This is a genomic window from Cupriavidus sp. GW821-FHT07C08 (genome assembly GCF_059419025.1).
The window spans coordinates 222,845-337,677 of the sequence record NZ_JBWKQZ010000001.1 but is presented as its reverse complement, the minus strand read 5'-3'; the positions used below and the strand labels follow the sequence as shown (position 1 = coordinate 337,677).

The window sequence follows — 114,833 nt, the reverse complement described above, 5'->3', positions numbered from 1 at the left end:
CCGCTGCTTTCCGCTGGCATGCCAGCGCGCGGGAATGGGCGGAAGTCACGCCTATGCAGGTCAGCGCGCCGGAAACCGTGCCGCTGCCCGCCGGCGAATTCTGGCTGGCCGGCAACGCAGCCACCGTCTTCGGCGAGCGGCTGGCGGGCCTGGCGCGTGCCGCGCGCGTGCTGCCGGAGGCGATGCCCCATGCGCAGCCGATGGTCGCGATTGCGCTGCGCGCACTGGCGCGCGGCGAGGCCATCGACGCTGACCAGGCCATGCCGATCTACCTGCGCGACAAGGTCGCGCAGACCATCGCCGAACGCGAAGCCGCCGCTGCCGCCCGTGCCGCGGCCCAGGCCGGGAGCGCATCGTGAGTGCAGCCTATCCGCTCGATCACCGCAACGAGTGGCCGGCCGTGCCCGCCATGCCGGCGCTGCCGGACGGCTGGGCGCTGGGCCGCATGAGCGCGCTTGACCTGGAGGCCGTGGCGGGCATCGAGGCGCGTGCCTACAGCCATCCGTGGACCCGCGGCAATTTCGAGAACTCGGTCAAGTCCGGGCATCTCGGCCTGACGCTGCGCGACCCGGTGGGCACGCTGGTGGCCTATGCCGTGCTGATGCCGGTGGTCGATGAAATGCACCTGCTCAATATCACCGTCGAGCCGCGGCGCCAGCGCCAGGGGCTGGGGCGGCTGATGCTGGCGGTGGTGCTGGCCACCGCGCACGCGCACCGCATCCATACCATGCTGCTGGAAGTGCGGCCGTCCAATACCGGGGCGATCGCGCTGTACCAGGCGGCGGGATTTGCCGAGATCGGGCGCCGCAAGGGCTATTACCCGGCCCTGGGCAGCAAGCGCGAGGACGCGCTGGTGCTGCGCCGCAGCTGGCCGGCGGCGGCCGCCGCCAATGAAGGCACGGAGGGCAGGGCATGAGCCGCCGCGCACAGTTCCTGGAAGTCCTGGGCATCCCGACCGAATGGGTGCCGCGCGAGCGCGCGGATGCGCAGGCAGACGCCGCGCCGGAGGCGGCCGTGGCGCAGGCAGCGATGCCTGTTGCCGAGGCGCCTGTGGCCGAGTTTGCCGCAGTGGTTGCGGAACCCGCCATGCCGGTGCCGGCGCCGGTGGCGCCGCCTGTCTCCCGGACACCGGTTGCGCCTGCCCTGGTCCCCGCCGGTCCGGAACCCGGCTCGGCGCAAGCGGGGCGCGAAGCTGCCATCGCCAGCATGGAATGGCCGGCGCTGGACGCCGCCGTGGCAAGCTGCACCGCCTGCGGCCTGTGCCAGAACCGCACCAATACCGTGTTCGGCGTGGGCGACCGCCAGGCCGAATGGATGCTGGTGGGCGAAGCCCCCGGCGAGAACGAAGACCTGCAGGGCGAGCCCTTCGTGGGCCAGGCCGGCAAGCTGCTCGACAATATGCTCGGCTCGCTCGGGCTGGCGCGCGGGCGCAATGTGTTTATCGCCAACGTGCTCAAGTGCCGCCCGCCCGGCAACCGCAACCCGGAGCCCGAGGAAGTGGCGCAGTGCGAGCCGTTCCTGCGCCGCCAGATCGCGCTGGTGAAGCCCAGGGTGATCGTGGTGCTGGGCCGCTTTGCGGCGCAGTCGCTGCTGCGCACCACCACGCCCATCGGCAAGCTGCGCGGCACCGTACATAGCTATGAAGGCATCCCCGTGGTGGTGACCTACCATCCGGCTTACCTGCTGCGCACCCTGACCGACAAGGCGCGCGCCTGGGAAGACCTGTGCCTGGCCAGGGAGGTTCATGACCGTGCGGGAGCTGGGGCCTGATCTCTCCCTGACCCGCGGCGGCGACGGCAACAGGCCGTCGGGCCCGCCGCTGTGGCGCCGCGCCGCGTCGGCGCGCACGCGCGACCTGGCCTGGACCACGCTCTCGCCGCCGCTGCTGGCGGCGGTGCCGGGCGCGGCCCCGGCACGCTGGCCCGCCGGCACGCTGGCCGCCTGGCAGCGCTGGCTGGAAGCCGCGGACCCCGCCACGCTGCCCGCCACCATCGACGAACTGGCTGACGGCCACGCCGCCCCCTCCGCCGACGATCCCGACCAGGACCCCGCCAGCCGCAGCCTGCGCCTGGGCCGCCATGCCGAGCGGCTGCTGCATTTCGCGCTGCGCCATATGCAGGGGCTGTCGCTGCTGGCTGCCAACGTGCCGGTGCGGCGCGCAGGGCGGCAGGGTATCCGCACGCTGGGCGAGCTGGACTTTATCTGGCGCGAGCAGGCGTCGGGCGCGGTGGTCCACTGGGAGATGGCGGCCAAGTTCTACCTGATGGCGCCTGGCGTCAGCCAGGTGCCGCGGGCGCAGGATTTCGTCGGCCCGAACCTGGTCGACCGCCTTGGCGACAAGCTGGGCCACATCGTGCACCGCCAGCTCCCACTTGGCTGCACCGCGGAGGCACAGGCCCTGCTGGGACATACGGTGGACCGCAGCGAGGTCTACCTGCTGGGGTGGCTGTTTTATCGCGATGGCCGGATGCCGCCGGGGCTGGATGCGCTGGGCATCGCGCCAGACCATCTGCACGGCTGGTGGTCCACGCTCGACGGCTGGGCCGCCCGCGCAGCCGCGCGGCCCGGCTTGCGCTGGTGCCGCCTGCCGCGTACCGGGTGGTTATCGGGCGCGCTGGTGCCAGAATCCGGCACGGAAGATGTCGGCGCACTGCATGCGATGCTGGCGCAGCGCTTTGCCGACCCGCGCCATGATCACGGCTGGCGGCGCGAATCGCCTGTGATGCTGTGTGAACTGGAGCCGGCCGGGCCAGAGGCGCCGGGCTGGTGGCGCGAATGCTCGCGCGGGTTCGTGGTGCCGCCGGGGTGGGAAGAGCGGGCGCTGGCGCGGGCGGCGGAGCCGTCCAGGCCAGGGCAGCAGGCCGCGCCGGGCGACACGCCCTGAGCCGCCCGCGCCGGGTGCAGGCAGGGCGCGGGACAGACCCTAGTGGTGCTTGTCCTCGCCGATCATCGCCAGTGAGTTGAAGGTGCGCACGTTGTACTTGTGCAGCTTGAGCACCAGCCACATGGTCACGCAGATAAACAGGCCCAGCGCGATGATGACCACGCCAATCGGCACGTTCAGCTTGATCAGCAGCGCGTACAGGCACAGCATCAGCAGCACCGAGACGTTCTCATTGAAGTTCTGCACCGCGATGGAGTGGCCGGCCGACAGCAGCACGTGCCCGCGGTGCTGCAGCAGCGCGTTCATCGGCACCACGAAGTAGCCCGACATGGCGCCCACCACCATCAGGAACACATAGGCGATGGCCATGTACAGCGGCATATGCATGCCCAGCACGTCCAGCGTGACATGGGGCATCGCATCCTTGGTGTAGAACGCCATGATCATCACGGTGGCGCCCATGGCCACGCCAAAGGGCAGCACCGACAGCGACTTGCGCAGCGGGATGCGCGCCGCGGCCAGGATCGCGCCCACGGCCACGCCCACGGCCACCACGGCCTGCAGCAGCGCGCCCTGGGACAGGTTCAGCCCCAGCGACTTCTCGGCCCACTTCAGCACGATGAACTGCAGCGTGGCGCCCACGCCCCAGAACAGCGTGGTCACCGCCAGCGAGATCTGGCCCAGCTTGTCGCGCCACAGCGCCACGAAGCAGTCGCCGAACTCTGCGATCAGCCTGATCGGGTTCTTTTCCTGCGCCGGATAGCGGGCGCCGGTATCGGGGATAAACAGGTTGAAGACTGAGGCGACCACGTAGAACAGCATGATCACCACCATCGCGGCTTCGGCCGGGGTGTCGATGCCGGTGTTGATGAGGGGGACGTCAAAGCGCAGCAGGAGGCTGGAGATATGCACCGAGATCAGCGCGCCACCCACCACGGTGCCCAGGATGATCGAACCCACCGTCAGCCCCTCGATCCAGCCATTGGCCATCACCAGTTTCTCTGGCGGCAGCAGTTCGGTCAGGATGCCGTACTTGGCCGGCGAGTACGCGGCCGCGCCGAATCCCACCACGCCATACGCCAGCAACGGGTGCAGCCCGAACATCATGATGGCGCAGCCGACCACCTTGATGGCGTTGGTGATGAGCATCACCCGCCCCTTGGGCATGGAGTCGGCAAAGGCGCCGACGAAGGCGGCGAGGACGACGTAGGAAAGAACGAAGAACAGCTTGAGCAGCGGGGTCATCCACTGCGGGGAATGCAATTCGGTGAGAAGGGCGATCGCGGCGATCAGTAAGGCGTTGTCGGCCAGCGAAGAAAAAAACTGCGCGGCCATGATGGTGTAAAAACCCTTCTTCATGCTGTCGACTTTTTCTCCATCGCGAACTCCGCTCAGGCTGGGCAGGCTAGCGCCCACCGGGGAGGCCATGGTTTGCAGGGAACCTTGTGCCGCGGCCGTGTCGAATTGTGTCTGAGGTGCTGCGCTGCGGCGTCTTGAGGCTTGCCTGACAGTCATTGACATAATGCTTCGCTTTTAGAACATGGCCGGAGCGTCCGGCTTTATATCACGAAAACATGACATTCCCGAACCCCGGCAAGGGCTCTTTTTGACAGCGGATTGCCGTGCCGATTCCCCAATGACCCCCGGCAACGGCATCCGAATGTGTTCAAATAACGACTGCGATCGCGACCAGCCGACCGGGTCTTCCCTGATCTGGTGCGTGGTCGAACCGATATGGTGACTGGGATACAAGGGCGTGCCAATTCCGCACATTCCCGCATGCCAGTCGCCGCAACATGCTGCTGTACACCGACAGGTGACGTTTGCGCCATCGATACTGAGACAGAGCCGTCCTTCCAGCGCCCGCGCCGGCCGCCCATGCCGCCAGCGCCGCCTGCCTGCTCGTCCGCTTCCTGAGATGTGACTCCCATGCCAAGACCCATCCACGCTGTCATCCATCAACCCGCCCTGGCCAACAATCTCGACATCATCCGCCGCAAGGCGCCGGATTCGCGCATCTGGGCGGTGGTCAAGGCCAATGCCTACGGCCACGGCATCCGCCGCGTCTTTGCTGCGCTGCGGGGTGCCGACGGCTTCGGCCTGCTGGACCTGAACGAGGCCGTGCTGCTGCGTGACCTTGGCTGGCAGGGCCCGATCCTGCTGCTGGAGGGCTTCTTCCAGCCGCAGGATGTTGCCGTCATCGAACAATACCGCCTGACCACCGCGATCCATTGCGACGAGCAGCTGCGCATGCTGGAAAGCGCACGCGCCAAGGGGCCGCTGGCCATCCAGCTCAAGCTCAACACCGGCATGAACCGGCTCGGCTTCCATCCGGCGGATTACCGTACCGCCTGGGAGCGCGCCCGCGCCATGCCCTGTGTGGGCAGTATCGTCCATATGACGCATTTTTCCGATGCGGATAGTGCCCGAGGTGTCGCCCACCAGATCGAGGCGTTCGATGCCGCCACGGCCAACCTGCCGGGCGAGGCCAGCCTGTCGAACTCGGCCGCGGTGCTGTGGCACCCGCAGGCGCACCGCGCCTGGGTGCGCCCCGGCATCATCCTGTACGGCGCCTCGCCGACCGGGAGCGATGCCGATATTGCCGGCACCGGCCTGCAGCCCGCCATGTCGCTGCACAGCGAACTTATCTCGGTGCAGGACCTGCAGCCGGGCGATACCGTCGGCTACGGCTCCTTGTTCACCGCCGAGCGGCCGATGCGCATCGGCGTGGTGGCGTGCGGCTATGCCGACGGCTACCCGCGCCACGCGTCGGGCTGGGGCGAGCAACGTGCGCCGGTGCTGGTCGATGGCGTGCGCACCGAACTGGTCGGGCGCGTGTCGATGGACATGCTGTGCGTGGACCTGACCCCGTGCCCGAAGGCCAAGGTCGGCAGCCCGGTCACGCTGTGGGGCCAGGGCCTGCCGATCGACGAGGTGGCGCAGGCCAGCGGCACGGTGGGCTATGAGCTGATGTGCGCACTGGCGCCGCGCGTGCCGACCTCGGTGGCGACGATCACGGCTTCGGACAGCGCCGCGCCTGCCGTGGCCTGATCCGGGGCGTTGGTGCGGGCGCAGGCCCGCGCACTTACCATCTGCCGGCCGGGCCACTTGTGGGCCCGGCTCGTTTTTTCCTCCAAGGACATCCGTTGGCCAAGACCAAGACTGTCTATACGTGTACCGAATGCGGCGGCACCACGCCGCGCTGGGCCGGCCAGTGCCCGCATTGCCAGCAGTGGAACACGCTGGTTGAGACGGTGGCCGAGTCCGCCGCGAACAAGCGCTTCCAGCCGCTGGCCGCCTCGGCCACGGTGCGCAAGCTGTCGGAGATCGATGCCGCTGACGTGCCGCGCTTCTCCAGCGGCATCGATGAATTCGACCGCGTGCTGGGCGGCGGCCTGGTGTCTGGCGGCGTGGTGCTGATCGGCGGCGATCCCGGCATCGGCAAGTCCACGCTGCTGCTGCAGGCCCTGGCCAACCTTGCGGGCCAGCGCCGCGTGCTCTATGTCAGCGGCGAAGAATCCGGTGCGCAGATCGCGCTGCGCGCGCAGCGGCTGGGCGTGGAAAGCCCGTCGCTGGGGTTGCTTGCCGAAATCCAGCTGGAGAAGATCCAGGCCACGCTGGAAGTGGAAAGGCCCGAAGTCGCGGTGATCGACTCGATCCAGACGCTGTACTCCGAGGCGCTGACCTCCGCGCCGGGCTCGGTCGCTCAGGTGCGCGAATGCGCGGCGCAGCTGACGCGCATTGCCAAGAGCAGCGGCATCACCATCATCCTGGTCGGCCATGTGACCAAGGAAGGCAGCCTGGCGGGTCCGCGCGTGCTGGAGCATATCGTCGATACGGTGCTGTATTTCGAGGGCGATACCCATTCGTCGCACCGGCTGATCCGCGCCTTCAAGAACCGCTTCGGCGCGGTCAATGAGCTGGGCGTGTTTGCCATGACCGAGCGCGGCCTGCGCGGCATCAGCAATCCGTCGGCGCTGTTCCTGTCGCAGCACGAAGAGACCGTGCCGGGCTCGTGCGTGCTGGTGACGCAGGAGGGCACGCGTCCGCTGCTGGTCGAGATCCAGGCGCTGGTCGATACCGCCCATGTACCCAACCCGCGCCGGCTGGCGGTGGGCCTTGAGCAGAACCGGCTGGCGCTGCTGCTGGCGGTGCTGCACCGGCACGCGGGCATTGCCTGCTTTGACCAGGACGTATTCCTGAACGCGGTGGGCGGCGTCAAGATCACCGAGCCCGCCGCCGACCTCGCGGTGCTGCTGTCGATCCATTCATCGATGCGCAACAAGCCGCTGCCGCGCGGCCTGGTGGTGTTCGGCGAAGTCGGCCTGGCCGGCGAGATCCGCCCCAGCCCGCGCGGGCAGGAGCGCCTGAAGGAAGCCGCCAAGCTGGGCTTTACGATCGCCGTGATTCCCAAGGCGAACGCGCCCAAGCAAAAGATCGACGGGCTCGAAGTGATCGCGGTGGAACGCATCGAGCAGGCCATCGACCGCGTGCGCCATCTGGACTGAGCCATGGACGACGGCATCGCCTTCGAGGCCGAACGCCTGCGGCTGCGCCAGTGGCGCGAGGCGGACTATGCTCCGTTTGCCGCGCTGAATGCCGATGCGCAGGTGATGCGCTATTTCCCTGCGCCGCTGACGCGTGTTGAAAGCGATGCGATGGCCGACCACTGCCGCAGCCTGATCGCAGCGAAGGGATGGGGCGTCTGGGTAGCGGAGCGCAAGGCGGACGGCGATTTCCTGGGGTTTGTCGGACTGCACGAGCCCACCGCGGCGCTGCCGTTCGCGCCTTGCGTGGAGATCGCCTGGCGCCTGGCGCGGCACGCCTGGGGCAGCGGCTACGCGACCGAGGCGGCACGCGGCGCGCTTGCCTGGGGCTTTGAGCGGCTGGGGCTGGATGAGATCGTGTCCTTCACGACACTCGCCAATGCCCGCTCGCGGGCGGTCATGGAGAGGCTCGGCATGCGCGAGGATGCCGTGGGCTTCGAGCATCCCGCATTGCCGCCAGGGCATCCGTTGCGGCCCCATTGCCTGTACCGTTTGCCGCGCACGGCGTGGCAGGCAGCCGGCGCGTAGCACCCCTGCGTCAATCCGCCACAGGGCAGGGGGCTTGCGCTGCGTGTGACGCCAACTGCAGGCGCTGCAAAATAGGTAATAATGCGCAGCAATGCCGCGCCATCCACTGACGGCACCGCTTACCGGATTACCTGATCACCCACTATGCAAGCCAACTCACGCGCCTATTTCCTGCTGATCGCCCTCGTTTCCTTCGGCCTGGTCGGCGTTGCGCTCTACCTGCAGTTTGAAAAGGGCTACCAGCCTTGCCCGCTCTGCGTGATGCAGCGCTTCGCCTTTATCGGCATCGGCATCTTCTCGCTGCTGGCCGCGGTGGCGCAGAACACGCGCTCGCTGTGGCAGGGCCTGGGCATGCTGTCCGGCATCGCCGGCATTGCAGTGGCGGTCTACCACGTGTCGCTGCTGCTCAATCCCAAGGCCAGCTGCGGCATCGACCCGCTGGAGAACTGGGTCAACGCGCTGCCGACTGCCAAGGCGCTGCCGCAGGTGTTCTACGCCGATGGCCTGTGCACCGCGCCGCTGCCGCCGGTGCTGGGGCTGTCGGTGCCGGCATGGTCGCTGATCTGGCTGTTTATCCTGACGCTGACGCTGGCGGTGGGGTTGATCCGGCGCGAGAAGAATTTCCGCTGAGTCGAGAGCAAGCCATCGACGTAAGAAACGGCGCCATTGGCGCCGTTTCTTGTTTGCGGTGGTGCGAGGGAGGGGAGTCGAACCAGATTACGCGATCTGCTCGATCTGCTCCTGCAACTCCAGCCACTTCTCCTCAAGCGTCTCCAGCTCGCCATTGACCTCGCCCTGGCGCTTGAGCATCTCCATCAGCTTCGTCTTGTTGGCTTCGGCATAGCTGCTTTCATTGGCCATGAACTGGTCGATCTCCTCCTTGGCGGTCTGCAGCACCGCCATGCGCTTTTCCACCTTTTCCAGTTCCTTGGTCAGCGGCTTGCGCAGTGCCGACAGCCGCTGGCGCTCGTCGGCCTCCGCGCGGCGCTGGTCCTTGCGGTTGACCGCCGCGGCGGCATCGCCGGCGTTCTCTGCCAGGTGCGCGGCGGTGGCGGCATTGCGCTTGGCCGCGGCCTGTTGCAGCAGCCAGTCCCGGTAGTCGTCCAGGTCGCCGTCGAACGGCTTGATGGTGCCGTCGGCCACCAGCATGAACTGGTCGGCGGTGGCGCGCAGCAGGTGGCGGTCGTGCGAGACCAGGATCAGCGTGCCTTCGAACTGCGCCAGCGCCATGGTCAGCGCCTCGCGGGTATCGAGGTCCAGGTGGTTGGTCGGCTCGTCCAGCAGCAGCAGGTTGGGCTTCTGCCAGACGATCAGCGCCAGGGCCAGACGAGCCTTTTCGCCGCCTGAGAAGGGCTCGATCGGCGCGGTGGCGATGTCGCCGCGGAAGTTGAAGCTGCCGAGGAAGTCGCGCAGTTCCTGCTCGCGGGTGTCGGGCGCCAGGCGTGCCAGGTGCTGCAGCGGCGAGTCGTGGTCGCGCAGCGTCTCCAGCTGGTGCTGGGCGAAGTAGCCGATCTGCAGGCCCTTGCCCAGGCGCAGCTTGCCCGTGAGCGGGTCCTGCGTGCCGGCCAGGGTCTTGACCAGCGTGGACTTGCCCTGGCCGTTGGCGCCCAAGAGGCCGATGCGCTGGCCGTTCTGGATCGACAGCGCCAGGTTGTGCAGGATGGTGACGGGCGGCTCGGCCTCGGCATATCCGCAGTCGACGCCGTCGAGCACCATCATCGGGTTGGGCGCGGCGTCGGGTTCGCGGAACTCGAAGGCGAAGCCGGCGGCCACGTGCACCGGCGCCAGCCGCTCCATCTTTTCCAGCGCCTTGACGCGGCTCTGTGCCTGGCGCGCCTTGGTCGCCTTGGCCTTGAAGCGCGTGATGAACGATTCCAGGTGCGCGATTTCCTTCTGCTGGCGCACGTAGGCGGACTGCTGCTGCGCCATCTGCTGCAGGCGCAGGGTCTCGAACAGTGTGTAGTTGCCGCCATAGCGGCGCAGCTGCTGGTTCTCGATATGCACGGTGACGTTGCAGATCGCGTCGAGGAATTCGCGGTCGTGCGAAATCATCACCAGCGTGCCGGGATAGCGCGCCAGCCAGTCTTCCAGCCAGACGATGGCGTCCAGGTCCAGGTGGTTGGTCGGTTCGTCGAGCAGCAGCAGGTCGGAGGGGCACATCAGCGCCTGCGCCAGGTTCAGGCGCATGCGCCAGCCGCCGGAGAACGAGGCCACCGGCTGCGACACCTGCGCCAGCGTGAAGCCCAGGCCCAGCAGCAGGGCCTCGGCGCGCGCCGGGGCGGTGTAGCCGTCGGCGTCGGCAAAGGCGGCGTGGGCTTCGCCCTCGGCGCTGCCGTCGCCGCTGGCCTGTGCGGCGGCGATGGCGGCTTCAATCTCGCGCAGGCGGGTGTCGCCATCGATCACGTAATCCACGGCGGTGCGGCTGACCGCAGGCGTTTCCTGCGCCACGTGCGCGACGCGCCACTGCGCCGGCACGATGACATCGCCCCCGTCCGGATGCAGTTCACCGCGCAGCAGCGCGAACAGCGTCGACTTGCCGCTGCCGTTGGCGCCGACAAGGCCCACGCGCTCGCCCGGGTTGAGCGTCACGCTGGTGTGGTCGAACAGCACCTTGGTGCCGCGCTGGAGGACTAGCTGGTCGATTCGGATCACGAGAGGGGGAAATGCCTGAGTGAAAAACAGAAAAAGCGCGGAGAAAGCGGGCAACCGCCGGGCCTGGTGCGCTGGCCGGCATTGTAGCGTTTCCGGTGCGCCGCACGCCGTGGCGGTGCAAGACAGCCCGGCAACGTGCACCGCCAATGTGCCTTCGTGCCTCGGCGATTAAGGGATTACCCTTGGTCTCGCAAAACTCTATTTTCTTGTTCGTGCGTTGCGTGTAAATTCATTTTCACGAAAACGGCGTGCATCAGACGACGTCCAGACCAACCGCTTCCACCATGCCAAAAGGCCATTCGATCTCAGACCGTATTGCGCGCAGCCTGCCGACGCTGACGCCGGCACACCGCCGCATGGCGGAATACGTGCTGGCCAATCTGTTCCGCGCGGCAACCATGCGCATCGACGAATTTGCCGCGGCGGTGGAGGTGTCGGTGGCCACGGCCAACCGCTTTGCGCGGGCGCTGGGGTTCGACGGCTATCCGCAGTTCCGGGCCGAGCTGGTGCGCGGCTTCGAAGCCACGCTGGCCCCGGTGGAGCGGCTGCGCAGCGAGCTGGAGCGGCCCGCGACCGCGGCCGAAGTCTTCGCCGCCTCGCTGGAAGATGCCGCGGCCAACGCGGAAGCCACGCGCCGCGGCATCGACCCGGAGGCCTGCGAGCGCGCGGTCTCGGCGATCCTGGCGGCGCAGCGTGTCTACGTGGCCGGTTTCGGCGCCAGCGGTTTCCTGGCGGGCCTGCTGCAGCACGGGCTGGAAATGCACTGCCGCATGGTGACCTCGGTGGCGGGCGCCGGCGGCGCCTCGCATGCGGCGCGGCAGCTGTTCAAGCAGCAGCCAAGCGACCTGCTGATCGTGATTGCCTTCCCGCGCTACGTCACGGACACCATCGAACTGGCCGAGCGGGCCAAGTCGCACGGCGGCCAGGTGCTGGCGCTGACCGACGGGCCGACCTCGCCGCTGGCGCCGCTGGCCGATATCGCGCTCTACGCGCAGGCCGGCAACCGGCTCTCGGCCAACTCCGATGCCACCGTGCTGGCGCTGATCGAGGCGCTGTGCGGCGCGGTGGCGCACCGGGCCGAGCGCCCGGTCAAGGCCGCTGCCGAAATGACTGAATTCCTGCTGCCGTGGCTGTACGGCGCGCCGGCCGCGGAGTCCGCCGGCCGTGCCGCGCCCGGCACCCCGCAGCCCACCGAACTCACGGCTGGCGCCAAGCGCGGCCGATCCTCCAACACCCGCAAGTCCTGAGCATCCACATGCAACCAGCAGTCATTGCCATCCACGGCGGCGCCGGCACTATCACCCGCGCGGCGATGGACGCCACCCGCGAACGCGAATACATCGAAGCGCTGCAACACGTGCTGCAAGCCGGCCAGCGCATCCTGGCCGAGGGCGGCAGCGCGCTCGACGCGGTCACCGAGGCCGTGCGCCTGCTGGAAGAGTGCCCGCTGTTCAACGCCGGCAAGGGCGCCGTGCTGACCCATGCCGGCACCTATGAGCTTGATGCCGCGGTGATGGACGGCGCCACGCTGGAAGCCGGCGCCGTGGCCTGCGTCACGCGCCTGCGCAACCCGGTGCTGGCTGCGCGCGCCGTGCTGGACCACAGCGAACACGTGCTCTTTGCCGGCGCCGGCGCCGAGGCGTTTGCCGAAGCGCAGGGCCTGGAACTGGTGGCGCCGGACTACTACTTCACGCAGGCTCGCCACGATCAGTGGCAGCGCGCCCGCGGCACCGCAGGCATGGCGCTGCTAGACCACGACGCCGCCGCGCTGGCCGCGCAGGGCAAGGCCAGCGCGGCCGATCCGATCGATCCCGACAGCAAGTTCGGCACCGTCGGCGCGGTCGCATGCGACAGCTGTGGCAACCTGGCTGCTGCCACCTCCACCGGCGGCGTCACCAACAAGCGCGTGGGCCGCGTTGGCGATACGCCGGTGATCGGCGCGGGCTGCTATGCCGATGACGTCGCGGCCGTGTCGGCGACCGGCACCGGCGAAATGTTCATCCGCACCGTGGCCGCGTACGACGTGTCCGCGCAGATGCGCTACGCCGGCCTCTCGCTCGAGGATTCGGCCCGGCGCGTGGTGATGGAAAAACTGCGCGCCATCAACGGCCGCGGCGGCCTGATCGCGGTGGACCGCGCCGGCAACGTCACGCTGCCGTTCAACACCGAAGGCATGTACCGCGGTTTCGCCCGGGTGGGCGAGGCGGTGAACGTGTCGATCTACGGCTGACCTGCACCGCACCTGCAAGTCCGAGCATCAAGCAGCAATACAAGGAGTTCCAGTGGCCACTACCCCTGCGCAATCGCACGCTTCCGCATCCGGCATCGTCCTGCCGCCCGAGCGCGTCGTCTCGGTGAACGGGCTGACCGTGCGCTTTGCCACGTCCGAGCGCACCGTCGAGGCCGTGCGCAACCTGTCCTTCCATGTCGACCGCGGCGAGACGCTGGCGGTGGTGGGCGAGTCGGGTTCGGGCAAGTCGGTCACTTCGCTGGCGCTGATGCGCCTGGTCGAACATGGCGGCGGCAAGATCGTCTCCGGCAGCATGGCGCTGCGTCGGCGCGGCGGCGAGGTGCTCGACCTGGCGCGCGCGGATAACGCCACGCTGCGCAGCGTACGCGGTGCCGACGTGGCGATGATTTTCCAGGAGCCGATGACCTCGCTCAACCCGGTGTTCCCGGTGGGCGAGCAGATCGCCGAATCGATCCGGCTGCACCAGGGCAAGAGCCGCGCCGCGGCGCGTGCCGAAGCGCTGCGCATGCTGGAGCTGGTGCGCATCCCCGAGGCGCGCCGCGTGCTGGAGCGCTATCCGCACCAGCTCTCCGGCGGCATGCGCCAGCGCGTGATGATCGCGATGGCGCTGTCGTGCAAGCCGGCGCTGCTGATTGCCGACGAGCCCACCACGGCGCTGGACGTGACCATCCAGGCCGAGATCCTGCAGCTGATCCGCGGCCTGCAGGCCGAGATGCACATGGGCGTGGTCTTCATCACCCACGACATGGGCGTGGTGGCCGAGGTCGCCGACCGCGTGCTGGTGATGTACCGCGGCGAGAAGGTCGAAGAGGGCACCTCGGACGATGTGTTCCGTGCCCCCGCCCATCCGTACACGCGCGCGCTGCTGTCGGCGGTGCCGCGCCTTGGCGCCATGAGCGGCACCGACCTGCCGGCCAAGTTCCCGCTGCTGCAGCTGGACAGCGCCAACCCTGAGCCGGTCGCGCCGCAGGACACCGTTACCCCGGGCGTTGCTCCCATCCTGCGCGTGCAGGACCTGGTGACGCGCTTCGACGTGCCCGGCGGCCTGTTCGGCCGCGTCACGCGGCGCGTGCATGCGGTCGAGCAAGTCAGCTTCGACCTCTATCCCGGCGAGACGCTGGCGCTGGTGGGAGAGTCCGGCTGCGGCAAGTCCACCACGGGCCGTTCGCTGCTGCGCCTGGTGGAAAGCCAGAGCGGCACCATCGAGTTTGCCGGGCAGAACATCAGCAAGATGGAAGGGCCGGCGCTGCAGACCCTGCGCCGCAATATCCAGTTCATCTTCCAGGACCCGTTCGCCTCGCTCGATCCGCGCGTGCCGGTGGGTTATTCGATCATGGAGCCGCTGCTGGTGCACAAGGTCGCCAGCGGCAAGGAGGCCGAGCAGCGCGTGGCCTGGCTGCTCGACAAGGTGGGGCTGGACCCGTCGCACGCGGCGCGCTACCCGCACGAGTTCTCCGGCGGCCAGCGCCAGCGCATCTGCATTGCGCGCGCGCTCGCGCTGAACCCCAAGGTGGTGGTGGCCGATGAATCGGTGTCCGCGCTGGACGTGTCGATCCAGGCGCAGATCGTCAACCTGATGCTGGACCTGCAGCGCGAGCTTGGCATCGCCTTCCTGTTCATCTCGCACGACATGGCGGTGGTGGAGCGCGTGAGCCACCGCGTGGCGGTGATGTACCTGGGCCAGATCGTCGAGATCGGCCCGCGCCGCGCGATCTTCGAGAACCCGCAGCACCCGTACACGAAAAAGCTGATGTCGGCGGTGCCGATCGCCGACCCGGCGCGGCGCCACCTGCGGCGCGAGCCGCTCAACGACGAGATCCCCAGCCCGATCCGCGTGGTCGGCGACGAACCGGTGGTGCAGCCGCTGGTCCAGGTCGCCGGAAGCGGGTCGGTCGGCCATTATGTCGCCCGGCATGCCGTCGGCGGCGCTTATTGAAGTCTTCGAAGTCAAGAAGTTACCAAGGAGATTCGACGATGTCTGCACGTATGGTTTCGCCCCGGGTTTCGCCCCGATGGATGGCCGGCGCCTTTGCCGCCGGCGCGCTGGGCATGCTGGCTTCGGCCCCTGTTTTTGCCGCCAAGGATGCCGTGATGGCGGTGAGTTCGACCTTCACCTCGCTGGATCCGTACGATTCGAACGACACGCTGTCGCAAGCGGTCGGGAAGAGCTTCTACCAGGGCCTGTTCGGCCTGGACAAGGACATGAAGCTGGTCAATGTGCTGGCAGACAGCTACGAGGTCAGCAAGGATGGCCTGACCTACACCTTCAAGCTGAAGAAGGGCATCAAGTTCCACGACGGCACCACCTTCGATGCCGCCGCCGTCAAGGCCAACCTGGACCGCGTGACCAACCCGGCCAACAAGCTCAAGCGCTACACGCTGTTCAACCGTGTCGCCAAGACCGACGTGGTCGATGCCAATACCGTCAAGGTCACGCTGAAGGAGCCGTTCTCGCCGTTCATCAACGTGCTGGCGCACCCGTCGGCGGTGATGATCTCGCCGGCCGCGCTGCAGAAGTACGGCAAGGACATTGCCTTCCACCCGGTGGGGACCGGCCCGTTCGAGTTCGTTGAATGGAAGCAGCCCGACCATCTGAAGGGCAAGAAGTTCGCCGGCTTCTGGAAGACCGGCTACCCGAAGATCGACACCATCACCTGGAAGCCGGTGGTGGACAACAACACCCGCGCCGCGATCATGCAGACCGGCGAGGCCGACTTCGCCTTCAGCATCCCGTTCGAGCAGGCCGCGGTGCTGAAGAACAGCCCCAAGGTGGATCTGATCGCATCGCCGTCGATCATCCAGCGCTACCTGTCCATGAACACCATGGTCAAGCCGTTCAACGACCCCAAGGTGCGCCAGGCGATCAACTACGCCATCAACAAGGACGCGCTGGCCAAGGTCGCCTTTGCGGGCTACGCGGTGCCGGCCGAAGGCGTGGTGCCGCCGGGCGTGGACTATGCCGAGAAGCTGGGCCCGTGGCCGTATGACCCGGCCAAGGCGCGCGCGCTGCTGAAGGAAGCCGGCTACCCCAACGGCTTCGAGACCACGCTGTGGTCGGCCTACAACCACACCACCGCGCAGAAGGTGATCCAGTTCGTGCAGCAGCAACTGCAGCAGGTCGGCATCAAGGCCTCGGTGCAGGCGCTCGAGGCCGGCCAGCGCGTGGAGAAGGTCGAGAGCGTGCCGAAGCCGGAAGATGCCGGCGTGCGCATCTACTACATCGGCTGGTCGTCGTCGACCGGTGAATCGGACTGGGCGCTGCGTCCGCTGCTGGCTTCGGAATCGATGCCGCCCAAGCTGCTGAATACCGCGTACTACAAGAACGACCAGGTCGACGCCGATATCGCGGGCGCGCTGCGCACCACCGATCGTGGCGAAAAGGCGCGCCTGTACAAGGACGCCCAGGAACGCATCTGGAAGGATGCGCCGTGGGCCTTCCTGGTGACCGAGAAGGTGCTGTTCGCACGCAGCAAGCGGCTGACCGGTGCCTACGTGATGCCGGACGGCTCGTTCAATTTCGACGAGATTGATATCAAGCAGTAATGGGTAGATGGTCGGGCGCCGGCAGTACCCAGGTGCCCGATCCACGCTGTCCCATCCCAGAGCAGTAAGCAGTAAAGCAGTAAGCCGACAGACGGCCGCCTGCCCGCGACGCGGGGTTCGCAGGCGGGCGGCCCGCGGCCTTTCCTCTTGGTGTGTCATGCTGAATTACTTCCTCAAACGTGTGCTGGGCGTGATCCCCACGCTGCTGATCGTGGCAGTGCTGGTGTTCCTGTTCGTCCACCTGCTGCCGGGTGATCCGGCGCGGCTGGCGGCGGGCCCGGAGGCCGACTCGGCCACGGTCGAACTGGTGCGCAAGGACCTTGGGCTGGACCGGCCCATGCACGAACAGTTCGTCAACTTCTTCTCCAATGCGGTCCGCGGCGAGTTCGGCCATTCGCTGCGAACCAAGCGCCCGGTGAGCGAGGAGATCGGCGACCGCTTCATGCCCACGCTGCTGCTGACGGTGACGTCGATGGCCTGGGCAGTGGTGTTCGGCATGGTGATCGGCATCGGCTCGGCCGTGTGGCGCAACCGCTGGCCGGACCGCTTCGGCATGACGCTGGCGGTGTCGGGGATTTCGTTTCCCGCCTTCGCGCTGGGCATGCTGTTGATGGAGGTGTTCTCGGTGCAACTGGGCTGGCTGCCGTCGATCGGCGCCGACACCTGGAAGCACTATGTGTTGCCGTCGATCACGCTGGGCGCTGCGGTGGCGGCGGTGATGGCGCGCTTCACCCGGGCCTCGTTCGTCGAGGTCTTGCAGGAAGACTTTATCCGCACCGCCCGTGCCAAGGGCGTGCGCGAGACGCTGGTGGTGACCAAGCACGGCCTGCGCAACGCCATGATCCCGGTGGTGACGATGATGGGCCTGCAGTTCGGCTTCCTGCTGGGTGGCTCGATCGTGGTCGAGAAGGTGTTCAACTGGCCGGGCCTGGGGCGCCTGCTGGTCGATGCCGTCGAGATGCGCGACTACCCGGTGATCCAGGCCGAGGTGCTGCTGTTCTCGCTCGAATTCATCCTGATCAACCTGGTGGTGGACATGCTCTACACCGTGATCAACCCAACCATCCGCTACAAGTGAGGCCGGCATGACTGAGCTTTCCACGCCCGCCGCAACTGAAGCGGCACCCGCCACCGCCCCCGTGCCGGAGGCCGTGCGCACGCCCTGGACCGAGTTCTGGCGCAAATTCCGCAAGCAGCACCTGGCGCTGGGCGCCGGTGCCTTCGTGCTGGTGCTGGTGGTGATTGCCATCGTGGCGCCGCACATCGTGCCGTACGACCCGGAGAACTTCTTCGACTACGACGCGCTCAACGCCGGCCCGTCGGCCGCGCACTGGATGGGAGTCGATTCGCTCGGACGCGACATCTTCAGCCGCATCCTGGCCGGCGCGCGCATCTCGCTGGCGGCGGGCTTCCTGTCGGTGATCATCGGCGCGCTGATCGGCACCGTGCTGGGCCTGCTGGCGGGCTACTACGAAGGCTGGTGGGACCGCATCGTGATGCGCATTTCCGACGTGCTCTTCGCCTTCCCGGGCATCCTGCTGGCGATCGGCATCGTCGCGATCCTCGGCAACGGCATGACCAACGTGATCTTCGCCGTGGCCATCTTCAGCATCCCCGCGTTCGCGCGGCTGGTGCGGGGCAATACGCTGATGCTCAAGCGGCTGACCTACATCGAGGCTGCGCGCAGCATCGGCGCGTCGGACTGGACCATCCTGATGCGGCATATCCTGCCGGGCACGGTGTCGTCGATCGTGGTGTATTTCTCGATGCGCATCGGCACCTCGATCATCACCGCGGCCAGCCTGTCGTTCCTGGGGCTGGGCGCGCAGCCGCCTACGCCGGAGTGGGGCGCGATGCTCAACGAAGCCCGCGCCGACATGGTGACCGCGCCGCACGTGGCGATCTTCCCGAGCCTGGCGATCTTCCTGACCGTGCTGGCCTTCAACCTGCTGGGCGACGGCCTGCGCGACGCGCTCGACCCCAAGATCGACCGCCGTTGAACCTGAGCCGCTGAACATGACCGCATCGACAACGGGCGTGCCGCATGTCGGCAGCCTGCCGGCAGGTCCGCTGGACAGCATTGCCGACGTGGCCGGCGTGACCGTCGGCCATTGCACGCTGGCGGACGGCGCCGTGCAGACCGGTGTCACCGTGATCCGTCCGCATGGCGGCGATCCCTACCGCGACAAGGTGCCCGCAGCGGCTACCGTGCTCAACGGCTTTGGCAAGAGCATCGGGCTGGTGCAGGTGGACGAACTGGGCGTGCTGGAAACGCCGCTGGCGCTGACCAATACCTTTTCGGTCGGCGCGGTGGCGCAGGCGCAGATCCGTGCGGCGGTGGCGGCCAACCCGGAGATCGGCCGCGCGCTGCCGACCGTCAATCCGCTGGTGTTCGAGTGCAATGACGGCTACCTGAACGATATCCAGCGCATGGCGGTGGAGGGCAGCCATTATGAGGCGGCCCTGGCCCGTGCCGGTCAGGACGTTGCGCAGGGCGCGGTCGGTGCCGGGCGCGGCATGTCGGCGTTCGGCGTCAAGGGCGGCATCGGCACCGCTTCACGCCTGGCCGGTGGCTATTGCGTGGGCGCGCTGGTGCTGGCCAATTTCGGCACGCCGGAATCGTTGACCGTGGCCGGCCGTCTGGCCGGTCCGGAACTGGTGCAGCGCCTGGCGCAGCCCGACACCGCGGCGCAACCGGAAAAAGGATCGATCATCATGATCCTCGCCACCGACGCCCCGCTGGACGCGCGCCAGTTGCGCCGGCTGTCGCTGCGCGCCGGCGCCGGGCTGGCGCGTACCGGCTCGGTGTTCGGGCATGGCTCGGGCGATATCGCACTCGCGTTCTCGACCGCGTATACCGTGCCGCACGACGCCGCCCGGCCGATGCCGGCCGTCGCCATGCTGCATGAAACCCATCTCGACCCGCTGTTCCGCGCCGCGGCCGACAGCGTCGAGCAAGCCATCCTGCATGCCCTGTGGCATGCCGCACCGGTGCAGGGCCGCGACGGCCACGGCCGGCGCGCACTGCTGGACGTGATGCCCGAACTGGGCCGAACCGCCTGATGAAAATTCTTGTTTCCACTGATATCGAAGGCGTGGCTGGTGTCTTCCACGCTGAGCAGACGCGCCCCGGCAACGGCGAATACGAACGCGCCCGGGCCTGGATGACGGGCGAAGCCAATGCCGCGGTCGAAGGCGCCTTTGCCGGCGGGGCCACCGAGGTGCTGGTCAACGATTCGCACGGCGGCTTCCGCAACCTGCTGCCGGACCAGCTCGATCCGCGCGCGCGGGTGGTGCTGGGCAAGCCGCGCTACCTTGGCATGATGGCCGGCGTCGAGGCCGGTGTCGACGGCGTGCTGATGATCGGCTACCACGGCCGCGCCCAGAGCCGCGGCGTGCTGGCGCACACCATCAACAGCGGCGCCTTTGCGCGGGTCTGGCTCAACGGCAAGGAACTGGGCGAGGCGGGGCTGTACGCCGCGCTGGCCGGAGAGTTCGGCGCGCCGGTGCTGATGGCCAGCGGCGACGATGTCTTCGTGCAGGAAACCCATGCGCTGATGCCGTGGGTGCGCTATGTCGAGACCAAGTCCGCGAGCGGCTTCGGCAGCGGCACCTCGCTGTCGCCGGCGGCGGCGCGCGAGGCCATTGCCGCGGCGGCGGCAAGCGCGGTGCGCGAGCGCGCGCAGGCGCAATGCCTGCGCATCGCCGCACCGGTGACTTGCACCCTGCAGACCCTGACGCCCGCGCATGCAGACCTGTTCTGCCAGTGGCCGACGCTGGAGCGCCGCGACGGGGTGACGCTGTCCTTCCAGACCGATTCGGTCCAGGCGGCGGTGCGCATGCTGAATTGCCTGTCGGCGATGTCGTTCATGCTGAAGTAGGGCAGGGCAGATTCGCCGGGGCGATCGCGCAGATCGGCGACAATGGCGGGTCTAGCAAACCAGGCATGACCCGCATCGCATGACCCAGGCACACGACGGGGGCTGGATCCCCGTACGCAAGGACTTCGTCGACCCCGCCACGCGCTGCCATGCGCGGGGCGCAAGCCGCCGCCACCATGGCTTTCCGGCCGGGCAGGCTTATATCCTGCGCGACGGCGCAGGGCATGAATATCCCTTTGGCGACGACTGCGCGCGTGCCGCGGTGCCGCATCCGGGCCTGCTGCGGCAGGTGCCGGACTACACCGAGCGCGATGTGGTGCCGCGCACGGCCTTGCCCGAGGTGGCGCCCGCGGCCCGCCGGCGTGATCCCGCCCAGGCACAGGCCGCCGAGCGCGCCGCCGCGATCCGCTACCTGGTGCTGCGTATGGAGAAGGTGGCCGCGGTGCCGCGCGTGCAGCCGACAGTGCGCTTCCCGGCGCTCGAGGGCGTCTACGAGCAGTACCAGCGCACCGGCGACATCGGCATGGCGCAGGTGCGCCGCATCCTGGCGATCGAGCGCAGCCCGTCCACGCCGCCGCGGCTGCGCGCCACCAACCTGCTGGACGTCTATACCGCGCATATCAAGCTGGAATGGCTGATCGCGGGGTCCAACAGCGTCGACAACATCCGCTTCCTGCGCAGCCTGCACGACTGGCTGGCCCGTCACCTGGTGCTGACCACCGGCCAGCTGGCCGCGGCCGGGATCGAGATGCATCCGCAGGCGTTCACCGCGCCTGGCATCTGGGGTTCGGGGACGGAGCCCGCGCCGGCATCGCCCGGGTATGCATCCGGATCGCTGTTCTAGCGGCGGGTGGCAAGACCTGCGGATTTGGCGTCTAATGCCTGCATCGCATCCGCCGGTCACGCCATGAGCCATTTTTCTCGCAGCTACGCCGAAGCCCGCCAGAAGTTCCTTGACGCCGCGCGCGCGGCCGGGGCCGCGCTGGCGCAGTTCCCGCATCCGACCAAGCGCGGCAGTGCCGGCGAGGACCTCGCGATCGATGTGGCGCTGGCCGGCCCGGCCGACGCCAGCCGCTGCCTCATGGTGACCTCGGGCACGCACGGCGCCGAAGGCTTTGCCGGCTCCGGTGCGCAGGTGACGATGCTGCACGACGCCGCGCTGCTTGCCGATTGCGCCGCAGCCGACACCAGCCTGCTGCTGGTGCATGCGATCAATCCCTACGGTTTTTCCCACCTGCGCCGGGTCAACGAGGACAACGTCGACCTGAACCGCAATTTCATGGACTTCACGCAGCCGCTGCCGCACAACGAAGCCTACGCCGAGATCGCGCCGCTGCTGGTGCCGGCGCAATGGCCGCCGTCCGACACCGACCAGGCGCAGCTGATGAAGGCCGTGGCCGAGCGCGGCATGCCGTGGTACCAGGCCGCGGTCAGCCGCGGCCAGTACCAGGATCCGGGCGGCATGTTCTACGGCGGCGACAAGGCCACCTGGAGCAACTACACGCTGTGCCGCATCCTGGCGCGCTTCGGCGCCGGGCGCGAGGCACTGCGCTGGATCGACGTCCATACCGGGCTGGGCCCCTGGGGCTATGGCGAGCCCATCCACATGGGCCCGGACACGCCGGAATCGCTCACGCGCACGCGCGCGATCTGGGGCGAGCGGGTGACCTCGATCTACGATGGCTCGTCGACCTCGGCCAACCTCACCGGGCTGGCCTGGCACGCGGTGCTGCAGACCCTGCCCACCACGGACTATGCCGGCATCGCGCTTGAGTTCGGCACGCTGCCGGTGGGCGAGGTGCTGGAGGCGCTGCGCGGCGACCACTGGCTGCACCAGCACCCGGAAGCCGACGAAAACCAGCGCGCGCTGGTCCGCCAGGCGATGTGGCGTGCCTTCTATGGCGATGCCGACGACTGGCGCGAGGGCGTGGTGGCGCAGGTGACCGACGCAGTGCGGGACACCATTGCTTCCGCCTAGCCGGCAACGGCATCTGGCAGCAAGCGCCTTCTGGTAATGTCTCGATGTTGGCGGTAGAGTGCTGAGCTAGGCACTGCCGCCATGCCTTGGCCGGCACGTGCCGCAACCGGGCCGCAGTCAGAAAATAACCAAGAACAAGACGGAAGAGGTCGGGGCGGGCCGGGGCGCATGATCCTGCGCGTCGCCGCGGCCTGGCGCACGGCGTCGCTTCCGGCATCAGCTCGGCAGGGAGGCCGGTGCGATGACCCTCTATGAACTGAAGCCCAGGTTCCAGGCCTGGTTGCGCCCCATGGTGCAAGACCTGGCGCAGCGCGGCGTGACTGCCAACCAGGTAACGCTGGCCGCCGCGGCCGGCTCCCTGGCGGTGGGCGTGCTGGCCACGCTGGGCATGTTGGTGGCCGAGTCCCCGGCGCTGTTCCTGCTGTTCCCCCTTTGGTTGTTCCTGCGCATGGCGCTCAACGCCGTCGACGGCATGCTTGCGCGCGAGCACGGCCAGCAGAGCGTATTGGGTGCCTACCTGAACGAGCTTGGCGACATTGCCTCGGACCTGGCACTGATCCTGCCGCTGGCCGCGCTGCCGGGCTTCAGCCTGGGCCAGGTCGGCACCTTCGCGCTGCTGGCGGTGATCGTCGAGGCCGCCGGGCTGATCGGCCCGCTGGCCGGGGCCAGCCGGCGCTACGACGGCCCGCTGGGCAAGAGCGACCGCGCCGTCGCGGTCGGCGCGATCGCGCTGTGGGCCGGTGTCGGCCTGGGCTTTGGCGCGGCCGCCAGCTGGCTGTGGCTGGTGCTGTCGCTGCTGTCGCTGTTCACGATTGCCAACCGGGTGCGCCGCGGTGTCGCCGAGGCCCAGTCCCGCACTGTGGAGTAGCGCGATGGACCGAGCGTCGACCCGCCAGCCGCAAGAGCGTCAATTCGAGACGCATGACCGCCAGACGCTGTTCTATCGGCACTGGCCGGCCGTGGAGGGCCCGGCGCGCGGCGCCGTGGTGCTGTTCCATCGCGGCCACGAGCATTCCGGCCGGGTCGCCCACCTGGCCGATGAACTGAACCTGCCCGGCTACGAGATCTTTGCCTGGGATGCGCGCGGACACGGCCGTTCGCCCGGCGAGCGCGGCTACAGCCCCAGCCTGGCGGACTCGGTGCGCGATATCCAGACCTTCACCACCCATATCGCCGAGGTCCACGGCATCACGCTGGAACGCACCGCGGTGATCGCGCAGAGCGTGGGCGCCGTGCTGGCCTCCACCTGGGTGCACGACTACGCGCCGCCGATCCGCGCGCTGGTGCTGGCCTCGCCGGCGTTCAGGGTCAAGCTCTACGTGCCCTTTGCGCGGCCGGGACTGAAGCTGATGCAGCGCCTGCGCGGCAAGTTCTTCGTCAACAGCTACGTCAAGGCCAAGTTCCTGACGCACGATCCCGAGCGCATCGCCAGCTACGACAGCGATCCGCTGATCACGCGCCCGATCGCGGTCAATATCCTGCTGGACCTGTACGAGACCGCGGAGCGCATCGTGGCCGATGCCGCGGCGATCACGGTGCCGACGCAGCTGCTGATCTCCGGCGCCGACTGGGTCGTGCATCGCGGGCCGCAGGACCGCTTCTATGAGCGCCTGGGTTCGCGCACCAAGGAGCGCATCGTGCTGGACGGCTTCTATCACGACACGCTCGGCGAGCGCGACCGCAAGCTGGCGGTCGATGCCGCGCGCCGCTTTATCCTGCGTGAATTCGACACGCCATCGGCGCCGCGCTCCTTGCTCGATGCCGACCAGATCGGCCCGTTCCGTGAGGAATCCGACCGCCTGGCGTCGGCGCCGGCCGGGCTGGCCGCCTGGTACTGGCGTGCGGCGCGGGCCAACCTGAAGCTGGGCGGAATGCTGTCGGACGGGGTGCGGCTGGGCCATGAGACCGGCTTCGACTCGGGCTCGACGCTCGACTATGTTTACCGCAACGCCCCCTCGGGCCGCGGCAAGCTGGGCCGGCTGGCCGACCAGCAGTACCTGGACGCGATCGGCTGGCGCGGCATCCGCCAGCGCAAGGTCCACGCCGAGGCGCTGATCGCCGACGCCGTGCGGCGGCTGCGGGCGGCCGGCATGCCGGTGCGGATCGTCGACATCGCCGCCGGGCACGGGCGCTATGTGCTTGAGGCCCTGGGCGCGCTGGATGGCGGCGCGGGCGCGGTCGAGTCGATCCTGTTGCGCGACTACAGCCCGCTGAACGTCGAGCAGGGCCGCGCCCTGATCGCCGCCAAGGGCCTGGCGGACGTGGCCCGCTTCGAGCAGGGCGATGCCTTCGACGGCGACAGCCTGGCGGCGCTGGCACCGGCGCCGACACTGGCGGTGGTTTCCGGCCTGTACGAACTGTTCCCCGACAACGCGATGGTGCGGCGCTCGCTCGATGGCCTGGCGCGCGCGGTGCCGCCCGGCGGCTACCTGGTCTACACCGGCCAGCCCTGGCATCCGCAGCTGGAATTCATCGCGCGCGCGCTCACCAGCCACCGCGCCGGCGCCGCCTGGGTGATGCGCCGCCGCTCGCAGGCCGAGATGGACGAACTGGTGCGGGCCGCGGGCTTCGACAAGGTGACCCAGCGCATCGACCCGTGGGGCATCTTCACCGTCAGCCTGGCGCGCAGGCGCGGCGCATGAGCACGGTGCCGACGGAGGCTGGCGCCGGGGCGCGTCCGGAGCGGCCGGCGGGGCAGCGGCCCTGGGGAGTGGCCTGCCTGTTGCTGGCGCTGGCCGGCGCGTTCTTTTTCTCCAGCTACGGCTTTGCCAACTGGCTGGCGAGCCAGCGCGCCAACGTGCCGGCGGTCTATTTCGAATGGGAGCGGGGGATCCCGTTCCTGCCGTGGACCATCCTGCCGTACTGGTCGATCGACCTGCTGTACGGCATTTCCTTCTTCCTGTGGCGCACGCGCGCGGCGCTGCTCTCGCACGTCAAGCGGCTGGTGCTGGCGCAGCTGGTGTCGGTGGCATGCTTTATCGCTTTCCCGCTGCGCTTCAGCTTTGCCCGGCCCGAGGCCGACGGCCTGCCGGGCCAGCTGTTCACGCTGCTGGGCGGTTTCGACCTGCCGTTCAACCAGGCGCCGTCGCTGCATATCAGCCTGCTGGTGATCCTGTGGGTTGCCTTTGCGGCGCACCTGCGCGGCGGCTGGCGCTGGCTGCTGCACGGCTGGTTTGCGCTGATCGGGGTCTCGGTGCTGACCACCTGGCAGCACCACCTGATCGATGTGCCCACCGGCGCGCTGGTGGGCTGGCTGTGCGTTTACCTGTTCCCGATGCAACTGCCCGCGGACGCGGCCGGCGCGCCGGATGCGCGCACGCGCCAGCTGTCACGCCGCTACACCGTGGGCGCGCTGGTGGTGTTGCTGTGCGCGGTGCTGGCGGTGGGCGCGTCGGTGACGCTGGCGTTCCTGCTGCTGTGGGCCGCGCTGGCGCTGGCCTGCGTCGCCAGGATCTACGCGCTGGCCGCGCCGGCGTGGTTCCAGAAGGTCCGTGACGGGTCGATGGCGCCGGGCGCGCGCTGGGTGCTGGCGCCTTACCTGCTGGGCGCCTTCCTCAATTCGCGCTGGTGGACGCGGCGCGCGCCGCAGCCCAGTGCCATCGCAGACGGCATCTGGGTGGGCCGCTTCCCGACCCGCGCCGAACTGCGCGCGATCGGGGCGGATGCCGTGCTCGACCTGACGGCTGAACTGCCGCGCGCAGCCACCGGCCCGGCGCTTGCGTATCGTTGCGTGCCGGTGCTGGACCTGACCGTGCCGACGCCGGAGCAGTTGGACCAGGCCGTGGCTCAACTCGACGCCTGGCACCGGCAGGGCCGCCGCGTGCTGGTCAGCTGCGCGCTCGGCTATTCGCGCAGTGCGCTGGTTGCGGCCGCATGGCTGGCGCGCCGGCAGGGACTGCGCGACGCCGGCGCTGCGCTGGCGGCGCTGCGCCAGTATCGGCCGGCGGTGGTGCTCGGGCGCGAACATGCCGAGGCGCTGCAAAGCTGCCTGGACCGTCCTGCCATGCCGGAGCCCGACGATGGACGCTGAGTTCACGCAACGCACTGATGCCTGGATCGCGCACGCCGTCACCGGCGCGCTGTCGGGCGCGGTGTGGATCGGCGGGGCCGGGCTGGCTTTCGCCGTCGCCACGGCATGGCTAGGGGTGGCCACACCGGTCCCGCGCGCGCTGGCGGCCGCGTCGCTGCTGCTGGCGCTGCCCCAGCTCTGGCTGCTGCTGCGCGTTGCCATCGACCGCCGGCTGTTCGATGCGCTCGCGGCCGGGCGGCAGGACCAGCCCGACCTGGCGGGATTGGACGCCGCGCTGCTTGAACTGGGCTGGATGCCGGCGCAACGCGCCGGCCGTCCGTTGCCGGACCGCGCCCGCGGCGCGCTGCGGCTGGTGCGCGCCAGCGCCGCGCTGACGGTGTGCCAGCTGGCGCTGGCCTTGCTGACCCTGATCCTGAGGTAACCAACCATGTGGCTTGCCCGCGCGACCGCGCGCGCCATCATCGCCTTCGCGCGGCTGCTGACCGGCATGCGCGCCAACTGGCAGGGCTGCATCCCCGCTGCGGTGCAGCGCGTCTACTTTGCCAACCACAGCAGCCACGGCGACTTCGTGCTGATCTGGGGCTGCCTGCCGCCCGACCTGCGTACGGTCACGCGCCCGGTGGCCGGTGCCGATTACTGGGAGCGCTCGCCGCTGCGGCGCTTTATCGGCCGCGACGTATTCCACGCGCTGCTGATCGACCGCACCCGCAGCGAACCGGGCAGCGACCCGGTGGCGCTGATGCACGGCGCGCTGGCATCCGGCGACTCGCTGATCCTGTTTCCCGAAGGCACGCGCAATACCACCGACGCGCGCCTGCTGCCATTCAAGAGCGGCATCTACCACCTGGCGCGGGCCTGCCCCGGGGTGGAGTTCGTGCCGGTGTGGATCGACAACCTCAACCGCGTGATGCCCAAGGGCGAAGTCGTGCCGGTGCCGCTGCTGTGCACCGTGACCTTTGGCCAGCCGGTGCTGCTGGCCGCCGAGGACAGCAAGGAAGCCTTCCTTGCGCGCTGCCGCGACGGCCTGCTCGCGCTTGCCCCGGAGCTGGAATGACCGCCATGCCCACTTTGCACTGGAGCCCCGAGACCTGGCTGCTGTTCGGCGGCCTGTTCGGCGTGCTGCTGCTGGCCTCCACCGTGACCGCGCTGCTGCGCTGGCGGGTGGCGGGCGGCGGCCAGCACGCGGTGATCGACAACCTGGCGCAGCGCGTCTGGGCCTGGTGGTGGATGATCGGCATCATGGGCGCGGCCTTTGCGCTGGGGCGCACCGCGGTGATCGTGCTGTTCTACCTGCTGTCGTTCTTCGCGCTGCGCGAGTTCGTCACCATCATCACCACGCGGCGCGGCGACCATCACGCCATTGTCGCCGCCTTCTTCGTGTTCCTGCCGCTGCAGTACGTGCTGGTCTATATCGGCTGGTACGGCATGTTCTCGATCCTGATCCCGGTCTATGCCTTCCTGATCCTGCCGATCCTGGCCGTGCTGTCGTCCGAGACCACGCGCTTCCTGGAGCGCTGCGCCGGGGTGCAGTGGGCGGTGATGGTGTGCGTGTTCTGCATCTCGCACGTGCCGGCGCTGCTGACGCTGCCGATCCCGGGTTTCGAAGGCCGCAACCTGCTGCTGATCGCCTTCCTGGTGATCGTGGTGCAGGGCAGCGACGTGCTGCAGTATGTGTGGGGCAAGCTGTGCGGCAAGCACAAGATCGCGCCGCTGCTGTCGCCGTCCAAGACCGTCGAGGGGTTTGTCGGCGGCGTGGCCAGTGCCACCGCGCTGGGCGCGGCGCTGTGGTGGATCACGCCGTTCTCGCCGTGGCAGGCCGGCGCGATTGCGCTGGTGATTGCGCTGATGGGCTTCCTGGGCGGGCTGGTGATGTCGGCGATCAAGCGCGACCGCGGCATCAAGGACTGGGGTCATATGATCCAGGGCCACGGCGGCATGCTGGATCGGCTGGACTCAGTGGTGTTCGCCGCGCCGGTGTTCTTCCATATCACCCGCTACTGGTGGGTGCCCTGAGCATCCTGGCCCTCACAGCTCCATTTCCTCGCACCACGTCACCACCGCATCGCGGAAGTCCTGGCAGATCGGCGACAGGTAGCCATCGGCGCGCCACAGCACGGCCAGCTCATGCTGCCACGACATGCCCGGCGCCTCGATCGCGGCCAGCCCCTGGCCCTCGGCCTGGTGCAGCATGCGCGGCGGCATGATGCCGAGCAGGTCCGAGTGCCGCAGCAGCTCGCCGAAGGCCACCGGCGACGCCGTGCTTTCCACCGCCACGCGCGGCGGCGGCAGCCCGACCGAGGTAAACCGTTCCTCCAGCCACTGGCGCAGGTAGAGCGAACTGGCCGGCACCACCCAGCGCTCGCCGCTCAGGTCGGCCAGCGTGCGGAAGGCCTCGCGGCGCGGATGGCCGGTGCGGGACACGATCTGCATGGTCAGCGGACCGAGCGGCAGCCAGGCAATGTCCGGCGGCAGGCTGGTCGGGCGCGCGCCCAGGATCAGGTCGGCCTCGCCGTTTTGCAGCATCGCCATCAGGCGCGCGCTCAGGTGGGTCTCGATCGAAAACGTGGCCAGCGGACGGCTCAGGAAGAAGCGGGCCAGCAGCGGCGACAGCAGCGACGGCAGCAGGTAGGGGATGGCGCCCAGGCGCACCGTGCCGGCGCGCGCCGCGCGCTGCTCGGCCAGTTCGTTGCGCATGTCGCCCGCGGCCAGCGAGATCCGGCGCGCATGGGCGACCAAGGTGCGGCCCACGCTGGTCGGCACCAGCCCGCGCGGGGTGCGCTCGAACAAGGGCATGCCGGCTTCGCCTTCCAGCCGCGCCAGCGTTTTGGACAGGCCGGACTGAGTCATGCCGAGGGTGTCGGCGGCGCGGTGCAGGTTGCCTTGCTCGATGACAACCAGGAAGGCTTCAAGATCCTCGAATCGCATGGGGCGTGATGGTGCCGGGTGGCGCAGGGGTGGTGCGGGGCATTGTAGCGCCGCTCACCGCCTTGGCCGTGTCAGCGGGGAGGGGTAGGGCAATGCGGCGCTGCGCCATGCCTGGCAGGACTTGACCCGCGCCGCGCGGGAATCACGCCAGGCGGGGTGCTGGCCTAGACTGCGTTGGCATCCCTCGCGCACCGCACTCCCGCGGGCACCACAGAAGGGAGCCAGGACAGGAGACACACCGATGCAACACCGTTCCGCACGGCTGCGCGCAGCCGCAGCCGCCATGCTGCTGGCGGCCATCCCGGCGGCAGTCTGCGCCGCCGATCCCGCCTCTGCCGAACCCTACCCGTCGCGCCCGCTGACCATCGTGGTGCCGTCGGTGGCGGGCAATGTGAACGATGCCGTGGCGCGGCTGATCGGGCAGGAGCTGACCAGGAGCTGGGGCCAGCCGGTCATCGTCGACAACAAGCCTGGCGCGGGCACCACCACGGGCACCAAGTACGTCGCCCGCGCGGCAAAGGATGGTTACACCGCGCTGTTGACCTTCACCGCGCACGTGCAGAATCCGTCGCTGTATCGGGGTATCGGCTATGACCCGATCGCGGACTTCACGCCGGTCAGCGAGGTGGCGATCTCGTCCACCATCCTGGCGGTGTCGCCGGACTTCCCGGCGCGCACGCTGCCGGAGGTGGTGGCACTGCTCAAGGCCAATCCCGGCAAGTATCCGTATGGGTCGTATGGCGCGGGCACGACCGGCCATATCCTGGGTGAGCTGCTCAAGCGCGAGGCCGGGCTGCAGATGGAGCACGTCGCCTACAAGGGCGGCGCGCCGCTGGCCACCGACCTGGCAGCCGGCCATGTGAAGCTGGGCTTTATTGCCGTGGGCACGGCCATGCCGCTGCTGCAGGGCGGCAAGCTGGTGCCGGTGGCGATCGCCGGCGCGGAGCGTTCGGCGCTGCTGCCCAAGGTGCCGACCTTCCGGGAGGCCGGCTACAAGGGCTTCGAGCCCGATGCGTGGATGGGCCTGCTGTTCCCCGCCGGCGTGCCCAAGGCACGGGTCGATGCCTTGTCGCGCGAGGTCGCGCGCATCGTGCGCCTGCCGGAAATCGCGAAGAAGATGCAGGACCTGAACCTGGTGCCGATCGGCAGCACGCCGGAAGCCTTCGCCACGGTGATGAAGAACGACCGCGACAAATGGAGCCGCATCATCAGCGATGTCGGCATCACGCTCGAATGACAGGAGTGCCGATGCAAGCAAAAGATTACCTGGGGCTGGTCTGCTCCCGCTGGTGCCACTGGAGCGAGCTGGCACTGCGACGCCTCCCGCGCCAGCCGCTGGCACCGGGCCAGGTGCGCATCCGCGTGCGCCATGCCGGGGTGGGCTTTGCGCTGAGCCTGTTTGTGTCCGGCAAGTACCAGCGCAAGCCGCCGCTGCCGTTCACCCCAGGCACCGAGGTCGCGGGCGAGATCATCGAGGTGGCGCCTGATGTGACTCGCCTGCACCCGGGCCAGCGCGTGGCAGCGGCGCTGGACTGGGGCGGCTTCGCCGAGGAAGTGGTGGCCATGGCCGACACGGTCTATCCGGTGCCTGACGGGCTGGAGCTGGCCCAGGCGGCCGCGCTGCCCGTCACCTATGGCACGGTCTGGGCCGCGCTGGCCTGGCGCGCCGCGCTGCAGCCGGGAGAAACCATGCTGGTCCATGGCGCCAGCGGCGCGCTGGGCACGGCCGCGGTGCAGGTGGGCCGGCTGATGGGCGCGCGCGTGATCGCCACCGCCAGCACCGAGGCCAAGCGCGAGGCGGCGCTGCGCAACGGCGCTGCGCATGCGCTGCCGTCCGACGCGGCCACGCTGGCGGCAGCGGTCAAGGCGCTGTGCCCCGCGGGCGGTGCCGACGTGGTGTTCGACCCGGTCGGCGGCGATCTCTTCGACGCCTCGCTGCGCTGCGCGGCGCCGGGCGCGCGGCTGCTGTCGATCGGCTATGCCAGCGGGCGCATCCCGGAGGTGCCGGCCAACCTGCTGCTGGTGAAGAACCTGAGCCTGATCGGCTTCAACTACGGCTACTACATCGGCTGGGGCCTGACCGACGAGCGCCGGCGCTTTGCGCAGCCGGTGCAGGCGATGGTGGCCGAGATCATGCAGGCGGCAGCCAGCGGCAAGCTGGCGCCGCCCGTGCTGCAGCACTTCCCGCTGAACGACTGGCTCAACGCCGTCGACACCACGATGTCGCGCCGCGCCATCGGCAAGGTCATGCTGGATATCTGAACGGAGAGCACGACATGCACCAAGCACAAGCGGCAACTGACGATGCCATGTTCGACGGCCTGACCGTGCTAGACCTGAGCCAGGGCATCGCCGGCCCGTACTGCGGCCTGATCCTGCGCCAGCAGGGCGCGCGCGTGATCAAGGTGGAGCCGCCGGGCGGCGACTGGTCGCGGCAGATGGGGCGCATCCGCGCCGGCCAGACCGCGATTGCGGTCGCCTGCAACGCGGGCAAGGAGAGCGTACTGCTGGACGCGCGCAGCGGCAGCGGCCGGGCCGCCATCGCCAGGCTGGCGCAGCAGGCCGACGTGGTGATCCAGAATTTCCGCCCCGGCGTGGCCGAGCGCATGGGCGTTGGCTACGAGGCACTGGCCGCGCGCAACCCGGCGCTGGTCTATGTCTCGATCTCGGGCTACGGCCATGCCGGCCCGATGGCGAACATGCCTGCGGTGGACACCACCATGCAGGCCTTCAGCGGCCTGATGCACCTGAACCGCGACAGTGCCGGCCAGCCGCGCCGCATCGCCTTCTACATGGTCGACCTGAGCACCGGGCTCTATGCGGCCCAGCATGCGTCGGCAGCGCTGTACAAGGCCGCGCGCAACGGCCGCGGCCGGCACGTGCGGCTGTCACTGCTGGAGACCAGTGCCGCGCTGCAGTCCTACCTGATGGTGGATGACGCCATGTTCCCCGATGCTGAGCTGGCCGTGGCCAATGCGCCCACCGGGCTGTTCGATGCGGCCGATGGCCGGCTGTACCTCAGCATGCTCAACGACGCCATGTTTGTACGGCTGGCAACGCTGCTGGGCTTCGACGACTGGCTGGCCGATCCGGCGCTGCACACCAGCGCCGGCCGTTTGCCGCGCGCGGCGGCGTTGGTCCGGCGCGTGGCGCAGGCCATTGCCGCACAGCCGCTGGCGCACTGGGAGGCGCTGCTGACCGAGCACGATGTGCTGTTCGCGCGCGTGGGCCATGCGCGGGACCTGCTGGATAGCGCGCAATGCGCGCAGGCGGGCGTGTTCGGCCGACTGCCGCTGGCAGGGGTGGGCGAAGTGCCGTGGGCCAACCTGCCAGGCATGGCAGGATCGGAACGGCCGGCAGGGAATGCGCCGGCGCTGGGCCAGCATACCGAAGCGGTGCTGGCGGAGTTCGGCATCGGCACTTGAAACCGGCGCCGGAAAAGAAAAACGGACGGTGCGCGATGCGTACCGTCCGTGTTCCGTTGTGCGTTGGTAGGCTCGATTGGACTCGAACCAACGACCCCCACCATGTCAAGGTGGTGCTCTAACCAGCTGAGCTACGAGCCTAGCGAAGGCGCGAATTATAGAGACGCCTTTTCGATTGTGCAAGCACCCGCGCCAACTTTTTGCGCGTGTGCCGTGCGCAGCGCGTCAGGCGCCAGTGATGCGGTCGCGCAGTTCGCGCTTGAGCACCTTGCCGATGGCGCTGCGCGGCAGGCTCTCCACCTCATGGATCGCGGCCAGCCGCTGGGTCTTGCCCAGGTGCTGGTTGGCCCAGGCCAGCACGTCCTGCGCCGTGGCGCCGCCGCCGGCGCGCAGCGCGACGAAGGCCACCGGGGTCTCGCCCCAGCGCTCCGACGGCACGCCCACCACCGATACGTCGGCCACCGCCGGGTGTTCGCGCACCACCGCCTCGAGATCGCTCGGGTAGATGTTGAAGCCGCCGGAGATGATCATGTCCTTCTTGCGGTCCATCAGCACCAGGAAGCCGTCTTCGTCGAAGCGGCCGATATCTCCGGTGCGGATAAAGCGCTGGCCCTGCGCGTCGTGCCATTCGGTCTCAGCGGTTTTCTCCGGCTGGTTGTGGTAGCCGTTCATCATCGCCGCCGAACGGCCCACCACTTCGCCGGTGCTGCCGGGCGGCAGCTCGCGGCCCTCGTCGTCGATGATGCGCACGTCGGCACCGGTGGCGGGGCGCCCCACGGTATGCAGCTTGTCGGGGAACTGGTCGGCGAACAGCAGGCAGCCGCCGCCGCCTTCGGTCATGCCGTACAGCTCGGTCAGCGCGCCCGGCCAGCGCCGCAGCACTTCGGCCTTCAGGGCGGGGCTGAACGGCGCGCTGGTGCAGAACTTCTGCTGGAAGGACGACAGGTCATGGCGGTCGAATTCCGGATGCGCCAGCAGCCGCTGGTATTGCACCGGCACCAGCATGGTGTGCGTGGCGCGATGCTGCTGCGCCAGCGCCAGGTACTGGCCCGCATCGAACTTGGTCATCAGGATCGCCGTGCCGCCCAGGCCGATGGTCGGGAAGAAGCTGGCCAGCGTGGTGTTGGAATACAGCGGCGTCGACAGCAGCGTGATCGCATGCGTGCCGTAGCCGGTGGCGGCGCCGCGCGACACATGGGCCCAGCGCATGCCGTGCGACTGCACGATGCCCTTGGGGGTGCCGGTGGTGCCGGAGGAATAGATGATGTTGAGCGGCATCTCCGGGCGGATCCCGGGCTCGGTCACCGGCGTGCCGGCGGGTGCCAGCCAGGCCTGGTACGGCTGGCCTGCGTCGCTGCCGTCCAGCGTGACGATGGGCGTGGCGGCCAGTTGGTCGCGCACGGGCTGCAGCACGTCGGCCACGGTGGCATCCGTGAACAGGATGCGCGCGCCCGCGTCGGCAACCATGCCGGCCAGGCTGTCCGGCGTGGATGACGGCGCCAGCGGCGCCACCACCACGCCGGCGCGCACCGCGCCCAGGTACACCGCGGCGTATTCGATCGAGGACGACGCGCAGATGGCGATGGCTTCGCCGGGGCGCACGCCGTCGCGGGCCAGCGCCGCGGCGATGCGGTCCATGGCGGCATCGAGACCGGCATAGTCGAGCGCGCGCTCGCCATGCATCAGGGCGCGCTGCGTGGGGCGCTGCGTGGCGTGCTCGCGCACGAGCACGGACATGGTGGTGAAGGGGCGTTGAAGTGGGGTCGGTGGGGTCGGTTGGGTCATGTTCGGCAAGGGGATGCGGGTGCCAGCGTGGCGCACCCGAAGAGCGATGATGGATCGAAGCAGACTTACTGGATCTGTGCGCCGGAGTCCTTCACCACCTTGCTCCAGCGGTTGATCTCGGCGTCGATATGGGTGCGCAGCGCGGCGGGCGTCGAGCCCACCGGCTCATAGCCGTTGGCGGCCAGCGTGGCCTTCAGTTCGGGCTGGCGCAGCACCGTGGCAATCTCGGTGCTGAGCCGGTCGATCACGGGCTGCGGCGTGCCGGCCGGTGCCAGCACCGCGTACCAGCCGGTGATGCTGATGCCCGGCACGCCGGCCTCGGCCAGCGTCGGCACCTCGGGCGCGACCGCGGCGCGCTGGCTGCCGGTCACGGCCAGTGCGCGCAGCTTGCCGCTCTTCACGTGCGGCAGGGTGGTGGAGATGCTGTCGAAGGTCAGCTGGACCTCGCCCGACAGCATTGCCGTCACCACCTGCGCGCTGCCCTTGTACGGAACGTGGGTCATCTTGATGCCCGCGACGGAATCGAACAATTCACCCGCCAGGTGGCCGGTATTGCCGTTGCCGGCCGAGGCGAAGGTCAGCTTGCCGGGGGCGGCCTTGGCCTCGGCAATCAGCTCCTTCACGTTGGTGGCCTGCAGCGAAGGGCTCCCGGCCAGGATCATCGGCAGGTTGGCCACCAGCGAGACCGGCGCGAAGTCCTTGCGTGTGTCATAGGGCAGCTTCGGGTACAGGCTGGCATTGATGGCATGGGCCGCCAGCACCATGATCAGGGTGTAGCCGTCGGGCTTGGCCCGCGCCAGCGCCTGGCTGGCGATGGTGCCGCCGGCGCCGGGCCGGTAGTCCAGCACCACGGGCTGGCCCAGGCGCTCCTGCAGCCTGGCGGCGACCGGGCGCGCCAGCAGGTCGGCGCTGCCGCCCGGCGGGTAGGGGATCAGCAGCTGGATCGGGCGCGATGGCCAGGTCTCGGCGCTGGCGCCGGACGGCAAGGCGGCGGTGGTGACCATGGCGGCCGTGGCCAGCATGCCGGCCAGCCATGCACGGCGGCCCAGGGCGGGGCGCCGGGATGCGATCAGGGATGCCATCAGCTTGTCTCCTTGTTGTGCCGGCCGCGGGCGCAGCCGTTGTCCCTTGTCGCCAGGTCGGGCTGGGATGTTGGTGTCACAAACGGTAAAGGTGTAAGCCCGCCAGCGGAATTCTTAAATCGATAAGTCTGGCTTTTTACAAGCGAAGCGGTAGGGCGGCACCGGTGCGAAATGGTTGTGCCCGGCGGCCGGCTACAGCAATAATCTTTGCGAATGGGGAGATTTTGCCGGTTGGCCGTGTTCAGAGGGTTGAATCTTTGCAATCAGGGAGATTTCTTGATTTTCTTGCCCGGAAACACTAAAGTCTTTGCAATCAAGGAGATTTTTGTGCCAGTGACCCTCACCGAACCCGGCGATATCGGCGCCTTCGTGCGCGCTGCCCGCAAGGCGCAAGGCCTGCGCCAGGACGATGCCGCAGGCGCCATCGGCGTCAGCGAGAACTTCATGGTGCGCGTAGAGAACGGCGCCGAAGGCATCCAGTGGGGCAAGCTGTTCCAGGTGCTGGAAGGGCTTGGCCTGCGCGTGGTGGTCGACATGCCGGAGGCGGCGGCGCCGCTGGTAGCGGCCGAGCTCGCCAAGCTCAGGCAGCGCCAGGCGCGCAGCCGCAACCGGCGCGCAGCGGTCAAGGGAGGCGACCAGCATGGCTGAGCGTGTACTGGTCGCCAGCATCAACGGCACGCCGGTGGGCGAGCTACATGAGGCCAGCGATGCCTGGTCGTTCCGCTATGACGCGGCGTGGCTGGGCAACCCGCACGCCTTCGCGCTGAGCCCGGCGCTGCCGCTGCAGCCGGAGGCGCTCGCCGATGGCAGCACGATGAGGCCGGTGCAGTGGTACTTCGACAACCTGCTGCCCGAAGACGGCCAGCGTGCGCTGCTGGCACGCGATGCCAGCATCCGCAACGAGGCCGATGCCTTTGCCCTGCTGGCGCACTATGGGGCGGAATCGGCGGGCTCGCTGACGCTGCTGCCGCCCGGCCGCGGGCCGGCCACGGCGCCAGCCCTGCGCCCCTTGAGCGACGCCGCGCTCGACGCCCGCATCCACAGCCTGCCCAGCGTGCCGCTTACACATGGCGCGGTCAAGCGCATGTCGCTGGCCGGCGCCCAACACAAGCTGGCGGTGGTGCTGCAGGACGGCGCGCTGTTCGAGCCCGGCGCGGATACGCCGTCCACGCATATCCTCAAGCCGACGCACCAGATGCAGGAGATCTATCCGCATTCGGTCATCAACGAGTGGTTCGTGATGTCGCTGGCCGCGCGGCTGAAGCTGGAGGTGCCGCCGGTGCACCGGCGCTATGTGCCGTCGCCGGTCTACCTGATCGACCGTTTCGATCGCCACCTCACGCAGCAAGGGCAGTGGCAGCGGCTGCATGCGATCGATGCCTGCCAGCTGCTGAACCTGCCGCGCACCTTCAAGTACGACCAGGGCAGCGTCGGGCGGCTGGCGCAACTGGCAACGCTGTGCCGCGCGCCGGCGGTGGCGCGGGCACGGCTGTTCGACTGGCTGGTGTTCAACATCCTGGTGGGCAATTCGGATGCGCACCTGAAGAACCTGAGCTTCCTGGTGTCCGATGCCGGCATTGCGCTGGCGCCGTTCTACGACCTGCTCAGCGAGGCGGCTTACGCCACCCGCACCTATGACAAGACCGGCTGGCCGCAGGCGCACCGCTTTGCCTGGCCGGTGCTGGGGGTGGAGTTCTACAGCGATTTCTCGCGCGCGCTGGTGCTGGAGGCAGGGCGCGCGCTGGGCCTGACTGGCGTGACCGCCGAGCGGCGGCTGGACGCCATGCTGCGCGGCATCGGGCCGGCCGCGCAGGCGCTCTATGTGCAGGCCGAGCAACAGAACGCGGCCATGGCGCGGGAGCGCCCGGCGCTCACCGGCGGGTTTGCCGGCGAACTGGCCTGCCTGCGCGTGATCCGCTTCACCATCATCGCCGACATGGTGCGGGCGCTTGCCGCGGCCTGAGTCTGGCTAATGACTGGTGGGATGCGGCTGGCTGAAGAAGTAGGGCACCAGTGCGGCGGCAATCAGCAGGCCCGCGGACAGGAAGATCGCCGCATAGGTGGAGGGCAGCGGCCAGCCACGCACATGGCCGGCATTGGCGATCAGCCCGTAGCCCCATGACGTCAGCGCCGATCCCAGGAACACAAAGGTGTTGAGCAGGCCCAGCCCGCGCCCGCGCCGCGACGGCGGGACCAGCCCGCGGCCCTGCGCCATCACCAGCGGGTGCAGCATGCCGATGGTCGACAGCAGCGCCATCATCGCCACGCCGTAGCCGATGCCGCTGTCCGGCCATAACGCCAGCAGGAACGAGGCCGACATGGCAAAGCACGACCAGCCGGCGATGGCGGTCTTGAGCGTGTTGCGGCGTACCAGCACCGGCAGCAGGAAGGCGGTCAGGAAGCCGGCCAGGCTCAGCAGCGCCAGCGCCACCCCGCGCGGCGCCGAGCCCAGGCCGAACACGTCGGCCAGGTAGGGGCCGCTCCAGGCATTGCGGAAGGCGGTGCCGGCGGACATCGCCACGCACAGCGGAATCAGCGTCCACAGCGGCGCCAGCTTCAGCAACTGCAGGCTTTCCGACAGCATCGCCGGCCACGACGCGCTGCGGGCCTCGGCATGGCCCTGGTCGCGCACGAAGCGCCACACGCCATAGCAGGCCACGACCATGCCCAGCGCCGATACCGCCATCGACGGGCGCCAGCCGATCAGCGAGATGGCCCAGCCCAGCGGCGCCGTGGCACACAGCGCGCCGATCATGCCCATGGCATTGGAGCGGCTGACCACGCGGGTGTAGTCGCGCTCGGACAGCTGCTCGGAGGCGAAATGCAGCAGGCCCATGAAGACCGGCGCGCACGCCAGCCCCAGCCCCACCTGCGCCAGCGTGGCCGCCGCGCCGTTGGGCGCCAGCACGAACAGGATCGACGACACGGCGCCCACCGCCAGCAGCAGCGCGGTCGGCCGGCCCACGCCGTAGCGGTCGAAGGCAATGCCCACGGGAATCTGCGCCACGGCAAAGGCCAGGAAGAACGACGAAGACAGTGCGCCAAAGCCCGCCGGCGACAGCCCGAAATCTTGCTGCAGCTCGGGCGCCATCACCGCCAGGCAGGAGCGGAAGAACTGGCTGAGCGCAAAGGCGAATGTCAGCAGGGCGATACCGCGCGCGGCGTGCGCTGCCGGGGCATGGGCGGGCAGGGCGTCGGGCGATGCGGGGAGGCGGGCGTTGCTGGGGGTCACGGCTTCAGGGTTTGCCGCCGCACTGGCTGCGGGGCGAAGGCGCTATGGTTGGCGGGTATCTGCACCGAGTGTAGAGCGGGCGCGGTATTCATGGCCGGGGGATGGCCGGTGTTCGCCCAGTTTGCGCAGCACTTCGTCGAAACGCCGGCCCTCACCCCAGCCCTCTCCCGCAAGCGGGAGAGGGAGCACCCAATCGGTCAGCGAAAAACGGTGGTTCTACCAACCACGCCGGCGTTCCGCCGGTTTGCTCCCTTCTCCCGCTTGTGGGAGAGGGGCAGGGGGTGAGGGGAGGCACTGGCAGACCGACAGTCCGGTTTGAATTGCTCCCCTACCGTAACAAACTACCCCGGCAGCGCGTCATACGTCAGCAAGAACACCTGCTCATCGCCCGCGCTGACCGGCAGCCAGACGATTTCCAGCTCGGGGAACGCAGCTTCCACGTTGGCGTGCTCGTTGCCGATCTCCACCACCAGCACGCCGCCCGGGTTCAGGTGCGCCTTGGCGCCGGCGATGATCCGCCGCACCACGTCCATGCCGTCGTCGCCGCCGGCCAGGGCGATGCGCGGCTCGGCCAGGTATTCCGGCGGCAGCGCCTGCATCGAGCCTTCGTTGACGTAGGGCGGGTTGGTCAGGATCACGTCGTAGGTGGCGCCATGCGGCAGCGGCGCGTACAGGTCGCCTTCATACAGCTGGATGCGGTCGTCCATCTTGTAGTCGGCCACGTTGCGGCGTGCCACGGCGAGCGCGTCGGGCGAGATGTCGACGGCGTCGATCTTCGCGTTCGGCCAGACGTGCGCGGCCACGATCGGCAGGCAGCCGGAACCGGTGCACAGCTCCAGCACTGGGCCGATGCTGTCGGTCTCGCCGACCCAGGGCTCCAGCCCGTCCTGCAGCAGTTCGCCGATAAAGCTGCGCGGCACGATCACGCGTGAATCGACGTAGAAGCGCAGGCCGTGCATAAAGGCCTCGTGCGTGATGTAGGCGGCCGGCACGCGCTCATTGACGCGGCGGTCGATGACCTTGAGCACGGCATCGACTTCCTCGGGCAGCAGGCGCGCGTCCAGGAAGGGGTCGAGCGTGTCGAGCGGCAGGTTCAGCGTATGCAGCACCAGGTAGGCGGCTTCGTCATAGGCATTGGCGCTGCCGTGGCCGAAGGACAGGCGCGCGGCGGTAAAGCGCGAGACTGCGAGACGCAGCAGGTCGCGCACGGTGCGCAGGGGAGAGGGCGTTGCCATGTATGGGTGTCTTTCGGCGAAAAAAATCAGGCGACGAGACGTTCCAGTACGCCGCGGTAAACGTTCTTCAGCGGCTCGATGAAGCGCACTTCAACGTGCTCGTCGATCTTGTGGATGCTGGCGTTGGGCGGGCCGAACTCGATCACCTGCGGGCAGATCCTGGCGATAAAGCGCCCGTCAGAAGTGCCGCCGGTGGTCGACAGCTCGGTCTTGACGCCGGTCTCGGCCTCGATCGCCGACGACAGCGCGTCGGACAGCTCGCCGCGCGGGGTCAGGAAGGGCTCGCCGCCCAGGGTCCAGTCCAGCGCGTATTCCAGCTGGTGGCGGTCCAGGATCGCATGCACGCGCGCCTTCAGGCCTTCAGGCGTGCTGGCGGTCGAGAAGCGGAAGTTGAAGTCGATGGTGACGTGGCCCGGGATCACGTTGGTGGCGCCGGTGCCGCCGTGGATGTTCGACATCTGCCAGCTGGTCGGCGGGAAGTATTCATTGCCCTGGTCCCAGACCTCGGCGGCCAGCTCGGCCAGCGCCGGCGCGGCTTCGTGGATCGGGTTGCGGCCCAGGTGCGGGTAGGCGATGTGGCACTGGATGCCCTTGACCGTGAGCTTGCCCGACAGCGAGCCGCGGCGGCCGTTCTTGACCATGTCGCCGAGCGTGTCGACCGAGGTCGGCTCGCCGATCACGCAGTAGTCCAGGCGCTCGCCGCGCGCGGACAGTGCCTCGACCACCTTGATGGTGCCGTCGTGCGCCGGGCCTTCCTCGTCGCTGGTGATCAGGAAGGCGATCGAGCCGGCATGCGCAGGGTGCGCCTTGACGAACTCTTCCACCGCCACCACGAAGCCGGCGATCGAGGTCTTCATGTCGGCGGCGCCGCGGCCGTACAGCTTGCCGTCGCGGTGCGTCGGTTCGAACGGGTCCGAATGCCACTGCTCCAGCGGGCCGGTCGGCACCACGTCGGTATGGCCGGCAAAGACCAGCAGCTTGCCGTCCTTGCCCTGCGTGCCGCGCTTGACCGCCCACAGGTTGGTCACGCGGAAATCGTCGGGGCCGCTGACGAGCGCTTCGCAGTCAAAGCCGAGCGCCTTCAGGCGGGTTTCCAGGATGGCCTGGCAGCCTTCGTCGGCGGGCGTGACGGAGCGGCGGCGGATCAGGTCTTCGGTGAGGGCGAGGGTGGCGGCGAGGGTGGCGGTCATCGGACTACGGAAATGGAAATCAGAACTGGCCGGCGTACTGGTCGGCGGAGAAACCGACCATCACCTTGCCATCATGGGCCAGCACCGGGCGCTTGATCAGCGACGGGCTTTGCTGCATCAGCGCGATCGCGCCGGCTTCCTGTTCGGCGCGGGCCTTGTCGGCGTCCGACAGCGCGCGCCAGGTCGTGCCCTTGCGGTTGAGCAGCGTCGCCAGCGGTACATGCTTCAGCCAGCCGCGCAGCATGGCTTCATCCACGCCCTGCTTCTTGAAGTCGTGGAAGCTGTAGGCCACGCCATTGGCATCCAGCCAGGTGCGGGCTTTCTTGACGGTATCGCAGTTGGGAATGCCGTAGAGCAGGACGGTCATGGCTAGTCTTGATGGATTGGATTCAGCGGAACAGCAGGTTCAGCGCGATCACCAGGCCGCCCAGGCCCAGCGCCACGCCGCCCATGGCCACCGCGGTCATCAGGCGCAGGCGGCGGTCCAGCCGGGCGGCTTCCTTGCGCAGCGCGTCGATGGTGATGGCATGTTGCTCGGCCAGCAGCTTGACGGCCTCGGCCTGCTGCACGGCAGCGGCTTCCAGCTCGGCAATGCGGGCGGCGGGATCACGCGTGTCGGCCACCGCGCCTTCCGGCGTTCCATCCTTGCGCTTGTTCTTCTTCAGTTTCTCGATGGTCTTGTTGGCCTGCTCGAGAATGGTGGGCAGCAGGGAGAGCACGGTACTGACGGTGGTGGGATCCAGGGCCATGAGTCGCTTGCGGAGGGAAGGCATGTCAGCCTGGCCAGGCGGGGTGACAACGGAAATACTGCCCCGGGGCCGGACCCCGGGGCGGGGCGGCGCAGCCGTTGCGGGCCGCGCCAGGCGCGCTCAGTCGCCGCGCAGCAGGTCGTTCAGGCTGGTCTTGGCGCGGGTCTGCGCGTCGACCTTCTTCACGATCACGGCGCAGTACAGGCTGTACTTGCCATCCTTGGACGGCAGGTTGCCAGCCACCACCACCGAGCCCGCCGGCACGCGGCCATAGTGGATCTCGCCGGTTTCGCGGTCATAGATCTTGGTCGACTGGCCCAGGTACACGCCCATCGAGATCACCGAGTTCTCTTCCACGATCACGCCTTCAACCACTTCCGAGCGCGCGCCGATAAAGCAGTTGTCTTCGATGATGACCGGGTTGGCCTGCAGCGGCTCCAGCACGCCGCCAATGCCCACGCCGCCCGACAGGTGGACGTTCTTGCCGATCTGCGCGCACGAACCGACCGTGGCCCAGGTGTCGACCATGGTGCCTTCATCGACGTAGGCGCCGATGTTGACGTACGACGGCATCAGCACAGCGTTCTTGGCGATGAACGAACCGCGGCGGGCCACGGCCGGCGGCACCACGCGGAAGCCGGCCTTGGCGAAGTCGTCGGCGCTCCAGTTGGCGAACTTGGTCGGCACCTTGTCGTAGAACTGGGCAAAGCCGCCGGCGCTCATCGGCGCGTTGTCTTCCAGGCGGAACGACAGCAGCACGGCCTTCTTGACCCACTGGTTGACGATCCAATCCTTGCCTTGCTTCTCGGCCACGCGCAGCGCGCCGGCATCGAGCTGGCTGATGACGTTGGCGACGGCCTCGCGGATGTCGTTGGGGGCGGACTTGGGCGACAGGCTGGTGCGGTCTTCCCAGGCCTGGTCGATCAGGGCTTGCAGAGCTTGCGTCATATGCGTTTCTTCAGTGGTTATCGGATAAAGGCGCAGCGGTCAGGCTGCGCCACGGTCATGGGTTGGCGCTCAGCCGAGCGCGCGGCAGAATTCAACGATCCGGCGCGCACCTTCCAGGCATTCCTCGGGTGTCGCCACCAGCGCCATGCGCACGCGGTTCGCACCCGGGTTGATGCCGTCGGCCTCGCGCGCCAGGTAGCTGCCGGGCAGCACGGTCACGTTCTGCTCGGCCAGCAGGCGCGCGGCGAATTCGGTATCGGTGAGGCCGGTGCGCGAGACATCGGCCCACAGGTAGAAGCCGGCATCGGGCAGCGCCACGTCCAGCACCTCGGCCAGCATCGGCGTGACTTCGCTGAACTTGCGCACGTAGGCGGCGCGGTTTTCGCGCACATGCGATTCATCGTTCCAGGCGGCGATGCTGGCGCTCTGCACCGCCGGGTTCATGGCGCCACCATGGTAGGTACGGTATAGCAGGAATTTCTTCAGCAGCGCGGCATCGCCGGCGACGAAGCCCGAGCGCAGGCCCGGCACGTTGGAGCGCTTGGACAGGCTCGAGAACATCACCAGCCGGTCAAAGCCACGGCCCAGCTTGTGCGCGGCTTCCAGCGCTCCCAGCGGGGCGCGGCCTTCGTCGAAATAGATCTCCGAGTAGCACTCGTCCGAGGCGATCACAAAGCCGTAGCGGTCCGACAGCGCAAACAGCTGCTTCCAGTCTTCCAGCGACAGCACCGCGCCGGTCGGATTGCCGGGCGTGCATACGAACAGCAGTTGCACCTTCTGCCAGACATCGTCGGCAATGCGGTCGAAGGCCGGGGCGAAGTTGCGCGCCGGATCGCTGTTGGCGAATACCGGGGTGGCGCCGGCCAGCAGCGCCGCGCCTTCGTAGATCTGGTAGAACGGGTTGGGGCACAGCACCAGCGCGCCCGGACGGGTGCCGTCGACCACGGTCTGGGCAAAGGCGAACAGCGCCTCGCGCGAGCCGGTCACCGGCAGCACTTCGGTGGCGGCGTTGACCTTGGGCAGGCCGTAGCGGCGTTCCAGCCAGCTGGCGATGCACTGCCGTAGTGCATCGGAACCTGCCGTTGTGGGATAATTCGCCAGCCCCGCGAGCGACTCTGCCAGCGCTTGCTTGATGAATTTAGGCGTCGGATGCTTGGGCTCACCGATGCCAAAGCTGATGGCCGGCTTGTCGGCAGGCTTTACCTGCGCAAAGAGCACCCGCAGTTTCTCGAACGGGTAGGGCTGGAGCAGGTCGAGGCGCGGATTCACGGTGTCAGTCGGGGCCGGTTAAAACGACGCATTATAGAGGAACGGCGCGGGTTTCCGTGCGCCGGCCCGGCCCGCGCGGCCGGCCGCGAGCACGGATGGCGGGCATCACGCCCTGGTGATGCCGCCGGCGCCGTCCGGACGCTGCCTGCTGTCACCGGCCGGCGGCCCGGCTCGCCTCGCACGGATTCCCTTTATGAGCACAAATACTGTTGCGGCGCAGCATGCGCCGGCCGACCGCCATGCGGTCAAGGCATCGCTTTCCATCCTGATCGGCGCCTCGGTCTGGGGCATCGCCTGGTTCCCGTACCGCGTGCTGGCGGGCTGGGGCCTGGGCGGCATGCACGCCGCGGCGCTGGTCAGCTCGGTCGCGGCCGTGCTGTCGCTGCTGGCCTTCCGCCGGCACCTGGCCGGCCTGCGCCCGCACTGGCTGTTCGTCGCCATCGGGCTGGCGGCGGGAGTGACCAACGCCGGCTTCGTCTGGGGCAGTGTCAACGGCCATGTGATGCGCGTGCTGCTGCTGTTCTACCTGACCCCGGTCTGGACCGCGCTGTTTGCCCGGCTGTTCCTGGGCGAGCGGCTGTCGGCGGCAGGGCTGTCGCTGGTGGCACTGGCCCTGTTCGGCGCCGGGCTGATGCTGTGGACGCCCGAGGTCGGCGTGCCGCTGCCAGGCTCTGCCGCGGAATGGTCGGGCCTGATCGGCGGCATGGGCTTTGCCGTCAACAATGTGCTGTCGCGCCGCGCCGGCCAGCGCTTCCCGGATATGGACGCACGCGTGCGCACGGTCGTGGTCTACCTGGGCTGCACGGTGGTGGGCGTGCCGGCCGCGCTGCTGCTGGATGGCCCGTCGGTGGCCATCGTCCCGGGCGCGCAGGTGAGCGTGGGCATGCTGGTGCTGGGCCTGGCGGCGGTGCTGGTAGTCAGCAACTCGGTGGTGCAATACGGGCTGCAGCGGCTGCCGGCCAACCGCGTGTCGCTGCTGATGCTGTTCGAGATCGTGATCGCGGCGGTATCGGCGTGGTGGCTGGCGACCGAGGTGCTGAGCTGGAAGGAAGCGGCCGGCGGCCTGTGCATCGTGGCGGCCGGGGCCTTGTCGGGGCTGGTGCACCGCAGCCGCGCGCCGGCGTCGGCCCCAGCAGGCGCCGAGGCAGCGGCATGTAACTGACCAACCCGATGCGCGGTTCAGTGCAGCATGACCCGCGACACCACTGCCACCAGCGGCGCCCGCACCGCGCGCTCCACGCCGCGGTGCAGGTGCAGCGGCCGCAGCAGCATCTTCACGGTCATTTCGATGGGGATGTTGCGCCGGATCACGCCGGACACGCGCGCATTGAGCGCGCGCACCTCGGTTTCGGACACGGCCTCTGCGCCGCGCTCCATGCGCAGCACATTGCGCAACGCGATCGCGGCGTCCTCGTTCTTGATCTCCAGCAGGCGGCGCGCCAGCGCGCCCAGCACGCGCAGCCGGCCCAGCCGCTCGGATGCCGCAAAGCGGTTGAAGTACTGGTAGAAGTGCTTGTAGTGCCGCACCTCGTCGTTGGAGATGCGCCGCGTGAGGTCGCGCAGCACCGGTTCGTCGCTGGCCTGTTCCAGCGCGCGGTAGTAGGCGGCGGTGCCGGTTTCCACCACGCATCGGGCCGCCATTTCCAGGGCCTCGGTCGGCTCGAACTGGTCGATTGAGCAGGTCTTGCTGTACTCGTCGAAGAAGCGCGCATAGCCGCGCTCCCAGTCGAATTCCGGCCAGACATGCTCGACATAGCGCCGCAGCGCCAGCCCGTGCTGCAGTTCCTCGGCCTCCCAGTGCTCGGCAAGCCAGTCGGCCGCGTCGGGCACCCGGGCGTAATAGGTGGCAAGGTTGCCGGCATAGGTGTCGGACCCGCTCTCGATGAACGAGGCTGACACCAGCAGGTAGAACAGGTCGCGGTCGCCGCGTACGCGTTCCACGTCGATCGCCTGGTAGTTGATGTCGCTGACAGACCACGGCCGGGCGGCCGCTGACGGTTCACTCATGCTCTGTCCTCCTGGTTGGCCAAGGGCTGCGAGGGGTGCGTTCATGGGTGCGCGACCCGGAGGGCATCCGAAGTCACGCCGACAGATCAGAGACTAGCATTTACCCTAATAAGTTTCCCAACGGTTGGCCGGCACGGATGACTGACAGCGCCTGCGGCGCCTGTCAAAGTGCATGTGGAATCGCTTGTAAGGGGCGGAATAGCAAGGGAAATCGGCCATGGGATATGACGCCGGGGCGACTGCCAAACGGGCCGGCGAAGGCATCTGCGATGGTATGATTAGCCCCAATTCTCGGGCCCGAGGGGTATTTTGAGGTGCTGGCGTCACGCCGCGCCGGCTCCCGCGCAGCCCGGCTTTCTGAACAGTGCAATAGCCCCGATACCAGGCCGACCCCGGTTCCCATACCGGAGTGGCCGATACCACACGAGAAACCGTGCGACTATCCTCGATCAAGCTGGCGGGCTTCAAGTCATTTGTCGATCCCACCAATTTTCAAGTGCCCGGCCAACTGGTCGGCATCGTAGGTCCCAACGGCTGCGGCAAATCGAACATCATCGATGCGGTGCGCTGGGTGCTGGGTGAGTCACGTGCATCAGAGCTGCGTGGCGAATCCATGCAGGACGTCATCTTCAACGGCTCCACCGCGCGCAAGCAGGCCGGCCGGGCGAGTGTCGAACTGGTGTTCGACAACGCCGAGGGCCGCGCCGCCGGCCAGTGGAGCCAGTACGCCGAAGTCGCGGTCAAGCGCGTGCTGACCCGCGACGGCACTTCGTCCTACTACATCAACAACCAGCCGGTGCGCCGGCGCGACATCCAGGACATCTTCCTGGGCACGGGCCTGGGCCCGCGCGCCTACGCCATCATCGGGCAGGGCATGATCTCGCGCATCATCGAGGCCAAGCCCGATGACATGCGCATCTTCCTGGAAGAAGCCGCGGGCGTGTCCAAGTACAAGGAACGCCGCCGCGAGACCGAAAACCGCCTGTCCGACACGCGCGAGAACCTGACCCGCGTCGAAGACATCCTGCGCGAACTCGGCAGCAACCTCGAAAAACTGGAAGGCCAGGCTGAGGTGGCGCAGCGCTTCAAAACGCTGCACGCCGACGGCGAAGAGAAGCAGCACCTGCTGTGGCTGCTGCGCAAGCGCGAGGCCCAGCAAGAGCAGGAACGCCACCAGCGCGCCATCGAGCAGGCCCAGATCGACCTGGAAGCGCAGACCGCGCAGCTGCGCCATGTCGAAGCCGAGCTCGAAACCATGCGCGCCGCGCACTACGGGGCGTCCGATGGCATGCACGCCGCGCAGGGCGCGCTGTATGAGGCCAATGCCGAAGTCAGCAAGCTCGAAGCCGAGATCCGCTACGTGGTGGAATCGCGCAATCGCGTGCAGGCCCAGATCGCCGCGCTGACCGGGCAGCGCGAGCAGTGGCAGGGCAAGGCCGAACAGGCCACCGACGAGCTGGCGCAGGCCGAAGAAAACCTGGCCGTGGCCGAAGGCCGCACGGTCGAGGCGCAGGAAGCCGTCGCCCATAAGAACGACGAACTGCCGACGCTGGAAGCGCAATGGCGCGACGCGCAGCAGCTGCTCAACGAGCAGCGCGCCGGCATCATGCAGGCCGAGCAGGCCCTGAAGCTCGAAGCCGCGCAGCAGCGCAGCGCCGACCAGATGCTGCAGCAGCTGGAACAGCGCCGCGAACGCCTGTCGGCGGAAGAAAAGGGCCTGGACCGCCCCGACGAAACCCGCCTGGAGCAGGCCCGCGCCGAGCTGGCCGAGCAGGAAGCGCTGGTCGAGGAAGCCCAGGCCGTGCTGGCCGATGCCGAAGAGAGCGTGCCGCGCCTGGACGAAGCGCGCCGCGCAGCGCAGGCGCGCGTGCACAGCGAAGCCTCCGCCATCGCCACGCTGGAGGCGCGCCTGTCGGCGCTGCGCCAGCTGCAGGAGAACGTGCAGACCGACGGCAAGGTGCAGCCGTGGCTGGCCAAGCATGAGCTGGCCGAGCTGCCGCGCCTGTGGAAGAAGGTCCATATCGAGCCGGGCTGGGAAAACGCGCTCGAATCCGTGCTGCGCGAGAAGCTGGCCGCGCTGGAAGTGTCGAACCTGGACTGGGTCAAGGCCTTCCTGTCCGACGCGCCGCCGGCCAAGCTGGCGTTTTACTCGCCGCCGGCCGCCGCCCGCCCGCTGGAAACGCCTGCCGGCCTGCGCCCGCTGATGTCGCTGGTGCAGATCACCGAGCCCGGCATCCGCGCCGTGATGCAGGACTGGCTGGCCGATATCTATGTCGCCACCGACATGGCGCAGGCGCTGGCCGCGCGCAACACGCTGCCTGACGGCGCGTCGTTCGTCGTGGCCGAGGGCCACCTGGTGGGCCGCAACGCCATCCAGATCTACGCCGCCGATTCCGAGCAGGCCGGCATGCTGGCGCGCGAGCAGGAAATCGAAAACCTGCAGAAGCAAGCGCGCGCGCAGCTGCTGCTGTCCGACGAAGCCAAGACCCAGGCGGTGCGTGCCGAAGCGGCCTACACCCAGGCCAGCCAGGGGCTCGGCGATGCCCGGGCGCGCGCCGAGCAGGCTACCCGCCGCGTGCACGCGTTGCAGATGGACGTGCTCAAGCTGTCGCAGGCGATGGAGCGCTACTCTGCCCGGAGCGGCCAGATCCGCGAGGAACTGGACGAGATCCACGCACAGATCGAAGAGCAGCGCGCCATCCGCGCCGAATCCGAAGCCAGCTTCGAGCAGCACGACGCCGCGCTGGCAGAGATGCAGGCCACCCACGAAGACCAGCAGATGGCCTTCGAGGCGCTGGACAGCAAGCTCTCGGGCGCGCGCCACCAGCTGCGCGACTTCGAGCGCGCCGCGCAGGAAGCCCTCTTTGCCGAGCGCAACCTGGCCAGCCGCATCGACGAGCTGCGCCGCAATATCCAGGTGGCCGCCGACCAGGCCGAACGCATTGCCGAATCCCTGGAAAACGCCCGCGCCGAGCTTGAGACCATCAACGAGCAGACCGCCCATACCGGCCTGCAGGAAGCGCTGGAGCGCCGCGCCGAGAAGGAAGAAAAGCTCACCATCGCGCGCACCGAACTCGATGCGCTGTCGGCACAGTTGCGCCAGCACGACGAGCAGCGCCTGGCCGCCGAGCGCAGCCTGCAGCCGCTGCGCGACCGCATCACCGAGCTGCAACTCAAGGAACAGGCCGCGCGCCTGAACCAGGAGCAGTTCAGCGAGCAACTGACCACGGCTGAGGTGGACGAGGCCGCGCTGGCCGACAAGCTGACCGGCGACCTGAAGCCGTCGTATCTGCAGGGCGAAGTCACGCGCATCAACAACGCCATCAACGCGCTCGGCCCGGTCAACATGGCCGCGCTCGACGAGCTGGCCGCGGCGCGCGAGCGCAAGACCTTCCTCGATGCGCAGTCGGCCGACCTGAACGACGCCATCAACACGCTGGAAGACGCGATCGCCAAGATCGATCAGGAAACCCGCGCGCTGCTGCAGGGCACCTTCGACCAGGTCAACCATCATTTCGGCGAGCTGTTCCCGTCGCTGTTCGGTGGCGGCCAGGCGCGCCTGATCATGACCGGCGAGGAGATCCTCGACGCCGGCGTGCAGGTGATGGCGCAGCCCCCGGGCAAGAAGAACTCGACCATCCACCTGCTGTCGGGCGGCGAGAAGGCGCTGACCGCGATCGCGCTGGTGTTTGCCATGTTCCAGCTCAACCCGGCACCGTTCTGCCTGCTGGACGAGGTGGACGCGCCGCTGGACGACGCCAACACCGAACGCTACGCCAATATGGTGGCGCGCATGTCGGACAAGACTCAATTCGTTTTCATCTCACATAACAAGATTGCCATGGAAATGGCTCATCAACTCATTGGCGTGACCATGCAGGAGCAGGGCGTTTCGCGTATCGTGGCCGTGGATATGGACGCGGCGGTTTCGATGGCGGAGGCAGCATGAAACTGAACATGGACCTGCAGACCGCGCTGATCGTCGCGGGACTGGTTTTCGTAGTACTGGTGTTCGGCTACAACCAGTGGCAGATCCGCAAGGCGCGCCGCCCGCGCGAGCTCAGCCCCGAAGACGACCTGCCGCCGATGCGCGAGCCGGTGGTCGGCCAGAGCACCGCGCCGGAAACCGCCGCGCGCCTGCACGAAGCCGCTGCCGAGCAGGCACCGCGGCGTGAGCCGACGCTATCCCCGGCGACGGCCACGGCCGGTGCCGCGGTGGCGACGGGCAATAACCACGCGGCTGCGGCGGCTGCGGCTGCCGCAAGCACCGCGGATGCCGACGAAGTCGTCGCCGAGGAAGTGTCCGTCTCGATCGCCGCGACGCATGCCGAGGCCACCGAGGACGAGGCCGAAGCCGAGGCCACTCCGGCCCCGGTTCCCGCGACTGCACCCGCGCCGGCCCCGGCTCCGGTGGCCGCCGTGCCCGATGGCCAGCCCACGCCGGCCCTGATCGATCCGCTGATCGACTGCATCGTGCCCCTGCACCTGGAGCGCAAGGCCTCCGGTGACCGCATCCTGCCGCTGACCGGCCGGCTGCGCCGCGCCGGCACCAAGCAGGTCCATATCGAGGGCCTGCGCACCGAAGCCAATGCATGGGAGCCGGTCGCCGCCGGCCACCAGTACGAAGACCTGCAGGTCGGCGTGCAACTGGCCAACCGCGGCGGCCCGCTCAACGCGCTGGAGTTCTCGGAATTCATCACCGCGGTAGAGTCGCTGGCCGAGTCGCTCGATGCTTCGGCCGACCTGCCGGACATGAGCGAGACCGTCGCCAATGCGCGCGAGCTGGATGGCTTTGCCGCCGGCTGCGACGTGCAGCTGGGCGTCAACGTGATCTCGGATGGCGCGCCGTGGTCGGCGGCGTACGTGCAGAACGTGGCCACGCAGGACGGGCTGGTGCTGTCGCGCGACGGCACCCGCTTTATCCGCTACCAGGCCAACGCCGAGGGCGTGCAGCGTCCGCTGTTCACGCTGCAGTTCGGCGACACCAACTTCCTGCGCGACGACCTGACCGTCAAGGCCGGCCGCCAGATCACGCTGCTGCTCGACGTGCCGGTGGCCGACCAGGCCGCCAAGCCGTTCAAGACCGTGTGCGAGTACGGCCACACGCTGGCCCAGCGCATGGGCGCGCAACTGGTCGACGACAATATGCGGCCGCTGACCGAGGCCTCGTTCGTCGCCATCTTCAGCCAGCTTGAAACGCTGTACAACAAGCTGGAAGCGCGCGGCATGCCGGCCGGTTCGTTGGTGGCGCAGCGCTTGTTCAGTATCTAGCCGGAGCCTGCCATGACCGCAACACACCGCGGCGCGCAGGCAGATGCCTCCGCGCCCGCCGGCCCCTTGCCGCCCGAAGCTGCCGCCAAGCGCGTGGCCTGGCTGCGCGACGAGCTGGATCGCCACAACTACCAGTACTACGTGCTGGACGCGCCGACCATTCCCGACGCCGAGTACGACGCGCTGTTCAGCGAGTTGCAGGCGCTGGAGCTTGAGCATCCCGAACTGCAGACGCCGGACTCGCCCACCCAGCGCGTGGGCGGCGAGCCGCTGTCGGCCTTCGACTCGGTGCGCCACCGCGTGCCGATGCTGTCGCTCAACAACGGCTTTGCGGATGAAGACGTACTGAGCTTCGACCGCCGCTGCGCGCAAGGCCTGGGCCGCGCCGCGCCCGCCGCCGGCGAGCAGGACCTGTTCAGCGCCGCCGACGCGGTCGAGTACGCCTGCGAGCTGAAGTTCGACGGCCTGGCCATGTCGCTGCGCTATGAGGATGGCCGCCTGGTGCAGGCCGCCACCCGCGGCGACGGCGAGACCGGCGAAGATGTCACGGTCAACGTGCGCACCATCAAGGCGATTCCGCTGAAGCTGCGCGGCCAGGCTCCCGCCGTGCTTGAAGTGCGCGGCGAAGTCTTCATGTACCGCGGCGACTTCGACAAGCTCAACGAACGCCAGGCCGAGGCCGGCGAGAAGACCTTCGTCAACCCGCGCAACGCCGCCGCGGGCAGCCTGCGCCAGCTCGATCCGCGCATCACCGCCAAGCGGCCGCTGTCGTTCTTCGCCTACGGCCTGGGCGAGCTGCAGGGCGTGGACCGTCCGCCCACCCACAGCGTGATGCTCGACGGCTTTGCCGCGCTGGGTCTGCCGGTGTGCAAGGACCGCGCGGTGGTGAAGGGCGCGCAGGGGCTGCTGGATTTCTATCGCGATATCGGCCAGCGCCGCGACGCGCTGCCGTATGACATCGATGGTGTGGTCTACAAGGTCAACGCACTCGCCGAGCAGGAGCGCCTGGGCTTTGTCTCGCGCGCGCCGCGCTTTGCGCTGGCGCACAAGTTCCCGGCGCAGGAAATGACCACCATCGTCGAAGACATCGAAGTGCAGGTCGGCCGCACCGGCGCGATCACGCCGGTGGCGCGGCTCAAGCCGGTCTTCGTCGGCGGCGTGACCGTGACCAATGCCACGCTGCATAACGAGGACGAGATCCGCCGCAAGGACGTGCATATCGGCGACACCGTGATCGTGCGCCGTGCCGGCGACGTGATCCCGGAAGTGGTCGGCGTGGTGACCGAGCGCCGCCCCGCCGACGCGCGCGCCTTCGTGATGCCGACCGCCTGCCCGGTGTGCGGCTCGCATATCGAAAAGCTGGAAGACGAAGCCATCGCCCGCTGCACCGGCGGCCTGATCTGCGCCGCGCAGCGCAAGCAGGCGCTGCTGCATTTCGCGCAGCGGCGCGCCATGGATATCGAAGGCCTGGGCGACAAACTGGTCGAGCAACTGGTCGACCAGGGCATCGTGCGCACGCCGGCGGATCTGTTCAAGCTGGGCGTGGCCAAGCTGGCCGCGCTGGAGCGCATGGCCGACAAGTCGGCGGCTAACCTGGTGGCGGCGATCGACGCGTCGCGCGAGACCACCATGAACCGCTTTATCTTCGCGCTGGGCATCCGCCATGTGGGCGAAGCCACCGCCAAGGACCTGGCCCGGCACTTCGGCAAGCTCGATGCGCTGATGGCAGCCGACGAAGCCGCGCTGCTGGAAGTGAACGACGTCGGCCCGGTGGTGGCGCAGTCGATCGCGCACTTCTTTGCCGAGCCGCACAACGTCGAGGTCATCGAACAACTGCGCGCCGCAGGCGTACACTGGGCGGAAAGCGAGCCGGTGGCCAAGGCCCCGGCGCCGCTGTCGGGCAAGACCTTCGTGCTGACCGGCACGCTGCCCACCATGTCGCGCGAGGACGCCAAGGAACTGCTGGAAGCCGCCGGCGCCAAGGTGGCGGGTTCGGTATCGAAGAAGACCGACTACGTGGTCGCGGGCGCCGAGGCCGGCAGCAAGCTCGACAAGGCCGAGGCGCTGGGCGTGCCGGTGCTGGACGAGGCCGGCATGCTGGCGCTGCTGGCAGAGGCCGGCGCCGCGCCGGCACAGGAATAACCGGGGAAACAACCATGATCCGCGAGATTCTCAAGATGGGCGATCCGCGCCTGCTGCAGGTGGCGCGGCCGGTGGAGCGCTTCAATACGCCGGAGCTGCGCACGCTGATCGAAGACATGTTCGACACCATGGACCACGCCAACGGCGCCGGCCTGGCCGCGCCGCAGATCGGCGTGGACCTGCAGGTGGTGATCTTCGGCTTCGACCGCAACCCGCGTTACCCGGACGCGCCCACCGTGCCCAAGACCGTGCTGATCAACCCGGTGCTGGAAATGGAGTCCGACGAGATGGAGGACGGCTGGGAAGGCTGCCTGTCTGTCCCCGGCCTGCGCGGCGTGGTGCCGCGCCATCTGCGGCTGAAGTACAGCGGCTACGACCTGATGGGCAACCGCATAGAGCGCGTGGCTGAAGGCTTCCATGCGCGGGTGGTGCAGCATGAGTGCGACCACTTGCAGGGGATCCTGTATCCGATGCGGATCAAGGACTTCAGGCAGTTTGGGTTTACAGAGGTGTTGTTTCCGGATCTGCCGCCGAATAACGACGATTGACGAGCGGTGCGGCGCGGTATCGAACCCGCGCAAGGGCGCAAAAAAACCGGTCCTGGGGACCGGTTTTTTTGGGTCGGAATATTCCGGAATCAGAACTTCTCAAACTGCCCCAGGAACCGCCATTTGCCCGGCGGCAGATCCCCCAGCACCACGCGTCCCATGCGCACGCGTTTGAGGCCCACCACCTGCAGCCCAACCTGTTCGCACATCCGACGGATCTGGCGCTTGCGGCCTTCGCGCAGCACGAAGCGCAGCTGCTCCTCGTTCTGCCAGCTGACCTTAGCCGGCTTGAGCGGCACGCCATCCAGCGACAGCCCGTGGCGCAGCAGCTCGAGATCATCGGCCGGGAATTCCGCGCTGATATTGCGCTCGACCACGCCATGCGGCGAGTGCCAGACCACGCGCACTAGGTATTCCTTCTCGACGGTCGAATCCTCGCCGATCAGCGCGCGCGCGACGCGGCCGTCCTGCGTCAGCACCAGCAGGCCGGTTGAGTCGATATCAAGGCGGCCCGCCGGGGCCAGGCTCTTGCGTTGCCATGGGGCAAAGCGCTTGCGCGTGGGGTCGCCTTCCCACTGGTTCTCGGGGGCGAACAGCACCGCGGCCGGCTCGTAGCCGTCTTCGGCCTGGCCGGAGACGTAGCCCACCGGCTTGTTCAGCAGCACCGTGACACGCTCGCCTTGTTCGGAGCGCGCTTCCTGCATGATCTCGATCTCGGCGTCGGGGCGGATACGGCTGCCCAGTTCGGTCACGGGCTTGCCGTCGACCAGCACCCAGCCGTGCGGGATCCATTCGTCAGCCTCGCGGCGCGAGCACAGGCCCAGTTCGGACATGCGCTTGGACAGGCGCACCAGGCCGTCGTCGTGGCTGGACTCGGCGCGGGCGGGTGCGGGCTTTTCCTGGCGCGCGGCCGGCGCCTGCTGGCGTGCCGGGCCGGCGGTGCGGATGCGGTCGGCTGCGTCGCTGAAGCGGCGTGCCGGCGCGGTGCCTTCACGGCGGCGCTCGCCCGACGGCGCGGGGCGCGGGCGCTGGTCGTCATCGCCATAACGGCGCGGACGCGCGTCGGCGCCTTCGAAGCGGCGGGGACGGTTCTCGTCGTCGCCATAGCGGCGCGGGCGAGAGTCGGTCCCTTCGAAGCGGCGGGGACGGTTCTCGTCATCGCCAACGCGGCGCGGACGCGATTCGGCGCCTTCGAAACGGCGGGGACGGTTGTTGTCCTCGCCAGCACGGCGCGGCGGACGCGAATCACCGCCCTCGAAACGGCGCGGCGGGCGCGCTTCGCCGCCTTCGAAACGGCGCGGACGTGCCTCGCTGCGATCGTCGCCAGTGCGGCGCGGGCGGTTGTCGTCGTCGGCAAAGCGGCGCGGCGGGCGCGAATCACCACCCTCGAAACGGCGCGGACGTGCCTCGCCGCGATCGTCACCCGTGCGGCGCGGGCGGTTGTCGTCGTCGCCAAAGCGGCGCGGCGGGCGCGCTTCGCCGGGTTCGAAGCGGCGCGGACGTGCCTCACCGCGATCGTCGCCAGTGCGGCGCGGGCGGTTGTCGTCGTCGCCAAAGCGCCGCGGCGGGCGCGCTTCGCCGCCTTCGAAACGGCGCGGACGTGCCTCGCCCCGGTCATCGCCATAACGGCGGGGACGGCTTTCGTCATCGCCGAAGCGGCGCGGACGCGCCTCGCCACCTTCCGGGCGGCGCGGGCGTGCCTGGCGTTCGCCGTCAGCGGGACGCGGCGCGCGCGGCTTGCGCGGCTGGGCTGCGCCGGCCTGCGGCTCGCCTTGGGCCGGACGGCCGCCGGTCTTGCCGCCGGCGCGCTCCTGGGCGCGCTTGATGCCTTCGGAGACGGCTTGCACGCGCTTGCGGTTCAGGTCGGACACGCGCACGGGGCGGGTGCCGGTCTTGCGCGCGGCCGTGCCGGTGTCGCTGGCGGCCTTGATACCTAGCGTCTTGCGCTTCGGCGAATTGCTGTCGGTCATATGTTGATGCTGCCCGCCCGCCTCAGATGGCGAGGGCGGCGAGCAAGTCCTGTTCAAGCTGAATCTGCAATCGGTTGTCGGCAGCCAGGCGGCTGCCGTCGACCAGGAACACGTCTTCGACGCGTTCGCCCAGGGTGTTGATGCGTGCCGTGTGGACGGATACGCGATGCCGTGCCAGTACGCGGGCGATGGCGTACAGCAGGCCGGTGCGGTCATTGGCGGACAGCGACAGCAGGTAATACTGGCCGCGCTCGTCCGGGCGCAGGTCCACGCGCGGCTTGATCGGGAAGCTGCGCGACTGGCGCGACAGCCGCCCCTGCGTGGGTTCGGGCAGTGCGCCTTGCAGGCGCAGCCGCTCGCACAGTTCGTGCTCGACCAGCGCGATGATGTCGCGATAGTTGCCGCCGTCGCCGGCCATGCCCGGGTCGGTGACCTGGAATGTGTCCAGCGCGTAGCCGTGGCGCGTGGTGTGGATCTTGGCGTCCTGGATCGAGAACGCCTTGCGCTCGAAGTAGCCGCAGATGCGCGCGAACAGGTCGGGCTGGTCCTTGACGTAGACCGCCACCTGCAGGCCTTCGCCGGCGGGGGAGACGCGTGCCTTGACCACCGGCGTGGGGCTGTCCACCTTGTTGTACAGGTGGCGCGTGAGCCAGGCGATATCGTGCGAATCGTGGCGCAGGAAGAAGGCCACGTCGAGCTGCGCCCACAGAGACTTGCCCAGCGCCGGGTCGAAGGCCTTCAGGCGCAGCTCGGAGATAGTGTCCTCCTTGCGCTGCGACCACAGCGAATGCGAATCCACGCGCGCGCCGCCCAGCACGCGCAGCGTGATGTGGTACAGGTCTTCCAGCAGCTTGCCCTTCCACGCGTTCCATACCTTGGGGCTGGTGCCGCGGATGTCGGCCACGGTCAGCAGGTAGAGCGCGGTCAGGTAGCGTTCGCTGCCGACCACGCGGGCAAAGGCGTGGATCACGTCGGGATCGGTCAGGTCCTGCTTCTGCGCCACGTGGCTCATGGTCAGGTGGTGCTCGACCAGCCAGCAGATCAGGTCGGCGTCTTCGCGCGCAATGCCGTGCAGCTTGCAGAAGCGGCGCGCATCGACGGTGCCAAGCTTCGAGTGGTCGCCGCCGCGGCCCTTGGCAATGTCGTGGAACAGCGCTGCCACCGACAGCACCCACGGCTTGTCGAAGCTGGCCATCAGCTGGCTGCAGAACGGGAACTCGTGGGTGTGCTCGACGATGGCGAAGCGGCGCATGTTGCGCACCACCATCAGGATGTGCTGGTCCACGGTGTAGACGTGGAACAGGTCGTGCTGCATCTGGCCGACGATGCGCCGGAAGTTGATCAGGTAGCGGCCCAGCACGCTGGTCTGGTTCAACAGGCGCAGCGCGTGGGTGATGCCCTGCGGCTCCTGCATGATGGCCAGGAACAGGCGGCGGTTCTCCGGATCGTTGCGCCAGCCCGCGTTCATCACGGTGCGCGCGTTGTACAGCCCGCGCAACGTGCGCGGCGACAGTCCCTTCACGCCGGGCGTGCGCTGGTACAGCAGGAAAGTTTCCAGGATCGCATGCGGGTCGCGTTCATAGACGTCGTCGCTGGTGATCTCCAGCATGCCCTGGCGCTCGACAAAGCGTTCGTTGAGCACGCGCGTCACCTGAGACTCGCTCGGGAACAGCATCGCCTCGATGTTCAGCAGCAGCACGCTGTTGAGCTGCGTGACCGCCTTGGCCGCCCAGTAGTAGCGGCGCATCAGCTGTTCGCTGGCGCGCTTGTTGGTGGTCTGGCGATAGCCGAAGGACTCCGCCAGCGCGGTCTGCAGGTCGAATACCAACACGTCCTGGCGCCGGCCAGCCACCAGGTGCAGGCGCGCGCGGATGGTCTTGAGCAGGCGCTCGTTGCGCGCCAGCTCCTGCGCTTCGCGCTGCGTCAGCAGGCCGCGCTCGAACAGTTCTTTCCAGCTGTCGCCCAGGCCCGCCGCCTTGGTCATCCACAGGATCACCTGCAGGTCGCGCAGGCCGCCCGGGCTTTCCTTGCAGTTGGGCTCGAGCGCGTAGGGCGTGTCCTGGTATTTGGCGTGGCGCTGGCGCATTTCCAGCAGCTTGGCCTGGAAGAATGCGGCCGGGTCCAGGTCGGCGAGGTAGCGCGTGCGCATCGACTCGAACAGCTTGCGGCTACCGGTCAGCAGCCGCGCTTCCAGTAGCGAGGTCTGGATGGTGACGTCCTGGCGCGACTCGCGGATGCAATCGTCCACAGTGCGCACCGAAGAGCCGATCTCCAGCCCAAGGTCCCAGCACAGGCCGATAAACCGCTCCAGGCGCCCGGTGGTGTCCTGGTCGGGCTCGGCCGGCAGCAACAGCAGCACGTCGACGTCGGAGTACGGCAGCAGCTCGCCGCGGCCATAGCCGCCCACCGCCACCAGCGCTGCGCCCGCGGGCATCTCCAGGCCGCGCCAGGCTTCCACCAGCGCGGCGTCGACAGCGCGGCGCAGCCGCGTGATCAGCGTGCCGACGTTGGCGCTGAGGTTGAAGTCGGCAAACAGCGCCTGCTTGTCGGCTTTGAGCTTGTCGCGCACGCGCGCGGCAAGCAGCAGTTCCGGCGTGGTGTCCATGGAGATGGCGGGCTCGGGGAGCGGGTTGGTGGGCACGGCTGGAAAAAGAAAGGCGCCCGGTCAGGCGCCCCTGGCTTCGGTGCGGCCTCAGGCCGCGACGGAATCGGTGATAAAGGCCGGCGGTGCCGGGCTCCCGGCCGATACCGTGAGGACCTCGTAGCCGGTTTCCGTGACCAGCACGGTGTGCTCCCACTGAGCCGACAGGCTGCGGTCGCGGGTCTTGACCGTCCACTGGTCGGGCATGGTGCGGATATCGCGCTTGCCGGCGTTGATCATCGGCTCAATGGTGAAGATCATGCCGGCCTTGATCTCGGCGCCGGTGCCCGGGCGGCCGTAGTGCAGGATCTGCGGGTCTTCGTGGAAGTTCTTGCCGATGCCGTGGCCGCAGTACTCGCGCACCACGCTATAGCCGGCGGCTTCGGCGTGTACCTGGATGGCGTGGCCGATGTCGCCCAGGCGGGCGCCGTGGCGAACCTGCGCGATACCCTTCCACATGCATTCATAGGTCACCTGCGACAGGCGCTTGGCCAGGATCGAGCCCTCGCCGACGATGAACATGCGGCTGTTGTCGCCGTAGTAGCCTTCCTTGGTGATGACCGTGATGTCCAGGTTGATCGCGTCACCGTTCTTGAGCACGCGTTCGCCCGGAATGCCATGGCAGATTACGTCGTTGACCGAGGTGCAGATCGCGCCGGGGAAGGGCGGATAGCCGGGAGGGGCATAGTTCAGGCATGCCGACACGGTGCCTTGCACTTCACGCATGTAGGCGTGGCACAGGCGGTCGATTTCGCCGGTGGTGATACCTGGCTGGACGAAGGGCGTGATGTAGTCGAGGACCTCGGACCCAAGGCGGCAAGCCACGCGCATCTGGGCGATGTCTTCGGCGGTGTTCAGGTGAATGCTCATGCTGCGTCGCCAAAAAAGTGATGGCGAGGCCACTGGCCGCGCCGAAATCGAAAGGTCAATGTAGGATTATCGCACCATCGGGGCCGGATCGCAGCCTGAGCGCGGCCGTCGCGGGCTGAGTCCGCAGGGCGCCAGGGCACCGGGCGGCTTGAGCGGGCCGCACTTTTGTTGCTACAATAGCGGGCTGACTTGGTTGCGGCGCAGCATTGCGTGCGCCAGGCCGGAATTTTGCAGGATATTCCTGTTGCTGTTTGAAATCGCTGGCCCGCCTATCCGGGGTGTTCCTTTTCAGGAATGTCGGGGCGGGCTTCAGACCTAACCCTTTGGAGATTTACATGTCCGTTACCATGCGCGAAATGCTGGAAGCCGGTTGCCACTTCGGCCACCAGACCCGCTTCTGGAACCCGAAGATGGCCCCCTTCATCTTCGGCCATCGCAACAAGATCCACATCATCAACCTCGAAAAGACGTTGCCGATGTTCCAGGACGCAATGAAGTACGTGCGTCAGCTGGCAGCCAATCGCGGCACCATCCTTTTCGTGGGCACCAAGCGCCAGTCGCGCGAAATCCTGGCTGAAGAAGCTGGCCGTGCCGGCATGCCCTACGTCGACGCCCGCTGGCTCGGCGGCATGCTGACCAACTTCAAGACGGTCAAGATCTCGATCAAGCGCCTGAAGGACATGGAAGCCGCCAAGGAAGCCGGCGCGCTGGACACCATGAGCAAGAAGGAAGCGCTGATGTTCGAGCGCGAGATGCTGAAGCTGGAAAAGTCGATCGGCGGCATCAAGGACATGGGCGGCGTGCCTGACGCGATCTTCGTGGTCGACGTCGGCTACCACAAGATTGCCGTGACCGAAGCCAACAAGCTGGGCGTGCCGGTGATCGGCGTGGTTGATACCAACCACTCGCCGGAAGGCATCGACTACGTGATCCCGGGCAACGACGACTCGAGCAAGGCCGTGGCCCTGTACGTGCGCGGAGTGGCCGACGCGATCCTGGAAGGCCGTGCCAACGCTGTGCAGGAAGTGGTTGAAGCCGCTCGCGGCGGCGACGACGAATTCGTCGAAGTGCAGGAAGGCTGATTGCCCGCCGCCTGATTGCCGGAAAGGAACCCGCTAGCGCGCATCGTCACCGCACGACAGACAAGCAACGCTTGCCGCCCGTCACCACGGGCTGCGCGCAAGGCGAAAGCCGGGGTACGCCGGCAGCCGGGCAAGAAGGGCAATAAAAAGGGGGCACATCTGGCGCCCCCTTTTTTTGAATTTGAATTGTTGTCATCCGCCGCAGGCAGTATCTGCCGCGGGTGCGCTGTAGACCCACCGACCGGGTGCCGCAGGCGACTGCCGGCAGCCGGCGTGAACCATTCAAGGAGTGACAAATGGCGGCAATTACCGCAAGCATGGTTGCAGAACTGCGCGCGAAGACCGACGCGCCGATGATGGAATGCAAGAAGGCCCTGACCGAGGCCGGCGGCGACCTGGACAAGGCCGAAGAGCTGCTGCGCGTCAAACTGGGCAACAAGGCCAGCAAGGCCGCGTCGCGCGTGACCGCTGAAGGCGTGGTCGCATCGTTCATCGACGGCACCACCGGCGTGCTGGTCGAACTGAACTGCGAGACCGATTTCGTCTCCAAGAATGACGACTTCCTGGCTTTCTCGGCCAAGGTTGCCGAACTGATCGCCAAGCAGAACCCGGCCGACGTGGCCGCCCTGTCGGCGCAGGAAATCGACGGCGTGAGCGTTGAAGCCACCCGCGCCGCCCTGATCGGCAAGATCGGCGAGAACCTGACGATCCGCCGCTTTGCCCGCTACGCCAACGGCGGCAAGCTGGTGTCGTACCTGCACGGCACCCGCATCGGCGTGATGGTCGAGTTCGATGGCGACGAAGCCGCCGCCAAGGACGTGGCCATGCACGTGGCCGCGATGAAGCCGGTGTCGCTGTCCGCCGAGCAGGTCCCCGCCGACCTGATCGCCAAGGAGCGCAGCATTGCCGAGCAGAAGGCTGCCGAGTCGGGCAAGCCGGCCGAAATCGTCGCCAAGATGGTCGAGGGTTCGGTGCAGAAGTACCTGAAGGAAGTCTCGCTGTTCAACCAGCCGTTCGTGAAGAACGACAAGCAGACGGTTGAGCAGATGCTGAAGGCCGCCAACACGACCGTGAAGGGTTTCACCCTGTTCGTGGTGGGCGAAGGCATCGAGAAGAAGCAGGACGACTTCGCCGCTGAAGTGGCCGCCCAGGTGGCCGCTGCCCAGAAGGGCTGATGTCCGGGGCGCCGCGGACTGCCCGTTCGGGCGGGTCCGGGCGCCTATAATGCCGCAGGGGCGCCGTAAGGTGCCCCTCTGCATAAGTAGTGTGACGCGGCGCATGCCGCGTTGCGCCGCAGCAGCCAGTTTCCGTGGTGGTCCGGCAGTCCGGGGCACCCCGAAAACCGGCTTTCTTCCGCCGGCGGCACGAGGATCCGTGCCGCCGGTGCCAAAACATACGTCTCAAGATCGTCTCAACCGAGCGATTTGCTCCTGTCCGAGGGTGAACATGCCAGCCTACAAGCGCGTCCTTCTGAAACTGTCCGGTGAAGCCCTGATGGGCGAAGATGCCTTCGGCATCAACCGCTCCACCATCGAGGCGATGGTGAACGACATTGCCGAGATCGTGAAGCTCGGCGTGCAGGTCGCGGTGGTCATCGGCGGCGGCAACATCTTCCGCGGCGTCGCCGGCGGGGCCGCCGGCATGGACCGCGCCACCGCGGACTACATGGGCATGCTGGCCACCATGATGAACGCACTGGCGCTGCAGGACGCGATGCGCCACGCCAATATCGAAGGCCGCGTGCAGTCCGCGCTGCGCATGGACCAGGTGGTCGAGCCCTATATCCGCCCGCGCGCGATCCGCCAGCTGGAAGAGGGCAAGGTGGTGATCTTCGCCGCCGGCACCGGCAACCCGTTCTTCACCACCGACACCGCCGCCGCGCTGCGCGGCTCCGAGATCGGGGCGGAAATCGTGCTCAAGGCCACCAAGGTGGACGGCGTGTACACCGCCGACCCGAAGAAGGACCCCAGCGCCACGCGCTACACCACCATCACCTTCGACGAGGCCATCTCCCGCAACCTGCAGGTGATGGACGCCACCGCCTTTGCGCTGTGCCGTGACCAGAAGCTGCCGATCAAGGTGTTCTCGATCGTCAAGCCGGGCGCGCTCAAGCGGGTGATCCTGGGCGAGGACGAGGGTACCCTGGTGCATGTGTGAGTCCGGCGCCGGATGCCGCGCTGCAACGCTGGTATCCGGCCGGGCAAAGAGTAGAATGATTCATTTTCGATCCCCGCCAGGGGGATCATGGTTGGCTGATTTCCGGAGGTAAAAATGAGCGTCGCCGACACAAAGAAGAGCGTCGAGCAAAAAATGCAGAAGTCGATCGAAGCCTTCAAGGCCGATCTGGCGAAGATCCGCACCGGCCGTGCCCACACCGGCCTGCTCGACCATGTTCAGGTGGACTACTACGGCTCGATGGTTCCCATCAGCCAGGTCGCGGCAGTCGGCCTGGCCGATGCGCGTACCATCACGGTGCAGCCCTGGGAAAAGAAGATGGTGGGCGCGGTCGAGAAGGCCATCCGCGACTGCGACCTGGGCCTGAACCCGGCCACCATGGGTGAAGTGATCCGCGTGCCGATGCCCGCACTGACCGAAGAGCGCCGCAAGGAGCTGACCAAGGTCGTCAAGAGCGAGGCCGAGGGCGCCAAGATTGCCGTGCGCAACCTGCGCCGCGATGCCAACGAGCAGTTCAAGAAGCTGGTCAAGGACAAGACCATCTCCGAGGACGACGAGCGCCGCGGCCAGGACGAAGTGCAGAAGCTGACCGACAAGTACGTGGCCGAGATCGACAAGATGGTCGCCGAGAAAGAGAAGGAGATCATGACGGTCTGACCCCGTCCCGGCATGGCCGGGGCAGTCAACGACCGTCTGCCATCATGCAGCACATCAGTTCAACGCTCGACGTACCCGATACCTCCTACGTCCCCCGCCACGTTGCCATCATCATGGACGGCAACGGCCGCTGGGCGACCCAGCGGCACCTGCCGCGCGTTGCCGGGCACACCCGGGGGCTGGACGCGGTGCGTGCGGTGGTGGAAGCCAGCGCCGCCCGCGGCGTGCAGTTCCTGACGCTGTTCGCCTTCAGTTCCGAGAACTGGCGGCGCCCGGCGGACGAGGTCTCGTTCCTGATGCGGCTGTTCATGATGGCCCTGCGGCGCGAAGTGGTGAAGATGCACGCCAACAACATCCGCTTGCGGGTGGTGGGCGACCTGGACCGCTTCAGCCCCCGCATCCAGCAGATGATCCGCGATGCCGAGGCGCGCACGGCCGGCAACACCGGCCTGACCGTGACCATCGCCGCCAACTACGGCGGCCGCTGGGACCTGCTGCAGGCCATGCGCAAGATGCTGGCGCGCTCGCCCATGCTCGACCCGGCCTCGATCGACGAATCTCTGCTGGCGCCGCACCTGGCGATGGCCTATGCGCCGGAGCCGGATCTCTTCATCCGTACCGGCGGCGAACAGCGCATCAGCAATTTCCTGCTGTGGCAGCTGGCGTATTCCGAGCTGTATTTCACCGACGTTTTCTGGCCGGATTTCGACGCCGCGGAACTGGACAAGGCCTTCGCCTCGTACCGCCAGCGCGAACGCCGTTTCGGCCGCACCAGCGCACAGCTGGTCGCCCCGGGACTATCGGGTACCGCCTGACCCTGGCAACTCCAACCTCTCACGGGACTGCAGCGCATGCTCCTCACCCGCGTCATCACCGCCCTGTGCCTGTTGCTGCTGATCCTGCCAATCCTGTTCCTGGCGCCGCCCGCGGCACTGGCCGGGCTGGTGGCCGTGATCGTGCTGCTGGCCGGCTGGGAATTCGGCCGCCTGATCGGGCTGCGCGGGCCGTGGCCTTATGTCTATGCGCTGGCGTGCCTGATCGCGGCCATTGCCTGGCATGACCTGCCGCTGCGCCACGCCATCACCTGGCTGCTGGAAGCCGCGGTAGTCTGCTGGGGCATCGCGGTGGTGCTTCTGGCGCGCGGCGTGCGCACCGCGACGCCGTCGTTTACCGCCCTGGGCGCGGTGCTGGGGCTGGTGATGCTGCCCGCGTTCGCCCATGCCACCATGATCCTGCGCGGCGCCGGCATCGGCGTGCTGCTGACCGCGGCCGTGCTGGTGTGGGCGGCCGATATCGGCGCGTATTTCACCGGCAAGGCCATCGGCCGGCGCAAGCTGGCGCCTGGCATCAGCCCGGGCAAGTCCTGGGAGGGCGCCATCGGCGGCTGGCTGCTGGCGCTGGTGATCGGCCTGGCGCTCGCCGCCACCCATGCCTTTGCACCGACGTGGTTCTCCGCGATGGGAGATCGTGGCGGCCTGGCCTACGTGGCGGTGCTGACCACGCTGCTGGTCGCGGCGAGCGTGGTCGGCGATCTGTTCGAATCGCTGCTCAAGCGCCAGGTTGGCAAGAAGGACAGCAGCCGGCTGCTGCCCGGCCATGGTGGCGTGCTGGACCGGATCGACGCCTTGCTGCCAGTGTTCCCGCTGGCGGCCCTGATGCTGATTTTTCTCTGAAGCCGTCTGCTATGCATCGCATTACCATCCTGGGCGCCACCGGCTCCATTGGCGAAAGCACGCTCGATGTCATCAGGCGCCATGCCGACCGCTATGCGGTGCATGCGCTGACTGCCCACCGGCAGGTGCGCAAGCTGGCTGACCAGTGCATTGAATTCCGCCCGGCCCGCGCCGTGGTAGGGACCGCAGAGGCAGCGCGCGAACTGGAAACGCTGCTGCGCGGGGCCGGTGTGAAGACCGAGGTCAGCCACGGCGAAGCCGCGCTGGAATCCGTGGCCGCCGATGCGCAGACCGATGCGGTGATGGCCGCCATCGTCGGCGCCGCCGGCCTGCGCCCGACGCTGGCGGCAGCGCGTGCCGGCAAGCGCGTGCTGCTGGCCAACAAGGAAGCGCTGGTGATGTCGGGCCGCATCTTCATGGATGCGGTGCGCGAGCACGGCGCCACGCTGCTGCCGATCGACAGCGAGCACAATGCCATCTTCCAGTGCCTGCCGGCCGACGATCCGCGCTACGGCCGGGGCGTCGCCAAGGTGCTGCTGACCGCGTCGGGCGGGCCGTTCCGCACGCGCGACCCGGCCACGCTGCACGATATTTCCCCCGACCAGGCCTGCGCCCATCCCAACTGGGTCATGGGCCGCAAGATCTCGGTCGACTCCGCCACCATGATGAACAAGGGCCTCGAGGTCATCGAGGCGCACTGGCTGTTCGGTGCCCCCGCCGAGCGCATCGAGGTCCTGATCCATCCGCAGAGCATCGTGCATTCGATGGTGGCCTACACCGATGGCTCGGTGCTGGCGCAGCTGGGCAACCCGGACATGCGCACGCCGATCGCCTATGGCCTGGCGTATCCGGAACGGATCGACGCGGGCGTGACGCCGCTGGACCTGACGGTGGCCGGAGGCTTGCACTTCGAGAAGCCGGACCTAGTGCGCTTCCCGTGCCTGGGCCTGGCTTTCGATGCACTGCGCGCCGGCGGAGTGGCGCCGGCCGCACTCAATGCGGCCAACGAGGTGGCGGTCGAGGCATTCCTGGGCGGCAAAGTGCGCTTCACGGACATTGCCGGCATCGTCCTGCAGGTGCTGGAGGTGGCACCTCAAGGGCCTGCCGATACGCTCGAAGCGGTGCTGTCAGCCGACGCGCTGGCGCGCGAGGCGGCACGCGCCGGCGTGGCCGCCCTGGCTGCGAACCGCTGATGCGGCGGGGCGGCTTGCCGCATCTGCGACAATAGCGGCTGCGGCGGCCCCGGGTCCCCCGGGGTCCGGCGCGCCCGTCCAGCCATCGTTACTGACGTCCCGACTCCATGCAAACCGTACTCGCTTTCATCGTTGCCCTGTGCGTGCTGATCTATGTGCACGAAATGGGGCACTACCTCGCCGCGCGCGCCTGCGGCGTGAAGGTGCTGCGTTTCTCGATCGGCTTCGGGCGGCCCTTGGTGCGCTGGATTTCGAAGAGCCGCGACCGGACTGAATGGACGGTGGCGGCGATCCCGCTGGGCGGCTACGTCAAGATGCTGGACGAGCGCGAGGTCGACCCCGAGCGCGATACGCCGATCGACCCGGCCGACCTGCCGCGGGCTTTCAACCGCCAGCCGGTCGGCAAGCGCTTCGTGATCGTGGCGGCTGGCCCGCTGGCCAATTTTGCGCTGGCAATCGTGCTGTATTTCGCGCTCTTTGCCGGCGGCATGCGCGAACCCGTGCCGGTGGTGGCCGCGCCCGCGGCCGGCACCATGGCGGCGCAGGCCGGCGTGCGCGAAGGCGACCGGGTGCTGTCGCTGACCGCCAATGGCCATACCGAAGCGGTGCGCTCCTGGAATGACCTGCGCATGGCCGTATTCGCCGAGGGCTTTGGCGATACGCGCGCCGTGCTGCGCGTGCGGGGCGCCGACGGGACTGAGCGCGACGTCACGCTGCCGCGCCTGCCCAATACCGGCGGCAATCCCGAACAGGATCCGCTGGCCACGCTGGGCCTGAACCTGAAAGGCGGGCCGGTGACGATTACCGAGGTGCTGCCGGACTCGGCCGCCGAGCGCGCCGGACTGAAACAGGGCGACCGCATCGTTGCCTGGCAGGGCAGCCCGCTCACGCAGGCCAGCGCGCTGATCAAGGCGGTGCGCAGCCAGCCCGGCCAGACCGTGACACTGGGCATCGAGCGCGACGGCAAGCGCCTGGACATGCCGGTGACGCTCGACACCGCCGTGGCGCGTGATGGCGCCAAGGACGCGAGCGGCGCCACCCCGGCGCCGGCGGGCAAGCTCGGCGCGGCGCTCAGTCAGGCGGTGCAGATGGAAACCGTGCGCTACCGGCCGGACCAGGCACTGGCGCGCGCGGCCGGCCAGGTCTGGGACACCAGCGCGCTCTCGCTCAAGCTGCTGGGCAAGATGCTGGTGGGGCAGGCTTCGCTGCAGAACCTGAGCGGTCCGCTGACCGTGGCGGACTACGCGGGGCGTGCCGCAAACCTTGGCCTGCAGGCCTTTGTCAGCTTCCTGGCACTGGTCAGCGTAAGCCTTGGAGTACTCAATTTGTTACCCATTCCGGTTCTGGATGGGGGGCATTTGCTGTATTATTGCGTGGAATTTTTGACTGGCCGGCCCGTCCCAGACCACTGGCAGGCAATGCTGCAGAAGGTTGGCATCGCCTGCATCTTGCTCCTGACTTCGCTCGCTTTGTTCAATGACGTCAGCCGAATGTTTCTGGCGAACGGCTAGAAACGTGTGTCGGCAAGGGGGCGGTGGTGTCGTCGGGCACCGTCGCCAGGGACGCCATTTGCCAGGCGCAGTCCAATAAGGCATCGGAGCGCAATCCTGGATGGAATCAAAGAGGGGATCAACATTGATCAGACATAAGCGCATTTCGCTGGGCTTGCTGGCGAGTGCCGTTATTGCAGCCTGGAGCCCGGCGGGCTGGGCTGCCGATCCGTTCGTCGTCAAGGACATCCGCGTTGAGGGCCTGCAACGCGTCGAGCCGGGTACCGTGTTCGGCTACCTGCCGGTGCGCGTCGGTGAAACCTTCACCGACGACAAGGGCGCCGATGCCATCCGTGCCCTCTACAATACCGGCTTCTTCAAGGACGTGCAGATCCGCGCCGAGGAAGGCGTGCTGGTGGTCCAGGTCGAAGAGCGGCCGGCGATCTCGCAGCTCGAATTCGTCGGCATCAAGGAATTCGACAAGGACACGATGCGCCGTTCGCTGCGTGCCGTTGGCGTAGCCGAAGCCCGTTACTACGACAAGGCACTGATCGACAAGGCCGAGCAGGAGCTCAAGCGCCAGTACGTCGCGCGCGGCTACTATGCCGCCGACGTGCAGACCACGATCACGCCGGTGGACCGCAACCGCGTCTCGGTGGTATTCAACGTCGAAGAGGGTCCGGTCGCCAAGATCCGGCAGATCAATATCGTCGGCAACAAGGCTTTCAAGGAAAGCGCGCTGCGCGACGAGATGCAGCTGTCCACGCCGAACTGGCTGTCCTGGTACACCAAGAACGACCTGTATTCCAAGCAGAAGCTGACCGCCGACCTGGAAGCGCTGCGCTCGTTCTACCTGAACCGCGGCTACCTGGAGTTCGCGATCGAATCGACCCAGGTGTCGATCACGCCGGACAAGAAAGACATCTTCCTGACGCTGAACATCAAGGAAGGCGACCAGTACAAGGTGTCCGACGTGCGCCTGGCGGGCGAGCTGCTGGGCAAGCAGGAGGAAATGGAAAAACTGCTGCAGCTGAAGAAGGGCGATATTTTCTCGTCCGAGAAGCTGACGCAGAGCACCAAGGCCATCACTGACCTGCTGGGCACGTACGGCTACGCGTTCACCACCATCAACCCGCAACCGCAGATCGACAAGGAAAAGCGTGAAGTCGCGCTGACCCTGATGGTCGACCCGGGCCGCCGCGTCTATGTGCGCCGCGTCAACGTGGTGGGCAACAGCAAGACCCGCGACGAAGTGGTGCGCCGCGAGATGCGCCAGATGGAAAGCTCGTGGTTCGACAGCGAGAAGCTCACGCAGTCGCAAGCCCGTATCAACCGTACCGGCTACTTCACCGACACCAACATCACCACCGAAGACGTGCCGGGCGCGCCCGACCAGGTCGATGTGAACGTCAACGTGACTGAAAAGCCGACCGGCCAGATCAGCCTGGGCGTGGGCTTCTCGTCCACCGACAAGCTGGTGCTGCAGGCCGGCCTGCGCCAGGACAACGTGTTCGGCTCCGGCACCAGCCTGGGCCTGGACGTGAACACCGCCAAGTCGTTCCGTACCATCGCGCTGACGCAGTACGACCCGTATTTCACGGTGGACGGCATCAGCCGCTCGACCGACATCTACTACCGTACTTCGCGCCCGCTGTACTACACCGGTGACCAGGACTACAAGATCGTGTCCGCCGGCGGTGGCTTCAAGTTCGGCGTGCCGTTCTCGGAAGTCGATACGGTGTTCTTCGGCATCGGCTATGAACGGACCCAGGTGTATACCTCGGTCAACACGCCGAGCCAGTACACCGACTGGCTGAACAAGATCGGCAAGCAGAGCGGCGACGGCATCAACAACTTCCCGTTCACCATCGGCTGGGCACGTGACCGCCGCGACAGCGCGCTGGTGCCGACCAAGGGCCCGTACACCCAGGCCAACCTGGAAGTCGGCCTGCCGGGCGGCGATACGCAGTACTACCGCGCCAGCGTGCAGCAGCAGTACTTCTATCCGATCTCGAAGTCCTTCACGCTGGCACTGAACGGCGAAGTCGCTTACGGCCACGGCTACGGCAACACCCCGTTCCCGGTGTTCAAGTACTTCTACGCCGGTGGTATCGGCTCGGTGCGCGGCTACCAGACCAGCACGCTGGGCCCGAAGGACCAGAACGGCAACCCGGTGGGCGGTGCCTCGAAGATGATCGGCAACGTCGAGTTCATCTTCCCGCTGCCGGGCTCGGGCGTGGACCGCACGCTGCGCCTGTTCACGTTCTTTGACTTCGGTAATGTCTACCAGGAAGGGCAGCCGCTGAGCTTCAGCGAGCTGAAGTACTCGACCGGCTTTGGCATGTCGTGGTTGTCGCCGATTGGCCCGCTGAAGATCAGCATGGGCTTCCCGCTCAAGCGCGACACCAATGACAAGGTCCAGCGCTTCCAGTTCCAGATCGGCACGGCATTCTGATTCTGATAAAGGATCTGTTTCAAATGATTACAACATCCAAACTGGTCAAATCCCTGGGCGCCGCCGCGCTCGCCACGGCTGCCATCTGCGCCGCGGTGCCGGCCTCGGCCCAGGAGGCGCGCATTGCCGCCGTGAACTCCGAACGCATCCTGCGCGACTCGCAGCCGGCCAAGGCTGCGCAGGTCAAGCTGGAGCAGGAATTCTCCAAGCGCGACCGCGAGCTGCAGGACATGGCCCAGAAGATCAAGGGCATGGCCGACAAGCTCGACAAGGACACGGCCGTGCTGGCCGACTCCGACCGCCAGCGCCGGCAGCGCGAAGTGGCTGACATGGACCGCGAGTTCCAGCGCAAGCAGCGCGAGTTCCGCGAGGACCTGAACCAGCGCCGCAATGAAGAACTGGCACAGGTGCTGGAGCGCGCCAACCGCGTGATCCGCCAGCTGGCCGAGCAGCGCAAGTACGACCTGATCGTGCAGGAAGCGGTGTACGTGAACCCGCGCATCGACATCACCGACGACGTGATGAAGGCGCTGAACGCCGGCGCCCGCTAAGGCGCACCGGTTCTCACGTTCTTTCGTCTTTCGTTTTTTTAGGAAGTACCGCCATGCAGACACCCACACTGGGTCAGCTCGCCACCGAGAACGGCGCGCAGGTTGTGGGTGACCTCGACCTGGCGATCGTCGGCCTGGCTCCCCTGGACCAGGCCGGACCGGGCGAGCTCTCGTTCCTGTCCAATCCGCTCTACGTGCAGCAGGCGCTGGATTCGCAGGCCGGCGCCGTGATTGTCTCGGCAGCCGACCTCGAGCGCGTTCGCGCCGAGGGCAGGGCGGACGGCCGCAACTGGCTGGTGGCGCGCAATCCCTACGTATGCTTTGCCCGCGTGGCGCAGCGTTTCGACCGCGCCGCCAACACCGATACCCGCACCGGCATCGATCCGCGCGCGACCGTGGCGCCCGACGCGGTGGTGCCGGCTTCGTGCTACATCGGCCCCAACGTGGTCATCGAGCGCGGCGCGCGCCTGGGCGAGCGGGTGCGCATCCTGGCCAACGGCTATGTCGGCGCGCAGTCAGAGATCGGCGACGATTCGCTGCTCTATGCCAATGTTTCGGTCTACCACCATTGCGTGGTCGGCGCCCGCGCCATCCTGCACAGCGGCGTGGTGATCGGCGCGGACGGCTTTGGCTTTGCGCCGGACATCAGCGCAACCGGCGTGGAATACGTCAAGATCCCGCAAACGGGACGAGCGGTGCTGGGCAATGACGTGGAGGTCGGCGCCAATACGGCAATCGATCGCGGCGCCATGGCCGACACCGTGATCGAGGACGGCTGCAAGATCGACAACCAGGTCCAGATCGCGCATAACGTGCGCGTCGGGGCCCATACGGTCATCGCAGGCTGCGCCGCGGTATCGGGCAGCACGCGCATCGGGCGCTTCTGCGTGATCGGCGGAGCCGCCAATTTTTCCGGCCACCTGAATATTGCCGACCGCACCACGGTGTCGGGCGGCACCTCGATCACCAAATCCATTACCAAGCCCGGGGGGCATTTCACCAGCGTCTTCCCGTTCCTGCCGCACGGCGAGTGGGAACGCAATGCAGCCATCGTGCGCGGCCTGACCAGGCTGCGCGAACGGGTGGTGGCGCTGGAACGCCGCCTGCGCGGCCAAGCCGCCGGGTCCCAACCCTCACAAGACTAAGAGAAATCATCATGACCGCAGCCGACATCGACATTCGCAAGATCCTCAAGCTGCTGCCGCATCGATATCCGATGCTGCTGGTCGACCGCGTGCTGGAGTTCGATCCGCAGAAGCGCATCAAGACGCTGAAGAACGTCACCATGAACGAGCCGTTCTTCCAGGGCCATTTCCCGGGCCATCCGGTGATGCCTGGGGTGATGATCCTGGAAGCGCTGGCGCAGTCGGCCGGCCTGCTGACCTTCGGCGCCGACATGGAGCGCAAGGAAGACGCACTGTACTACTTTGTCGGCATCGACGGGGCCCGCTTCAAGCAGGTGGTGTACCCGGGCGACCAGCTGCACATGAACGTGACAGTCGAACGCTATATCCGCGGCATCTGGAAGTTCAAGGCGTTCGCCACGGTGGACGACAAGGTGGCCTGCGAGGCCGAGCTGATGTGCACCGTGAAGCAGGCCGAGTGAGGCCGAGCACGGCCCGCGGCACCGCCGCAGGCCGTCCGCCGCGCCCCGTTTGACGGGTGCGAGCGGCCCGGACGGGAACCTTTGCCCCGCGCATGGGCCCATCCTTCACCAGACACACCAGAGGACAGACGTATGACGCAAATCCATCCCACCGCACTGGTTGACCCGAAGGCAGAGCTGGCATCCGACGTGACCGTCGGCCCGTTCTCCATCGTTGGCGCCAATGTGCGGATCGGCAGCGGTACCCGGATCGGCTCGCATACGACGGTCGAGGGTTACACCACGATCGGCGAGGGCAACACGATCGGCCCTTACGCATCGGTCGGCGGCGTGCCGCAGGACATGAAGTACCGCAACGAGCCGACCCGGCTCGAGATCGGCGACCGCAACACCATCCGCGAATTCACCACGATCCACACCGGCACGGTGCAGGACCGCGGCCTGACCAGCCTCGGCAACGACAACTGGATCATGGCCTACGTGCATATCGCGCATGACTGCACGGTCGGCAACCACACCGTGTTTTCCAGCAACGCGCAGATTGCCGGCCACGTTGAAGTGGGCGACTGGGCGATCCTGGGCGGCATGAGCGGCGTGCACCAGTACGTGCGCATCGGCGCCCATGCGATGCTGGGTGGCGCCTCGGCGCTGGTGCAGGACGTGCCGCCGTTCGTGATCGCCGCCAGCGACAAGAGCGGCAACAAGGCCACGCCGCACGGCGTCAATGTCGAGGGGCTGCGCCGCCGTGGCTTCGACGCGGGCCAGATCGCCGCGCTGCGCCAGGCCTACAAGCTGCTTTACAAGTCCGACCTCAGCTTCGACGAGGCGCGCAACGAGATCGTGGCCTTGCTGGGCCAGGCTGATGCAGGCACGGCAGCGCCGCTGCAAGCGTTTGTCGACTTCCTTGCCGCCACCCAGCGCGGCATCGTACGCTGAGGCCGGACCGCAATGGTCGACGCCGCAATTCGGGGTGGCTTGCCCACGGGCAACGGTAGTGCCGCGGACAAGCGCGGCACCATCGCCATGGTGGCCGGCGAGGCCTCAGGCGACCTGCTGGCATCGTTGATGATGGGCGGGCTGCAGTCCCGCCTGGGCGATACGGTGGAGTACGCCGGCATCGGCGGCAAGCGCATGATGGCGCAGGGCTTCACCTCGCGCTGGCCGATGGAGACACTGTCGGTCAATGGCTATGTCGAGGTCCTGGGCTCGCTGCGCGAGATCCTGGCCACGCGGCGCGCGGTGCGCGACTGGCTGCTGGCCAATCCGCCGCAGTGCTTTATCGGGGTTGACGCCCCGGACTTCAATTTCGGGCTGGAAGTGCCGCTGCGCCGTGCCGGCATCCCGGTGGTGCATTTTGTCAGCCCGTCGATCTGGGCCTGGCGCGGCGGGCGCATCCGCACCATCGCGCGTGCGGTGGACCACATCCTGTGCCTGTTCCCGTTCGAGCCCGAGATCTACGCCAAGGCCGGCATTCCCGCCACCTACGTGGGCCATCCGCTGGCCGATGTGATCCCGATGGTGCCTGACGTCGCCGGTGCGCGCGCCGAGCTCGGCCTGCCCGCCGGGCACCGGGTGGTAGCGGTGCTGCCGGGCAGCCGCCAGTCCGAGGTGCGCAACCTTGGCGCCACCTTCTTTGCGGCGATGGCGCAAATGCAGCGCATGGACCCGAACCTGGCGTTCGTGCTGCCGGCGGCGAGTGCGCCGCTGCGCGCCATTATCGAAGCACTGCACGCGCAGTATCCCGAACTGCGCCTGACCATCGTCGACGGCAAGTCGCACCAGGCGATGGAAGCAGCCGACGTGGTGCTGCTGGCCAGCGGCACCGCCACGCTGGAGGCGGCGCTGTACAAGAAGCCCATGGTGATCTCGTACAAGGTGCCCTGGCTGACCGCGCAGATCATGAAGCGGCAGGGTTACCTGCCGTACGTGGGATTGCCTAATATCCTTTCAGGGCGCTTCGTCGTGCCGGAACTGCTGCAGGACGATGCCACGCCCGAGGCGCTGGCCCGCGAAACGCTGCTGCAGCTCAACGACGAGGGCAACACCGCCTTCCTCTACGAGCATTTCACCCGCATGCACGAGACGCTTAAGTGCAATACCGCGCAACTGGCCGCCGATGTGGTGGTGGACCTGATGCACAGCCGGGGGACCGTCTGATGGCGCGCCGCAACGCCGCTTCTCCCCAGATGGGCCTCGATCTCGCCCCGGCCGCTGCCGCCGTGCAGCGCCTGTGCGGCGTTGACGAGGCGGGCCGCGGCCCGCTGGCCGGGCCGGTCTATGCCGCCGCGGTGATACTGGACCCGAAGCGTCCGATTCGCGGGTTGGCCGACTCCAAGATCCTGACTGCCGCCAAGCGCGAGCAGCTCTACGAAAAGATCTGCGAACGCGCGCTGGGCTGGCATATCGCCTTCGCCACGGTCGAGGAGATCGATACGCTCAACATCCTGCACGCCAGCATGCTGGCAATGCAGCGTGCCGTGCAGGGGCTGGCCGCCAGTGGCATCGTGCCGGACCTGGTGCAGGTGGATGGCAATCGTTGCCCGCAGGTGCCGTTCCCGGTCGAAGCCATTGTCCAGGGCGATGCGCTGGTCAAGGCGATCTCGGCGGCGTCGATCCTGGCCAAGGTGGCGCGCGACCGCGAGCTGAGGGTGCTGCACGAGCGCTATCCGCAGTACGGCTTCGATTCGCACGTCGGCTATGGCACGCCGCAGCATCTGGCTGCGCTGGCTGAGTTCGGCGCCACGCCGCACCACCGCCGTACATTTGCGCCCGTGCGCGAGGCGCTGGAGCAGCGGCCCATGTTCACCGCGGTGGCCGAAGTTACCGAAGTCATCGAAGTCACCGGGGCCAGCGCCCCGGTATCGGTCACGATCGCGCCCTGAGGCGCAACCGGCGCATCCCGACAATTCCCGCATCGTGAAGCACGTCACCTCGCGCGACAACGCGCTATTCAAGCATCTGAAGGCCCTGGCCACTTCCACGCACCAGCGCCGCAAAGCAGGGCAGTCGCTGCTCGACGGCGTGCACCTGGCGCAGGCCTATGTGGCCGCGCGCGGCCAGCCCGTCACCTGCGTGGTGTCGGAACGGCACTACGACCACGCCGAGGTGGCGCCGGTGCTGGCGCTGATCGAGGCCGAGCGCGTGGTGGTGCTGGCCGATGCACTGTTCACGCAGATCAGCGGCGTAGTCAATGGCATCGACCTGATGCTGGTGATCGAGACGCCGGTCGGGCACCTGCCGGCGCGCATCGAACAAGACTGCATCATCCTGGACGGGGTGCAGGATGCCGGCAATGTCGGGTCGATCCTGCGCAGTGCCGCCGCCGCCGGCATCGAGCATGCCTTCCTTGCCACCGGCTGTGCCTTTGCCTGGTCGGTCAAGACGCTGCGTGCCGGCATGGGTGCCAACTTTCACCTGAATATCGTCGAGCACTGCACGCTTGAGTCGCTGGCGCCGCGCCTCGCGGTGCCGCTGCTGGCGACTTCATCGCATGCCGATGCCGCGGTATTCGACACCGATCTGCGCGGGCCGGTGGCCTGGGTGGTCGGCAATGAGGGGGCAGGGGTCAGCGACGGCTGGATGGCACACGTCACGCGCAAGGTGGGCATCCCGCAACCGGGCGGGCTGGAATCGCTGAATGTGGCGGCGGCGACCGCGATCTGCCTGTTCGAGGCAGTGCGCCAGCGGCGCGCCGCCTGAGGCTGCGTAGGCAGCACAAGGAGAAAGCGGCCTGAGCGGCCGCTTTTTGCTTAGTAGTTGTCGCGATCGACCTTGATCTCCTGCAGGATCGTGGTCGCGATCTCTTCAATCGATTTGTGCGTGGAAGAGAGCCATTTGATCCCTTCGCGCCGCATCATCGCCTCGGCCTCATTGACTTCATAGCGGCAGTTTTCCAGCGCCGCATACTTGCTGCCGGGACGGCGCTCGTTGCGGATCTCGGTCAGGCGCTGCGGATCGATCGACAGGCCGAAGATCTTCGGCTTGAACGCATACAAGGCCGACGGCAGCCGGCCGCGCTCGAAATCGTCTGGGATCAGCGGGTAATTGGCCGCCTTCAGCCCGTATTGCATGGCCAGGTAGAGGCTGGTCGGGGTCTTGCCGCTGCGCGACACGCCCACCAGGATCACATCGGCTTCTTCCAGGTTCTTGTGTGACTGACCGTCATCATGGGCCAGCGAGAAGTTGATTGCCTCGATCCGGTTTTTGTAAGCCTCGGTGTCGGCGTTCTGGTGGAAGCGGCCGATTGCATGGGTGGACTTCAGGCCCAGTTCCTTCTCAAGCGGCTCAATGAAAGTCTGGAACATGTCCAGGATCATCGCCTTGGCGCGGCGCAGTGCCTTGTTCGCTTCCTGGTTGACCAGCGTGGTGAAGACAATGGGCGGCACGCCTTCGTTGTGGAATGCCTCATTGATCTTGCCGACGGCGATATGTGCCTTTTCCGGGGTATCGACGAAGGGCATGCGCACCTTGCGGAAGCGCATCTCGAACTGGGCCAGGATCGAGTGGCTGAACGTCTCCGCCGTGATGCCGGTGCCATCCGAGACGATGAACACGGTTCGGACCGCAGGGCGCTCGCTGGCCTGGGGTGTGGGGGCGGAGGGGGATTCAGGCTGCGTTCCAGGCTGGGACCCGGGTGTCGCCGTTCCGGGCGCTTCTGGCAGGGACATGGGGATGGCGCACATGGGGATGGCGCGTTAATAAATAGATTCAATCTTCCGCAGAAAAGTGCGGCGCAGCACGGTAGAATAGCGGCGATCTTTTCGCTAAGCAATTCTGCGGGGTGCACGCGCGTGCAACAAACAGCCTCGGAATTGTCGACAATGTGCGCTACGCGATGAGAGCCGTAGCGTCAGGTCCGCAGCGCCAGTTCGGGGTTGCTTAGCCAAGCGATCATTGGTCCGGGAACAGAACGCCAACAACATACCGGGCCTGCGCGACAAGTTTTCTACTTTGTTTTGAGGCTCTCATGACTAACCAGGCAGATAACGGCGCCTATGTGCTGCCGTTCGAGCAGTTGCGCATGGCTGACGTGGAAATCGTCGGCGGCAAGAATTCGTCGCTGGGCGAGATGATCTCCCAGCTGGCGGAAGCCGGCGTCCGGGTTCCCGGCGGCTTTGCCACCACCGCGCTCGCCTTCCGCGACTTCCTTGCCCACAACAACCTGACCGAGCGCATTTCCCAGCGCCTGAAGACCCTGAACGTCGACGACGTCAAGGCCCTGGCCGAGGCCGGTGCCGAGATCCGCGAGTGGGTCGCATCTGCGCCGTTCCAGCCGCGCCTGGAACAGGAAATCCGTGAATCCTACGCCCGCGTGGCCGAGCGCGAAGGCGCCGAGGCTTCGTTCGCGGTGCGTTCTTCGGCCACCGCCGAAGACCTGCCCGACGCCTCGTTCGCCGGCCAGCAAGAGTCCTACCTGAACGTCAGCGGCATCGACGACGTGCTCGACAAGATCAAGCACGTGTTCGCCTCGCTGTACAACGACCGTGCCATTTCCTACCGCGTGCACAAGGGCTTTGCCCATGACGTGGTGGCGCTGTCGGCCGGCATCCAGCGCATGGTGCGTTCGGACCTGGCCTCTTCGGGCGTGATGTTCACCATCGACACCGAATCCGGCTTCCCCGACGTGGTCTTCATCACCTCCAGCTACGGCCTGGGTGAAACGGTGGTGCAGGGCGCGGTCAACCCGGACGAGTTCTACGTCTTCAAGCCGACGCTGCAAGCCGGCCAGTACCCGATCATCCGGCGTTCGATCGGCTCCAAGCTGATCAAGATGGAATTCACCAAGCCGGGCGAAACCGGCCGCGTCAAGACCGTCGACGTGCCCACCGAACTGCGCAACCGCTACTCGATCACCGACGACGACGTGACCGAGCTGGCCAGGTACGCGATGATCATCGAGAAGCACTATGGCCGCCCGATGGACATCGAGTGGGGCAAGGACGGCAAGGACGGCAAGATCTACATCCTGCAGGCCCGCCCGGAAACGGTGAAGAGCCAGTCCGCCGGCAAGGCCGAGCTGCGCTTCAAGCTCAAGGGCACCGCGCCCGTGCTGACCAGCGGCCGCGCCATCGGCCAGAAGATCGGCACCGGCCCGGTGCGCGTCATCAACGACCCGTCCGAGATGGAACGCGTGCAGCCCGGCGACGTGCTGGTGGCCGACATGACCGACCCGAACTGGGAGCCGGTGATGAAGCGTGCCTCGGCCATCGTCACCAACCGTGGCGGCCGTACCTGCCACGCGGCCATCATCGCGCGTGAACTGGGCGTGCCGGCCGTGGTCGGCTGCGGCGACGCCACCGACGTGCTGAAGGACGGCACGCTGGTGACCGTGTCGTGCGCCGAAGGCGACGAAGGCCGCATCTACGACGGCCTGCTGGAAACCGAAGTGACCGAAGTCCAGCGTGGCGACATGCCGGAAATCGACGTCAAGCTGATGATGAACGTGGGCAACCCGCAGCTGGCATTCGACTTCGCGCAGATCCCGAACTGCGGCGTCGGCCTGGCCCGCCTGGAATTCATCATCAACAACAACATCGGCGTCCACCCGAAGGCCATCCTCGACTACCCGCAAGTCGATGCCGACCTGAAGAAGGCCGTGGAAAGCGTGGCCCGCGGCCACGCCAGCCCGCGCGCGTTCTACGTCGACAAGCTGGCCGAGGGCATCGCCACCATCGGCGCGGCCTTCTACCCGAAGCCCGTGATCGTGCGCCTGTCGGACTTCAAGTCCAACGAGTACAAGAAGCTGATCGGCGGTTCGCGCTACGAGCCGGACGAGGAAAACCCGATGCTGGGCTTCCGCGGCGCCTCGCGCTACATCGCCGACGACTTCGCCGAAGCGTTCGAGATGGAATGCAAGGCCATGAAGCGCGTGCGCGACGAAATGGGCCTGACCAACGTCGAGATCATGGTGCCGTTCGTGCGTACGCTCGGCCAGGCAGAGAAGGTCATCGAGCTGCTGGCCAAGCACGGCCTGAAGCGCGGCGAGAACGGCCTGCGCATCATCATGATGTGCGAAGTGCCGTCCAACGCGATCCTGGCCGAAGAGTTCCTGCAGTACTTCGACGGCTTCTCGATCGGTTCGAACGACCTGACGCAGCTGACGCTGGGCCTGGACCGCGACTCCGGCATGGAACTGCTGGCCAAGGACTTCGACGAACGCGATCCGGCAGTGCGGTTCATGCTGTCGCGCGCCATCGAGGCGTGCATCCGCCTGAACAAGTACGTCGGCATCTGCGGCCAGGGTCCTTCGGACCATCCGGACTTTGCCGAGTGGCTGGCCAAGGAAGGCATCAAGTCGATCTCGCTGAATCCGGACTCGGTGGTCGAGACCTGGCAAAAGCTGGCTTCCTGAAGCATTTGACGTCACAATAACGATATTGCCGGCGCCTTCTGGCAGCCGGCAGGCACCGGCCCTGCGTCAGGTGTTGCTACTGCCCCGCAGACGCTGAAAGGCGCTGCGGGGTTTTTACTTTTCGGGATGTCTCTGGACGAACGGGGGCTTGGATGGCGTACTACATCTGGTTCGTGGCAGCGGTCGCGCTGGTGATCATCGAGCTGAACACCGGCACCTTTTACCTGCTGATGGTGGCGGTGGGGCTGGCCGCGGGCGGCGTGGGGGCCCTGCTAGGGTTGTCGCCGGCCACGCAGACGCTGGTGGCAGCGCTGGTCGCGGCGGTGCTGATCGCCGCGCTGCGCCGTACCCGCTTTGGCAAGCTGCGGCGCGGCAACGCCGCTGCCGATCCCGACGTCAATCTCGATATCGGCCAGGAGCTCGACGTGCCCGGCTGGGATGCCAACGGGCGCGCCCGCGTGCCTTACCGCGGCGCTGACTGGACTGTGGAATTGGCGCCCGATTGCGCCGCCGCGCCAGGCCGCTACCGCATCGTCGCAGTGCGCGGCAGCACCCTGGTCGTGTCTCCCCGCTGAAATCCTGTCTTATTGCGTGGCGCGGCAATTGCTGCGCTGCGATCCGCCTGCCGCCGCCTGGCGGCTCCGTACTGCTGTCTTCTGTCTGGAGGGTCGTTACATGCTCGCATTTCAGCTTGGTTTGTTGCCGCTGATCATCCTTATTGCCGTCATCGTGCTGATTGCCAAGGGCATCAAGATCGTGCCGCAGCAGCATGCCTGGGTGCTCGAGCGCCTCGGCCGCTACCATGCGACGCTGACACCGGGGCTGTCGATCGTGGTGCCGTTCGTCGACCGCGTCGCCTACAAGCACGTGCTCAAGGAAATCCCGCTCGACGTGCCCAGCCAGGTCTGCATCACCAGGGACAACACCCAGCTGCAGGTCGATGGCGTGCTGTACTTCCAGGTTACGGACCCGATGAAGGCATCGTATGGATCGAGCAATTTCGTGGTGGCGATCACGCAGCTGTCGCAGACCACGCTGCGCTCGGTGATCGGCAAGCTGGAGCTCGACAAGACCTTCGAAGAGCGCGAGTTCATCAACCACAGCGTGGTCAACGCGCTGGATGAGGCTGCCGCCAACTGGGGCGTCAAGGTGCTGCGCTACGAGATCAAGGACCTGACCCCGCCCAAGGAGATCCTGCACGCGATGCAGGCGCAGATCACCGCCGAGCGCGAAAAGCGCGCGCTGATCGCCGCGTCGGAGGGCAAGCGCCAGGAGCAGATCAACCTTGCCACGGGCGCGCGCGAGGCGGCGATCCAGAAGTCAGAGGGCGAGCGTCAGGCCGCCATCAACAGGGCGCAGGGCGAGGCGAGCGCGATCCTGGCGGTGGCCGAGGCCAATGCGCAGGCGATCCAGAAGATCGGCAATGCGATCCGCACCGAAGGTGGCATGGATGCGGTCAACTTGAAGGTGGCCGAGGAATACGTGGCCGCGTTCGGCAACCTGGCCAAGCAGGGCAATACGCTGATCGTGCCGGGCAATATGGGCGAGATGAGCAGCATGATCGCGTCCGCCCTGCAGATCGTGAAGGGGCAGCAGAAGGCTGCCTGAAGGGGCTGACGGACACGCCGCGGCAGCGCGGCGCCCGGGCTCAGTCCTTGGCGTCGCCCTTCATGATGCGGGCCTTCTCGCGCTGCCAGTCGCGCTGTTTCTCGGTCTCGCGCTTGTCGAACTGCTTCTTGCCCTTGGCCAGGCCGATCTCGCATTTGACGCGGCCGCGCGTGTAGTGCAGGTTCAGCGGGACCAGCGTGTAGCCGCGCTGCTCGACCTTGCCGATCAGCTTCTTGATCTCGTCGGCCTTGAGCAGCAGCTTGCGGGTGCGCACCGGGTCGGGATTGACGTGGGTGGAGGCGCTTTGCAGCGGGCTGATGTGGGCGCCGATCAGGAACATTTCGGCGTCGCGCACCACCACGTAGCCTTCCTTGATCTGCACGCGGTTGGCGCGGATCGCCTTGACTTCCCAGCCTTCCAGCACGATCCCGGCCTCATATCGCTCTTCGATGAAGTAGTCGAAAAAGGCCTTTTTGTTGTCTGCGATGGTCATGCGTGCGGGTGGGGGAACAATGAGTGGAATCCGGTCGGATCGCTGCAGTGCCGCATGGCGAGGTGCCGCCATGCGCCAGCGTCGGCTAAAATTGGCATTTTAGCAAACCAGCCCCGGTACCGGCTCATGCTGCCGCGCGTTGCGCACGGCATGGCCGGAAGCCAGATTGCCCACTACATGGCAGACGTCCATAAATCCGTGCTGCTCGGCTACTCCGCCGCGCAGATGTACGACCTGGTCACGCGCGTGGAGGACTATCCCAAGTTCCTTCCATGGTGCGGTGGCGTGGAGGTGTTCGAGCAGACCGATACCATGCTCGACGCCAAGATCCATATCCACTTCAAAGGGATCCAGCAGTTCTTCCACACCCGCAATACGCAGGAACGCCCCACGCGCATCGACATGACCTTTGCCGACGGGCCGTTCAAGACCTTCAACGGCGCGTGGCGCTTTACGCCACTGCGCGAAGACGCCTGCAAGATCGAATTCCACCTGCACTATGAGTTTTCCAGCCTGCTGCTGGAAAAAATCATCGGCCCGGTCTTCAGCATGATTGCCAATACCTTTGTCGACGCCTTCGTCAAGCGAGCCGAGGTGGTCTATGTCGCCAACTGACGGTGGGGCAGGGACGGTGCATATCGCGGTCTGCTATGCGCGGCCCGATACCGTCTTCCTGAAGGAGATCGACGTGCCTGCCGGCACCACGATTGCCGCGGCCATCGTCGGCTCCGGGCTGCAGCAGGCCTGTCCGGAGGTGGACCCGTCGACCATGCGGGTGGGTATCTTCGGCAAGCTCAAGACGCCGGAGACGGTGGTGCGCGAAGGCGATCGCGTGGAGGTTTACCGGCCCTTGACCGCCGATCCCAAGCAGGCGCGCCGCAAGCGGGTGCAGAAGCAGCGCGCGGGCGGCACGCGCGAAGGCCAGAAGTGGTTGCGCGGCAGCAGTTGAGCCGAGCTTGCCAGGCATGCAAACGGGGCCGATGCGCCCCGTTTTTCTTTGACGTCAGCTGCAGTTCTTCTCGAGGCTGGCGTTGGTCTTGAGCATCTCGGCCTGGCGCTGGTCGCTGTTCAGGTGCTGCAGCGAGCCGTCCGGACCCGCCACCGCGGCGCGCATGCCTTGCTGCAGGCCGTTGGCGTAGCTGCGCAGCTGGGCGCAGCGGGCCTCGCGCTCAGCCGCCTCGCTTTCCTTGCGGGCCTCTTCGGTGGCGGCCTTCAGGCTGGCCTCGCGGCGCTTCTGGAAGGCTTCTTCGGGCGTCGGCGCCGGGGCCGCCGCGGGCTTGGCCGCGGCTTTGGCCGGAGCGGGGGCAGCAGGGGCGGGTGCCGTGGCATTGGCGGCCTCCACCGGCTGGAACTCGCCGGCAAAGCGGCCCGGCGCGCGCAGCACCTTGGCTGCCGCCGCCGACGGCGGCACGTCGCTGTAGACCATGCGGCCGTTGGCGTCGCGCCATTGCCAGTAGGCAAGGGCCTGGACGGGAACGGCGAGAGTGGCGGCGGCAAGCAGGCACAGCGCGGACGATCGTTTCATGGCGAGGCGTCTTAAAGTGACTTGGAAGTAACTGGTGCGGCTGGAATCGTGCTGGGCCGCCGGCTGCGCGCATGGCGATGCCGCGGCAGGACAGCCGCGGCGATGGCTTGGCGCCCGCCTGGTATCAGGTGCGTAGCGCCGGTTTGACCCTGGTAAAGCTATTGTTCGTGGCGTGTGTGACCCCCGCGCCATCGTTCGCTAGTCTACGCAGACTTGTCGGTGGCGTGCAAGCGCACCGACCAGGCCACGCCGACCATCAGCAACACAATGGCGGCGATTTCCAGCGGCCGCGGCCATCGGTGGTCGAAGACAAAGCCGTAGGCCAGCGCGAACAGCGTCTCGAACACGATCATCTGGCCCGACAGCGTCAGCGGCAGGCGCCGGCTGGCAATATTCCACAGGTTGTTGCCGATCAGCGACGCGCCCAGCGCCACCGCGGCGTTGACCATCCAGAACCACTGCCAGTCACGGCCGCTGTCGCCCGCGGTCAGCGTGTCGCCCGCCAGCACCCAGCCGATCACGGCCAGCACCGCCGACACCGCGCCGGTCGACAACCCGTACAACGCCGACCATTCATTGCCGCTGTAGTGCGGGTTTCGCTGCAGGTAGCGTGCGTTATCGACCGCGTAGAGCGTCCAGCAGACCAGCGCGCCGGCCGCGCAGCAGACCCCGGCCAGTTTCTGCCAGACCGGCCGGACTGCCGCACCGGCTGCCGCCGCGTGGGCGCTCTGGCCGCCGCCGAACAGGTCGATATTGATGCAGGCGATGCCGGCGGCCACCACCAGCAGCGGCCACACCAGCCGCGACAGTGGCACGGCGCCGTGGTCGCGCCGGCCCATGATGGTGACCGAGATCGGCAGGATGCCGATGATCAGCGAAGTGGGGCCCACCCCGGCGAGCTGCACGCCGAAGGCCAGCAGCACGTAGTAGAGCAGGTTGCCGGTGAAGGCCTGGCGCAGCAGCGCCACGCAGTCCGCCCGGGTCAGCTTGCACGCGATGCGCTTCATCAGCGGCAGCGCGGCCACGAAGGCGACCAGCCCGTAGGCCAGGTAGCGGCCGATGGCCAGCTCCCACGGCGAGAACACGGGCAGCAGCTTGGGGGCGATAAAGACCATGCCCCAGAAGGCGCCTGCCAGCAGCCCGCACAATACGCCGATTCCCATGCTTCGGTTCGCCCGAGTAAAAACCGACGAGCATAGCAGACCGCTTGCAGGAAAGCCTGCAGGAAAGCCCGTTGCAGTGCATCAGCAAAGCGCGCATTCCTGTATAATTCGGTTTTGCGCCTAGAGGATTTGCTATGCGTCTTGTCCAGAAAGCACTCACATTCGATGACGTGCTGCTCGTACCGGCCTATTCGGCCGTCCTTCCCCGGGATGTCTCCCTCCGCACCAGCCTGACCCGCTCCATTGAACTGAACATCCCGCTGGTATCCGCGGCGATGGACACAGTGACGGAAGCCCGCCTGGCGATTTCCATGGCGCAGGCCGGCGGTATCGGCATCGTCCACAAGAACCTGAAGCCCGCCGACCAGGCCCGCGAAGTTGCGCGCGTCAAGCGTTATGAGTCGGGCGTGCTGCGTGATCCGATCACCATTTCGCCGGACATGAAGGTCCGCGATGTGATCGCGCTGTCGCAGCAACACGGCATTTCCGGCTTCCCGGTGCTGGAAGGCAAGGCTGTGGTCGGCATCATCACCAACCGCGACCTGCGCTTCGAGGAAGAACTCGACGCCCCGGTGCGCGCCAAGATGACGCCCCGCGAAAAGCTGGTGACCGTGGCCGAAGGCGCGACGCTGGAAGAAGCCAAGCGCCTGATGAACCGCCACCGCCTTGAGCGCGTGCTGGTGGTCAACCAGGCCTTCGAGCTGCGCGGCCTGATCACGGTGAAGGACATCCAGAAGGCCGTGGACAATCCGCTGGCCAGCAAGGACGACCACGGCCAGCTGCGCGTAGGCGCCGCGGTCGGCGTGGGCCCGGACAACGACGAGCGCGTTGAACTGCTGGTCAAGGCCGGCGTCGATGTGATTGTGGTGGATACGGCGCACGGTCATAGCCAGGGCGTGCTGGACCGCGTCCGCTGGGTCAAGCAGAACTTCCCGCAGGTGCAGGTGGTTGGCGGCAATATCGCCACCGGCGATGCCGCGCGTGCGCTGGTCGAGCATGGCGCCGACGGCGTCAAGGTCGGCATCGGCCCGGGTTCGATCTGCACCACGCGTATCGTTGCCGGCGTGGGCGTGCCCCAGATCACGGCGGTTTCCAACGTTGCCGAAGCCCTCAAGGGCACCGGCGTGCCGCTGATCGCTGACGGCGGCGTGCGCTACTCCGGCGATGTGGCCAAGGCCCTGGCGGCCGGCGCCCACACCGTGATGATGGGCGGCATGTTCTCGGGTACCGAGGAAGCACCGGGCGAAACGTTCCTGTTCCAGGGCCGTTCGTTCAAGAGCTACCGCGGCATGGGTTCGGTGGGTGCGATGAAGGATGGCGCGGCAGACCGCTACTTCCAGGAAGACAACACCGCCAATGTCGACAAGCTGGTGCCTGAAGGCATTGAAGGGCGCGTGCCGTACAAGGGCTCGGTGATGGCGATCATCCACCAGCTGACCGGTGGCATACGGTCCTCGATGGGCTATTGCGGCAGCAAGTCGATTGCCGACTGGCACGAGAGCGCCCAGTTCGTGCAGATCACGGCAGCCGGCATGCGTGAATCGCACGTGCACGACGTGCAGATCACCAAGGAAGCGCCGAACTACCATATCGACTGACGCGCAGCGGCTGCGCCCGTCGCCTCGCGGCGGTGCGTGGCCGCAAGATCGTCGGGGCGAGGGCGCAATGCCGCGGGCGGCGCCTTCGCCTGACCGGAATGCCATCCGGCCCGGCCGCTCGCCACGCCGGTGTTGCCTGAACGTGGGCCACACCAGCCGGCCGCACCATCGGCCAGGCCCATGACGAGGAGCGCCAATGAAGGTATTGCTGCGAGCCGTGCTGTTTTTTGATGCCCTGGTGGATTTGCTGCTGGGCATCCTGCTGCTGCTGTCCCCGTTCACCACGCTGTATGCGGCGCTGCAGTTGCCGCAGCCGCAACCGGCCCTGTTCGGGCAACTGCTGGGCGTGGCACTGGTCGGCCTGGCCGTGCTGCTGTGGCAGGCAACCTTCAACGGCCAGCTGACGGTGCCAGTGGCGCGCACGGCCGGCTATGTGAACCTGGCCAGCGCAGTGCTGATCATTGCCTGGATGGTGTTCATGGAACTGCCGCTGGTCGGCGCGGGCAAGATCTGGCTGCCGGTGATGGCAGTGGTGCTGGCGTTTTTCGCGCTGGTGCAGATTCCCGCTTCCAGGCGCGTGCGCAACCGCGAAAGGCAGCTGAAGGCCGAGCGCGCACTGCAGGAACAGGAAAACAAGAAGGAAGTCCGCAAGGAACCCGGCGTCGCCCCCGCGGCGCGCCCAACGAATACCCCAGAATACCGGCGCGAGCCGGTCATCACGCCGCCGCCGGGCTATGGCCCCGGCACGGAAGTCGTGACCGAGCCCATCCCGGAAGACACGCCATCGGCCCATCATGCACGACAAAATCCTCATTCTTGATTTCGGCTCGCAGGTCACGCAGCTGATCGCCCGCCGCGTCCGCGAGGCGCACGTCTATTGCGAGATCCACCCGAACGACGTCTCCGACGACTTCGTCCGCGAGTTCGCCCCCAAGGCCATCATCCTGTCGGGCAGCCACGCCAGCACCTATGAAGACCACCAGCTGCGCGCGCCGCAGGCCGTGTGGGACCTGGGCGTGCCGGTGCTGGGCATCTGCTACGGCATGCAGACCATGGCCGTGCAACTGGGCGGCAAGGTCGAGTGGAGCGACCACCGCGAATTCGGCTACGCCGAGGTGCGCGCCCATGGCCACACCAACCTGCTCAAGGACATCGAGGATTTCCGCACGCCGGAAGGCCATGGCATGCTCAAGGTCTGGATGAGCCACGGCGACAAGGTTGCCGGCCTGCCGCCGGGCTTCAAGCTGATGGCCTCCACCCCCAGCTGCCCGATCGCCGGCATGGCCGACGAGGCGCGCGGCTACTACGCGGTGCAGTTCCACCCCGAGGTCACGCATACCGCCAAGGGCCGCCAGATGCTGGAGCGCTTCGTGCTCGGCATCGCTGGCTGCAAGCCTGACTGGGTCATGCACGACCATATCGCGGAAGCCGTCGCCAAGATCCGCGAGCAGGTCGGCGATGAAGAAGTCATCCTGGGCCTGTCCGGCGGCGTCGACTCGTCGGTGGCCGCGGCGCTGATCCACCGCGCCATCGGCGATCAGCTCACCTGCGTGTTCGTCGACCACGGCCTGCTGCGCCTGGACGAAGGCAAGATGGTGATGGACATGTTCGCCGGCCGCCTGCACGCCAAGGTCGTGCATATCGACGCCTCCGAACAGTTCCTCGGCCACCTGGCCGGCGTGACCGATCCCGAGCAGAAGCGCAAGATCATCGGCCGCGAGTTCGTCGAAGTGTTCCAGGCCGAGGCCAAGAAGCTGAGCAACGCCAAGTGGCTGGCGCAGGGCACGATCTATCCGGACGTGGTGGAGTCGGGCGGCACCAAGACCAAGAAGGCCACCACCATCAAGAGCCACCACAACGTCGGCGGCCTGCCGGAAACGCTGGGCCTGAAGTTGCTGGAGCCGCTGCGCGACCTGTTCAAGGACGAAGTGCGCGAGCTGGGCGTGGCCCTGGGCCTGCCGCCGGAAATGGTCTACCGCCACCCGTTCCCGGGCCCGGGCCTGGGCGTGCGCATCCTGGGCGAGGTCAAGCGCGACTACGCCGACCTGCTGCGCCGTGCCGATGCCATCTTCATCGAAGAACTGCGCAAGACCATCGCCACTGAACACGACGCCGCAGCGGGCCTGTGCGAGCCGGACCAGGTCGGCAAGAGCTGGTACGACCTGACCAGCCAAGCCTTCGCCGTGTTCCTGCCGGTCAAGTCCGTGGGCGTGATGGGCGATGGCCGCACCTACGACTACGTCGTCGCGCTGCGCGCGGTGCAGACCACCGACTTCATGACCGCGCACTGGGCACACCTGCCGTATGCGCTGCTGGGCCGTTGCTCGAACCGGATCATTAACGAAGTCCGTGGCCTGAACCGGGTTGTGTATGACGTGTCGGGGAAACCGCCGGCGACGATTGAGTGGGAGTGAAATCGGGTTCTTCGGTGACTATCGCCGGCCAGCGGAACAGGTTGGCGGTAGAACCCCGGGGCCGGATTGAAGCCCTCCCGTTCAGATGCCGCTGCGGCCGGGGTCAAGCGCGAGGATATCGAGCGTGATCGGTCAAGCCCCCAAGGCGCGTGCAAGGATTTCTGACTACCTCTCAAAGCGGTATCTGGATATCTTCCAGGCGTAGTCCAGCACGTCGCGGGTCATCACGGCATAGGGCGTCCCGCGGCGCTACCCTGTCGGGGACGCATGTCACGCAAAACACCTCTGCGAGCGGCTTGCCGTTGACTTCGAGGGGGGCCTGGGCGTTGGCCGCCGATGGCAGCGTCAGGCCACCCTAAGCAGGTTCCCATGTCTGGCCCAGTGACCGGACGCACTCATCCACGCTCAGTTCATGCAGCGACTCGCGCGGCAGCGTTTCGCTGGCCGCGCGTGTCAGGACATCCAGCACGGGTGGCTTAAGCCGCACCAGCAGCAGGCGCTGGCCTTTGGCGGCCACCTCGGACGCGAAAGTATGCAGCGCCTCGATCGTCGAGCCATCGATGTCCGGCGTCTCCTCCATGCTGAAAACAAGCGTATGGAGCCCCGGCCCAGCCGCCTCGTGCAGGTGTCGCGCCCTGGCCAGCATGCGTTCTGCATTGGCGAAGAACATCGGCGCTTCCGGTCGAACGATCAGCACGCCCGACAGAGTCCGGGCCTCAGGGTGAGCCGCGATGTCAACGTAGTCGTGGCTAGAGCCAAGGCGCCCCAATTCGCTGACTCTTGGTTCGGCGAAGCTACGCAGTGTCAGCATCAGGCTGATCCCGATTGCCACCAGCAGTCCGTCGAGCACGCCAAGCAGGAGCACGGCGACACATGCGGCAACCACCAGCAGCCGGTCGCGGCGCCATGTCCAGTAGGGCCTGAATGCATCGAGACGCAACGTATGGCTCACGGCATGTATCACGATGGCAGCGAGCACGGGCTCGGGCGTGCGTGCAAGCTGCGGCAGCAGCGCGGCAACAATCAGCGCGATGACTGCTGCGGCGCACCAACCCGCCAGGCGAGACTGTGCTCCGGCTGCTTCATTTGCAGACGTGGCGGAATAGCCTGCCCCGACTGCCATGCCATGTAGCAAACCGGAGCCAATATTGGCCAGACCCAGTGCGACCAGGTCGCGGTTGGGTGAGGTCACATCACCGTACTTGAGCGCAAAGCTGCGGATCGAGCCGTACGACTCCGCATACAGGATCAGCACCAGCGCGAAGGCGAGCTCGCTAACGCGCAACCACTGTACGCGCTGCAGGTCGGGCAGGCCGATGGTGATATTTGCGAGATCGATCGTGCCCACTTCGGCAATGCCGTAGTGCGACAGATCGGTGGCATAGGCTGCTGTGATGCCCAGCACGATCACCACCAGCGGTCCCGGCACCCGCCGCAAGCGCGCCAGCGCGAACAACAAGGCCAGCGCCGCCAGGCACGCGGCGAGCGCATTGAAGTTCCAACCCGCCGATTCGTGCAGGAACTGGTACGTGAAACGCGGCAGGTCGCTGTGCGTCGGGTGGATCCCGGCGATGCTCGAAACTTGCTTGAGAATGATAATGACTGCTAGTCCGAACGTGAAGCCGCGCAGCACCGGCTTGGCAATGAAGTCGGTAATGCCGCCCAAACGCGCCATGCCCGCCAGCACCAGGAAGACACCGGCCAGCGTAACGAACCCGGCGGCGAGCGCCAGGCGCAGCGCGGCATTGGCACCGCTCGTCGACAGCGTGGCCGCGGCCAGCACCGCAGCGGAAGATGAGGTGGCCGACACCACCGCGAAGCGGCTCGTGCCCACAATGCCGTATATCACCAGCCCGACCAGCAGGCCGACCAGGCCAGCTTGCGCAGGCAGATTGGCGATGCCGGCGTATGCAACGGCTTCCGGCAGAAGCAGACCGGCAATAGAGCAGCCGGCGATCACATCTCGCCCGAGCCGTTGGCTTCGTGTCAGCGCCACGTCATTGGCCCTGCCGGTATCCGGCGGGGTGGACGAACCGGGGGCATCAGACGCAGGACACATAATCAGTGGAGTTCGGGCGATCGGCGGTCCGCTTATTCTGCCACTGATGGATGCCATCATAATGACTGCGGCGTCGTTGCGCACGGAGCTCCCTTATGACGAACCTCCAGTGGGCCCTAAACTAACAGGTGTTGAAAAACCATACGCGACCCTTCCTCCAGGAAGAGTCGACCTCATAGAAGGGCCTGCAAGCTGCTTTTTTGGACTGAGTGAGGGGTAGGTACCGTCGAGAACCCCAAAAAGCCCCACCTGAAATCGCTTTTCAATAGCCTGCTAAGCGGCGGCGGCCTGAAGGAACAGGTCACGAAGCAGATTTTCGACAAGACTCTCGCCCAAGGCAAATCGATGTTGTGAGCATGAGTGTCTGTGCCTCATTGCCTTTGTCCGTCGCGCGGGCGTGGGGGTCGCCAAATCGGGAAGGCGAGATGGTGGCACACCTCGTCGCTTTGATCAACGTCAAGTCTAGGTGGGGCGGCCTTGACGGGGCAGCGCGCAGCTGTTGTTGAGGGGCCAGGCTTAAGAAAGCCCTAAGAATTCGGCGGCATCATGGCAATCAAGGAGTTGCCATGATGCTAGCGCCAAGATCCATAGCCTTTCTTCGATCCATCGCCGCTGCGATGGGATTGCTTAGTACTGCCACTAGAAGACCGTACCACCCATACTGGCTGGTTTATCCGAAAGCACGATGAGATTCCTTCATCGATCCGGCTTCACCCGGTGGTGAATAGTGTCGCCAACTGTACCGCATGTTACGCGCGCGCTGATCAAGGAGACTTCAATGAGCACTACGTCCGCATCCGCCGTTAATCCCGACACAGCTGGGCAGGGAATCCGCGGGATCCTCGTCTGGGACGCTCCAGTCCGCGTTTTCCACTGGCTCATGGTGCTCAGTTTTACCGGGGCCTACCTTACCGCTGAGAGTGAGCGCTGGCGGGTAGTGCATGTAACGCTGGGCTACACCATGGCAGGCTTGGTGGTCTTTCGCCTTCTGTGGGGGCTCTTTGGCTCCCGGCATGCCCGCTTCGCAAACTTCGTCCGCGGCCCCAGGCAGGTGAAGGCCTATCTCCGAGGGCTGCTGCGCGGGGCGCCCGAGCACTATGCGGGCCATAACCCGGCCGGCGCGCTTGCCATCATAGCGCTGCTGGGGCTAGGGCTCGTCGTCACCGCTTTGGGCTGGATGACTTATAACGATATGGCCGGCCACTGGGTCGAAGACATTCACGAAGCGGCAGCCAATTTCATGCTGGGGATTGTCAGCGTTCACGTAGCCGGCGTGTTGATTGCCAGTTGGTTGCATCGCGAAAACCAGGTAGGTGCCATGGTGACGGGGCGCAAGCCCGGTAGGCCGGATGACAGCATTCGCAGGCCCTGGCGCAGCGTCGCCGTCCTGATGCTCGTGACGGTTCTGACATTTTGGTGGCTGCAGTGGAACGGCGTTCAGCCTGGCGCTGGCTTCTCCTTCTCCGAGCACCGCGCGGCCTCGGCGAGGGGCAGCGATTGCGATAACGATTAAGCGTTATCTCATGAGAAACTAAACTATGCGCATCCTGCTTGCCGAAGACGACCCGCTGATAGGAGAAGGCCTAAGAGCCGGGCTGCGGCAGCTCGGCTTTCATGTGGATTGGGTGCGCGACGGCGAAGCCGCAGAGCGCGAGTTGCGCGCTCATCCCTACGCGGCTGCAGTACTCGATCTCGGTCTGCCGCTGAAAGATGGCATGGATGTCCTGATTGAGGTCCGGCGGGCCGGCAGCGCTGTGCCTGTCCTCGTGCTGACCGCGCGCGACGCAGTGCCGGACCGTATCCGTGGGCTCGATATCGGCGCTGACGACTATGTCATCAAGCCGGTGGATCTGCATGAACTGGCCGCGCGGCTGCGCGCGCTGATACGCCGCGCACACGGCCAGCCACAGGAGCGCCTGCGCATAAGAGACGTTGTTCTCGATCCAGCCGCCAGAACCGTGCAGCTAGAGGGCGAGTCTGTCGCGCTGTCCGCTCGCGAGTTCGACCTCCTGCATGTGCTGATGCTACATGCCGACCAGGTACTTTCACGGGAGCAGCTCGAGCAGCATTTGTATAGCTGGGGGCGAGAAGTGGAAAGTAATGCAATCGAAGTGCACATTCACAATCTGCGGCGAAAGCTTGGGGCTGCTTTGATCCATACGGTGCGCGGCGTTGGCTACATCCTTCCACGCGAATCCAAAAAATGAATAATGGGCCACCTACTTCGCTGCAAGGCCGGCTGGTCACGCTTGTCCTCGCCGTGGTGGCAACTGTATGGCTGGCCACTGCGGCGATGACCTGGTTCGACGCTCGGCACGAACTCGACGAATTGCTTGATAGCCACCTGGCTCAGGCCGCGGCGTTACTGGTGGTGCAGCAAACGCATGAGATGCATGAGATAGATAGGGACGGCGAGGGCATCGACGCGCCCAGTCTCCACCGATACGCTCCCAAAGTCGCATTTCAGGTATTTCACGAAGGGCGTCTCGCGCTTCGATCTGCTAACGCGCCGGCGGTGGCGCTGGTCGAACGAGACAAGGGCTTCAAGACGGGATTCGCTACGGTGCAGATTACAGGCCTCACGTGGCGCGTCTTCGCTACGCATGGGGGAGAGCGGGACGTACAGGTCTACGTGGGCGAGCAAGCGAGTTCGCGGGCTTCGATTCTCTGGGCTGTGCTGCACAGTACGTTGTGGCCGATGGCCCTGGCGCTGCCGTTGCTGGCGCTGGCGGTCTGGTGGGCGGTGTACCAGGGCTTCAAACCGATGCGGCGACTCGGGCGTGCACTTGCGGAACGCCCTGCGCAAGCGCTGCACCCGGTAAGGGTTGAAGGCATCACCTCCGAAATGGTGCCCATGGTGAATGCGCTGAACGGCCTGTTCGAGCGCATTGGTACGCTGTTGGAGTCGGAACGTCGCTTTACCGCAGACGCTGCGCATGAACTGCGTACACCGATTGCGGCAATCCGCGTGCAAGCGCAGGTAGCGTTGGGCGAGACCGACGATGCTTTGCGAAGAGACGCGCTTCGGCGCACGTTGGACGGTTGCGACCGCGCTACACGACTGGTGGAGCAGTTGCTTACCTTGTCGAGGCTGGAAGCCGACGCAACCCCCACCATGGCAGAAGTCGACCTGCGGACACTGGTTCAGCAGGTGGTGGCCGAACTGGCACCGAAGGCGATAGGCAAGAATCAGAGTCTAGAGTTCGAAGCCACCGAACCCTGCAGCCTTCCCGGCAACGAGGCGTTGTTGGTCGCCCTGGCTCGTAATCTGGTCGACAACGCGCTGAGATACAGTCCGCCGTTTGCGCGGGTGAGGGTGAGCGTGCTGCAGCACGCCGGGCGAGTTGAGTTGCTTGTTGAAGACAGCGGACCCGGTCTCGCTGAGACCGACTCCCGCAGACTTGGGGAGCGGTTCTTTCGGGTTCCTGGTAGCGGCGAGAGCGGCAGCGGGCTCGGCTGGTCGATCGTACGACGCATTGCGGCAGTTCACCAGTTGGAAATTGAGGTCAATCGGTCGGCGGCATTGGGCGGACTTGCAGTTCACGTCAGAGGCCAGGGCGGTCGCCAAACCAGTTGAGAGTGCTTCTCTGGTTTTTATGCGTTGTGACTAGCATGGAATGAACAGGACGCACCTGGTGTCCGGGGCCCAATCGTGGGGGTGGGCGTCTGCAAGCACATGTCATGGCGGTTGATCTGTATCAAGGGCGGGTCCGGCGTCCGATGTAGCTTCAACGATAGCAGTTGGGACTGTTCAAGGCGTTAGTGCGAAGGTGCTGGGCTCTTGTTGGCGCAACTAGTGCGGGAGACGGAATGCAAATCAAAAAAATACATGGTCACTTAGAGTGGAAATGTATGTCGCCGTGAGGAGCAACGCAGTTACTTCCTGATTCCCCGCTAGCCATTCTGGCAGTCCGCGCTCGCGCTCTGGGCCAAGGCGCGTCGAATGTTCTCATCCTGCACTGGAGTCAGGAATGTTTCTTCCTAAAAGTCTTGTCGTAGGCACGCTTGTCGCATCGACACTGTTTGCCCATAGCCTCGCGTGCGCGCAGGCCTTGGTCCTGTCCGCCGCCCAGATCCAGTCGCTCGGTGTGCGATTCAGCCCGGTGACCGCAGCAGCCCAGCTCGAAATCGGCGCCAGCGGACGCGTGGTACTCAAGCCCGACGCGCAGTACGTGGTGGCCGCGCCGTACCCCGGCATGGTCTCGCGCGTGCTGGTGGCAATCGGCCAGCCGGTGCGCGCCGGCCAGCCGCTGGCCACCTTTGCCAGCCCGCAATTGTTCGAAGCCGGACGTGCGCTGACCGAGGCGCGCTCGCAAGCAAACCTGGCACGGCAAGCGCTGGCGCGGGACCGCAGCTTGCATGACGACGGCATTATTCCAGGCAGCCGCTGGCAGGCCACACAAGCGCGCGCCACGGAGGCGGCCGCCACGGTACGCGCACGCGAGGCCGAAATGGCTGCTGCGGGCATCGTATTCTCCGGTGGCTCAGGCGAGCCCCAATTGGTCGCAGGCCGGGCGGGCCTGATCGCAGAGGTGAATGCCATGCCTGGCACGCGCGTGGACGGCGCGGCGCCGTTGTTTCACGTTGTCGATCCGACCGCGCTGGAGTTGGACTTGCTTGTTGGCCGCGACATGCCAGCCCCGACTGGCGGCGAGCGCGTTGAAGTGCGCCAGCGCGGCGCCACCGGCCAGGTGGCCGGCGTAGTGCCGGTTAGCGACGGCACCGCAGCCGTGCGCGTGCGCGCCGTGCTGGACAAGCGCGGCAGCCTGCAGGCTGGCGAAAGCGTCAATGCAATCGTGCACTTGCGCGGCGCGCCAGACGCCACTGGCGCAGGCCGCGTGGGGGTACCCCCCACCGCACTGACATACTGGCGCGGCATGCCCGGTGTGTTCGTGGCAACCAAGACGGGCGTACGCTACCAGGCTGTGGTGATCGAGGCCGTGAACGAGGCTGCGGCGACCGTCCGTGGCACGCTGCCGGCAGGCACACGCGTGGCGGTTGCCGGCGTAGGCGCGCTCAAGGGCATGTTGGCGGGGGCTCAGTGATGCTGGCCGGCCTGGTTGAATTCTCCCTGCGCCAGCGGGCGCTGGTGCTGATCGCTGCCTGCGTGCTGGCGGTGGCCGGGGCGTGGGCTTACACGAAGCTGCCAATCGATGCGTTTCCGGATATCTCACCGACTCAGGTCAAGGTCATCTTGAAGATTCCCGGCATGACGCCCGAGGAAGTCGAGCAACGCGTGTCCACGCCGATCGAGCAAGAACTGCTCGGCATCCCCCGCAAGACCATCGTCCGCTCTGTGTCCAAGTACGGCATCAGCGACGTGACGGTCGATTTCGAGGAGGGCGTGGATTCCTACTGGGCCCGCCAGCAGGTGTCCGAGCGGCTCGCCGGCCTGCTGCGCGACCTGCCGGCCAACGCCGTCGGGGGGATGGCACCCATCACCACGCCGCTGGGCGAGATGTTCATGTTCACGGTCGAGGGCGATGCATTCTCGCTTGCAGAACGCCGACGGGTGCTCGACTGGGTGATCCGCCCGGCCCTGCGCACGGTGCCCGGCGTGGCGGATGTCAACGCGCTGGGCGGCGAGGTGCGCAGCTTTGAGGTGATTCCCGACCCCGCACGGCTACGTGCCAGAGCGGTTACGCTGGAGCAATTACGCCAGGCACTCGACACTAACAACCGCAATGACGGTGCCGGGCGGGTGGTGCAGGGCGACGAGAACTGGGTGGTGCGCGTGGAAGGCGGTGTGCGCGGCGTGGAAGACTTGCGGCGGATTGCTGTTGCTTCGTCCTCTGCTTCGCCCATTTCAGGCAGCGGCATGCCTGTAGTAACCGTGGGCGACGTGGCCACGGTCAGGCTCGGCGTGGCCACGCGCAACGGCGCGGTCAGCAAGGACGGTCGCGGTGAGGCGGTTCAAGGCCTGGTATTGGGCTTGCGTGGCGCCGATGCCCGCCAGCTAGTCACTGCCGTGCAGGTACGGCTGGACGCGCTCCGCCCGCAATTGCCCCAAGGCATGTCCACCCATGTGTTCTACAACCGCGGTGAACTGGTGACGCGTGCCGCCAGCACGGTGGTGCACGCGCTGATCGAAGCCAGCCTGCTGGTGGTTGTGACGCTGTACCTGTTTCTCGGCGGCGTGCGCGCGGCGCTGGTGGTGGCAGCCACATTGCCGCTGTCGATGCTGGCCACCTTTCTGCTGATGCGCTACGTGGGCCTGACTGCCAACCTGATGAGCCTCGGCGGCCTGGCGATTGCGCTGGGGATGCTGGTGGACGCGTCGGTGGTGGTGGTAGAGGGCATTGAGTCTGCACTGGCTCGCTCGTACGAGCACAAGAGCGACCCATCACTGCGCGGCGCGGTGATCCGCCATGCTGTGGCCAGCGTGGCCGTGCCGATGTTGGCCGGGGTCTCGATCATCGCTATCGTGTTCCTGCCGCTATTGTCGTTAGAGGGCCTGGAGGGCAAGCTCTTCGTGCCGGTGGCACTGACCATCGTGCTGGCACTGGCGTCTTCGGTGCTGATCGCGTTCACCGTGGTGCCAGCGTTGGCATCGCTGCTGCTACGCGCCCATGCCGATGAGGAGCCTTATGTGATGCGCAAGGTCGCCAGCGGATTCGCACGCCTGCAGGACTGGAGCACCGGGCACCGTCGCACGGTATTCGCCGCGGCGGGGGTGGCTCTGGTTTTGGCTGTGGCGCTGTATCTGTCGGTGGGCAAGACCTTCATGCCCACAATGGATGAAGGCGACTTGATCGTGCAGTTGCAGAAGGCGCCCTCGGTGTCACTGGGGACCTCGGTCGACCTGGATCTGAGGGTGCAGCAGGCGCTGATGGCAGAGGTGCCGGAGATCCGCTCGATCGTGGCACGCTCCGGCTCGGACGATCTCGGGCTCGACCCGATGGGGCTGAACGAAACCGACACCTTCCTCGTGCTCAAGGGCAAGGACCAGTGGCGCGGCAGCAAGGAAGACATCGCCATTGCCATTCGCCGCGTCATGGAGCGCTTCCCGGGCGTGGTGTACGGCTTCACGCAGCCGATCGAGATGCGTGTCTCGGAAATGTTGACGGGCACGCGCGGTGATGTGGCGATCAAGGTGTTCGGCACTGATCTCGGTGCCATCGATACCGCTGCGCAGGCCATCGCCGCACGCGTGCGCAAAGTCCCCGGCGCCGCCGAAGTGATAGCGCCCAGCAACGAGGGCGTGCAGTACCTCACGCTTGCGCTGGACCGCGCCGCTGTCGGCCGCGCCGGGTTTTCCGGCGATGCGCTGCAGGCGTTGCTGCGCGCGCAAGTGGAGGGCGAGCGGATCGGTATCGTGCCGGAGGGTACGGTGCGCACCCCGCTGATCCTGCGTGGCGGCGAGAGCCTGCGTCAGATGCCTGAAACCTTCACCAGCCTGCAAGTGACGGCACCCGATGGCAAGGTGTGGCCATTGACCTCGCTGGCGCAGGTGCAGCGCGTGGAGGGCCCTGTACGGATCAATCATGAGGACGGCGAGCGATTTGCGGTAATCCAGGTCAGCGTGGAAGGGCGCGACCTGACCGGCTTCGTGCAGGAGGGGCAAGCTGCGGTGGCGGGTCTTGCCAGCCTGACCAAGGGCTTGCGCATAGTCTGGGGCGGACAGTTCGAAAACCAGCAACGTGCGGCTGCGCGTCTCGCGTTGGTGGTGCCGCTGGCGCTGGGTGCCATCTTCCTGCTGCTTATGTTGACCTTCCGCTCGGTCCGCCAGGCGGTGCTGGTGATCGCGAACATTCCCTTCGCCCTGGTGGGAGGTATCGCCGCGCTGCGGCTGGCAGGCGAATACCTCTCAGTGCCGGCCTCGGTCGGCTTTATCGCGTTGCTGGGCATTGCGGTGCTCAATGGTGTGGTACTGGTCTCGCATTTCAATACCTTGCTGGAGGAAGGGCGACCGGTGGCCGAGGCCGTGCGTACGGGCGTGCGGGATCGCTTGCGGCCGGTCTTGATGACGGCCTGCATCACCGCGCTGGGCATGATCCCATTGCTGCTGGCAAGCGGTCCGGGCTCGGAGATCCAGCGCCCCTTGGCCATCGTTGTTTCGGGAGGGCTGGTTAGCTCGACCGCACTGACCTTGCTGCTGTTGCCGCTTCTGTTCGAGCGATTCAGTGTGGCGCGTTCGCGTCAGGAAAGCCGAGCCCGCATGGAACAAGGGGAGACGCAATGAATAGCGTGAAGAAAAACACGACACGCACGCTTGCCGCGGCTACTGTCATGACCGTAGCGTCCTCGATCGCCGTTATATCTGCAACCGCCGCAATGACTGGCGCCGCGAGGGCGCAGGCTGCCATAGCAGTGGAGGCCGGCATCCTGCCCAGCGAAGCCGCCGTGCGCGACGCTGTCAGCCAGTCGCCGGATGTACAGATGGCCGAAGCTCGTCGCGACGCCGTGCTGGCCCGCGCGGCCGGCATCCGTGCCGGCACCGCCGAGGCCGTGGTGCGCGCGACCGGGCAGGGCCGTCAGGTGCGGGAGCCGTCCGAGCGGTATGCCGAAGGACAATTGGCGCTGGAACGGCCGTTGCGGCTATGGGGCAAGGCCGACGCCGATGGCGCGCTGGCGGACGCGACGGCGCAGTCCGGCCAGCTTGCGGTGATGGATGCGCGCCACGAAGTCTCGCGGCAGATTCTGTCGCTGTGGTTCGGAGCGCTGCGCGCGCAGCAGGTACATCTGGCGGCGCAGGGCAATGACAGGCTTGCCGCCGAACTGGCAGCGATCACCGCACGGCGCGTCCAGCTGGGCGACGCGGCGCGCATGGACCATGAACTCGTGCTGGCCGAGCGTGCCCGTACCGCGGCGGCACTGGCCAGCGCGCGGGCGGCGGAAGCGGCAGCGCAAGCTGAGCTGCGGGCGCGCTTTCCGAGCCTTGGGATACCTGGTGGCCTGCCTGCCGACGCTCGCCTGCAGCCCTTGCCGGATGACCCTACCGGGTCGCTGCGCAATCGCTACGTGGAGGACAGCCATGAATTTCGCCTCGCCCTGTCCGAGGAAACACAAGCGCAGCGGCAGGCCCGGCGCAGCGATCTGGAGCGCAAGCCTGACCCAACAGTGGGCGTGTTCGTTACCATCGAGCGCGGCGGTGCGGAGCGGATCGCGGGCGTGAGTGTCAGCATGCCGCTTGGCTCCGCGCACCGGCGTTCGGTGGCAATGGCCGCCGCTGCCGACGCGGAGGCGGCAGCCCGCCGCCGCGTGGCGGTGGAGCGTCGGATCGGTGCCGAGTTCGAGGTGCTATACGGTGGCCTGGAGGGCAAGTGGGCCGCCGCCAGGGCGCTGTCCGAGGCGCTTGCGCTACAGCGCAGTGCTGCCGAGCGCACGGGGCGCGCCTACAAAGCGGGTGAAACCAGCTTGAGCGAGCTATTGATGATTCGGCGCGCGTTGGCCGACACCATGCTGGCTGAGCGCGCGGCCGTGGTTGATACGCTGGAGGCCGACAGTCGGCTACGGCTGGATCTGCATCAACTGTGGGACTTTGATGACTGAAGCGTTGGCCGATGCCGGTTCTAGCAGCCATGCATGGCGTCCATGCCCAATTTGCTTCTGTGGGAAGGAGCGGCGCCTGTGCTCCGTGGCCAATCTTACGCGTGCCGGACCCAAGTCCCAAATTGAGATTCACCTTAATCAGCGTGGATGGCGACGGTGGATTGGGGTTGATATGGCTCAATGCCGGTCGCGGGGCGATGGAATCATGAATGGGCGAGCACCGGTCTCTCGCTACCGGCGGGGCCAGACACTGTTCAAGCGTAGGTACTCGCGTGTCCACATGATTGATCCGGATCAACCACCACTCGGTTCCCCCTCCTAGACTGGCTGTATCAGCCAGCGGCACCCGTGGCGGGGCCAACGGCTTTGCGCAAGCGTCAAAGGAGACCAGATGCAACTGCAATTCCTCGGCGCGACCGATACGGTCACCGGCTCCAAGTACCTGCTCGATACCGGCCGTCACCAGGTCATGGTCGACTGCGGCTTGTTCCAGGGATACAAGACCCTGCGCTTGCGCAACTGGGACCCACTGCCGCTCGATCCGGCCAAGCTCGACGCGGTGGTGCTGACCCATGCCCACATCGACCACAGCGGGTATTTGCCCCTGCTGGTGCGCAACGGCTTCCGCGGCAGCGTGTACTGCACCATGGGCACCGCGCAGCTGTGCGGCATCCTGCTGCCAGACAGCGCCCGCCTGGCGGAAGAAGACGCCGATTACGCGAACCGCAAGGGTTTTTCGCGTCACCGCCCCGCATTGCCCCTTTACACGGCCGCCGACGCTGCACGAGCAATGCGGCAACTCCAGCCGATGCAGTTCGGCAAGCGCTTCCAGGTAGTGCCCGGCGTAGAGGCCGAGTTTGCCCGAGCCGGACATATCATCGGGGCAGCTATCGTCACGTTGTTCGTCGACGGCAAGCGCATCGTCTTCTCGGGCGACCTCGGGCGGCAGCAAGACATCGTCATGCGCGCGCCGGAGATGGTGCGTCAGGCGGATTACCTGCTGGTGGAGTCCACCTATGGCGACCGGCGGCATCCGGACGACGACCCGCTCGATGTGCTCGGCGAGATAGTCAGCCGGACAATTGGCCGCGGCGGCAGCCTGATCATCCCCGCTTTCGCGGTGGGGCGCACGCAGAGCCTGCTGTACTGCCTGCACCGCCTGCGCGAGCTCAAGCGCATCCCCGACGTGCCGGTGTACCTCAACAGCCCGATGGCCATCGACGCGACCATGATTTTCTCGCTGCATCCGGAAGAGCTGCGCATCAGCCGCGAAGAGTGCACCGCAGCCTGTAATCTCGCCACCCCGGTGCAGAGCATGGAGCAGTCGATCTGGCTGAACCACGACCGAAGTCCCAAGATCATCCTGGCTGGCAGCGGCATGGCTACCGGTGGTCGTGTGGTCCACCATCTTGCCACCTACGGCCCGGACCCTCGCAACACCATCCTGCTTTCCGGCTTCCAGGCGGCGGGTACGCGCGGCGCAGTGCTGGCCGCAGGCCGGCGCGACATCCGCGTCCATGGCAAGGACATCGCCGTGCATGCGTCGGTGGAGCAGGTGGAGAACCTGTCCGCACATGCCGATGCCACAGAACTCATGACCTGGCTTGGCGGCTTTCACCAGGCGCCGCGGCGTACGTTTGTCGTGCACGGCGAGCCACAGGCAAGCGATGCGCTGCGCCAGCACATCGAGCGCGATCTGCGCTGGGCGGTCACCATGCCGGAATATCGGCGGTCCTACCCGCTCGATTGATCCCGCCCGGATGCCTGAAATATGCATCTTTAGGCGCATTTTCAAAACCGGAACCACGCCATGGACTTTAGAACCATCCTCGTCGACCTCAGCGAAGATTCTGCCAGGTCGGCACGCATTGAAACGGCCGCACGGGTTGCGGCGAAATTCGGCGGCAGCGTGGTCGGACTGACTGCGACTGGAACAAACCTGGAGCCGTTTCGCGGGGCGGGCGAAGAAGCCGGACAATACGCGGCGCTTGCCGCCAGCCAGCTGCACAAACTGGTCGCCGCTCACAAGGAAGCCCTCGACACGCTGACCAGGCAAGTGTCGCCGGACATCCCCACCCGGCACATCATTATCGACGCCGAGTCCGGCTGGGCGCTTGCTGACGAGGGCCGGTTCGCCGATCTCATCCTTCCCGCACCGCCGTCGGCAGATGCCGATGTGCCGGCGCTGCTGGCCGGGGTTGCGGAGTATGCGATGCTCAATGCCGGCCGGCCCATCCTGCTGGTGCCGGGCGCGGCCGGCCCGCGCTTTGGTCGCCATGTCGCCATCGCATGGAACGGCGGCAGAGAAGCCGCGCGGGCGGTAGCGGACGCATTGCCGTGGCTCGCGCATGCCAGTGCTGTTACCGTCCTGGTGGTCAGCGCGGCTGGCATTGACGAAGAGACCTGCCGTGACAGCGGGAACCGGCTGACAGCGTGGCTGGCCAGCCATGGCGTCAATGCCGATCTGGTTGTCGGGGAGGGCGACCCCGACCACGTTCTGCCGCAACTTGCCTGCAAGGTACAGGCCGACCTGCTGGTTGCCGGCGGCTATGGCCGTTCCCGGCTGAAGGAGCTGGTGCTGGGCGGCACCACCCGCGCCCTGGTGCGCCAGTCATCGTTGCCAGTCTTCATGTCGCACTGACGGGTGACCGCTGCCAGTGGGGCAGTGGCAGCGCACGGCCTGGCGCAGGCGCTTTCTTTGTTCGGCTGGCACATCGCGGGCCGGCCGAATGTTGGCTTGCCGACATACCCGAGCCGCATCCTGAGCTAGTTTCCCACGTGCGTGGCTCAGCCGGTGTCGGCACACGGGTTGTGGCTCCGACGTCGCCGGTACCTGCGAAATTCCGGTTCTGATCCGCATCTCGCTTCCCATGCCGTTGCCTTTCCGTGCACAAACTCTATAGTCCATTGGCAAGGTAATAGTGACGAGAGCATGCCCCTGAAGGCGTCTTCATCCGCTCCGCAGGCGAGCAGCCTTGTCCAGAGTTCGCCCGACGATGGCTTTCGCCTGGTCGTGCGATTTCCGCGAGAGCAGGGGAACGGGCATGACAAGGGTGATGATTGCGGATGACCATGCTGTGGTACGGGATGGCCTGCGGCATATCCTGGAACGGGCCGGTGTGTTCGAGGTCGTCGGCGAGGCGGCCGATGGTACGCAAGTGCCCAGGATGGTACGGGAATGCACCCCGCAGGTGCTCCTGCTTGACCTTTCCATGCCTGGCAGGAGCGGGCTGGAACTGATCCGCTTGCTGCGCGGCGAACACCCGGCCCTGCGCATCCTGGTCTTGACCATGCACGCCGAGGAGCAATACATCGTTCGTGCGTTCCAGGCTGGAGCGGCGGGCTATCTGACCAAGGAAAGCGCGGCCACGGAACTGGTGTCCGCCATCGGCCAGGTAGCCCGGGGCGGCACCTATGTGAGCCAGTCGATGGCCACGAAACTGGCAAGCGGGCTGAAGGACCAGACCGACGACATGCCGCACCTGAGGCTCTCGGACCGCGAACTGGAAGTGTACCGGAGGCTGGTGCTGGGCGAGCCCATCACGGCGATCGCCACGGCACTGTGCGTCAGCGCCAAGACCGTGAGCACCTACAAGATGCGGCTGATGGAAAAGATGCAGATGCCCAATGAGGCCATGCTGTTGCGCTATGCCATGCGCAATCATCTGTTCGACGACGATGCGGACCTGTAGTGCCACAGTGCAGCGTCGGTCGACCGCTGGCTTTGTGCCCTATTGCCCCGAAGTCGCCGCCAGCCCGGCCAGGGCCAGGCGCAGCGCATCGAGTTCCAGCGTCTTGTCAAAGCAGTAGCTCCCGCCTGCCTTCAGGCAGGCGCGGCGCAGCGGCGGACCGAGGTTATCGGCCAACACGATCACGATCGAATCCGGCAGCGTCGACCTCAGCGTCCTGACCCCCGGCTACCGGCTTGTCTCAGGAAATTCCCATGCACGCGATTGCGCTTGTCCCCTGTCTGTTCTGCACGGGCGTGTTTGCAGGCTGTAGTCGCCGCTGGCCTTGCGCAGGTAAGCCGCCTCGTCCTGGCCGACTCCGCCGGTCAGGTAGCGAACGCCATCGGCAACGAGCAGCCTGCTCGCCTGCTACCAGCGTAGGCCGCCCGCCGCGCGCGCCAATTGCGATGCCTCAACCCTGCGTGCGAACGCTGGCATTCTCCTTGTGCAGCGCAAGGTGCAGACTGACACCGTCGGCGCCGGCCGCGATGCTCGTCCTGAAGCCGCAGGTGCGCGCCAGCGTCAGCATGGCCCGGTTGTGCTGCATGGTGCAGCCCACCAGCGCGCCGATGCCCTTATCGCGCGCGTAGCGGATCAGCTTGTCGAGCAGCAGCTTTCCCAGTCCTTGTCCCTTGCAGTCCGAGCGCACGGCGATGCCGAACTCCGCCTGGACATTGTCCGGATCCGCAACCGCCCGGACCTCTCCCAGGATGGACGCCTGGCCACATGCATCGGTAGTCGTCGCGATGAACGCCATCTCACGCGCGTAGTCGATCTGCGTGAGCCTTGCCAACTGGCTGTGTTCCGGCTCGCGGAACGTGCAGAAGTAGCGTGCATGGATATCTTCCGGCGTCAGCTGGCGGAAGTAAGCCCGGTAGGCTGCTTCGTCGGCCGGGCGCACGGGCCGCAGCACAATGGTGCGGCCGTCCTGCTCGACGCGTTCCTCCAGCGCTTCCGGATACGGTTGGATGGCCAGCCGCGGGCGCGTGCCCGGCGCCGGCGCCTTGATGGTGATGCGGGCATCGAGCGCGATGACGCCTGTCGCGCTCGCCAGCAGGGGATTGATATCAAGTTCGGCGATCTCGGGAATATCGCAGACCAGGCGTGATACCTGTACCAGTACCTGGAGCAAGCCGTCCCCGTCGACGCCCGGGTTTCCGTGCCAGCCTTCCAGCAGGCGCCCGATGCGGGTGCGCGACACCAGGTCTTGCGCGAGCAGCGCGTCGAGCGGCGGCAGCGCAACCGCATGGTCGCCGATGCGTTCGGTGTTGACGCCGCCATGGCCGAACAGCAAGACGGGGCCGAACACGGGATCGGTGGCGGCGCCAACGATCAGCTCGAAGCCATCGCCGTGCCGGACCATCGGCTGGACGGTGAAGCCTTCCACCCGTGCCTCCGGGGCTTGCTGCCAGATCCGCTCGAGCATGGCGGTGCCGGCGCTGCGCACCGCGGCGGCATCGGCGAGGTCCAGTGCAACGCCGCCCGCGGCAGACTTGTGCGTGATGTCCGGGGACAGGATCTTGAGCGCTACCGGATAGCCGATCCGTGTGGCCTGGTCGACAGCCTCATCGACGCTTGCCGCAGTCCGGGTCGCGACCACGGGGACGCCATAGGCGGCCAGCACGGACTTGGCCTCCGGCTCGGTCAGCAACGCCCTGCCGGCGCGCAGGGCATTGCCGATGATCGTTCGCACCTGGTCCTTGTCAGCTGGTGTATACGTGCCGTCTTCAGGCGGCGTGCGCATCAGCAACTGCTGGTTCCTGTGGTATTCGCAGGCCTGCATGAAGCCGCGCACTGCCCGCTCCGGCGTGTTGAAGGTCGGCACGCCGGCATGCTGGCACAAGCGGCGTGCCTGCTGCACGGCATCCGCTCCGAGCCATGCGGTCAGCAGCGGCTTGCCGCCCGACGGCGCGCTGACGAGCGCGGCTGCGATCTCGGCGGCCGGTACGATGGCTGTGGGCGCATGGATCATCAACACAGCGTCAACCTCGGGCGCCTCGCAGAGGATGGCGTAGGCCTGCAGGTAGCGCTCGATGGGTGCGTCGCCGATGATATCGATTGGATTCGCGCGCGGCCAGGTGTCGGGCAGCACCGCGTCCAGCCGGGCCAGGGTCTGGTCGGACAGTCGGGGCAGGGTCCCGCCGGCATCCGCCAGCGCATCCGTCGCCATCACGCCGGCGCCGCCGCCATTGGTCAGGATGGCGAGGCGCTCGCCACGCAGCCCGCGCATGCGGGCAAGCATCTCGACGGCGTCGAACAGGCCCTCGGTGCTGTCCACGCGTAGCATGCCGGCACGCCGGATGGCGGCGTCGTAGACGTCGTCGGCACCCGCCATGGCGCCGGTGTGGGACGCGGCGGCGCGTGCAGCCTGCGCGGAGCGCCCGCCCTTGACGATCAACACCGGCTTGTTGCGGGCGGCTGCGCGCGCCGCGGACATGAACTTGGCGCCATGGCGGATCGCTTCCACGTAGAGCAGGATGGCATGCGTCCCGGCGTCGCCGGCGAGGTAGTCGAGCACGTCGGCCGCGTCCACATCGGCACTATTGCCCAGCGAGATGAAATGAGAAAAGCCGATCTGCCGCGAGCGCGACCAGTCCAGCACGGCGGTGGCCAGCGCGCCGGATTGGGTGGCGAATGCCAGCTTGCCTTGCCGGGTCGTGCCGGGCGCGAAGCTGGCATTGAGGCCGATTCCCGAAGCGATCAGCCCGACGCAGTTTGGCCCGAGAATCCTGAGCAGATGGGGCCGCGCCGCGTCCAGCATGGCTTGCCGCAGGGCGCCTCCGGCGCTGTCCTCGGGACCCTCGAAGCCGGCGGTCAGCACGATGGCCGCGCGCGTGCCGGCGGCGCCAAGCTCCGCGACGAGCCCCGGGATGGTGGGTGCGGGCGTGCATAGCACCGCCAGGTCCGGCGGCGCCGGCAACGCGCCGACGCGCGCGTAACAGGGCTGGCCCGCCAGCGTCGCATACTTCGGGTTGACCAGGTACAGCTGGCCGGTGAAGGCGCCCGCGGACAGGTTCGCCAGCACCGTTGCCCCCACGCTATGCGGCCGCAGCGTGGCGCCGATGAGCGCGACCGAGTGCGGACGGAACAGGGCATCGAGGTTACGGACAGTCATGGCTGGCCCTCATGGCAACCGCCGGCAACCCTTCCGACCGATACTGATATGGTGGGCCTCGCGCATGGCATGGCGGCGCAGCGCCTCTTCGATGATGACGATGTCCCGGTCCGTGACCATCCCGACCGCGGGCGTCCCGGCCGGTGAGTTCTCTGTCACGATCAGCGCACCGACGTGGCGGGCCCGCATCTGTACGGCAGCTTCCCGCAGGGTGCAGGACAGCGGGACATGCACGGCTTTCGCTGAGCAGATATCCTGGACTGGCATCCCGGTCTCCTTTTCGGCGCAACGTTGCCTAACGGACGGTAATGCGTTGCTGGGTCGAGCTTTCCTTCTTGGGCAGCACCAGACGCAGCACGCCGTCCTGGAAGCTGGCATCGATCTTTTCCGTGTCGATGTTGCCGTCCAGCGTGAAGGCGCGCTGCATTGAGCCGCTGTAGCGCTCCTGGCGGATCACGCGGTCGCCTTCCTTCACCTCGGAAGCCTTCTCGAGCTTGGCGGAGATCATCACGGTGCCACGGTCTACGCTGACGTTGATGTTTTCCTTTTTCACGCCCGGCAGGTCGGCGGTAATGGTGAAGCTGCTGTCTGACTCGGCCACGTCGACCTTGAACGGCAGCTCGGTGTCTGGGCCAATCCGCAAATTGCGCAGCATGCTCTGCAGCATGTCGCCGAGCGGTTCGATCGAGAACGGGTCGTAGCGCTTGATGTTGCCCATCATGGTCTCCTGGGATGCGGCGCGGTGCGCGCCGGATGCCTTCTTACTTTGGCAAGCCGGGGCGGTTGCAGTTTGCTTTGCATCAAACGCCGGCACATTGCCCCGACTGCTTGCACGGGATAACGGCATGACGTCTCATGCGCCAGCTTGGACAGCCAGGGCGTTCGGCATGACCGGCGTCAGGGAACCCTGACAACTGACGCTGCATTTCTGACACGCAACTCAGCGCAGCCTTCTAGGCGCGGAGCGCGGGCCGGCCAATACTTCAGTCAAACACATCGCGGCGCGCACGAATATGCGGTCCGCCAGAACGACACGGGTGAAGGCGAAGGTCGGGATAAGGGAAAGGCCGGCAGGCTGGAGACAACCATGTTTGACTTGCATACTGAAGCAGATGCCGTTTGTGACGCCCCCAACATGTCCGTCGCGCTCTCCAGGCGTGAGGATGAGACGTTTGCGGAGCCGACGCCGGATCCCGCGCGGGCGCGGTGCACAACTTGCATGATGCGGAACATCTGCATGGCCGCCAGCCTGGAGGCCGGCGAAATGGCCCGCCTGGACTCCGTCGTGCGGAGCTGGCGTTCGGTCAAGCAGGGCGAACGGCTGTACCGGGCCGGCGACCCGTTCCGCAGCCTCTATGCGGTCCGCGTCGGCTCGTTCAAGACCGTGGTGGCGCCGGAGCGGGGCAAGGAGACCATCTCCGGCTTCTACATGGCCGGGGACTCAATCGGCATGGACGGCGTTTGCCAGGAAACCCATAACTGCGATGCGATTGCCCTGGAAGACAGCGTGGTCTGCGTGATCCCGTTTCACCAGCTCGAGGCGCTATGCCGCGAGATCAAGCCGCTGCAACGCCAGTTGCACAAGATGTTCAGTGCCGAGATCGTGAGGGAATCGCGCCAGATGATGCTGTTAGGCAACAACATGTCCGCCGAGCAGCGCGTGGCGGCATTCCTGTTGAACGTCTCGGCACGCTACCGCGAACGCGGCTATTCGGCCACGTCCTTTGTGCTGCGCATGACGCGTGAAGATATCGGCAGCTTCCTTGGCGTGACCTTGGAAACCGTGAGTCGGACCTTGTCCAAGTTCCAGCAGGAAGGGCTGCTGACAGTGCAGGGCAAGTCCATCGAGCTGCTCAACCTGGACGCCCTGGATGCTCGCTAGCAGCGTAATACGCGGCAAGGCATGACGTGAACGATCCCAGTTCTGATCCAGGAATTCCCGGGCGGCTCGGCGATGTCGTGGCCGCCGCCGCGCCCCGCGAAGTGGGGGCGCTGGTGTTCCGGCCGCTCGAGATCGATACGTGGCAGGAGCATGTCATCTACATGCACCCGGATTGCCCCGTCTGCCGCGCCGAGGGCTTTTCCGCGCAGGCGCGCGTGCGCGTGCAGATCGGCGACAGGTCGTTGATTGCCACGCTGACGCTGCTGGGCGCGCCGCTGTTGAACACGGGCGAAGCGAGCCTGTCGGTGAGCGCGGCACGGACGCTTTCGGCACGCGCGGGCGATGTCGTGCATGTCACCCATGCGCCCGCGCTGGAGTCGGTGCGCGCACTGCGTGCCAAGATCTATGGCTGCCACCTGGACAGCGTCCAGCTCGACGGCATCATCGGCGACATCAGTGCAGGGCGGTACGCCGACGTGCATATTGCGGCATTCCTCACCGCCTGCGCGGACGGTCGCATGAGCCTGCGCGAGACCGTCGACCTGACCCGGGCCATGGTCCGGTCCGGCCAGCGCCTGAACTGGGACCGCGAGGTGGTTGCCGACAAACATTGCGTCGGTGGGCTGCCGGGCAATCGCACCACGCCGATCGTCGTGGCCATCGCGGCTGCGGCCGGGCTGCTGCTGCCCAAGACCTCGTCGCGCGCGATCACCTCGCCCGCCGGCACCGCCGATACGATGGAAGCCCTGACCCGCGTGACGCTGGATGCGACGGAACTGCGGCGCGTGGTAGAACAGGTCGGGGCTGCGTTGGTGTGGGGCGGCGCGCTGAGCCTGAGTCCCGCGGACGACGTGCTGATCCGCGTGGAGCGCGCGCTGGATATCGACAGCGATGCGCAGCTGGTGGCCTCAATCCTGTCGAAGAAGATTGCCGCCGGCTCCACCCACGTGCTGATCGACGTGCCGGTGGGGCCGACGGCCAAGATCCGCGAAGACAGCGAACTGGGGCGCCTGGATCTCGCCATGACCAAGGTCGCGGACGCGTTCGGGCTGAAGCTCCGGATTCTGCGCACCGACGGCTCGCAGCCGGTGGGCCGGGGCGTCGGCCCTGCGCTCGAGGCGCTCGACGTGCTGGCCGTGCTGCAGTGCCAGCCGACGGCGCCCGCCGACCTGCGCGAACGCTCGCTGCTGCTGGCGGGCGAGCTGCTGGAGTTCTGCGGCGCGATACCGCCCGGGCAGGGACGGCTGCTGGCCGGCAGCCTGCTCGAGAGTGGTGCCGCCTGGGCCCGGTTCCAGGCGATCTGTGAAGCGCAAGGGGGGCTGCGCACCCCGGGGCAGGCGGTGTTCCGGCGCGACGTGGTCGCAGCCCGCAGCGGCATCGTGACGTCTGTCGACAACCGGCACGTCGCGCGCACGGCGAAGCTGGCCGGGGCGCCGCGCCGGCAGGTGGCCGGGCTGGAACTGCATGTGCGCGCCGGCGACGAGGTCGTAGCCGGCGCACCGCTCTGTACGCTGCATGCCCAGGCGTCCGGCGAACTGGAATATGCGTTCAGCTACGCCCTGGCGCATGACCCCTTCCGCATCGAATAGCTCCAGTAGGCGGCCGGCAGCGGCCGCCCGCACCAGCAGTACCGGCACCGTCGATCTGCACACCTCGCCCTCGGCCACGCTGCCCATCACCAGGCGCCGGAAGCGGTTCCCGGGTGCGGGAGCGCAGACATTGCTTCCAGCTTAGGCGGGGGGTAGGCCGGTTGATGCAGGTCAGCGGGAGGGCGGTCGGCCGGCGAGGGGGACTCTGGGCTTCGTTGACAGCCATCAACACGCATGCGCTTGCGACCGCTACTTTGGAAATAACCCATAGCCGAAGTCGAGGTAGCTGGGGGGAGAGGCAAGACATGGGCCTGAACCAGCCATTGCTGTCGTGGAATGAAGAAGATGCGGGGCATTTGTCCAGGTACGTGCCGGCTGAAGGTCGCTCCCCGGCCATGCCGGCCCCGTTGGTGTTGTTTGTACTGGCGTAACAGGGGACCAAATATGGACGAAGAGATCAGACAGAAAATCCTGACCTTGTTGAGCCAACACAGGATCATGACGCTTGCGACCCTGAGGCCGGACGGCTGGCCTCAGGCTACCACTGTGGGTTATGTTAATGAGGGTCTCACGCTCTACTTCCTCTGTGGTCCGAGCAGCCAAAAGGCGGCCAATCTGGCATTGGATGACCGTGTCTCGCTGACAATTGATCACGATACGCCAGATCTTATGGCGATTACCGGCCTGTCCATGGCGGCGCACGCGCAACTGGTGGTCGATGCGGCCGTAGCGGAGAGAATCCTCCGGATGTTCCCATTGAAGTATCCGGAACAGATTGCCTTGCCGGTGCCGATGCCAACCGCTGAGGATGTCCGAATATTCAGGGTGACTCCCACGGTCATTTCCGTGCTCGACTATTCCAAGGGCTTCGGACATACGGATCTTGTCACGTGCTGACCTCTGGGTCCCCTGAGGGAAATCAAGAGACCTGTCGTCGCGGAGGTGTCCCGTGCGCAAGATATGGGCGGTGCTCGTAATGCTAGCCATTAGTCGGTGCCGCTGCGGCCAGCGCCCCCGGTTGTGCCAGTTGAACCCGCGCACGGCCGCGCGCGGCCTACTTCTGGCGCTGACTGCCCTAGTGTCTCTCGGAGTCATCGCCGAGGTTGCCGTTCCGTCATTGACGGCGCGAGTGACTGACCTGACTGGTACGCTAACGCGTGAACAGCAGGCGTCCCTGGACCAGACGCTGCAGGCCTTCGAAGCCAGGAGGGGAGTTCAGGTTGCAATTCTCATGGTTCCCACTACTCGACCGGAAACCATCGAACAGTATTCGCTTCGCGTGGTCGAGCAATGGAAGCTGGGGCGCAACCGCGTTGATGACGGCGCGCTGCTCATCATCGCCAAAGATGACCGCACGCTTCGTATTGAGGTGGGTTACGGGCTCGAAGGCGTCCTGACTGACGCCGCAAGCAAGCGCATCATCAGTGATGATATCGTGCCCCGATTCAAGCAGGGCGACTTCTATGGCGGTGTGTCTGCGGGCATCGACCGCATGCTTGGGGTCATCGAAGGGGAGCCACTGCCACCGCCGGAGCAAAAGGCAGGGGATACGGGTGACCCCGTCCGGCAACTGATGCCAATCCTGCTTGTGCTCACTCTGGTTCTGGGCGGGTTACTGCGTTCCATGCTGGGGCGCTTCCCGGGTGCGGTCGCGACGGGTGGGGCCGTTGGTGTGGTCGCGTGGATGCTTTCTGGCGCTATCTTTGCCGGTATCGTTGCGGGGGCAATCGCGCTCTTGTTCACGCTGATGGGCGGCCCGCACATGGGCTTGCTGGCTATTGGCGGCCGCTCGGGAAGATATGGCGGCAGGTCGGGCCCCGGGGGATTCGGCGGCGGTGGCGGCGGCTTTGGCGGTGGTGGTGCTTCCGGCAAGTGGTGATGGCAAACGTCAATCACATCTTGCGGCGTCTGCCGCGGAGTCGAACATGGCGATATTTGGATGTGAAATGGCTGGGCAGCTATGTAACCCTCGGGCCCTATAATTATTTCGATATCTTCGAGGCCAACAACATCGAGGCTGCCATGCAGGTGTCGGTCCTGGTGGGGGCGTATGGTCACGGAGAGACCTCGGTGCATCCGGCCGTGGACTGGGGGCAATTCAAGCACCTGGTGAGGAATCTGCCGGAATTACCACCCGTGTGAGCAAGGCCATGTGGATCGGCGTGCCCAAGGAAATCAAGGATAACGAGTACCGGGTTGGCTTGACGCCTGCCTGCGTGCGCGAACTTGTCAGCCGCGGTCACCAGGTCATGGTCCAGGCCGGGGCCGGGGCCGCGCTTGGCCTTTCCGACGCGCATTACGAAGCGGCTGGCGCGAAGCTGGCTGCCGATGCGAAGGCCGTGTACGACCGGGCCCAGATGATTGTCAAGGTCAAGGAGCCACAACCACGCGAGCTGGCGCTGCTCAAGGCTGGGCAGATCCTCTTTGCATACCTGCATCTGGCCGCGGAACGAGAGTTGACTGCCGCGCTGCTGCAATCCGGCGCAGTCTGCATCGCCTATGAGACGGTTACGGGGTCTGACGGTGGTCTGCCGCTGCTGGCTCCCATGAGCGAGGTCGCCGGCCGCATGTCAGTCCAGGTGGCGGCAGCCTACCTCGAGAAGCCGCACGGCGGCATGGGACTGCTGCTCGGCGGCGTCCCGGGTGTCGCGCCGGCACATGTCGTCGTGATCGGCGCCGGCGTGGTGGGCGCCAATGCCGTCCAGATCGCGGTTGGCATGGGGGCGCGCGTGACAGTGTTGGACAAGAATATCGAACGTCTGCGGCATCTCGGCTCGGTGTACGGCAATCGAGTCGTGACGGTCTACTCCAGCGCTGACAGTATCGAGCGCGCGTTGCTCTCGGCCGATGCGGTCATCGGCGCGGTGCTGGTGCCTGGCGCCGAGGCGCCCAAGCTGATCACGCGTGCGATGGTCGCGCGCATGAAAGCAGGTTCGGTGCTGGTGGATGTGGCGATAGACCAGGGAGGCTGCGCCGAGACATCGCGCCCGACCAGCCATACGGATCCGACCTATGTGGTCGACAGCGTGCTGCACTACTGCGTGACCAACATGCCGGCAGCCGTGGCGAGGACCTCCACCTTTGCCCTGAACAACGCCACGATCGGTCATGCGATGGCCCTTGCCGACAAGGGATGGACCCGTGCGCTCTCAGACGATCCCTGCCTGCGGGCCGGGCTGAATATCTGTCGCGGGAGCGTGACTTATGCGGCCGTCGCAAGCGCCCATGGCTACGCCCATGTACCCGCCGAGCAGGGGCTGACCTGAGCGGGGCCGACAGTATCGGCGGCAAGGCGCCATGCTCACCGGGATTGTGCGGCATGAAGACCGGTGGGCCTGCGCCCGTCGCTGACCCGGTCGGAGATCGGAACGGCCGGCCAGTGGGGACTTAGGGCTTCGTTGACTGGCATCAACCCGCATGTTCTTGCGACCGCTAATTTGGAAAGAGTCACAGCCGAAGCGATCATCGCGGAAGCAGACCACTGGGGCGCGGACCTGATCGTCATGGGCACACACGACTGCGGGGCAAAGCGTTCTCGCTGCCGCCGTCAGCCGGCTTGCCGCAGCAGGTATTCGCCACGTGACGCGGCTGCTCGGCAAGCCGATGGCCGAGGGCGACGTTGCTGCCACGATCGCGGCTGAAGCCAATGGCTGGGGCGCAGATCTGGTTGTGATGGGGACGCACGGCCGCCGGGGAGTGCGGCGACTCGTCATGGGCAGCGTCGCGCGAAGCGTGATCACTCTAGCCGTCGCGCCCGTCTTGCTGGTCCGTGCTGAGGAGGCGTAGGCAGGGCGAACAGACTATGGAGGGCGTTTTACGCCAAGAGACTATGCATAAGATCGATTTTGCCGGCGAGATTCCGGATTATTGCTCGACCGGACCGAGCCTGCGGTGTGCCGCGAAGGTGGACGGCTCGCCGGCGACCTATGAGATCACTGCGGAGGCGCTTGAGGATCATTTCGGCGCACGCTCGTACCGCAGTGAAGATTTGCTGCCGGCATTCATGGGCAACCGCCAGGACATTGAACGCGTTGCGGGAGCGCTGTTCGAGATGACAGGTGCGCAGCACATTGTGCTGCACAGCGGCCATTTTCGCTTCGCGGTATGAGGCGCACGTCGTGGCCGGCAGCCGCCGCCCTTGGAGCGGTGCGCGTCCTACAAGGAGCTACCCATGAAGAATCGCTTGCAGTCGTGCACGCCGGAAAAACGGCCAGGATGGCACAGGCTTGCCGCCTGCGCGTTGGTGGCGCTATGCACAGCGTGTACCGCCGTACCGGACCTGCTGCGGCCGCCGAAGCCACGCACTGCCGCGCTGGCGTCAGGCGGCCTGGGCCAACTCGTACCTGGTGCC

The 114,833-nt window shown here is 67.0% G+C and carries 101 protein-coding genes, 1 tRNA gene and 1 pseudogene (1 of these 103 cut by a window edge); 77 read left to right on the top strand and 26 right to left on the bottom strand.

Going from position 1 to position 114,833, the window contains the following annotated elements:
* The 4 genes in view from tsaB to AC07UK_RS01610 are tightly spaced (each overlapping or abutting the next) and all read left to right on the top strand, a layout consistent with a single transcriptional unit that may run on beyond the window.
* Positions 1–359: the end of a tRNA (adenosine(37)-N6)-threonylcarbamoyltransferase complex dimerization subunit type 1 TsaB gene (gene tsaB / locus AC07UK_RS01625; RefSeq protein ID WP_494685372.1), read on the top strand. The gene continues 400 nt to the left of window position 1, outside the view; 359 of the gene's 759 nt are visible here — the last part of the coding sequence; its start codon lies beyond the left edge, outside the window; it ends in the stop codon at positions 357–359.
* Positions 356–916 (top strand): ribosomal protein S18-alanine N-acetyltransferase, encoded by a 561-nt coding sequence (rimI, locus tag AC07UK_RS01620; RefSeq protein ID WP_436221924.1) that lies wholly within the window; start codon positions 356–358, stop codon positions 914–916. Before tsaB ends, rimI begins: the two co-directional genes overlap by 4 nt.
* Positions 913–1,770, top strand: a complete 858-nt coding sequence (locus tag AC07UK_RS01615; RefSeq protein WP_436221923.1) for a uracil-DNA glycosylase — start codon at positions 913–915, stop codon at positions 1,768–1,770. The genes rimI and AC07UK_RS01615 overlap by 4 nt, the downstream gene beginning before the upstream one ends.
* A complete protein-coding gene (locus AC07UK_RS01610) occupies positions 1,745–2,884 on the top strand; it encodes a DUF1853 family protein (protein ID WP_436221922.1) in 1,140 nt (379 codons plus the stop codon). The genes AC07UK_RS01615 and AC07UK_RS01610 overlap by 26 nt, the downstream gene beginning before the upstream one ends.
* Positions 2,885–2,923: 39 nt before the next feature.
* On the opposite strand, the gene lplT is transcribed toward AC07UK_RS01610, so the two are convergent.
* Entirely contained in the window at positions 2,924–4,243 is a 1,320-nt protein-coding gene (lplT, locus tag AC07UK_RS01605) for a lysophospholipid transporter LplT (RefSeq protein ID WP_436221921.1), read from the bottom strand.
* 570 nt (positions 4,244–4,813) lie between these two features.
* Between lplT and alr the strand changes: the two genes are divergently transcribed.
* The 4 genes from alr (at position 4,814) to AC07UK_RS01585 (ending at position 8,589) form a co-directional block, all read left to right on the top strand.
* Positions 4,814–5,935 carry an alanine racemase gene (gene alr / locus AC07UK_RS01600; protein WP_494685373.1) on the top strand — a complete coding sequence of 374 codons (1,122 nt, stop codon included), beginning with the start codon at positions 4,814–4,816 and terminating at the stop codon, positions 5,933–5,935.
* 95 nt (positions 5,936–6,030) lie between these two features.
* Entirely contained in the window at positions 6,031–7,392 is a 1,362-nt protein-coding gene (radA, locus tag AC07UK_RS01595) for a DNA repair protein RadA (protein ID WP_035815442.1), read from the top strand.
* Between the two features lie 3 nt (positions 7,393–7,395).
* On the top strand, positions 7,396–7,959 hold the full coding sequence (locus tag AC07UK_RS01590; RefSeq protein WP_494685374.1) for a GNAT family N-acetyltransferase: 564 nt from the start codon (positions 7,396–7,398) through the stop codon (positions 7,957–7,959).
* Between the two features lie 144 nt (positions 7,960–8,103).
* Positions 8,104–8,589: a disulfide bond formation protein B gene (locus tag AC07UK_RS01585; protein WP_010810635.1), complete on the top strand. Its 486-nt coding sequence runs from the start codon at positions 8,104–8,106 to the stop codon at positions 8,587–8,589.
* Positions 8,590–8,676: 87 nt separating this feature from the next.
* On the opposite strand, the gene AC07UK_RS01580 is transcribed toward AC07UK_RS01585, so the two are convergent.
* Positions 8,677–10,611 (bottom strand): ATP-binding cassette domain-containing protein, encoded by a 1,935-nt coding sequence (locus AC07UK_RS01580; protein WP_494685375.1) that lies wholly within the window; start codon positions 10,609–10,611, stop codon positions 8,677–8,679.
* Positions 10,612–10,895: 284 nt separating this feature from the next.
* Here AC07UK_RS01580 and AC07UK_RS01575 point away from each other — a divergent pair, with 284 nt between their 5' ends.
* The 16 genes from AC07UK_RS01575 (at position 10,896) to AC07UK_RS01500 (ending at position 28,307) form a co-directional block, all read left to right on the top strand.
* Positions 10,896–11,858 (top strand): MurR/RpiR family transcriptional regulator, encoded by a 963-nt coding sequence (locus tag AC07UK_RS01575; protein WP_436221917.1) that lies wholly within the window; start codon positions 10,896–10,898, stop codon positions 11,856–11,858.
* An 8-nt stretch (positions 11,859–11,866) separates the two neighbouring features.
* Complete coding sequence (locus tag AC07UK_RS01570; RefSeq protein WP_436221916.1) at positions 11,867–12,841, top strand: isoaspartyl peptidase/L-asparaginase family protein; 975 nt, start codon at positions 11,867–11,869, stop codon at positions 12,839–12,841.
* Between the two features lie 52 nt (positions 12,842–12,893).
* On the top strand, positions 12,894–14,798 hold the full coding sequence (locus tag AC07UK_RS01565) for a dipeptide ABC transporter ATP-binding protein (protein WP_436221915.1): 1,905 nt from the start codon (positions 12,894–12,896) through the stop codon (positions 14,796–14,798).
* A 38-nt stretch (positions 14,799–14,836) separates the two neighbouring features.
* Positions 14,837–16,405: a glutathione ABC transporter substrate-binding protein GsiB gene (gene gsiB / locus AC07UK_RS01560; protein WP_436221914.1), complete on the top strand. Its 1,569-nt coding sequence runs from the start codon at positions 14,837–14,839 to the stop codon at positions 16,403–16,405.
* Between the two features lie 157 nt (positions 16,406–16,562).
* A complete protein-coding gene (gene gsiC / locus AC07UK_RS01555; protein WP_436221913.1) occupies positions 16,563–17,483 on the top strand; it encodes a glutathione ABC transporter permease GsiC in 921 nt (306 codons plus the stop codon).
* A 7-nt stretch (positions 17,484–17,490) separates the two neighbouring features.
* Entirely contained in the window at positions 17,491–18,405 is a 915-nt protein-coding gene (gene gsiD, locus AC07UK_RS01550) for a glutathione ABC transporter permease GsiD (RefSeq protein ID WP_479946682.1), read from the top strand.
* Positions 18,406–18,421: 16 nt separating this feature from the next.
* Entirely contained in the window at positions 18,422–19,468 is a 1,047-nt protein-coding gene (locus AC07UK_RS01545; protein WP_494685376.1) for a DmpA family aminopeptidase, read from the top strand.
* Positions 19,468–20,286 (top strand): M55 family metallopeptidase, encoded by an 819-nt coding sequence (locus AC07UK_RS01540; RefSeq protein WP_436221910.1) that lies wholly within the window; start codon positions 19,468–19,470, stop codon positions 20,284–20,286. The genes AC07UK_RS01545 and AC07UK_RS01540 overlap by 1 nt, the downstream gene beginning before the upstream one ends.
* A gap of 79 nt (positions 20,287–20,365) precedes the next feature.
* The gene (locus AC07UK_RS01535) at positions 20,366–21,130 is read left to right on the top strand and encodes a hypothetical protein (protein WP_436221909.1); all 765 of its coding nucleotides are present in this window, start codon (positions 20,366–20,368) and stop codon (positions 21,128–21,130) included.
* A gap of 63 nt (positions 21,131–21,193) precedes the next feature.
* On the top strand, positions 21,194–22,264 hold the full coding sequence (locus AC07UK_RS01530; RefSeq protein ID WP_436221908.1) for a M14 family metallopeptidase: 1,071 nt from the start codon (positions 21,194–21,196) through the stop codon (positions 22,262–22,264).
* A 241-nt stretch (positions 22,265–22,505) separates the two neighbouring features.
* Positions 22,506–23,132, top strand: a complete 627-nt coding sequence (locus AC07UK_RS01525; protein ID WP_436221907.1) for a CDP-alcohol phosphatidyltransferase family protein — start codon at positions 22,506–22,508, stop codon at positions 23,130–23,132.
* 4 nt (positions 23,133–23,136) lie between these two features.
* Positions 23,137–24,906, top strand: a complete 1,770-nt coding sequence (locus tag AC07UK_RS01520) for a bifunctional alpha/beta hydrolase/class I SAM-dependent methyltransferase (RefSeq protein ID WP_494685377.1) — start codon at positions 23,137–23,139, stop codon at positions 24,904–24,906.
* Positions 24,903–26,294, top strand: a complete 1,392-nt coding sequence (locus AC07UK_RS01515; protein ID WP_494685378.1) for a phosphatase PAP2/dual specificity phosphatase family protein — start codon at positions 24,903–24,905, stop codon at positions 26,292–26,294. The genes AC07UK_RS01520 and AC07UK_RS01515 overlap by 4 nt, the downstream gene beginning before the upstream one ends.
* Entirely contained in the window at positions 26,284–26,715 is a 432-nt protein-coding gene (locus AC07UK_RS01510; protein WP_494685379.1) for a hypothetical protein, read from the top strand. Before AC07UK_RS01515 ends, AC07UK_RS01510 begins: the two co-directional genes overlap by 11 nt.
* A gap of 6 nt (positions 26,716–26,721) precedes the next feature.
* Positions 26,722–27,348 (top strand): lysophospholipid acyltransferase family protein, encoded by a 627-nt coding sequence (locus tag AC07UK_RS01505; protein ID WP_494685380.1) that lies wholly within the window; start codon positions 26,722–26,724, stop codon positions 27,346–27,348.
* On the top strand, positions 27,345–28,307 hold the full coding sequence (locus AC07UK_RS01500; RefSeq protein WP_494685381.1) for a phosphatidate cytidylyltransferase: 963 nt from the start codon (positions 27,345–27,347) through the stop codon (positions 28,305–28,307). The genes AC07UK_RS01505 and AC07UK_RS01500 overlap by 4 nt, the downstream gene beginning before the upstream one ends.
* Positions 28,308–28,319: 12 nt before the next feature.
* Here AC07UK_RS01500 and AC07UK_RS01495 read toward each other — a convergent pair whose 3' ends face one another.
* Positions 28,320–29,219 (bottom strand): LysR family transcriptional regulator, encoded by a 900-nt coding sequence (locus AC07UK_RS01495; protein ID WP_436221902.1) that lies wholly within the window; start codon positions 29,217–29,219, stop codon positions 28,320–28,322.
* Between the two features lie 241 nt (positions 29,220–29,460).
* Between AC07UK_RS01495 and AC07UK_RS01490 the strand changes: the two genes are divergently transcribed.
* From AC07UK_RS01490 to AC07UK_RS01480, 3 genes are read left to right on the top strand one after another with little or no spacing between them, the layout of a single operon-like run.
* Positions 29,461–30,456, top strand: a complete 996-nt coding sequence (locus AC07UK_RS01490; protein ID WP_494685382.1) for a Bug family tripartite tricarboxylate transporter substrate binding protein — start codon at positions 29,461–29,463, stop codon at positions 30,454–30,456.
* Between the two features lie 11 nt (positions 30,457–30,467).
* Positions 30,468–31,481 (top strand): NADPH:quinone oxidoreductase family protein, encoded by a 1,014-nt coding sequence (locus AC07UK_RS01485; RefSeq protein WP_494685383.1) that lies wholly within the window; start codon positions 30,468–30,470, stop codon positions 31,479–31,481.
* A gap of 14 nt (positions 31,482–31,495) precedes the next feature.
* The gene (locus tag AC07UK_RS01480; RefSeq protein WP_494685384.1) at positions 31,496–32,644 is read left to right on the top strand and encodes a CaiB/BaiF CoA transferase family protein; all 1,149 of its coding nucleotides are present in this window, start codon (positions 31,496–31,498) and stop codon (positions 32,642–32,644) included.
* Between the two features lie 64 nt (positions 32,645–32,708).
* Here the strand turns inward: AC07UK_RS01480 and AC07UK_RS01475 are convergent.
* From AC07UK_RS01475 to AC07UK_RS01465, 3 genes are all read right to left on the bottom strand, one after another.
* Positions 32,709–32,785, bottom strand: a tRNA-Val gene (locus tag AC07UK_RS01475).
* An 84-nt stretch (positions 32,786–32,869) separates the two neighbouring features.
* Positions 32,870–34,429 (bottom strand): class I adenylate-forming enzyme family protein, encoded by a 1,560-nt coding sequence (locus AC07UK_RS01470; protein WP_436221899.1) that lies wholly within the window; start codon positions 34,427–34,429, stop codon positions 32,870–32,872.
* Positions 34,430–34,494: 65 nt separating this feature from the next.
* The gene (locus AC07UK_RS01465) at positions 34,495–35,511 is read right to left on the bottom strand and encodes a tripartite tricarboxylate transporter substrate binding protein (protein WP_494685385.1); all 1,017 of its coding nucleotides are present in this window, start codon (positions 35,509–35,511) and stop codon (positions 34,495–34,497) included.
* Between the two features lie 327 nt (positions 35,512–35,838).
* On the opposite strand from AC07UK_RS01465, the gene AC07UK_RS01460 reads away from it, so the two are divergent.
* Together AC07UK_RS01460 and AC07UK_RS01455 are read left to right on the top strand one after the other, a co-directional pair.
* The gene (locus AC07UK_RS01460; RefSeq protein WP_013956979.1) at positions 35,839–36,159 is read left to right on the top strand and encodes a helix-turn-helix domain-containing protein; all 321 of its coding nucleotides are present in this window, start codon (positions 35,839–35,841) and stop codon (positions 36,157–36,159) included.
* Positions 36,152–37,474: a HipA domain-containing protein gene (locus tag AC07UK_RS01455; protein ID WP_436221897.1), complete on the top strand. Its 1,323-nt coding sequence runs from the start codon at positions 36,152–36,154 to the stop codon at positions 37,472–37,474. Before AC07UK_RS01460 ends, AC07UK_RS01455 begins: the two co-directional genes overlap by 8 nt.
* A gap of 6 nt (positions 37,475–37,480) precedes the next feature.
* Here AC07UK_RS01455 and AC07UK_RS01450 read toward each other — a convergent pair whose 3' ends face one another.
* From AC07UK_RS01450 to dapC, 7 genes are all read right to left on the bottom strand, one after another.
* Entirely contained in the window at positions 37,481–38,743 is a 1,263-nt protein-coding gene (locus AC07UK_RS01450) for an MFS transporter (RefSeq protein WP_494685386.1), read from the bottom strand.
* Between the two features lie 341 nt (positions 38,744–39,084).
* A complete protein-coding gene (prmB, locus tag AC07UK_RS01445; protein ID WP_494685387.1) occupies positions 39,085–39,978 on the bottom strand; it encodes a 50S ribosomal protein L3 N(5)-glutamine methyltransferase in 894 nt (297 codons plus the stop codon).
* A 26-nt stretch (positions 39,979–40,004) separates the two neighbouring features.
* A complete protein-coding gene (gene dapE, locus AC07UK_RS01440; protein WP_494685388.1) occupies positions 40,005–41,168 on the bottom strand; it encodes a succinyl-diaminopimelate desuccinylase in 1,164 nt (387 codons plus the stop codon).
* Between the two features lie 19 nt (positions 41,169–41,187).
* On the bottom strand, positions 41,188–41,535 hold the full coding sequence (locus AC07UK_RS01435; protein ID WP_436221894.1) for an ArsC family reductase: 348 nt from the start codon (positions 41,533–41,535) through the stop codon (positions 41,188–41,190).
* 22 nt (positions 41,536–41,557) lie between these two features.
* Complete coding sequence (locus AC07UK_RS01430; protein WP_011615476.1) at positions 41,558–41,941, bottom strand: hypothetical protein; 384 nt, start codon at positions 41,939–41,941, stop codon at positions 41,558–41,560.
* Between the two features lie 96 nt (positions 41,942–42,037).
* Entirely contained in the window at positions 42,038–42,865 is an 828-nt protein-coding gene (dapD, locus tag AC07UK_RS01425) for a 2,3,4,5-tetrahydropyridine-2,6-dicarboxylate N-succinyltransferase (RefSeq protein WP_436221893.1), read from the bottom strand.
* Between the two features lie 69 nt (positions 42,866–42,934).
* Positions 42,935–44,134 (bottom strand): succinyldiaminopimelate transaminase, encoded by a 1,200-nt coding sequence (gene dapC / locus AC07UK_RS01420; protein ID WP_494685389.1) that lies wholly within the window; start codon positions 44,132–44,134, stop codon positions 42,935–42,937.
* 193 nt (positions 44,135–44,327) lie between these two features.
* Here dapC and AC07UK_RS01415 point away from each other — a divergent pair, with 193 nt between their 5' ends.
* Positions 44,328–45,296: a DMT family transporter gene (locus AC07UK_RS01415; protein WP_494685390.1), complete on the top strand. Its 969-nt coding sequence runs from the start codon at positions 44,328–44,330 to the stop codon at positions 45,294–45,296.
* Between the two features lie 17 nt (positions 45,297–45,313).
* On the opposite strand, the gene AC07UK_RS01410 is transcribed toward AC07UK_RS01415, so the two are convergent.
* Positions 45,314–46,141: a ferritin-like domain-containing protein gene (locus tag AC07UK_RS01410; protein WP_494685391.1), complete on the bottom strand. Its 828-nt coding sequence runs from the start codon at positions 46,139–46,141 to the stop codon at positions 45,314–45,316.
* Positions 46,142–46,574: 433 nt separating this feature from the next.
* Here AC07UK_RS01410 and smc point away from each other — a divergent pair, with 433 nt between their 5' ends.
* From smc to def, 4 genes are read left to right on the top strand one after another with little or no spacing between them, the layout of a single operon-like run.
* Entirely contained in the window at positions 46,575–50,090 is a 3,516-nt protein-coding gene (smc, locus tag AC07UK_RS01405) for a chromosome segregation protein SMC (protein WP_436221890.1), read from the top strand.
* Positions 50,087–51,412, top strand: coding sequence for a cell division protein ZipA C-terminal FtsZ-binding domain-containing protein (locus AC07UK_RS01400; protein WP_494685392.1), 1,326 nt, complete (start codon positions 50,087–50,089; stop codon positions 51,410–51,412). The genes smc and AC07UK_RS01400 overlap by 4 nt, the downstream gene beginning before the upstream one ends.
* 12 nt (positions 51,413–51,424) lie before the next feature.
* Positions 51,425–53,554 (top strand): NAD-dependent DNA ligase LigA, encoded by a 2,130-nt coding sequence (gene ligA / locus AC07UK_RS01395; protein ID WP_494685393.1) that lies wholly within the window; start codon positions 51,425–51,427, stop codon positions 53,552–53,554.
* Positions 53,555–53,568: 14 nt separating this feature from the next.
* On the top strand, positions 53,569–54,102 hold the full coding sequence (gene def, locus AC07UK_RS01390; protein ID WP_494685394.1) for a peptide deformylase: 534 nt from the start codon (positions 53,569–53,571) through the stop codon (positions 54,100–54,102).
* Between the two features lie 89 nt (positions 54,103–54,191).
* Here def and AC07UK_RS01385 read toward each other — a convergent pair whose 3' ends face one another.
* The 3 genes from AC07UK_RS01385 to map form a co-directional block, all read right to left on the bottom strand.
* Positions 54,192–56,072, bottom strand: a complete 1,881-nt coding sequence (locus AC07UK_RS01385) for a pseudouridine synthase (RefSeq protein WP_494685395.1) — start codon at positions 56,070–56,072, stop codon at positions 54,192–54,194.
* A gap of 22 nt (positions 56,073–56,094) precedes the next feature.
* Positions 56,095–58,677 (bottom strand): [protein-PII] uridylyltransferase, encoded by a 2,583-nt coding sequence (locus tag AC07UK_RS01380; RefSeq protein WP_114135637.1) that lies wholly within the window; start codon positions 58,675–58,677, stop codon positions 56,095–56,097.
* A gap of 87 nt (positions 58,678–58,764) precedes the next feature.
* Positions 58,765–59,583 carry a type I methionyl aminopeptidase gene (gene map, locus AC07UK_RS01375; RefSeq protein WP_316149883.1) on the bottom strand — a complete coding sequence of 273 codons (819 nt, stop codon included), beginning with the start codon at positions 59,581–59,583 and terminating at the stop codon, positions 58,765–58,767.
* A 335-nt stretch (positions 59,584–59,918) separates the two neighbouring features.
* Between map and rpsB the strand changes: the two genes are divergently transcribed.
* The 16 genes from rpsB to AC07UK_RS01295 all read left to right on the top strand — a co-directional run bounded on the left by rpsB (position 59,919) and on the right by AC07UK_RS01295 (position 76,164).
* Positions 59,919–60,665: a 30S ribosomal protein S2 gene (gene rpsB / locus AC07UK_RS01370; RefSeq protein ID WP_013956961.1), complete on the top strand. Its 747-nt coding sequence runs from the start codon at positions 59,919–59,921 to the stop codon at positions 60,663–60,665.
* 296 nt (positions 60,666–60,961) lie between these two features.
* Entirely contained in the window at positions 60,962–61,840 is an 879-nt protein-coding gene (tsf, locus tag AC07UK_RS01365; protein WP_436221885.1) for a translation elongation factor Ts, read from the top strand.
* A gap of 271 nt (positions 61,841–62,111) precedes the next feature.
* Positions 62,112–62,822, top strand: a complete 711-nt coding sequence (pyrH, locus tag AC07UK_RS01360) for a UMP kinase (protein WP_013956959.1) — start codon at positions 62,112–62,114, stop codon at positions 62,820–62,822.
* Positions 62,823–62,936: 114 nt separating this feature from the next.
* Positions 62,937–63,497 (top strand): ribosome recycling factor, encoded by a 561-nt coding sequence (gene frr / locus AC07UK_RS01355; RefSeq protein ID WP_436221884.1) that lies wholly within the window; start codon positions 62,937–62,939, stop codon positions 63,495–63,497.
* Between the two features lie 44 nt (positions 63,498–63,541).
* A complete protein-coding gene (uppS, locus tag AC07UK_RS01350) occupies positions 63,542–64,312 on the top strand; it encodes an undecaprenyl pyrophosphate synthase (RefSeq protein ID WP_436221883.1) in 771 nt (256 codons plus the stop codon).
* A 36-nt stretch (positions 64,313–64,348) separates the two neighbouring features.
* Positions 64,349–65,170 carry a phosphatidate cytidylyltransferase gene (locus tag AC07UK_RS01345; protein WP_436221882.1) on the top strand — a complete coding sequence of 274 codons (822 nt, stop codon included), beginning with the start codon at positions 64,349–64,351 and terminating at the stop codon, positions 65,168–65,170.
* An 11-nt stretch (positions 65,171–65,181) separates the two neighbouring features.
* Positions 65,182–66,363, top strand: a complete 1,182-nt coding sequence (ispC, locus tag AC07UK_RS01340; RefSeq protein WP_436221881.1) for a 1-deoxy-D-xylulose-5-phosphate reductoisomerase — start codon at positions 65,182–65,184, stop codon at positions 66,361–66,363.
* Between the two features lie 107 nt (positions 66,364–66,470).
* Entirely contained in the window at positions 66,471–67,874 is a 1,404-nt protein-coding gene (rseP, locus tag AC07UK_RS01335; protein WP_436221880.1) for an RIP metalloprotease RseP, read from the top strand.
* Positions 67,875–67,974: 100 nt separating this feature from the next.
* Entirely contained in the window at positions 67,975–70,308 is a 2,334-nt protein-coding gene (gene bamA / locus AC07UK_RS01330) for an outer membrane protein assembly factor BamA (protein WP_436221879.1), read from the top strand.
* A 23-nt stretch (positions 70,309–70,331) separates the two neighbouring features.
* The gene (locus AC07UK_RS01325; RefSeq protein WP_013956952.1) at positions 70,332–70,859 is read left to right on the top strand and encodes an OmpH/Skp family outer membrane protein; all 528 of its coding nucleotides are present in this window, start codon (positions 70,332–70,334) and stop codon (positions 70,857–70,859) included.
* Between the two features lie 53 nt (positions 70,860–70,912).
* Positions 70,913–72,004: a UDP-3-O-(3-hydroxymyristoyl)glucosamine N-acyltransferase gene (gene lpxD / locus AC07UK_RS01320; protein ID WP_494685396.1), complete on the top strand. Its 1,092-nt coding sequence runs from the start codon at positions 70,913–70,915 to the stop codon at positions 72,002–72,004.
* A gap of 11 nt (positions 72,005–72,015) precedes the next feature.
* Positions 72,016–72,465, top strand: coding sequence for a 3-hydroxyacyl-ACP dehydratase FabZ (fabZ, locus tag AC07UK_RS01315; RefSeq protein WP_013956950.1), 450 nt, complete (start codon positions 72,016–72,018; stop codon positions 72,463–72,465).
* Positions 72,466–72,597: 132 nt separating this feature from the next.
* Positions 72,598–73,401 carry an acyl-ACP--UDP-N-acetylglucosamine O-acyltransferase gene (lpxA, locus tag AC07UK_RS01310; protein ID WP_013956949.1) on the top strand — a complete coding sequence of 268 codons (804 nt, stop codon included), beginning with the start codon at positions 72,598–72,600 and terminating at the stop codon, positions 73,399–73,401.
* 12 nt (positions 73,402–73,413) lie between these two features.
* A complete protein-coding gene (gene lpxB, locus AC07UK_RS01305) occupies positions 73,414–74,622 on the top strand; it encodes a lipid-A-disaccharide synthase (RefSeq protein ID WP_479946647.1) in 1,209 nt (402 codons plus the stop codon).
* A gap of 29 nt (positions 74,623–74,651) precedes the next feature.
* Positions 74,652–75,347, top strand: coding sequence for a ribonuclease HII (gene rnhB / locus AC07UK_RS01300; RefSeq protein ID WP_436223085.1), 696 nt, complete (start codon positions 74,652–74,654; stop codon positions 75,345–75,347).
* Positions 75,348–75,381: 34 nt separating this feature from the next.
* Positions 75,382–76,164: a TrmH family RNA methyltransferase gene (locus AC07UK_RS01295; RefSeq protein WP_436221876.1), complete on the top strand. Its 783-nt coding sequence runs from the start codon at positions 75,382–75,384 to the stop codon at positions 76,162–76,164.
* Between the two features lie 50 nt (positions 76,165–76,214).
* On the opposite strand, the gene ppsR is transcribed toward AC07UK_RS01295, so the two are convergent.
* On the bottom strand, positions 76,215–77,018 hold the full coding sequence (gene ppsR / locus AC07UK_RS01290) for a posphoenolpyruvate synthetase regulatory kinase/phosphorylase PpsR (protein WP_010809585.1): 804 nt from the start codon (positions 77,016–77,018) through the stop codon (positions 76,215–76,217).
* 413 nt (positions 77,019–77,431) lie between these two features.
* Here ppsR and ppsA point away from each other — a divergent pair, with 413 nt between their 5' ends.
* The 3 genes from ppsA to AC07UK_RS01275 all read left to right on the top strand — a co-directional run bounded on the left by ppsA (position 77,432) and on the right by AC07UK_RS01275 (position 81,424).
* Positions 77,432–79,816, top strand: a complete 2,385-nt coding sequence (gene ppsA / locus AC07UK_RS01285) for a phosphoenolpyruvate synthase (RefSeq protein ID WP_436221875.1) — start codon at positions 77,432–77,434, stop codon at positions 79,814–79,816.
* Positions 79,817–79,968: 152 nt separating this feature from the next.
* Positions 79,969–80,391, top strand: a complete 423-nt coding sequence (locus AC07UK_RS01280; protein ID WP_436221874.1) for an NfeD family protein — start codon at positions 79,969–79,971, stop codon at positions 80,389–80,391.
* A 100-nt stretch (positions 80,392–80,491) separates the two neighbouring features.
* Positions 80,492–81,424, top strand: a complete 933-nt coding sequence (locus AC07UK_RS01275; RefSeq protein WP_018309910.1) for an SPFH domain-containing protein — start codon at positions 80,492–80,494, stop codon at positions 81,422–81,424.
* Between the two features lie 40 nt (positions 81,425–81,464).
* On the opposite strand, the gene smpB is transcribed toward AC07UK_RS01275, so the two are convergent.
* Positions 81,465–81,917 (bottom strand): SsrA-binding protein SmpB, encoded by a 453-nt coding sequence (gene smpB, locus AC07UK_RS01270; RefSeq protein ID WP_013956942.1) that lies wholly within the window; start codon positions 81,915–81,917, stop codon positions 81,465–81,467.
* Positions 81,918–82,094: 177 nt separating this feature from the next.
* On the opposite strand from smpB, the gene AC07UK_RS01265 reads away from it, so the two are divergent.
* Complete coding sequence (locus AC07UK_RS01265) at positions 82,095–82,532, top strand: type II toxin-antitoxin system RatA family toxin (protein ID WP_010809580.1); 438 nt, start codon at positions 82,095–82,097, stop codon at positions 82,530–82,532.
* Positions 82,519–82,866, top strand: coding sequence for an RnfH family protein (locus tag AC07UK_RS01260; RefSeq protein WP_436221873.1), 348 nt, complete (start codon positions 82,519–82,521; stop codon positions 82,864–82,866). The genes AC07UK_RS01265 and AC07UK_RS01260 overlap by 14 nt, the downstream gene beginning before the upstream one ends.
* Before the next feature lie 54 nt (positions 82,867–82,920).
* On the opposite strand, the gene AC07UK_RS01255 is transcribed toward AC07UK_RS01260, so the two are convergent.
* On the bottom strand, positions 82,921–83,442 hold the full coding sequence (locus tag AC07UK_RS01255) for a DUF4124 domain-containing protein (protein WP_436221872.1): 522 nt from the start codon (positions 83,440–83,442) through the stop codon (positions 82,921–82,923).
* Between the two features lie 203 nt (positions 83,443–83,645).
* Positions 83,646–84,605 (bottom strand): DMT family transporter, encoded by a 960-nt coding sequence (locus tag AC07UK_RS01250; protein ID WP_494685397.1) that lies wholly within the window; start codon positions 84,603–84,605, stop codon positions 83,646–83,648.
* Between the two features lie 134 nt (positions 84,606–84,739).
* Between AC07UK_RS01250 and guaB the strand changes: the two genes are divergently transcribed.
* The 3 genes from guaB to guaA all read left to right on the top strand — a co-directional run bounded on the left by guaB (position 84,740) and on the right by guaA (position 88,617).
* Positions 84,740–86,203 (top strand): IMP dehydrogenase, encoded by a 1,464-nt coding sequence (guaB, locus tag AC07UK_RS01245; protein ID WP_114135654.1) that lies wholly within the window; start codon positions 84,740–84,742, stop codon positions 86,201–86,203.
* 196 nt (positions 86,204–86,399) lie between these two features.
* Positions 86,400–87,023: a hypothetical protein gene (locus AC07UK_RS01240; protein WP_436221870.1), complete on the top strand. Its 624-nt coding sequence runs from the start codon at positions 86,400–86,402 to the stop codon at positions 87,021–87,023.
* Entirely contained in the window at positions 86,998–88,617 is a 1,620-nt protein-coding gene (gene guaA / locus AC07UK_RS01235) for a glutamine-hydrolyzing GMP synthase (RefSeq protein ID WP_436221869.1), read from the top strand. The genes AC07UK_RS01240 and guaA overlap by 26 nt, the downstream gene beginning before the upstream one ends.
* Before the next feature lie 355 nt (positions 88,618–88,972).
* Here guaA and AC07UK_RS01230 read toward each other — a convergent pair whose 3' ends face one another.
* A complete protein-coding gene (locus tag AC07UK_RS01230; protein WP_436223084.1) occupies positions 88,973–90,676 on the bottom strand; it encodes a SulP family inorganic anion transporter in 1,704 nt (567 codons plus the stop codon).
* A 273-nt stretch (positions 90,677–90,949) separates the two neighbouring features.
* Between AC07UK_RS01230 and AC07UK_RS01225 the strand changes: the two are divergent.
* From AC07UK_RS01225 to AC07UK_RS01175, 11 genes and pseudogenes are all read left to right on the top strand, one after another.
* Positions 90,950–91,030: pseudogene (locus tag AC07UK_RS01225) on the top strand (DUF2501 domain-containing protein); the annotation flags it as partial.
* 258 nt (positions 91,031–91,288) lie between these two features.
* Positions 91,289–91,483, top strand: coding sequence for a hypothetical protein (locus tag AC07UK_RS01220; protein ID WP_436223083.1), 195 nt, complete (start codon positions 91,289–91,291; stop codon positions 91,481–91,483).
* Positions 91,455–92,189: a cytochrome b/b6 domain-containing protein gene (locus AC07UK_RS01215; RefSeq protein WP_436221868.1), complete on the top strand. Its 735-nt coding sequence runs from the start codon at positions 91,455–91,457 to the stop codon at positions 92,187–92,189. Before AC07UK_RS01220 ends, AC07UK_RS01215 begins: the two co-directional genes overlap by 29 nt.
* A 25-nt stretch (positions 92,190–92,214) precedes the next feature.
* Positions 92,215–92,883 (top strand): winged helix-turn-helix domain-containing protein, encoded by a 669-nt coding sequence (locus tag AC07UK_RS01210; protein WP_436221867.1) that lies wholly within the window; start codon positions 92,215–92,217, stop codon positions 92,881–92,883.
* A complete protein-coding gene (locus AC07UK_RS01205; protein ID WP_436221866.1) occupies positions 92,880–94,253 on the top strand; it encodes an ATP-binding protein in 1,374 nt (457 codons plus the stop codon). Before AC07UK_RS01210 ends, AC07UK_RS01205 begins: the two co-directional genes overlap by 4 nt.
* A 394-nt stretch (positions 94,254–94,647) precedes the next feature.
* Positions 94,648–95,721: an efflux RND transporter periplasmic adaptor subunit gene (locus AC07UK_RS01200; protein WP_436221865.1), complete on the top strand. Its 1,074-nt coding sequence runs from the start codon at positions 94,648–94,650 to the stop codon at positions 95,719–95,721.
* Positions 95,721–98,858, top strand: coding sequence for an efflux RND transporter permease subunit (locus AC07UK_RS01195; RefSeq protein WP_436221864.1), 3,138 nt, complete (start codon positions 95,721–95,723; stop codon positions 98,856–98,858). The genes AC07UK_RS01200 and AC07UK_RS01195 overlap by 1 nt, the downstream gene beginning before the upstream one ends.
* Positions 98,859–98,905: 47 nt before the next feature.
* The gene (locus AC07UK_RS01190) at positions 98,906–100,168 is read left to right on the top strand and encodes a TolC family protein (protein ID WP_494685398.1); all 1,263 of its coding nucleotides are present in this window, start codon (positions 98,906–98,908) and stop codon (positions 100,166–100,168) included.
* A 391-nt stretch (positions 100,169–100,559) separates the two neighbouring features.
* Complete coding sequence (locus tag AC07UK_RS01185) at positions 100,560–101,918, top strand: MBL fold metallo-hydrolase RNA specificity domain-containing protein (protein ID WP_494685399.1); 1,359 nt, start codon at positions 100,560–100,562, stop codon at positions 101,916–101,918.
* Between the two features lie 60 nt (positions 101,919–101,978).
* Entirely contained in the window at positions 101,979–102,809 is an 831-nt protein-coding gene (locus tag AC07UK_RS01180; RefSeq protein WP_494685400.1) for a universal stress protein, read from the top strand.
* Between the two features lie 403 nt (positions 102,810–103,212).
* Entirely contained in the window at positions 103,213–103,860 is a 648-nt protein-coding gene (locus AC07UK_RS01175) for a response regulator transcription factor (protein WP_436221861.1), read from the top strand.
* A 39-nt stretch (positions 103,861–103,899) separates the two neighbouring features.
* Here AC07UK_RS01175 and AC07UK_RS01170 read toward each other — a convergent pair whose 3' ends face one another.
* The 4 genes from AC07UK_RS01170 to AC07UK_RS01155 all read right to left on the bottom strand — a co-directional run bounded on the left by AC07UK_RS01170 (position 103,900) and on the right by AC07UK_RS01155 (position 107,729).
* On the bottom strand, positions 103,900–104,043 hold the full coding sequence (locus tag AC07UK_RS01170) for a hypothetical protein (protein WP_436221860.1): 144 nt from the start codon (positions 104,041–104,043) through the stop codon (positions 103,900–103,902).
* A gap of 265 nt (positions 104,044–104,308) precedes the next feature.
* Positions 104,309–107,011, bottom strand: a complete 2,703-nt coding sequence (locus tag AC07UK_RS01165) for a bifunctional acetate--CoA ligase family protein/GNAT family N-acetyltransferase (RefSeq protein ID WP_494685401.1) — start codon at positions 107,009–107,011, stop codon at positions 104,309–104,311.
* Positions 107,012–107,020: 9 nt separating this feature from the next.
* Positions 107,021–107,278 (bottom strand): CBS domain-containing protein, encoded by a 258-nt coding sequence (locus AC07UK_RS01160; RefSeq protein ID WP_436221858.1) that lies wholly within the window; start codon positions 107,276–107,278, stop codon positions 107,021–107,023.
* 28 nt (positions 107,279–107,306) lie between these two features.
* The gene (locus tag AC07UK_RS01155; RefSeq protein ID WP_494685480.1) at positions 107,307–107,729 is read right to left on the bottom strand and encodes an Hsp20/alpha crystallin family protein; all 423 of its coding nucleotides are present in this window, start codon (positions 107,727–107,729) and stop codon (positions 107,307–107,309) included.
* Positions 107,730–108,146: 417 nt separating this feature from the next.
* Here AC07UK_RS01155 and AC07UK_RS01150 point away from each other — a divergent pair, with 417 nt between their 5' ends.
* From AC07UK_RS01150 to AC07UK_RS01115, 8 genes are all read left to right on the top strand, one after another.
* Positions 108,147–108,893 carry a helix-turn-helix domain-containing protein gene (locus AC07UK_RS01150; protein WP_494685481.1) on the top strand — a complete coding sequence of 249 codons (747 nt, stop codon included), beginning with the start codon at positions 108,147–108,149 and terminating at the stop codon, positions 108,891–108,893.
* Positions 108,894–108,970: 77 nt separating this feature from the next.
* Positions 108,971–110,482, top strand: coding sequence for a thymidine phosphorylase family protein (locus tag AC07UK_RS01145; RefSeq protein ID WP_436223079.1), 1,512 nt, complete (start codon positions 108,971–108,973; stop codon positions 110,480–110,482).
* Positions 110,483–110,926: 444 nt separating this feature from the next.
* Entirely contained in the window at positions 110,927–111,379 is a 453-nt protein-coding gene (locus AC07UK_RS01140) for a pyridoxamine 5'-phosphate oxidase family protein (protein WP_494685402.1), read from the top strand.
* A gap of 130 nt (positions 111,380–111,509) precedes the next feature.
* On the top strand, positions 111,510–112,361 hold the full coding sequence (locus AC07UK_RS01135; RefSeq protein WP_494685403.1) for a TPM domain-containing protein: 852 nt from the start codon (positions 111,510–111,512) through the stop codon (positions 112,359–112,361).
* Complete coding sequence (locus AC07UK_RS01130) at positions 112,361–112,624, top strand: GYD domain-containing protein (protein ID WP_494685404.1); 264 nt, start codon at positions 112,361–112,363, stop codon at positions 112,622–112,624. The genes AC07UK_RS01135 and AC07UK_RS01130 overlap by 1 nt, the downstream gene beginning before the upstream one ends.
* Before the next feature lie 8 nt (positions 112,625–112,632).
* Entirely contained in the window at positions 112,633–113,748 is a 1,116-nt protein-coding gene (ald, locus tag AC07UK_RS01125) for an alanine dehydrogenase (protein ID WP_494685482.1), read from the top strand.
* A gap of 313 nt (positions 113,749–114,061) precedes the next feature.
* A complete protein-coding gene (locus AC07UK_RS01120) occupies positions 114,062–114,268 on the top strand; it encodes a universal stress protein (protein WP_494685405.1) in 207 nt (68 codons plus the stop codon).
* 43 nt (positions 114,269–114,311) lie between these two features.
* Positions 114,312–114,590 carry a DUF1488 family protein gene (locus tag AC07UK_RS01115; protein WP_436221853.1) on the top strand — a complete coding sequence of 93 codons (279 nt, stop codon included), beginning with the start codon at positions 114,312–114,314 and terminating at the stop codon, positions 114,588–114,590.
* The last annotated feature ends 243 nt before the right edge of the window (positions 114,591–114,833 follow it).

Coding starts and splice junctions, on each gene's coding strand:
- tsf (WP_436221885.1), top strand. CDS start 60,962: ATGGCGGCAATTACCGCAAGCATGGTTGCAGAACTGCGCGCGAAGACC.
- AC07UK_RS01575 (WP_436221917.1), top strand. CDS start 10,896: ATGCCAAAAGGCCATTCGATCTCAGACCGTATTGCGCGCAGCCTGCCG.
- AC07UK_RS01400 (WP_494685392.1), top strand. CDS start 50,087: ATGAAACTGAACATGGACCTGCAGACCGCGCTGATCGTCGCGGGACTG.
- bamA (WP_436221879.1), top strand. CDS start 67,975: ATGGAATCAAAGAGGGGATCAACATTGATCAGACATAAGCGCATTTCG.
- gsiB (WP_436221914.1), top strand. CDS start 14,837: ATGTCTGCACGTATGGTTTCGCCCCGGGTTTCGCCCCGATGGATGGCC.
- AC07UK_RS01165 (WP_494685401.1), bottom strand. CDS start 107,011: ATGACTGTCCGTAACCTCGATGCCCTGTTCCGTCCGCACTCGGTCGCG.
- AC07UK_RS01495 (WP_436221902.1), bottom strand. CDS start 29,219: ATGCGATTCGAGGATCTTGAAGCCTTCCTGGTTGTCATCGAGCAAGGC.
- smpB (WP_013956942.1), bottom strand. CDS start 81,917: ATGACCATCGCAGACAACAAAAAGGCCTTTTTCGACTACTTCATCGAA.
- prmB (WP_494685387.1), bottom strand. CDS start 39,978: ATGGCAACGCCCTCTCCCCTGCGCACCGTGCGCGACCTGCTGCGTCTC.
- AC07UK_RS01115 (WP_436221853.1), top strand. CDS start 114,312: ATGCATAAGATCGATTTTGCCGGCGAGATTCCGGATTATTGCTCGACC.
- AC07UK_RS01615 (WP_436221923.1), top strand. CDS start 913: ATGAGCCGCCGCGCACAGTTCCTGGAAGTCCTGGGCATCCCGACCGAA.
- def (WP_494685394.1), top strand. CDS start 53,569: ATGATCCGCGAGATTCTCAAGATGGGCGATCCGCGCCTGCTGCAGGTG.
- AC07UK_RS01505 (WP_494685380.1), top strand. CDS start 26,722: ATGTGGCTTGCCCGCGCGACCGCGCGCGCCATCATCGCCTTCGCGCGG.
- AC07UK_RS01150 (WP_494685481.1), top strand. CDS start 108,147: ATGTCCGTCGCGCTCTCCAGGCGTGAGGATGAGACGTTTGCGGAGCCG.
- AC07UK_RS01385 (WP_494685395.1), bottom strand. CDS start 56,072: ATGACCGACAGCAATTCGCCGAAGCGCAAGACGCTAGGTATCAAGGCC.
- lplT (WP_436221921.1), bottom strand. CDS start 4,243: ATGAAGAAGGGTTTTTACACCATCATGGCCGCGCAGTTTTTTTCTTCG.
- lpxA (WP_013956949.1), top strand. CDS start 72,598: ATGACGCAAATCCATCCCACCGCACTGGTTGACCCGAAGGCAGAGCTG.
- dapD (WP_436221893.1), bottom strand. CDS start 42,865: ATGACGCAAGCTCTGCAAGCCCTGATCGACCAGGCCTGGGAAGACCGC.
- lpxD (WP_494685396.1), top strand. CDS start 70,913: ATGCAGACACCCACACTGGGTCAGCTCGCCACCGAGAACGGCGCGCAG.
- gsiC (WP_436221913.1), top strand. CDS start 16,563: ATGCTGAATTACTTCCTCAAACGTGTGCTGGGCGTGATCCCCACGCTG.
- AC07UK_RS01540 (WP_436221910.1), top strand. CDS start 19,468: ATGAAAATTCTTGTTTCCACTGATATCGAAGGCGTGGCTGGTGTCTTC.
- AC07UK_RS01520 (WP_494685377.1), top strand. CDS start 23,137: ATGGACCGAGCGTCGACCCGCCAGCCGCAAGAGCGTCAATTCGAGACG.
- map (WP_316149883.1), bottom strand. CDS start 59,583: ATGAGCATTCACCTGAACACCGCCGAAGACATCGCCCAGATGCGCGTG.
- fabZ (WP_013956950.1), top strand. CDS start 72,016: ATGACCGCAGCCGACATCGACATTCGCAAGATCCTCAAGCTGCTGCCG.
- AC07UK_RS01230 (WP_436223084.1), bottom strand. CDS start 90,676: ATGTGTCCTGCGTCTGATGCCCCCGGTTCGTCCACCCCGCCGGATACC.
- ispC (WP_436221881.1), top strand. CDS start 65,182: ATGCATCGCATTACCATCCTGGGCGCCACCGGCTCCATTGGCGAAAGC.
- AC07UK_RS01205 (WP_436221866.1), top strand. CDS start 92,880: ATGAATAATGGGCCACCTACTTCGCTGCAAGGCCGGCTGGTCACGCTT.
- pyrH (WP_013956959.1), top strand. CDS start 62,112: ATGCCAGCCTACAAGCGCGTCCTTCTGAAACTGTCCGGTGAAGCCCTG.
- AC07UK_RS01155 (WP_494685480.1), bottom strand. CDS start 107,729: ATGGGCAACATCAAGCGCTACGACCCGTTCTCGATCGAACCGCTCGGC.
- AC07UK_RS01480 (WP_494685384.1), top strand. CDS start 31,496: ATGCACCAAGCACAAGCGGCAACTGACGATGCCATGTTCGACGGCCTG.
- AC07UK_RS01430 (WP_011615476.1), bottom strand. CDS start 41,941: ATGCCTTCCCTCCGCAAGCGACTCATGGCCCTGGATCCCACCACCGTC.
- frr (WP_436221884.1), top strand. CDS start 62,937: ATGAGCGTCGCCGACACAAAGAAGAGCGTCGAGCAAAAAATGCAGAAG.
- AC07UK_RS01510 (WP_494685379.1), top strand. CDS start 26,284: ATGGACGCTGAGTTCACGCAACGCACTGATGCCTGGATCGCGCACGCC.
- AC07UK_RS01610 (WP_436221922.1), top strand. CDS start 1,745: ATGACCGTGCGGGAGCTGGGGCCTGATCTCTCCCTGACCCGCGGCGGC.
- AC07UK_RS01530 (WP_436221908.1), top strand. CDS start 21,194: ATGAGCCATTTTTCTCGCAGCTACGCCGAAGCCCGCCAGAAGTTCCTT.
- AC07UK_RS01200 (WP_436221865.1), top strand. CDS start 94,648: ATGTTTCTTCCTAAAAGTCTTGTCGTAGGCACGCTTGTCGCATCGACA.
- AC07UK_RS01515 (WP_494685378.1), top strand. CDS start 24,903: ATGAGCACGGTGCCGACGGAGGCTGGCGCCGGGGCGCGTCCGGAGCGG.
- AC07UK_RS01500 (WP_494685381.1), top strand. CDS start 27,345: ATGACCGCCATGCCCACTTTGCACTGGAGCCCCGAGACCTGGCTGCTG.
- AC07UK_RS01265 (WP_010809580.1), top strand. CDS start 82,095: ATGGCAGACGTCCATAAATCCGTGCTGCTCGGCTACTCCGCCGCGCAG.
- AC07UK_RS01435 (WP_436221894.1), bottom strand. CDS start 41,535: ATGACCGTCCTGCTCTACGGCATTCCCAACTGCGATACCGTCAAGAAA.
- guaB (WP_114135654.1), top strand. CDS start 84,740: ATGCGTCTTGTCCAGAAAGCACTCACATTCGATGACGTGCTGCTCGTA.
- dapE (WP_494685388.1), bottom strand. CDS start 41,168: ATGACCGCCACCCTCGCCGCCACCCTCGCCCTCACCGAAGACCTGATC.
- AC07UK_RS01215 (WP_436221868.1), top strand. CDS start 91,455: ATGAGCACTACGTCCGCATCCGCCGTTAATCCCGACACAGCTGGGCAG.
- uppS (WP_436221883.1), top strand. CDS start 63,542: ATGCAGCACATCAGTTCAACGCTCGACGTACCCGATACCTCCTACGTC.
- AC07UK_RS01175 (WP_436221861.1), top strand. CDS start 103,213: ATGACAAGGGTGATGATTGCGGATGACCATGCTGTGGTACGGGATGGC.
- AC07UK_RS01210 (WP_436221867.1), top strand. CDS start 92,215: ATGCGCATCCTGCTTGCCGAAGACGACCCGCTGATAGGAGAAGGCCTA.
- AC07UK_RS01325 (WP_013956952.1), top strand. CDS start 70,332: ATGATTACAACATCCAAACTGGTCAAATCCCTGGGCGCCGCCGCGCTC.
- AC07UK_RS01415 (WP_494685390.1), top strand. CDS start 44,328: ATGAGCACAAATACTGTTGCGGCGCAGCATGCGCCGGCCGACCGCCAT.
- AC07UK_RS01345 (WP_436221882.1), top strand. CDS start 64,349: ATGCTCCTCACCCGCGTCATCACCGCCCTGTGCCTGTTGCTGCTGATC.
- rnhB (WP_436223085.1), top strand. CDS start 74,652: ATGGGCCTCGATCTCGCCCCGGCCGCTGCCGCCGTGCAGCGCCTGTGC.
- AC07UK_RS01275 (WP_018309910.1), top strand. CDS start 80,492: ATGCTCGCATTTCAGCTTGGTTTGTTGCCGCTGATCATCCTTATTGCC.
- AC07UK_RS01585 (WP_010810635.1), top strand. CDS start 8,104: ATGCAAGCCAACTCACGCGCCTATTTCCTGCTGATCGCCCTCGTTTCC.
- ligA (WP_494685393.1), top strand. CDS start 51,425: ATGACCGCAACACACCGCGGCGCGCAGGCAGATGCCTCCGCGCCCGCC.
- gsiD (WP_479946682.1), top strand. CDS start 17,491: ATGACTGAGCTTTCCACGCCCGCCGCAACTGAAGCGGCACCCGCCACC.
- alr (WP_494685373.1), top strand. CDS start 4,814: ATGCCAAGACCCATCCACGCTGTCATCCATCAACCCGCCCTGGCCAAC.
- AC07UK_RS01410 (WP_494685391.1), bottom strand. CDS start 46,141: ATGAGTGAACCGTCAGCGGCCGCCCGGCCGTGGTCTGTCAGCGACATC.
- AC07UK_RS01280 (WP_436221874.1), top strand. CDS start 79,969: ATGGCGTACTACATCTGGTTCGTGGCAGCGGTCGCGCTGGTGATCATC.
- AC07UK_RS01465 (WP_494685385.1), bottom strand. CDS start 35,511: ATGGCATCCCTGATCGCATCCCGGCGCCCCGCCCTGGGCCGCCGTGCA.
- AC07UK_RS01590 (WP_494685374.1), top strand. CDS start 7,396: ATGGACGACGGCATCGCCTTCGAGGCCGAACGCCTGCGGCTGCGCCAG.
- AC07UK_RS01195 (WP_436221864.1), top strand. CDS start 95,721: ATGCTGGCCGGCCTGGTTGAATTCTCCCTGCGCCAGCGGGCGCTGGTG.
- lpxB (WP_479946647.1), top strand. CDS start 73,414: ATGGTCGACGCCGCAATTCGGGGTGGCTTGCCCACGGGCAACGGTAGT.
- AC07UK_RS01180 (WP_494685400.1), top strand. CDS start 101,979: ATGGACTTTAGAACCATCCTCGTCGACCTCAGCGAAGATTCTGCCAGG.
- AC07UK_RS01470 (WP_436221899.1), bottom strand. CDS start 34,429: ATGACCCAACCGACCCCACCGACCCCACTTCAACGCCCCTTCACCACC.
- AC07UK_RS01455 (WP_436221897.1), top strand. CDS start 36,152: ATGGCTGAGCGTGTACTGGTCGCCAGCATCAACGGCACGCCGGTGGGC.
- AC07UK_RS01140 (WP_494685402.1), top strand. CDS start 110,927: ATGGACGAAGAGATCAGACAGAAAATCCTGACCTTGTTGAGCCAACAC.
- ald (WP_494685482.1), top strand. CDS start 112,633: ATGTGGATCGGCGTGCCCAAGGAAATCAAGGATAACGAGTACCGGGTT.
- AC07UK_RS01380 (WP_114135637.1), bottom strand. CDS start 58,677: ATGGACACCACGCCGGAACTGCTGCTTGCCGCGCGCGTGCGCGACAAG.
- ppsA (WP_436221875.1), top strand. CDS start 77,432: ATGACTAACCAGGCAGATAACGGCGCCTATGTGCTGCCGTTCGAGCAG.
- AC07UK_RS01260 (WP_436221873.1), top strand. CDS start 82,519: ATGTCGCCAACTGACGGTGGGGCAGGGACGGTGCATATCGCGGTCTGC.
- AC07UK_RS01525 (WP_436221907.1), top strand. CDS start 22,506: ATGACCCTCTATGAACTGAAGCCCAGGTTCCAGGCCTGGTTGCGCCCC.
- AC07UK_RS01185 (WP_494685399.1), top strand. CDS start 100,560: ATGCAACTGCAATTCCTCGGCGCGACCGATACGGTCACCGGCTCCAAG.
- AC07UK_RS01255 (WP_436221872.1), bottom strand. CDS start 83,442: ATGAAACGATCGTCCGCGCTGTGCCTGCTTGCCGCCGCCACTCTCGCC.
- AC07UK_RS01130 (WP_494685404.1), top strand. CDS start 112,361: ATGGCAAACGTCAATCACATCTTGCGGCGTCTGCCGCGGAGTCGAACA.
- AC07UK_RS01160 (WP_436221858.1), bottom strand. CDS start 107,278: ATGCCAGTCCAGGATATCTGCTCAGCGAAAGCCGTGCATGTCCCGCTG.
- rseP (WP_436221880.1), top strand. CDS start 66,471: ATGCAAACCGTACTCGCTTTCATCGTTGCCCTGTGCGTGCTGATCTAT.
- AC07UK_RS01535 (WP_436221909.1), top strand. CDS start 20,366: ATGACCCAGGCACACGACGGGGGCTGGATCCCCGTACGCAAGGACTTC.
- rpsB (WP_013956961.1), top strand. CDS start 59,919: ATGTCCGTTACCATGCGCGAAATGCTGGAAGCCGGTTGCCACTTCGGC.
- AC07UK_RS01570 (WP_436221916.1), top strand. CDS start 11,867: ATGCAACCAGCAGTCATTGCCATCCACGGCGGCGCCGGCACTATCACC.
- AC07UK_RS01240 (WP_436221870.1), top strand. CDS start 86,400: ATGAAGGTATTGCTGCGAGCCGTGCTGTTTTTTGATGCCCTGGTGGAT.
- guaA (WP_436221869.1), top strand. CDS start 86,998: ATGCACGACAAAATCCTCATTCTTGATTTCGGCTCGCAGGTCACGCAG.
- AC07UK_RS01190 (WP_494685398.1), top strand. CDS start 98,906: ATGACCGTAGCGTCCTCGATCGCCGTTATATCTGCAACCGCCGCAATG.
- AC07UK_RS01485 (WP_494685383.1), top strand. CDS start 30,468: ATGCAAGCAAAAGATTACCTGGGGCTGGTCTGCTCCCGCTGGTGCCAC.
- AC07UK_RS01250 (WP_494685397.1), bottom strand. CDS start 84,605: ATGGGAATCGGCGTATTGTGCGGGCTGCTGGCAGGCGCCTTCTGGGGC.
- AC07UK_RS01490 (WP_494685382.1), top strand. CDS start 29,461: ATGCAACACCGTTCCGCACGGCTGCGCGCAGCCGCAGCCGCCATGCTG.
- AC07UK_RS01545 (WP_494685376.1), top strand. CDS start 18,422: ATGACCGCATCGACAACGGGCGTGCCGCATGTCGGCAGCCTGCCGGCA.